This is a genomic window from Streptomyces bungoensis (assembly GCF_001514215.1).
GTDB classification, from domain to species: Bacteria; Actinomycetota; Actinomycetes; order Streptomycetales; family Streptomycetaceae; genus Streptomyces; species Streptomyces bungoensis.
Window position 1 is genome coordinate 56,193 of sequence record NZ_KQ948870.1, and the last position, 114,978, is coordinate 171,170.

Below are 114,978 nucleotides of genomic sequence, written 5' to 3' on the forward strand. Positions count from 1 at the left end.
AGCAGGCAGCGGAAATACACCCCCGCTTATTGCCTTTCTTTGTATACAGCGCCCGTGTTAATGCCGCGGCCCCGACATGTTTACGGCACGTTGCGAAGTTCTCACACGGCCGGTGCGGTCCGGGCCGCCGGAAAGGCGCAGCCGGTGCGCGGCCGCCGCGCGCTCGCCGTGCAGCGCCGTGATCGCCCGCGCGCGCTCGCCGTCTCCGCGCGCCACCGCGTCCACGATCGCGCCGTGCTCCGCCCAGGACTCCACCGGACTCGGCGGGGCCTCCACCGTGTACATCCAGGCGATCTTGTGCCGCAACTGGGTGAGCATCGAGGTCAGCGAGGAGCTGCCGCAGGCCTGCGCGAGGGTCTCGTGGAACCAGCCGCCCAGCGAGCGCAGGTCCTCGCTGCTCCCCCGCCGGGCCCGCTCCTGCCCCAGTCTGACCAGGCCGCGCAGCACCTTCAGGTGGGCCTCGGTGCGCCGCTGAGCGGCCCGGGAGGCGCCGAGCGGCTCCAGCAGCATGCGCATCTCCAGCAGGTCGGCGGCCTCCCGCTCGGTCGGCTCGGCCACGCACGCGCCCGCGTGCCGGCGCGTCACCACGAAGCCCTCCGCCTCCAGGGTGCGCAGGGCCTCGCGGACGGGGACGCGGGAGACGCCGTAGCGGCGGGCGAGGACTTCCTCGGTGAGGCGGCTGCCGCGCGGGTGGACACCGGCCACGATGTCGTCCCGGATCGCCGTGCACACCGAGTGCGCCGGAATACGCATGACCGACCTCCGTCTTAATCCCCGTGAAACGCCGACGATGGACGTGTGTCCCGTGACTCTATGGCAATGAGCCCGAATTTCCGACGGCGGTCCGGAATCCATGCATATTTTTTGGACAGCGCCTGCGGGACGGTGCACGAAAAACGGCGAAAGCCCCGGCTCGGTGAGCCGGGGCTTTCGCGGAAGCGGTGCGGTGCCGCGTCAGACGTTCACGCCGTGCTTGCGGAGGTAGGCGATCGGGTCGACGTCCGAGCCGTAGTCGGGACCCGTGCGGGCCTCGAAGTGCAGGTGTGGGCCGGTGACGTTGCCGGTCGCACCGGACAGGCCGATCTGCTGGCCGGGGGTGACCTTCTGGCCCACGGTGACGCCGATGGACGACAGGTGGCCGTACTGCGTGTACATGCCGTCAGCCATCCGGATGACGATCTGGTTGCCGTAGGCGCCGCCCCAGCCGGTGGAGACGACGGTGCCCGAGCCCACCGCGTGGACCGTGGTCCCGACGGCCGCGTGGAAGTCGATGCCGGTGTGCGAGCCGGACGACCACAGGGAGCTGCTGGCCATGTAGCCCGTGGACACGTACGAGTGCGCGACCGGCGCGACGAACATGTTCAGGCGCTTGCGCTCGGCCTCCCGGGCGGCGCGCGCCTCGGCCTGGCGCGCCTGCTCGGCCCGCGCTGCGGCCGCCTTGGCCGCGGCCTCCTCGGCCGCCTTCTGCTCGGCGGCGATCTTCTGGACGGCGGCCTGCGCGTCGATCTGCTCGGCGACGTCGTCGCTCACGGTGATGACCGGGGTGAGGCCGGTCTGCTCGACGGGACGCTCCGCGGCGAGCGCCGGGGTGGCGGCGAGGGTGCCGACGACACCGGTGGTGGTGAGGGCCGCGACGCCGGCCGCGGTTGCGGTGGTGCGCTTGACCCGGCCGGGCTTGCGGTGCTTCCCGGTGGCGCACATGAACGCCATGTGGTGGCTTGTCCTTTCCTTCCCTCTCGCCTACCGGGTTAGCTGACGGGTTCGGAGCAGGAAGGTCTCCTACGGACCCCCTCGCTGGCGCGCGGGCGTCCGATTCACCCCAGGGACTGCGGTGGGTCCCCGGCTCCCCTGGCTCGCGCCATACGGGGACTCGGCGATGGCTGTCCGGTGCCGCGGGCGCGGCGCAGTGCCTGACGGACAGCCCGGACGACGCTAAGCGGGCCGGCTTTCGATCCTCAAACGGAACCGGGGTTTTGTAGTACATCCCACAGACCAGATGGGCAGGCTCTGCCCCAATCCGGACATCCGGGCGGATCGTTGTGCGGCTGCCGGGCCGGGCAGCCGTCCAACGCAAGGGGCCCTGACGACCCGTCGGCCGTCAGGGCCCCCCGCGCGCGGGACGTTCCGCCGCCGCGGCGCTACTCGGCCGTCACCACGGTGACGTCACCGATGCCGAGCGCCTCGACCGGCGCCTTGATCCGGGCCGCGTCGCCGACGAGGACGGTCACCAGGCGGTCCACCGGGAAGGCGTTGATGACCGCCGCGGTGGCCTCCACCGTGCCGGTGGCGGCGAGCTGCTGATACAGCGTCGCCTGGAAGTCGTCGGGCAGGTGCTGCTCGACCTGCTCGGCGAGGGTGCTCGCGACGGCCGCGGCCGTCTCGTACTTCAGCGGTGCCACCCCGACGAGGTTCTGCACGGCGACGTCCCGCTCGGCGTCCGTCAGGCCGTCCGCCGCGAGCGTGCGCAGCACCGTCCACAGGTCCTGGAGGGCGGGACCGGTGTTCGGGGTGTCCACCGAGCCGCTGATGGCGAGCATCGCGGCCCCGGTGCCCTCCGGCGAGGAGCGCAGGACCTGGCCGAAGGCGCGCACGCCGTAGGTGTAGCCCTTCTCCTCGCGCAGGACGCGGTCCAGGCGGGAGGTGAGGGTGCCGCCGAGGCAGTAGGTGCCGAGCACCTGCGCCGGCCACACGCGGTCGTGCCGGTCGGCACCGATGCGGCCGATGAGCAGCTGCGTCTGGACCGCGCCGGGCCGGTCGACGATGACCACGCGCCCGGTGTCGTCGGCGGTCACGGGCGGCACGGGCCGCGGCTCGCCCGGGGTGCCGGTCCAGGCGCCCAGGGTGCCGGCGAGCAGATCGTCCAGGTCGGTGCCGGTGAGGTCGCCGACGACGACCACGGTGGCGGTGGCGGGCCGCACGTGGCGGTCGTAGAAGGCGCGTACGGCCGCCGCGTCGATCTTCTCGACGGTCTCCTCGGTGCCCTGGCGCGGGCGCGACATGCGCGAGGTGGCCGGGAACAGCTCCTTGGAGAGCTCCTTGGCGGCGCGGCGGGCGGGGTTGGCCAGCTCGTGCGGGATCTCGTCCAGGCGGTTGCGGACCAGCCGCTCCACCTCGCTCTCGGCGAAGGCGGGCGCGCGCAGCGCGTCGGCGAGCAGGCCGAGGCCCTTGGCCAGGCGGGAGGCGGGCACCTCCAGGCTGATGCGGACACCGGGGTGGTCGGCGTGCGCGTCCAGCGTGGCGCCGGCCCGCTCCAGCTCGGCCGCGAACTCCTCGGCGGAGTGCTTGTCGGTGCCCTCGGAGAAGGCCCGCGCCATGATCGTGCCGACGCCGTCCAGGCCGGCCGGCTCGGCGTCCAGGGGGGCGTCCAGCAGCACCTCGACGGCGACGACCTGCTGGCCGGGGCGGTGGCAGCGCAGCACGGTCAGGCCGTTGTCCAGCGTGCCGCGCTCGGGGGCGGGGAAGGCCCAGGGCCTGGCCTCCCCCGGCTGCGGCTGGGGGTGGAAGTCCATGGTGGCGAGCTCGGTCACTTGGCCGTCTCCTCGTTCTCGTTGCCGGCCTCTACGGTCGCTTCGTGCTCCGGGTCCTCGGGGACGTCGGCGTCCTGGACGGTCTCCGGGGACTTCGGCTCGTAGACGAGGACCGCGCGGTTGTCGGGGCGCAGACGGGCCTTGGCGACCTCCTGGACCTCCTCGGGGGTCACCTCCAGGACGCGCTGGACGGCGGTCAGGGCGAGCTGCGGGTCGCCGAACAGGACGGCGTACCGGCACAGTTCGTCGGCGCGGCCGGCGACCGTGCCGAGCCGGTCCAGCCACTCGCGCTCGAGCTGGGCCTGGGCGCGCTCCATCTCCTCCGGCGTGGGGCCCTCCTCGGCGAACCGGGCCAGCTCCTCGTCGATGGCGGTCTCGATGACCGGCACCTCGACGTCACCGGAGGTCTTCACGTCCAGCCAGCCCAGGGACGGCGCGCCGGCCAGCCGCAGCAGCCCGAAGCCGGCCGCGACGGCCGTACGGTCGCGGCGCACCAGCCGGTTGTACAGCCGGGAGGACTCGCCGCCGCCGAGGACGGTCAGGGCCAGGTCGGCCGCGTCGCACGCGCGCGTGCCGTCCTCCGGGAGCCGGTAGGCGGCCATCAGGGCGCGCGCCGGGACCTCTTCGACGACGACCTCGCGCAGCTGCTCGCCGATGACCTCCGGCAGCGAGCCGTCGCGGGGCGCGGGCTTGCCGTCGTGGGACTCGATCGAGCCGAAGTACTTCTCGATCCAGGCGAGGGTCTGCACGGGGTCGATGTCGCCGACCACGGAGAGCACCGCGTTGTTGGGCGCGTAGTAGGTGCGGAAGAACTGGCGCGCGTCCTCCAGGGTGGCCGCGTCCAGGTCCGCCATCGAGCCGATCGGCGTGTGGTGGTAGGGGTGGCCCTCCGGGTAGGCGAGGGCGGTCAGCCTCTCGAAGGCGGTGCCGTAGGGCACGTTGTCGTAGCGCTGGCGGCGCTCGTTCTTGACCACGTCCCGCTGGTTCTCCATGGACTCGTCGTCCAGGGCGGTCAGCAGGGAGCCCATGCGGTCGGCCTCCAGCCAGAGGGCGAGCTCCAGCTGGTGGGCGGGCATGGTCTCGAAGTAGTTGGTGCGCTCGAAGCTGGTGGTGCCGTTGAGCGAGCCGCCGGCGCCCTGCACCAGCTCGAAGTGGCCGTTGCCCCGCACCTGCGCCGAGCCCTGGAACATCAGGTGCTCGAAGAGGTGAGCCAGGCCGGTACGCCCCTTGACCTCGTGGCGGGAGCCGACGTCGTACCAGAGGCAGACCGCCGCCACCGGGGTCAGGTGGTCCTCGGAGAGCACCACGCGCAGACCGTTGGCCAGCCGGTGCTCGGTCGCTGTCAGGCCCCCGGAGCCTGCCTCGGCTGTGGTCGTGTGACCCATGGGCATGTACGTCCCTTCGCGAGCGGACGCGGTCGTCGAAACCGCGGTCTTCCTGCCGTTCCTGCCACTGTATGCACAGCGTGCGGGGCCTCGGCGAAGTTCCCGCCGGACGTACGCCCACAGCGGATCGCGTAGCCTGCGTCAGGCGTACCCGAGGAGGCCTTCCGGCAACCGGGGCGGGCCGCGGACACCGGGTCGCGGCCAGGTTGTCAGTGCCGCGGTCCACAATGGTCCGCGTCAGATCCGTCAACAGCTTCAGCGAGAGCGAGTCCGGGGGCGCGCGCCCCCTCGGCGAGCGACCAGATCAGAAGGAGCCGGCAGCGATGGCCCGCCGCAGCACGAAGACCCCGCCTCCCGACGACCCGTACGAGGAGAGAATCCTCGACATCGACGTCGTGGACGAGATGCGTGGCTCCTACCTCGAGTACGCGTACTCGGTCATCTACTCGCGCGCCCTGCCGGACGCCCGCGACGGCCTGAAGCCGGTGCACCGCCGGATCGTCTACCAGATGAACGAGATGGGCCTGCGCCCCGACCGCGGCTACGTCAAGTGCGCCCGCGTCGTCGGCGAGGTCATGGGCAAGCTGCACCCGCACGGCGACGCGTCGATCTACGACGCGCTGGTGCGCATGGCGCAGCCCTTCTCCATGCGCGTGCCGCTGGTCGACGGCCACGGCAACTTCGGCTCGCTGGGCAACGACGACCCGCCGGCCGCCATGCGGTACACCGAGTGCCGGATGGCCGAGGCGACGAGCCTGATGACCGAGTCCATCGACGAGGACACGGTCGACTTCGCGCCCAACTACGACGGCCAGGAGCAGGAGCCGGTGGCGCTGCCCGCCGCCTTCCCGAACCTGCTGGTGAACGGCTCCTCGGGCATCGCGGTCGGCATGGCGACGAACATGCCGCCGCACAACCTGCGCGAGGTCGTCACCGCCGCCCGCCACCTGATCCGGTACCCGAACGCGGACCTGGACGCGCTGATGAAGCACGTCCCGGGACCCGACCTGCCCACCGGCGGCCGGATCGTCGGCCTGGACGGCATCCGGGACGCGTACGCGACGGGCCGCGGCACGTTCAAGATGCGCGCCACGGTCACGATCGAGACGGTGACCGCACGCCGCAAGGGCCTCGTCGTCACCGAACTGCCGTTCACGGTCGGTCCGGAGAAGGTGATCGCCAAGATCAAGGACCTGGTCAACGGCAAGAAGGTCCAGGGCATCGCCGACGTCAAGGACCTCACCGACCGCGAGCACGGCCTGCGCCTGGTCATCGAGATCAAGAACGGCTTCGTGCCGGAGGCGATCCTGGAGCAGCTGTACAAGCTGACGCCCATGGAGGAGTCCTTCGGCATCAACAACGTGGCCCTGGTCGACGGCCAGCCGCTCACCCTCGGCCTGAAGGAGCTGCTGGAGGTCTACCTCGACCACCGCTTCGAGGTGGTCCGGCGCCGCAGCGAGTACCGCCGCGGCAGGAGGCGGGACCGGCTGCACCTGGTGGAGGGCCTGCTCACCGCGCTGGTCGACATCGACGAGGTCATCCGGCTGATCCGGTCCAGCGAGAACTCCGCGCAGGCCAAGGAGCGCCTGATGCGGCGGTTCTCGCTGAGCGAGGTCCAGACGCAGTACATCCTCGACACGCCGCTGCGCCGGCTCACGAAGTACGACCGCATCGAGCTGGAGGCGGAGAAGGACAAGCTCACCGCGGAGATCGCGGAGCTGACCCGGATCCTGGAGTCCGACGCGGAGCTGCGCAAGCTGGTCTCGGCCGAACTGGCCGCGGTGGCCAAGAAGTTCGGCACCGACCGGCGCACGGTCCTGCTGGAGTCCGCGGGCGCCCCGGTGGCCGCCGTGCCGCTGCAGGTGGCCGACGACCCGTGCCGGGTGATGCTGTCCTCGACGGGTCTGCTGGCCCGTACGGCGACCGACGAGCCGTTCGCCGAGGAGGCGGGCGCCAAGCGCGTCAAGCACGACGTGATCGTCTCGGCGGTCCCGGCGACCGCGCGGGGCGTGATCGGCGCGGTGACCTCGGCCGGCCGGCTGCTGCGGATCAACGTGGTCGACCTGCCGCAGCTGCCCGAGTCGGCCTCGGCGAACCTCTCCGGAGGAGCTCCGCTGGCGGAGTTCGTCTCCCTGGAGGACGACGAGACGGTGGTGTGCCTGAGCACGCTGGACGAGTCGTCGCCCGGCCTGGCGCTCGGCACCGAGCAGGGCATCGTCAAGCGCGTGGTGCCCGACTACCCGTCCAACAAGGAGGAGTTGGAGGTCATCACCCTCAAGGAGGGCGACCGGATCGTCGGCGCGGTGGAGCTGCGCACCGGCGAGGAGGACCTGGTGTTCATCACGGACGACGCGCAGCTGCTGCGTTTCCAGGCCTCCGCGGTGCGCCCGCAGGGCCGTCCGGCGGGCGGTGTGGCGGGCATCAAGCTCGGCGAGGGTGCGAAGGTCATCTCCTTCACGGCGGTCGACCCGGCCGTCGACGCGGTGGTCTTCACGGTGGCCGGCTCGCGCGGCACGCTGGACGACTCCGTGCAGACCACGGCCAAGCTGACCCCGTTCGACCAGTACCCGCGCAAGGGCCGGGCCACCGGCGGGGTGCGCTGCCAGCGGTTCCTGAAGGGCGAGGACTGCCTGTCGCTGGGCTGGGCGGGCCCCGTGCCGGCCCGGGCGGCGCAGAAGAACGGCACCCCGGTGCAGCTGCCGGAGCTCGACCCGCGCCGCGACGGCTCGGGCACCTCGCTGCCGAAGACGGTGGCCGTGGTCGCGGGACCGGTGCTCTAGGGCTCGTACGCCTCGGGTCCGTAGGTCCCGGGCTCGTCCTCGGTGCCCTGGACGTAGCGCAGGACGCCCCACATGCCGTGCTCGTCGGCGTGCGGGGCGTCGTTCCCGCACGCCTGGAGCTCCTTGGCGAGGCCGTCCGCGTCGATGCCGGACCCGATCAGCACGAGCTGGCTGAGGCGGGCACCGGCGGCCGGCCAGGGCTCGGGGTAGAAGCGCAGGAACCGGCCGACGGCGTGGACGGCGTACCGGTTGCGGGGGTCGTACGGCCCGAAGTCGACGTACCCCTTGATCCGGTACAGGCCCTCGGGGCGGCCGTCCAGGAAGCGCATCAGCCGGCGGGGTTCCAGGGGCGCCTCGGCGGTGAAGGAGAGGCTGTCGTAGCCGGTGTGCAGGTGCCCGGCGTGCTCCCGGTCGTCACCGGGCTCGTGCAGGTCGTCGAAGGACAGTTGGCCGATGCGTTCCTCACCCGGCCTGCAGTCGAAGAGGATCTCGGGGTCGATGCGGCCGTAGGTGGCGGGGACGACGGCCGCCCGGTCGGTGAGCGAGCGGACGAGGCCGAGGACGCGGCCGGCGTCGGCGGCCCGGTCCAGCTTGTTGACCACGACCAGGTCGGCCAGGGCCAGGTGCCGGTCGATCTCCGGGTGCCGGGCGCGGGTGTCGTCGATCTCGGCGGCGTCGACGACCTCGACGAGGCCGCCGTAGACGATCCCCGGATGTTCGCTGGCCAGCACCATCCGTACCAGTTCCTGCGGCTCGGCGAGCCCGCTGGCCTCGATGACGATGACGTCGATGCCGGTTTCGGGCGCGGCGAGCCGGTCGAGGTACAGGTCGAGTTCGCTCGTGTCCACGGCACAGCACAGGCAGCCGTTGCCGAGCGAGACGGTCGAGTCGCCGAGGGCGCCGGCGACGGCCATCGCGTCGATCTCGATGGCCCCGAAGTCGTTGACGATCGCTCCGATGCGGCTGCCTCCGCTGCGGTGCAGGAGGTGGTTGAGGAGCGTGGTCTTCCCGGAGCCGAGGAATCCGGCGAGGACGACGACCGGGATCTGGTGCGGGGTAGGCGTGTTGCCCAAGGGGCGGCCCTCTCGTGCGCGGCTGTCTGCCGGACCAGGATAGGAACTCCCGGGTCGTCCCGGCGGCCGGCCTCCGCCTCACGCGGGTACGGGGACCGGTGCCGGCACGGGCGCCGGCGCCTGGGGGCCGACGTAGCGGGCCACCGGGCGGATGATCTTCGAATCCTCGGCCTGCTCCAGGATGTTGGCGCTCCAGCCCACGACCCGCGCCGCCGCGAAGGTGGGCGTGAACATCTCGCGGGGCAGGCCGCAGAGTTCCATGACCACGCCCGCGTAGTACTCGACGTTGGTGTGCAGTTCGCGGCCCGGCTTGAGCTCGGCGAGGATCGCCTCGACCTGGCGCTCGACCTGGACGGCGAGGTCGACGCGCGGTCCGCCGAAGCCGAGCGCGATCTCGCGGAGCATGCGGGAACGGGGGTCCTCGGTGCGGTAGACGGGGTGGCCGAAGCCCATGATGCGGTCCCCGGCGAGCACCCGTTCCCGGATCCAGGCGTCGGTCCGGTCCGGCGTTCCGATCGCGTCCAGGGTGTCGAGGGCGCGGCTGGGCGCGCCGCCGTGCAGCGGTCCGGACAGCGCTCCCACCGCGCCGGTCAGGCAGGCGGCCACGTCGGCGCCGGTGGACGCGATGACCCGCGCGGTGAAGGTGGACGCGTTGAATCCGTGGTCGATGGTGGAGATCAGGTATTGCTCGACCGCTCGGGCCTGCCGGGGGTCCGGTTCCTCACCGGTGAGCATGTACAGGTAGTCGGCCGCGTGGGAGAGGTCCTCGCGCGGCTCCACCGGGTCGAGTCCGCGGCCGAGCCGGTACAGGGCGGTGAGCAGGGTCGGTACGGCGGCGCAGGCGGCGAGGGCGTCCGCGCGGCGCCGGCCGGCGTCGATGTCGTACACCGGCCGGAAGCCCTTCGCGGCGCCGAGCAGCGAGAGCGCCGTACGCATCCCGGCCAGCGGTCCGGAGGTCCGGCTCGCGGCGGCGATGGCGGGCAGGGCCGCGCGGACCTCGTCGGGCAGCCGGCGCAGCGCCGCGGTCTCGGCGGTGAAGGCGGCCCGGCGGTCGGGGCCGGGCAGCTCGCCGTGGAGCAGGAGGTGCCAGACGTCCTCGAAGCCGCGGGTCCGGGCGAGTTCGACGGCCGAGTACTGGCGGTAGTGGTAGAAGCCCTCCGTTCCCCGGACGTCTCCCACCTCGGTGTCGGTGACGACGACCCCCGCGAGACCGCGCGGCACGTCGACGCGGGGTGCGGTCCTGTTGATGCCCATGGTGAGCTCCTCGCTGGACTTGATCTGACGTGACTCGACTGTCCATGATGGATCAAATGACTGTCAATGTTGATTAAATCAATCTATAGACGTCAAGGTGTCCTGAGGCCGCTACGGTGACCCCATGCGCGATCACGAACCCGTTCCCGGCAGCTCCGGGCACAGGCTGACCACCAGGGAGACCGCCGAGGCGCTCGGCGTGAAGCCGGAGACGGTGTACGCCTACGTGAGCCGCGGCCTGCTCACCAGCAGACGGGAGCCCGGCGGCCGCGCCAGCACCTTCGACGCGGCGGAGGTCGACGCCCTCGCCCGCCGCAACCGGCGGGAGGCGGCGGGAACCCCGGGCTCCGGCGCGGACCTGTCCGTGCGGACCCGGCTCACGCTGATCGACGACGACCGGTACTACTTCCGGGGCGTCGACGCCACCGAGCTGGCCGTCCGCCACTCCTACGAGGAGGTCGCGGAGTGGCTGTGGACCGGCCGGCTGACCCCGGGCGTGACCTTCACCGCGCCCGAGGCCTCCGTCACGGTCGCCCGCCGGGCCGTGGACGCCCTGCCCGAGCACACCTCCCCCACCGACCGGCTGCGGGTCGCGGCGATCGCCGCCGCCGCCGAGGACCCGCTGCGCTTCGACCTGTCCGAGGAGACCGTGCTCGGCACGGGGCGCACCCTCATCCCCACCCTCGTCGCGGCGCTGCCCCCGGCCCGGCCCGGCCACCGGGACACCGGCCCGCTGGCCCACCGCCTGTGGGCCCGGCTGACCGGCCGCCCCGCCGACGAGGCCTCGCTGCACGTCCTGGACACCGCCCTCGCCCTGCTCGTCGACCACGACCTGGCCGCCTCCACGCTCGCCGTCCGCGTCGCCGCCTCCGCCCGCGCGCACGCCTACGCTGCCGTCTCGGCGGGTCTCGGCGTCCTGGAGGGACCGCTGCACGGCGCCGCGAGCGGCCTGGCCCACCGGATGCTGCTCGAGGTGCTCGACCAGGGCACCGCGGTCCCGGTGATCGCGGACGAACTGCGTGCGGGACGCCGTATCCCCGGCCTCGGCCACCGGCTCTACGCCGGCGAAGACCCGCGCGCGCGGGTGCTGTTCGGCCTCCTGGAGCAGGTCCCGCGCGCGGAGCCCGCCCTGCTCGCGGCGCGGGACGTCGTCGCCACGACCGCCCGGCACGCCCCGCTGCACGCCAACGTCGACCTGGCCCTGGCCGTGTTCACCGCCTCCAGCGGCATGCCCGCCACGGCCGGTGAGACGATCTTCGCCGTCGCCCGGACGGCGGGCTGGATCGCCCACGCCCTGGAGGAGTACGGCGAACGCCCGCTGCGCATGCGCCCCAGCGGTCACTACGTCGGCCCGCGTCCGCCGCAGCCCCTGCCCGGCTAGCGTCCGCCCCGGGACACGGGGACGGCCGGAAGTCACCCCGGGGGGAGTCAGGTTAGGCTCACCTCTGTGAGTAGGTGTGCGACCGTCTCCCGGCGTCTCGACGAGCCCCTTCCCGGCACGGCTGCCACGGCGACGACGTGGCTGCTGCTGGAACAGCCCGGGCCGTGGGGCGCCAAGGCGCTCACTTCCAGCCATCTCGACCCCGCCCTCGGCCGCGCCCTGGAGGCCGCCGCCGAGGGCACCGGCGTGCGCGTCGCCCTCATCCGCAGGCCCGGCCGCCACGCCGATCCCGGACGGCCCGAGCTGCGGCAGGTGTACGCGGCCCACACCGTGCCGGGCAACGTCTGGCTGCACGGCGCCACCACCCGCGATCCGCGCCGGCTGCTCGGCCTCGACTTCGCCGCTCTCGGCGCGGGCGACCACCGGACCTTCGGCGCCGCGCTCGAGGGCCGCCCGCACACGGGCGACCCGCTCGCGCTCGTGTGCACCAACGGCAAGCGCGACCGCTGCTGCGCCCTGCTGGGCCGTCCCCTCGCCGGTGAACTGGCGGCGTCCGGGGTGCGCGGCGTCTGGGAGGTCACCCATCTGGGTGGTCACCGCTTCTCACCGACCGTGCTGGTCCTGCCGTACGGGTATGCGTACGGCCGCGCGGAGGCGCACACCGTCAAGGAAGCCCTCCACGGGGCGCGCGAGGGGCGCGTGCTGGTCGAGGGGTGCCGCGGCTGCTCGGCGTGGGACCGGCCCGGTCAGGCGGCCGAACTGGCCGTGCGCGAGGCGGCGGGCGAGTACCGGGCGGGTGCGCTGAGCGTCGTACGGACCGAGGGCCGGGCCCAGCTGTGGGAGGTCGTTGTCGCGCACGCCGACGGGCGCCGCTGGAGCGTCACGGTGGCCCAGGGCGCCTCGCTCCCGCCGCGCCCGGAGAGCTGCGGCGCGGCGGTGCTCGGCACTCCGGCGCGGATGGACGTGGTCGCCCTGCGCCAACTGGGGACACCGGCGCTGGCGAGCTGAACCGGGCTTCCCCCGGCGCCGCCGGCGAGCCGGCCGGGAGATCCACGCCACACCCGCTACGGCGGCACCCCGCGGCCCACGTACCGTCGTGGGCATGAGCCCCACTCCCCCCGCACGCCGCCTGCGCCTGGGTCTGCCGCGGCGGATGTTCTCGCAGGTGCTGCTGATGCAACTGGCGATCGCCGCGGGAGTGGCGGTGCTCGCCACCGGGCTGTTCCTGGCGCCGCTGAGCAAACAGCTGGACCAGGAGGCGATGCGCCGCGCGCTGGCCATCGCGCAGACCACGGCCCAGGACCCGCGGATCGCCGAGGGCGTCCTGACCACCCCGCCGACCCGGGACGGCCCGGTGCAGAAGGAGGCCGAGCGGATCCGGCACGCCACGAACGCCGAGTACATCGTGGTGCTCGACCGGCACAAGATCCGCTGGTCGCACCCCACGCTCAGCGAGATCGGCCACCAGGTCTCCACCAGCCCCAAGGAGGCGCTCGCCGGCAACCAGGTCATGGAGATCGACAAGGGCACGCTGGGCCGTTCCGCGCGCGGCAAGGTGCCGCTGTACGACGCCGATCACCGGATCGTCGGTGCGGTGTCGGTCGGTATCGCGTACGACAGTGTGCGCGCCCGGCTGATCAGCGCGATACCGGGGCTGTTCGCCTACGCGGGCGGTGCGCTCGCGGTGGGCGCGCTGGCCGCCTGGCTGGTCTCCCGGCGGGTGCAGCGGCAGACCCGGGACCTGGCCTTCTCGGACATCTCGGCGCTGCTCGCCGAGCGCGAGGCGATGCTGCACGGCATCCGTGAGGGCGTGGTCGCCCTCGACCGCGGGGGCCGCATCCGGCTGCTGAACGACGAGGCGCGGCGGCTGCTGGGGATCGGCGACGAGGCGGTCGGCCTGGCGCCGGACGAGGCGCTGGGCGAGGGCCGCACGACGGACGTCCTGGCCGGCCGGGTGACGGGGACCGACCTGCTGACCGTGCGCGGCCACCGGGTGCTGGTCGCCAACCGCATGCCCACGGACGACGGCGGCGCCGTGGCCACCCTGCGCGACCGCACCGAACTGGAGCGGCTGGGCCGCGAACTCGACTCCACGCACGGCCTGATCGACGCCCTGCGCGCCCAGGACCACGAGCACGCCAACCGCATGCACACCCTGCTCGGCCTGCTGGAGCTGGAGATGTACGACGACGCCGTGGAGTTCGTCGGCGAGGTCGTCGGGGACCACCGGGTCACCGCCGAGCAGGTCACCGAGAAGATCCAGGACCCGCTGCTGGCCGCCCTGCTGGTCGGCAAGGCGACCGTGGCGGCGGAGCGGGGCGTCGCGCTGTGGGTGTCGGAACGCACGTGGCTGCCGGACCGGCTGATCGACCCCCGGGGTCTGGTCACGGTCGTGGGCAACCTGGTGGACAACGCGCTGGACGCGGTCGCGGCGACTCCGCACGCGCGCGTGGAGGTCGAGTTGCGCGCCGACGGCCCCGCGGTCGTCCTGAGGGTGCGTGACACCGGGCCCGGCATCCCCGCGGACCAACGGGAGTTGATCTTCACGGAGGGCTGGTCCACCAAGAAGCCGCCCGCGCACGGCAAACGCGGCCTGGGGCTGTCGCTGGTACGGCGGCTGGCCGAACGGCAGGGCGGCAGCGCGTCGGTGGGCACGGCGGACGGCGGGGGCGCTGAGTTCACCGTCGTCCTGCCCGAGGCGCTGGCCGGGGCGGAGCCGGGGGGCGGCGGGGAGTCCCCGGAGCCCGCCGTCGCCGCCGAGGAGGAGGCGCGGTGATCGAGGTGCTGGTCGTGGACGACGACACCCGGGTCGCCCGGGTCAACGCCGCCTACGTCGGGAAGGTGCCCGGCTTCCACGTGGCCGGTGAGGCCCACACCGCGGCCGAGGCGCTGCGCCGGCTGGAGGCTCTGCCGCGGCTCGACCTGGTCCTCATGGACCACTACCTGCCGGACGGCACCGGGCTGGCGGTGGTGCGGGAGATGCGCCGGCGGGGCCGGCAGACCGACGTGATCATGGTGACGGCCGCGCGGGACGTGTCGACCGTGCAGGCGGCCATGCGGCACGGCGCGCTGCAGTACCTGGTGAAGCCGTTCGCCTTCGCCGGGCTGCGGGCCAGGCTGGAGGCGTACGCCGACCTGCGCCGTACCCTCGACGGCGGCGGCGAGGCCGAACAGGCCGAGGTGGACCGCATCTTCGGCGCCCTGTCGGCGCCGGTGCGGCCGGGGCTGCCCAGGGGGCACTCCCCCACCACCGCCGATCTGGTGCGCCGGGCGCTGACGGGCGCCCCGGGCCCGCTGTCCGCGCAGGAGGTCGCCGAGCGGACCGGTCTGAGCCGGCAGACCGCCCAGCGCTACCTGAAGCTGATGGAGCGCACCGGGCGGGCGCGGCTGACCCTGAAGTACGGCGACGCGGGCCGCCCGGAACACCGTTACGTGTGGGCGACCCGCGTCTGAGCGGTGGTCCGTCCTACTTGGCCGCGTCGACGAACTCCGTCGTGTACGTCTTGCTCAGGTCGACCTTGGCGTTCTTGATGTTCGGGTTGAACGCCTTGAGGACCTTCTCGACGGTCTCGGGGCCGTTGGCGGGCATCACGCCGTCCTTGGTGAACATGGGCAGCGTGCTCTTGATGGCCTGCGCGTAGAGCGTCTTGTCGCCCTGGGAGTAGTCGGCGGGCATCTTGGCCGCGATCTCGGAGGGGCTGTGGGTGGACATCCACTTGAGCGTCTTGACGAACGCGTTGACCAGCTTCTGGACGGTGTCCTTGTGCCCGTTCACCCAGTCCGTCTGCATGTACAGACTGGACGACGGGTACGGCCCGCCCAGCGCCTGCTGCGAGCCCTCAGGCGTGCGCATGTCGAGGAGGAGCTTCCCCGCCTTCTTGTCCAGGAGCGTGGCGACGGTCGGGTCGGTGGTCATGCCGGCGTCGATCGCCCCCTTCTGCATCGCGGAGATGAAGGTGGGGCCCGCGCCGACGGCGACCGGGGTGAACTCGCTGACCTTCACGCCGTTCTTGACCGCGAGGTACTTGGTCAGGAAGTCGGTCGAGGAACCGAGACCGGTGATGCCGAGCTTGCGGCCCTTGAAGTCCTTCGGCGAGGTGATGTCGCCCGCCTTCTGGGTGGAGACGACCTCCACCTCGCCGGGGGCGTGCGAGAACTGCACCACGGACTCCACCGACTTGCCCTTGGTCTGCAGGTCGAGGGTGTGGTCGTAGAAGCCGACGGCGCCCTGGACCTGCCCGGAGACGAGCGCGGTCTCGGCCTGGACACCGGCCGGCTCGCTGAGCAGTTCCACGTCGAGGCCCTCGGAGTCGAAGTAGCCGAGGCGCTGGGTGAGTATCGCCGGCATGTAGATGACCTTGTCCAGGCCACCGACCATGATCTTGACCTTCGTGCCCTTGCCGTCGCCCTTGCTGCCGGCTCCGGAGCTGCTGCTCGCCGCGTCGTTGGCGCAGGCGGTGAGGGAGGACAGGGCGAGCAGGCCGGAGACGGCGAGCGAGGCGTATCTGGCGGTCTTGCGCATGGCGGGTTCACGTCCTTGTGAGAGGGCGGTGCGGGGGAAGGGGGGTGTCTCGGAGCGCTCGGCCCGGGGCCGGCGCTGTGCGGGCCGGGCTCAGGAGTCGGAGTTCGCCGGCTTCCAGCGGAAGATGCGGTGCTCGGCGAACGTCAGCAGGCCCTCGGCGACGAGTGCGACGACCGCGAGGATGACCATCGCGGCGTAGACGCCGGCGGCGTTGAAGGTGCCCTGCGACTGGGCGACGAGCAGGCCGATGCCCTTGGTGGCGCCGATGTACTCGCCGACGATGGCGCCGATGAGGGCGAAGCCGAAGCTGACGTGGAGGCTGGTGAAGATCCAGGAGGTCGCCGACGGGATGACCACCTGAAGGGTCACCCTGCGGTCGCTGGCGCCGAGGATCCGGGCGTTGGCCACCAGGTTGCGGTCGACCTCGCGGGCGCCCTGGAAGGCGTTGAAGAACACCGGGAAGAACACCAGCACCACGGCCGACGCGATCTTGGAGGCGGAACCCAGGCCGAACCAGATCACGAAGATCGGGGCCAGCACGATCCTGGGGATCGAGTTGAGCACCTTGACGTACGGGCCGAGGACATCGGCGAGGAAGGCGATCCGCCCCAGCGCGATACCGAAGATCACACCGGCGACGACACCGATGAGCCAGCCGAACAGCGCCTCCTGCAGCGTGTACCAGATCTGCTCGCCCAGGGAGCCCTGGGCGGTCCCGTGCATCACCCAGGTGGTGATCTGGTCCCAGATCTGCGAGGGCATCGAGAAGTTGAACGGATCGATGGCCCCGGCCCGGGACAGCGTCTCCCACAGACCGAGCACGGCCACCAGGAGGACGGCCCGGGCGGCGTTGACGACCAGCTTGCGTCTGCGGGCGGCCTGGGCCCGCGACCGCGCGCGGTCCGGGACCTTCACCGTGTCGACGACCGGCGTGCTGATGACCTCAGGCGACATGCGCGGCACCTCTCTCGCGGGTGATGCGGACCTCTTCGCCGAGGGACTCCCAGATCTCGCGGTAGATCTCGATGAACCGCGGCTCCAGGCGCACGGACTCGACCTTGCGCGGGCGGGGCAGGTCGATGTCGAAGACCTGCTTCACGGTCGCGGGGCCGGCGGTCATCACGACGACCCTGTCGGCCAGCGCGATGGACTCCTCCAGGTCGTGGGTGACGAACACGACGGAGGAACCGGTGCCCTCCCACAGCTCCAGCAGCTCGTCCGACATCAGCGCCCGGGTCTGCACGTCGAGCGCCGAGAACGGCTCGTCCATGAGGAGGATCTCGGGGTCGTTGACGAAGGTGGCGGCGAGCGCGACGCGCTTGCGCTGACCGCCGGAGAGCTGGTGCGGGTAGCGGTCCTCGAAGGCGGCGAGGCCGACGCGGGCCAGCCATTCGCGGGCCTTCTCCTTGGCCTCGGCCTTGGGCACGCCACGGAAGCGCGGACCGGCCATGACGTTGGACAGGACCGTCCGCCAGGGGAAGGTGGCGTCCTGCTGGAAGACGAAACCGACCTTGTCGCCGACGCCGGCGACCGGCTCCCCGGCCACCAGCACCTCGCCCGCGGTGGGCTCCTCCAGGCCGCTGACCAGCGTCAGCGTGGTGGACTTCCCGCAGCCGGTCGGCCCGACGACGGCCACGAACTCGCCGCGCCGCACGGTCAGGTCCAGGTCGCGCACGGCCGTGTGCAGACCCCCCGACGGGGTCCTGAAGGTTTTGCTCGCGCCCCGTAGCTCGATGGCGGGGCTGGTGTCTGCGCTCATGGCCCGGGACGGTAGGTGTGGCCCCCGCCACGGCAGCAGTCTTGTGAGCACATGCGGTTCTTTTGCTCGCAAGAACCTGTTGTGCTCATTTAGCTCGCGTTACAACTGCGGAGCCGAAACACGGGCTTAACGCTCGTCGGCCTTGAAGGAGAGGCCTGATGATTGACGTCCTGGTCGTGGACGACGACTTCCGCGTCGCTGAGATAAACGCCAAGTACGTGGGGAAGGTTCCCGGTTTCCGGGTGGCCGCCCGCGCGCACAGCGCCGCCCAGGCCCTGGCCGCAGTGGAACGTGGAAGGGTCGACCTGGTCCTGCTCGACCACTACCTGCCGGACCAGACCGGCCTGGACCTCGTGCACCGCATGCGCGAGCAGGGCCACGGCACCGATGTCATCATGATCACGGCGGCCGGCGATGTGGCGACCGTCCAGCAGGCCATGCGCCTGGGCGCCCTGCACTACCTGGTCAAGCCCTTCACGTTCGCGGCCCTGCGCACCCGTCTGGACTCCTACGCGGCGCTGCGCCGCACCGTCGACCGGGTCGGCGGCCGGGGCCTGACCGGGCAGGAGCAGGTCGACCGGATCTTCGGCGCCCTGCGCACCTCCCCCGCACCGTCCGCGCCGGGCCTGCCCAGCGGGCACTCCGAGCCCACGACGGACCTGATCTGCGGCGTCCTGCACCATGCCGGCCAGCCGCTGTCGGCCCACGAGGTGGCGGCGAGGACCGGCCTGAGCCGCTCCACGGCCCAGCGCTACCTGCGCCACCTGGAACAGGCGGGCCGCCTCCGCCTCTCCCTGAAGTACGGCGACACCGGCCGCCCGGAACACCGCTACGCCTGGGTGGCGCCCTAGAACCCGGTGCGGGTCGCGGGCGCCCCCGGCTAGACGGCTCCCGCCCCGGTCAGTGACCGCACCTCGGTCTCCGCGTACTTGGCCTCGTCGGCGGCCTCGTCCGAGGTGACCGTGCCCAGCCAGCCGGCGAGGAAGCCCAGCGGGATGGAGACGAGGCCCGGGTTCTGCAGCGGGAAGTACTGGAAATCGACGTCGGGGAAGAACGAGCCGGGGCTGCCGGACACCACCGGGGAGAGCAGCACCAGGCCCAGGGCCGGGACCAGCCCGCCGTACACCGCCCAGACCGCGCCCCGCGTGGTGAAGGCGCGCCAGAACAGCGAGTAGAGCAGCACCGGCAGGTTCGCCGACGCGGCCACGGCGAAGGCCAGGCCCACCAGGAAGGCCACGTTGAGATCGCGGGCCAGCAGTCCCAGCGCGATGGCGGCAAGGCCGATGCCGGCCGCCGCGAAGCGCGCCACCGCGACCTCGCCGGGGCCGTCCCCGCGCGATCGCCGCAGTGACGCGTACAGGTCGTGGGCGACGGAGGCCGAGGAGGCGAGTGTGATCCCGGCGACGACCGCGAGGATCGTGGCGAAGGCGACGGCGGCGACCACCGCGAACAGCACCGTTCCCCCCGTGGAACCGGCGCCGCCGCCCAGGTCGAGGGCCAGCAGCGGTACCGCCGTGTTCCCGGCCTCGTTGGACCGGCGCACCGCCTCCGGGCCCACCACGGCGGCGGCCCCGAAGCCGAGGACGATCGCCATCAGGTAGAAGCCGCCGATCAGCCCGATCGACCACACCGCCGAACGGCGGGCCGCCCGCGCGGTCGGCACCGTGTAGAAGCGGGACAGGATGTGCGGCAGCCCCGCCGTGCCCAGCACCAGCGCGACACCGAGGCTGATGAAGTCGAGCCGGGCGGTCCAGCTTCCGCCGTACTTCAGTCCCGGCGCCAGGAACGCCTCCCCGTGGCCGCTGCGCTGCGCCGCCGTGATGAGCAGCCGGTCGACGTCGCCGTGGAACCGCACCATGACCAGCACCGTCAGCGCGACCGTCCCGCTGAGCAGCAGGACCGCCTTGACGATCTGGATCCAGGTGGTGGCCCGCATCCCTCCCAGCGTCACGTAGATCACCATCAGGGCGCCCACCCCGATGACCGTCCAGACCTGGGCCGCCCCGCTCGTCCGCCCCAGCAGCAGAGCCACCAGACTGCCGGCACCCACCATCTGCGCCACCAGGTACAGGAGGGACACCGTGACCGAGGACGTTCCCGCGGCGATCCGCACCGGCCGCTCGCTCATCCGCGCGGCCACCACGTCCGCCAAGGTGAACCGACCGACGTTGCGCACCAGTTCGGCCACCAGGAACAGCACGACCAGCCACGCCACGAGGAAGCCCACCGCGTACAGCAGCCCGTCGTAGCCGTACAGCGCGATGAGTCCGGTGACCCCGAGGAAGGAAGCGGCCGACACGTAGTCACCCGTAACGGCAAAACCATTCTCCATCGGGGAGAACAACCGCCCGCCGGCGTAGAACTCCTCCGCCGAACCGCGCCGTCTGCGGCTCACCCACGTCGTGATCCCCAGCGTGACGGCGACGAATCCGCTGAACAGCAGCAGAGACAGCGTCTGGTGAGCACCGGTCACAAGGCACCTCCCTGGGCTCCGCGTGCCAGTTCCTGGGTGTCCCAGCGCAGCTCCAGCGCGGCCCGGTCCCGGCGCAGCCGCGCATGCCGGGCGTAGGCCCAGGTGAGGAGGAAGGTCGTGAGGAACTGCCCCAGCCCCGCCAGCATCGCCACGTTCACCGCTCCTGCCACCGGCCGTGCCATCAGCCGGGGCGCGGCCGTGGCGGCGACCACGTACGCCACGTACCAGGCGAGGAAGCCGGCGACGCCGGGCACCACGAACCTCCGGTAGCGGCTGCGCACCTCCTGGAAGGCCGCACTGCGCTGCACTTCGACGTAGATGTCGCGTGCGCGTATGCCCGTTCCCTCGTGCTCCCCGCGTGCCGCCGGTACGGTCCGTGCCGGTGTGCCCGCACCGGCCGGCTCGCCCCAGCCGGAGGCCTGCACGTCGTACCAGGGGTCCTCGTACCTCATGTCGTGGGAGGCCGCGCCGTCGTGTTCCCGGCGGCCGGCCGGACTCTCGGGACCGTCCCCGGTTCCCCGGGGACGACCATCGCTTGGATGCATGCCCAAGGATGGACAGACCGGAAGTTCTCCGACTCTTCTTCCCCGGCCTCTTCACCCCATCAGGTGACTCACTCCGCCGGCGGTCTCACCAGCCCCTTCGCATAGGCGTACCGCACCGCCTGCGCCCGGTCCTTGAGGCCCGTCTTGGCGAAGAGGTTGTTGATGTGGGTCTTCACGGTCGCCGTGGAGACATGCAGCCTGCGGGCGATCTCCTGGTTGCTGAGCCCCTCGGCGATCAGCACCAGGACCTCGGACTCCCGCGCGGTCAGCCCATCGGGCGCCTCGGTGGGCGCCGGTCTGGGCTTGGGCTCCGACAGTCTCTCCAGCAGCCGGCGCTGGACGCTCGGCGACAGCCCGGCGTCGCCCGACAGGACGCTCTCCACCGCCCGCACGATCTCGTCGCCGCCCGCGTCCTTGGTCAGATAGCCGCGGGCTCCCGCGTGCAGCGCGGGGAACAGGGACTCGTCGTCCGCGTACGTGGTGAGCACCACGACCTGGGTCCCCGGGTAGGCGGACCGGATCCGCCGGGTGGCCTCCACACCGTCGCACCGGGGCATCCGCAGGTCCATCAGGACGACGTCGGGCGCGAGTTCCTCCACCAGCCGCACGGCCTCCTCGCCGTCCCCGGCGGAACCGACGACCTCCACACCGGGCAGCAGACCGAGCAGCATCACGATCCCCTCCCGCACCACGGTCTGGTCGTCGGCGACCACCACCCGAGCGGGCTTCCTGTCCCCCTCCGACTCCGTCATGCGGGTACCTTCAACGTCACCACGAACCCCTCCTCGTCCGGCCGGGCGTCCAGCGAGCCGCCCAGGAGTTCGGCGCGCTCTCGCATCCCGAGCAGACCGTACCCGCCGCCGACGCCCGTCAGTTCGCCCGGCCGACCGCCCGAGTCCCGCACGTCCAGCGTCACTTCGCGCTCGCCGTAGTCGAGCCGCAACCGCACCCTGGCGCCCAGGGCGTGCTTGCGGACATTGGTCAGCGCCTCCTGCGCCACCCGCCGCACCGCCTGCGACGCCTCGGCCGGCAGGGGCCTGCGCTCACCCGTGACGGTGACCTCCGCGCCGTCGTCCGCGCTGACGAGCTCGGCCAGGAACTCCTCCAGCGGGGTCAGCTCGCCACGCAGTGCGGACAGCGCCTGCCGGGTCTCCGCGAGACCGTCGCGGGCCATGCCCCGGGCGGCCACCACCCGCTCCAGGATCCGCTCCCGGTCGGCGCCGCGCTCGATCAGCAGCCGGGCCGCCTCCAGGTGCACCAGTTGCGCCGAGAGGCTGTGCGCCAGCACGTCGTGGATCTCCCTTGCGATCCTCGCCCGCTCGGCCAGCGCGGCCGACTCCGCCTCGGCGGCCCGCGCGGCCCGCTCCTGGGCGAGCAGCCGCTGCGCGCTGCCCCGGGCCTCCGCGTCCAGCCGCAGGACGTAGCCGGCGAGTGCCATGCCCGCCACCGTGGCGGCCGTGGTCAGCCACACGTCCTTGTTGAACGCCGAGTACGAGGCCAGCGCCACCGATGTCACCGGGAGGGCCGCTCCTAGGGGCAGCCGCTCCAGTGCGGTGATCCCGCAGCCGCACCAGATCACCAGGGCCGGCACTGCGAACCCGGTGGCCTGGGCGAGGACCGCGAAGGCCAGGAGCACGCCGATGAGCGCCAGGGAGGGCACCAGCCGGTGCTCGTAGGTGGTGCGGAAGAACGCCCAGGACACCGCACCGGCCAGCAGGACGCCCCCGGCGGCGGCGAGCGTGCCCCGGACACCGACGTGTCTCTGGGCGAAGGTGCTCCACAGGAGCATGGCGAGCACCAGCGCCCTGACGGCCCAGGTGAGCAGGCGCCGGGACCGGGTGGTCCCCTCGCGGCCGAGCGCCTCGCGCGACGGCCAGCGCGTCCAGGCGGTCTCCTTCACACGCGCTCCTTCCACGCAAGCCGCGCGCCGTCACCGTACGCCGGGGCCGGGCTGCCCGCGGACCCGAAGGACTGCGCACGCCAGGCCAGGATCCCGGCACGGACCAGCAGGGTGACGGCGAGGCCGAGCAGCAGGGCCGAGCTGTGCTGGTGCACGCCGCACGCGGCGCCGAGGGCGAAGACGCCGACTCTCAGGGCTATACCGACGAGCCATACGACGACGCCGGCCCTGGTGCTGGCGGCCCACACGGCACCGTCCGGCGCCGTCCAGACGCGGCTGGTCCAGGCCCATCCGGCGCCCGTGGCGAGGCCGATGAGCACTTCCACGCCGAGCAGCGCGGCGGATCCGGTGCGGTGGTGGGGGTCGAGTATGCCGGACTGGCCGAATGCCACCGCGGTGAGGACGGCGGGCGCCAGCCACCAGCGACGGTCGGTGTCGATCGCACGGGCACGGAACTGGCGCACGATCACCAGGGCGACGAGCGCCCCGATCATCAGCGTGTGGACGAGCCCGGGCATCGCATCCTCCGTGAGCGAGAAGGTCGTGTCGGGAGCGCGTGCTGCCGACGCCTTCGAAGTTACGGAAACGCGCAGGTCAGGAGATCGGAGCTGGGGTGGACAGCGGGTGGATTCCGTCGGCCCGCCGATCTCCACCCGGGGGTGGAGAGGCCTGCGGGGAGGCATGAGGGGCGGTGCCCGCCGTGGTGGGGCCTGGAGGTGAGTCCGGTGGGCAGGACGGTCGCGCGGGCGTCGGGGCATCGGGGCATCGCGCCTCGCCCGGCCGGCCCTCGAAGGCGGCGCCTCGCGGGCGCCTCACCAGCCGGCACCCCTCGCTGCCGACCGGACCCCTCACCGCCGACCGGTCCGCTCGCGCCGCGAGCGGACCGGTCGGCCAGGGGCCGCAGCCACACGCGGCGGCTACGCGTCGATGCGCGACCGGTCGAGGGTCGCCGCCGAGCTGGAGATGAACTCCTTGCGCGGCGCGACGTCGTTGCCCATGAGCAGGTCGAAGACCTGTTCGGCGGCCTCCAGATCGGAGAGGTTGATGCGGCGCAGGGTGCGGTGGCGCGGGTCCATCGTGGTCTCGGCCAGCTGGTCGGCGTCCATCTCGCCCAGGCCCTTGTAGCGCTGGATCGAGTCCTTGTACCGGACGCCCTTGCTCTCGAACTCCATGAGCTTGTCGCGCAGCTCGCGGTCGGAGTACGTGTAGACGTACTTGTCCTGGCCCTTCCTCGGCTGGACCAGCTCGATGCGGTGCAGCGGCGGCACCGCGGCGAAGACGCGCCCCGCCTCGACCATGGGCCGCATGTAGCGCTGGAACAGCGTCAGCAGCAGGCAGCGGATGTGGGAGCCGTCCACATCGGCGTCGGTCATCATGATGATCTTGCCGTAGCGGGCCTGGTCGATGTCGAAGGTGCGCCCCGAGCCCGCTCCTATGACCTGGATGATCGCGCCGCACTCGGCGTTCTTGAGCATGTCGGTCACGGACGACCGCTGCACGTTGAGGATCTTGCCCCGGATCGGCAGCAGCGCCTGGAACTCGGAGTTCCGCGCGAGCTTCGCCGTACCCAGCGCGGAGTCCCCCTCGACGATGAACAGCTCGCTGCGGTCGACGTCGTCACTGCGGCAGTCCGCGAGCTTGGCGGGCAGGGACGAGGACTCCAGGGCGGTCTTGCGCCGCTGGGCGTCCTTGTGCTGGCGGGCCGCGACGCGCGTGCGGGCGGCCGCGACCACCTTCTCCATGACGACGCGCGCCTGCGCGGCGGCGTCACGCTTGGTGCTGGTCAGGAACGCCTTGAGTTCCTTGCTGATCACGTTGAACACGATGCGGCGGGCCGCCGAGGTGCCGAGCACCTCCTTGGTCTGGCCTTCGAACTGCGGCTCGGCCAGGCGCACGGTGACGACCGCGGTCAGGCCCTCGAGAGCGTCGTCCTTGACGATGTCGTCCTCGGCGACCCGGAGCAGCTTCTTGGCGCGCACCGCCTCGAGCAGCGTCTTGGTGACGGCCTGCTCGAAGCCGGCCACGTGCGTGCCGCCCTTGGGCGTGGCGATGATGTTGACGAAGGAGCGCAGGGTGGTGTCGTAGCCGGTGCCCCAGCGCATGGCGACGTCCACCCCCAGCTCGCGGGTTACCTCGGTGGGGGTCATCTGCCCGTGCTCGTCCAGGACCGGGACGGTCTCCTTGAAGGTGCCCTGCCCCGAGAAGCGGAGGACGTCGCAGACCGCCCTGTCCTTCGCCAGGTACTCGCAGAACTCGCTGATGCCTCCGTCGAAGCGGAAGGACTCCTCGCCCTTGCTGCCGCCCTCGCCGAGCCCCACCTCGTCGCGGACGACGATGGTCAGTCCGGGCACCAGGAAGGCGGTCTGCCGGGCGCGCTGGTGCAGCGTCTCCAGGGAGAGCTTGGCGTCCTTGAGGAAGATCTGCCGGTCCGCCCAGTACCGCACACGCGTGCCGGTGCGGCTCTTGGGGATCTTCTTGGCCTTGGCGAGCCCGCTCGCGGCCTCGAACTTCGCGTCCGGCCCGTACCCCCGGAAGGCACCCGGCACACCGCGCCGGAAGCTGATGGCGTGGGTGTGGCCACTGCGGTCCACCTCCACGTCGAGACGGGCGGAGAGCGCGTTGACCACGGAGGCGCCCACGCCGTGCAGACCGCCGGAGGCGGCGTACGAGCCGCCTCCGAACTTGCCGCCGGCGTGCAGCTTGGTCATGACGACCTCGACACCGGACAGCCCGGTCTTGGGCTCCACGTCCACGGGGATGCCGCGGCCGTTGTCCCGCACCTCGACGGAGCCGTCGTCGTGGAGGATCACCTCGATGTGGTCGCAGTACCCGCCGAGGGCCTCGTCCACGGAGTTGTCGATGATCTCCCACAGGCAGTGCATCAGACCGCGGCTGTCGGTCGAGCCGATGTACATGCCCGGGCGCTTGCGCACGGCCTCGAGGCCCTCGAGGACGAGCAGGTGCCGCGCGGTGTAGTTGGAACCGTCCCGGTCTGCTCCTGCCAGCAGCGCTGTGGACGGCACGGACGTATCGGCGGTCACGCGGTTCGCTCCTCGCTGAATTTCAGGTGGCCCCCTGATGGGTAAGGGGGCGGCTTCGGTCGCCGCTCAGAGGGTACCGAGGCCTGGTAGAGCCGGTGTAACGCCACCCTCGTCGGGAAACCGAGACTAGTCCAGGATCGTATACACGTTCGATCCCTCGTTGGAGTGAAGTACACATCACGTTCCCTTGGAGGCATGAACCATTTAGGCTCCGGGCACGTCCTCCTGAACAAACCGGCACCCAGCCGGGGAGGACCGAGACCCACAGACCGCGCGAAACCGTAAGCACACAAGAGACGCACTACGGCACATTCGCCGCCAACCGGCAGCAGACAGTCGACCCGGAAAGATTTTTTCGAGGAAAAGCCACGAGCGGGAACGTTTTCGGGCTGGTTGGATGTTGACCCTGGTACGACAGCTCGTCGAGCTAGAGAAGAGGCGACGTGACTACTGTTCTGACCCCCGCGAGCCCGTTGACGGCCGCCGATCGCTGCGACCGCTGCGGCGCCCAGGCATACCTGCGCGTCGTCCTGCTCAGCGGCGGAGAACTGCTCTTCTGCGCCCACCACGGCCGCAAGTTCGAGCCGGAACTCAAGAAGATCGCCGCTGAGATACAGGACGAGACGGAGCGGCTGACGTCCGCTCCCGGCAGCACTGCCGACGAAGAGCGCTGAATCTCGCACCACGACGAGCCAGCCCCGGCACAGGCCGGTGAACGGGCGGCCGTTCCTCCCGAGGAGCGGCCGCCCGTGCTCATGCCCCGCTGCGGGGCCTCAGGAGCTCCTGTGGGGCTCTTCGGGCCCCTGCACGGCCCGCCCGAGGGTGCGCAGCACTTCGGACACCCGTGTGTAGACACCCGGGCTGCCGGGTCGCCCGCAGCCGTTCCCCCAGGAGACGAGGCCGATCAGGCGCCCTGAGGCCACCAGAGGGCCTCCGCTGTCGCCCTGGCAGGCGTCCGGTCCGCCCGCGGCCTCTCCGGCGCAGAGCATGGAACCCGCCTGGTAGGTGCCGTCAGGCCCGCCCGGGTAGGCGCGTGTGCACGCGGCGTCGTCCAGCACGCGGACGTGGGCGGCGTGGAGCCGGCGCGCATAGGCACCGTCACCGGTGGTGTCCCCCCAGCCCGAGACCATGGCCTGAGTACCGGGCGTGTACGCCGCGTCACCCGCGGGTGCCATGGGCACGACAGCGCTCTGCGGCAACGGCGCGCCCAGGGTGAGCACGGCGAAGTCCCCGGTGTTGGCGTCGGCGTCGTACCCCGGATTGACCCGGACGTCCTTTACGGCGATCTCCTCGCCGTCGCCCGCGAGCAGGTCCGTGCGCCCGGCTATGACCCGGAGATCGGGTAGACGGTCCGGCGGCGCGCCGAGCACGTCCTCGGCCATGCAGTGGGCCGCGGTGAGCACGGTGGTCCGGGTGACGGCGACCCCGCCGCAGAACTGACCCGCCCGCGTACCCCCGAACCGGTCACGGCTGGACAGCGCAACGGTCCACGGGGCCTCGGACACGTCTATCGGGAAGCCCCCGACGACCACGCCGCCGGCGGCCGACGGAGCCGCCCCGACGAGGGGTATGGCGGTGATGGTGGCCGCCATGACCAGCGGCCGGATCAGTGCGCGGGCAACGGTACGACGCATGCAGACTCCTCACTCAGGGGTCGTACTGGGACACCCAGAGTCATCCACCCCACGCCTGCGCGCAGCACGAAGGCCCGGCCCCCGCGAGGGGGCCGGGCCTTCGCCGTCGTACGGGCGGGACCTAGTCGAGGTAGTCGCGCAGCACCTGCGAACGCGACGGGTGGCGCAGCTTCGACATGGTCTTGGACTCGATCTGGCGGATGCGCTCGCGCGTCACGCCGTACACCTTGCCGATCTCGTCGAGGGTCTTCGGCTGACCGTCGGTGAGACCGAAGCGCATGGAGACGACGCCGGCCTCGCGCTCGGACAGGGTGTCGAGGACGGAGTGCAGCTGCTCCTGGAGGAGCGTGAAGCTGACGGCGTCGGCGGGGACGACGGCCTCGGAGTCCTCGATGAGGTCACCGAACTCGCTGTCGCCGTCCTCGCCCAGCGGGGTGTGCAGCGAGATGGGCTCGCGGCCGTACTTCTGGACCTCGATGACCTTCTCCGGGGTCATGTCGAGTTCCTTGGCCAGCTCCTCCGGAGTGGGCTCGCGGCCCAGGTCCTGGAGCATCTGGCGCTGCACGCGCGCGAGCTTGTTGATGACCTCGACCATGTGCACCGGGATACGGATGGTGCGGGCCTGGTCGGCCATGGCGCGGGTGATCGCCTGTCGGATCCACCAGGTGGCGTACGTGGAGAACTTGTAGCCCTTGGTGTAGTCGAACTTCTCGACCGCGCGGATCAGACCGAGGTTGCCCTCCTGGATGAGGTCCAGGAAGAGCATGCCGCGGCCGGTGTAGCGCTTGGCCAGGGAGACCACCAGACGGAGGTTGGCCTCCAGGAGGTGGTTCTTGGCGCGCCGCCCGTCCTCGGCGATGATCTCCAGCTCGCGCTTGAGCTTCGGGGCGAGCTTGTCGGCGTTGGCCAGCTTGTCCTCGGCGAACAGGCCCGCCTCGATGCGCTTGGCCAGCTCGACCTCCTGCTCCGCGTTGAGCAGGGGGACCTTGCCGATCTGCTTGAGGTAGTCCTTGACCGGGTCGGCGGTGGCGCCGGCCGCGGCGACCTGCTGGGCGGGAGCGTCGTCCTCGTCCTCGTCGGACAGGACGAAGCCCGCGCTCTCGGCGCCCTCGGGCTCGTCGGCGACCTTGGTGTCCTCGAGGACCTCGTCCTCGAGGACCTCGGCGTCGTCCTTCTTGGCCGTGGTCTTCTTGGCGGTCGCCTTCTTGGCGACGGTCTTCTTCGCCGTGGCCTTCTTGGCGGTCGTCTTCTTCGCCGTGGCCTTCCTGGCGGGTTCGACTTCCTCGACGGGATCGTCGGCGACCGGGGCGGCGGGGACGGCCGGTGCGGCCGTGGTGGCGGTGGCCTTCCTGGTGGTCACCGTCTTCGCCGCGACCGTCTTGGTGGCGGTGCGCTTCGCCGGGCTCTTCGCTGCGACGCTCTTTCGGGTGCGCTTGGGCTCTGCTGCACTGACCATCAGCGTCACACCCTCTTCCTCAAGGATCTGGTTGAGGCTGCGCAGTACGTTCTTCCACTGAGTGGCCGGAATCTGGTCAGCTTCGAAGGCCCGACGCACATCGTCGCCGGCGATCTGCCCCTCAGCCTTTCCCCGCTCAATGAGCGCCATGACAGAGACGGACTCGGCGATCTCCGGCGGGAGCGTACGGGATGTGCTGGCCGACACGAACAACCTCTCGGAACGTTGGAAAACGGCTTCCGGCCCCGTCCACAGCGGACGGTGACCGACCACCGGCCTGGGGATGGGCCGACGGAGCGGGCGGGGGCCGGGGAAGTCGCACAGCGCCGTGTGTGGCGTCCGTATTCCCTCCGCGGCTGTCACCTCTTAGGTCATCGCACGGCTCCCTGGAGCGTTACGCCCAATCCGCGTGGCCCGAGTCACACCCCGTAAACGGTCAAAAACGGTCAGAGATGGGCATACGAGGTCGTCACCATGCAGCACCGGACCGCTCCGTCGGTTGTGGCGGCTCGCCGCACCGCCGGACCCCGCCGGACGCCCAGGGGCCCGGCGGGGTCCGGCGACGGCCGGTCCCAGGGACCGGCGCCGCCGTGAGAACCACGTGGGAGCGGCACACCGGCGACCGCATCGCCTTGCCGCGCGTCAGTGCTCGCGCGGCGCGGGGACGACGCGCTCGACCTCGGGGTGGACGGTGAGCAGCTGCCTCATGGCAGCCTCCGCGGCCGTGCCGTCGCCGGTGCCGAGCGCGTCCACGATCCGCGCGTGCTGCGCGAGGGAGCCCTCGTTCGGCCGCTCGCAGCCGGTGACCGGGCCGCCGGAGACCTGGAGGGCGGCCGAGACGATCCCGGAGAGGTGCTCCAGCATGCGGTTGCCCGCGATCTGGATGAGCAGGGAGTGGAACTCGGAGTCGGCACGCGAGAAGGTGAGCGCGTCACCCTGTGCCATGGAGTGACTCATGATCTCCACCATGTCGCACAGGCGCTGCTGCACCTCCTCGCGTCCGTGCCCGGCGGCGAGACGGGCGGCGAGCGGCTCGATCGTCCAGCGCAGCTCGCTCAGCTCGCGGCGCTGGTCGTCGCGCTGCGGCCCGAAGGCCCGCCATTCGATGATGTCCGGATCCAGGAGGTTCCAGTCGCTGACCGGCCGGACGCGTGTGCCGACGTTGGGGCGGGCGCTGACGAGGCCCTTCGCCTCCAGCACGCGGAGGGACTCGCGGACGACGGTGCGGGACACCTCGAAACGCTGGCCGATCTCCTCGGGCACCAGGGGGCGGTCCGCCCCCAGGTCACCCGAGACGATCATCTGACCCAGCTGCTGAACGAGTTGGCCGTGCAGCCCGCGTCCACGGCTGCCTGCGGTGCGCCGGCCCATGCGGCCCAGCTCGGGGTCCGCTCCTTCCCAGGCCGGCGCTCCGACACGGTCGGCCACCGGGGCCTCGCTGTAGGGGTAGCGGTCGAGTTCGCCCGGGCCGGCCAGACCTGAGTCGGCGGAGCGGGCGGCGGTCATCATGGTGTGCGCAAGGGTACTCACGGAACCTTTGTCGGCGTCGTCTCCAACTCCCTTGAGGGCTTTGGTGAAAAGCACACGAAAGGGTGATCGCTCACGCCATCGCAATTGACGCCTTATCGGAAAGAAACGGGCGCTCTCCGGGGAGTTGCGTACAGAGCCGGACCGGAAACGTACGGACGCCTGTCATCGGGCTCTGGTACGGAGCGTCATGTACAGATACGCACACAACAGTGCCGTCAGCGACAACGTCATTGCGCCACCGACGGGTTGGGCGACGACCCGGGCCAGGGCGGCCACGTACCGCTCTCCGCCGAAGGGCCACTGCAGCAGGAAGACCTCCCGCATCCGCACCGAAAGACCGGCCGCCGTCCGCGGGCCGGGGCCCTGCAGCACCCCGTGCACCACGGGGACGACGAGGACGGGTACGGCGAGGACGGCGGCCAGCCCCGCCGTGGTGGAGCGGAACACGCCCGCCGCCAGGACGCCGGCCCAGGAGCAGCCGATCAGCAGCCCGAACCAACCGGCCGTGAGCGCGAGCCAGTCCGCGGGTACCGCCGTGAGCTCCCGGCCGTAGACGAGGTAGAGCACCTCGGCGTCGCAGCCCATGGTGAGGAAGGCCAGCATCACGGCGGTGGCTCCGGAGACGAGGAGCTTGGCGGTGAGCAGTCCCAGCCTGCGGGGCACGGTGCCGCGGTCCGCCGCCAGCGCGGGGTGGCGGAACTCGTCTCCGAACGCGAGCGCGCCGAGCAGCCCGGCGGCGAGTGCCGCGGGCGGCAGCGGCAGTTCCCGCGGCCATGCGGCGAACAGCCGCGCCTGCGGGGTGTGACCGAGCCTGGCCAGGATCACCGCGGTGAGCGCGGACACCACCAGTGCGGCCCCGCAGGTGAGGAACCCGGTGCCGATCCCGGCGGCGCGCCGCAGCTCGTAGCGCAGGGGACGCAGGGGCCTCGGGGCGGGGCGGACGGTGATGGGGGGAGGGAGGGCGGACAGGGCGTCGAGCGTGCGGGGGCCCCCGGCGCGTGGGCGCGAGGGCGGCCCGCTCCGGGGTGAGCGGCTGCCGGGATCGGGGCCGTTCGGAGTGCGGGCGCCGGGGACGGTCGCGCCGGCTGCGGGGGCGCTGCCGGGGCTGGTGTCCGTTGTGCCGGTCCGTGCTCGCGCTTCGGCGGACTCGGAAGGACCGGACTGCGAGGCGGTTTCGGCGGGACGGCCTTCGAGGGCGATCACGAGGGCGGTGAGGGAGTCCGGCTCGGTCCTCGCGTCCGCGGCGTCCTTGGCGGCCAAGGCGGCATCGGGGTCGCCGGCGGGCGGACCGTCGGCGCCGCGGGACGAAGCCGACGACCTGCGGTCGTTCCCTGGGACGGAGCCGACAGGCACGCTGTCACCTTCGGAACCGGGGCCGACGGGCACGTGATCGCCATCGGCAGCGGGCTCGACGGGTGCGCCGTCCGCCCCGGTGGCAGAGTCAGGGGACGCGTCGTCGGCTTCGGAGGCGGAGACGGACGGCGCGCGGTCGCATTCCGCAGCGGGACCGGCCTGCGCCGCTTCCTCCGCCGCGGTGCTGGTTCGGATCACCGCGTGACCGGGCAGGGAACCGACCCGTTTCCGCTCCCCGGACGAGATCGCGGACAGCGCCTGCGGACGCCCGGCGGCCGCCTCCTCCGGCACAGCACCGGATGCGGCTTGCGCCTGCTCCTCCGGTGAGCGGCCCAGGGGGGCCTGCTCCCGGCCGACCGTCGAGGCGTCTTCCCCAGCGTCCATCTCGCCGCTGGGGCCCGCTTCCCTCGCGGATCCCACGGCCCCCACCTCGTCCGCGAGTTGGTGGACGAGGATGCCGTGCCGGAAGGCGGTCTCGCCGATGTCGGCGGTCGTACTGCCGTACACGGAGAGGCGGTTGCCACCCTCGCGGACGACTTCGACGGACCGACGGTCGGCGCGGGCCTCCTTGGCGAGCAGGGCGGCGAGGCGGGCGGCGTGCGGGCTGCGCACGGCCACGCGCGGACGCAGCCGGGTGCGGGCGAACTCCTTGCCCGCCTGGTCGGCGACGAGTTTCCCGCCGTCGAGAGTGACGACCCGGTCGGCCACGCGCGCGGCCTCCTTGGGGTCGGCCGTCGTGAACAGCACCGTGCCGCCCTGGGCCGCGTGTGCGCGCAGCATGCCGTGCAGCCAGCGCGACTCCCGGGCGGAGAGTCCCTCGGTGGGCTCGTCCAGCACGAGCGTGTGCGGGTCGGACAGCAGGGCGCAGGCCAGTCCGAGCCTGCGGTCCATGCCGCGCGACAGGGTGCCGAGGCGTTCCTCGCGGAAGCTGACGAGGCCGACCACCTCGAGCACCTCGTCCGCGCGCCGGACGGGCACCCCCGCCGCCGCGCACAGCATGCGCAGGTGGCCGCGGACCGAGCGGGCCGGATGACCGGGTACGTCACCCAGGAGCACGCCGACTTCGCGCGCCGGATGGGGAATCCGGTGCAGGGGCCGGTCCCTGAAGTACGTGATGCCGCGCCCCTGCTGGAGTTCGAGCATCAGTCGGAGCGCCGTCGTCTTGCCGGCACCCGCAACTCCGTGGAGCGCCGTGACATGGCCGGCGCACGCCTCGAAGGTGACGTCGTCGACGGCCGGAGGGTGCGCCTTGCGGGGGTTGCTGGTCAGTCCGAAGGCCTGGATCACCTGCAGCAAGATAGCGCGACATGTCCCGTTTTTCGGGTATCGCCCTATCTGTTCTTCGGTGGCGCGCAACTCGAGAGGGGCCTCGTGTAGGCCATTCGACGGAGCGGGGAGATCCCGGCTTCGCGAGTGTCAGACCTCGGGGCGGAGCATCGGGGGGTTGAGCAGGGTGGCGCCGCCTGCCCGGAAGAGCTGGGCCGGCCGACCGCCCTGGCGGGTGGTGGTGCCGCCCGTGGGCACGAGGAATCCCGGTGTTCCGGTGACCTTGCGGTGGAAGTTGCGCGGGTCGAGCGCCACGCCCCACACCGCCTCGTAGACCCGGCGCAGCTCTCCGACGGTGAACTCCGGCGGGCAGAACGCGGTGGCCAGCGACGAGTACTCGATCTTGGATCGGGCCCGCTCGACCCCGTCGGCGAGAACCTGGGCGTGGTCGAAGGCGAGCGGCGCCACGGGTTCGCCGTCACGGCCGTATCCGCCCTGCTCGAGCAGTTCCTCGACCGGCGCCCAGCGCGCGTTGCTCGCGTCGCCGCCTGCCCGGGGTGCGGGCAGGTCCGGGGCGAGCGCGAGGTGCGCGACGCTGACGACCCGCATCCGCGGGTCCCGCTTCGGGTCGCCGTAGGTGGCCAGCTGCTCCAGATGCGCACCGTTGTCCTGGACCGGAACGGAGGGATCATGGGCACGCAGCCCGGTCTCCTCCGCCAGCTCACGCGCCGCCGCCTGGGACAGGTCCTCGTCGGCCCGCACGAAACCGCCGGGCAGGGCCCAGCGCCCCTGGAACGGCGGCTCGCCCCTGCGTACCGCCAGCGCGCACAGGGCATGGCGGCGCACGGTCAGCACGACCAGGTCCACGGTCACGGCGAAGGGCGGAAAGGCTGACGGGTCGTAGGGCATGCCGCGATCATAGTCGTCTGCCTGACGATAAACACTCCCTTCCCCGACCGCGCAGGTGCGGGGTCCGCTTCCTTCCGGTCTGGGGCGCGGCGCGGTCTCCCGTTCGCCCTTCGGACGCGTCGTGCGAGGTCGCCCTTCGCGTCGCAGCCCGTCCGTCTTCCTCCTCGTGCCGTCGTGAGTCCCGGTCGGCCGACCGGGGCAGCGAAGCGGTGCGGTGGCGGCCGGCGCGTCGGCGGGTGGGGTCGGCGGGTTGCGGGCGTGCCGGGGGCGGCCCCCGGCCCGGCCGTGCCTCGCTGGTGGTGAGGGGCCGGCATCGGCCGTGTCCCCCGGGTGGCGCTCATCCGTCCCTTTCGGTTTCCCGACGACCGCTCGCCGCCGCGGCGCCGTCGCTCATGGCGTCGCCCGCGCGCGTACGCGTGCCGCTCTGCCGCACACGGCCCGGACGCGCAGGCCCGGCCGCCGGTGGTTGCGGAGGGGAGCCTGCCGGGCGGCTCCGTCCGTCGTCGCCCCGCAACCGACGAGGGCCGCCGTCCACGTCCTGCGAAGCCCGTGTCCGGCGTCGGCGCCGGCCGCCGGCGGCGCCCGCGGGCCGCGCGGCAGCGCCTCCCTGCGCCGGGGTGACCGTCCCGGCATCCTCCTCAGCCATCGTCGGGGGCTCGTCAGAGGCCTCATCCTCTCCCCGGTCCTCCGGGGCTGGCCCCTCGCGTTCCGTGCGCAGGCAGCGGCGGATCGACTCGGGGTCGAGTCCTTCGTTGCAGGCCTGGTGCAGCAGGCGGGCGAAGAGGTAGTCGGGGTCCGCGCCCAGGGCCATCGCGAAGGCCTCACGGGCCTCCAGTTCGTCGCCGGCCGACCAGGCCACCCAGCCCGCGAGCGTCAGCGGGGCGGCGGCGTGCTCGCGGTAGGGCCCGACGCAACGACGGGCCAGCGCGCGCCAGAGCCGCAGCGCCGGACCGGCCTCGTCTCCTTCCATCCAGGCGGCCGCCCGGTCGCGGGTCGTGCGGTCCTGGAGCCCGAGGATCAGTGTGGCCGCCTCGTCGTGGGCGAGCAGTTCGTCGTCGCGGAGGTCGGCCGGGTGCGCACCGGACACGGGGGGTGCCGCGGCGAACCTGCCGATGATCCGCTCGGCCAGCTCGAGGGTCTCCTCGGCCACGGCCGCCCGGGCCGTGTCGTCCAGGATGCGGGGCACCAGCGCCATGCCGGCGGAGTCCAGGGCGACCTCCTGATCCAGCGCCGCGCCGGTCTCCCAGGGCAGCAACCTGGCCCGCAACTCCCGCAGTGTGCCGCGCACTTGGATGCCCGCGTAGGTAGCTGCGGCGGCCAGGACGGAAGTGCCCGGCAGACCCATGGGCGTGCCGTCGTCGGGGCAGCATCCCTCGGCCCCGCAGCTGTAGGACCAGAAGCGGCCGTCCGCGATGCACAGTGACTCGATCACCGGAATGTCGAGATCGCTGCACTTTACGCGGACCGCGTCGGCGAGCGGTGCGAGCCGGAGCATGACGTCCCGGCCCGTTTCCCCCCGGCTGGGTTCCTGGCAGAAGAAGGCGATCAGCCGCTGGGGCCGGTTGCCGCGTCGCTCGCTCGTGGCCACGAACCCTTGGGCCAGCTGCCGCGCGGCGTCGCCCCAGTCCTCCTCGCTCGCCGGGATGCCCAGCCGGGCCCGCCCGCCGAACCTGCCGCGGCCTGCCCGGTCGTGCAGGGCGACCAGCACGATGCTGTCCTCGGGCCGGTAACCGAGCAGATAGGGCAGGGCGTCGGCCAGCTCGGCCGGGGTGCGCAGGGTGACCTGGGTTTCGTGCGCGGACTCCTCGCCCAGAAACTCCCGTCGTGCGGTGTCGTCGTTTTCGAACGATCCGGTCGTTTCGCTGTGGTTCGTCATGCGCAGACGATCTCGCGTATCCCAGGATTCCGCTTGAGGCTGTGGACAACTCGAATCAGGGACACGACAAGGCGGCACCGTGGCCGGCGCCTCGTCCGCGGCCGAAGCGCCGCGGCGGTCCACTCGCGCCCGGGGTCCGGCCCGGTTGTCGGTGGCGTCCTGTTGTATGGGACGTATGGAGCACACGAGCAACGCGGATCTCCGGGCGCAGGCCGACGCCGTCCTCGCCCGCCTCGTCGGGGACGCCACGGGTACGGCCCGGCTGCGCGAGGACCAGTGGCGGGCCGTCGAGGCGCTGGTCGCCGACCGGCGGCGGGCCCTGGTCGTGCAGCGCACGGGGTGGGGCAAGTCCGCGGTGTACTTCGTGGCGACCTCGCTGCTGCGGGCCAGAGGGAGCGGGCCCACGGTGATCGTCTCCCCGCTGCTCGCGCTGATGCGCAACCAGGTGGAGGCCGCGGCCAGGGCCGGGATCCACGCCCGGACCATCAACTCCTCCAACTCCGAGGAGTGGGAAGCCGTCCAGACCGAGATCGCGGCCGGCGAGGTCGACGTGCTGCTCGTCAGCCCCGAGCGACTGAACAACCCGGACTTCCGCGACCAGGTCCTGCCCAAGCTCGCCGCGGCGACCGGGCTGCTCGTCGTTGACGAGGCCCACTGCATCTCGGACTGGGGACACGACTTCCGTCCCGACTACCGGCGTCTGCGCACGATGCTCGGTGATCTCGTTCCGGGCGTCCCCGTGCTGGCCACCACCGCCACCGCCAACGCGCGGGTGACCGCCGACGTCGCCGAGCAGCTCGGCACCGGCGGCACCTCGGACGCCCTCGTGCTGCGCGGGCCGCTGGACCGGGAGAGCCTGAGCCTCGGCGTGCTGCGGCTGCCGGACGCCGCGCACCGGATGGCCTGGCTCGCGGACCACCTCGACGAGCTACCGGGTTCGGGCATCATCTACACGCTGACCGTGGCCGCCGCCGAGGAGGTCGCGGCCTTCCTGAGGCAGCGGGGGCACACCGTCGCCTCGTACACGGGCAGGACGGAGAACGCCGACCGCCAGCAGGCCGAGGAGGATCTGCTCGGCAACCGGGTCAAGGCGCTGGTCGCCACGTCCGCGCTCGGCATGGGCTTCGACAAGCCGGACCTCGGGTTCGTCGTGCATCTCGGTTCGCCCTCCTCGCCCATCGCCTACTACCAGCAGGTCGGACGCGCCGGACGCGGCGTCGAGCACGCCGAGGTGCTGCTGCTGCCCGGCGTGGAGGACGAGGCGATCTGGGAGTACTTCGCCTCCCTCGCCTTCCCCTCCGAAGAGCTGGTGCGTCGCACCCTGGACGTCCTCGCCCGGGCCGAGGGACCGCTGTCGCTCCCCGCGCTGGAGCCGCTGGTCGAGCTGCGCCGCTCCCGGCTGGAGACCATGCTCAAGGTCCTCGACGTGGACGGAGCCGTCCGGCGCGTCAAGGGCGGCTGGATCGCGACGGGGCAGCCGTGGTCGTACGACACCGAGCGCTACAGCTGGGTCGCCCGGCAACGCAAGGCGGAACAACAGGCCATGCGCGAGTACGCGTCCACCGATCAGTGCCGCATGGAGTTCCTCCAGCGCCAGCTCGACGACGAGGGCGCCAAACCCTGCGGCCGCTGCGACAACTGCGCGGGTCCGCGCTTCACCGTCGGTGCCTCCACGGCGGCCCTGGACGCGGCACGCGCCGATCTCGGCCGTGCCGGGGTCGAGGTGGAGCCCCGCCGCATGTGGCCGACGGGTCTCGCGGCCATCGGGATCGACCTGAGGGGACGCATCCCGGCCGGTGAACAGGCCTCCTCCGGGAGGGCACTGGGCCGGCTGTCGGACATCGGCTGGGGCAACCGGCTGCGCCCCCTCCTGGCGCCTCAGTCACCCGACGCGCCGGTGCCCGACGACGTGACCCGAGCCGTGGTGGAGGTGCTGGCCGACTGGGCGAAGGGCCCCGGCGGCTGGGCTGCGGGCGCCGGACCCCGGCCCGTGGGTGTGGTGACCGTGCCCTCGCGCACCCGGCCGGCGCTGATCCACTCCCTGGGCGCCCGCATCGCCGAGATCGGCCGGTTGCCGCTGCTCGGATCGGTGGAGTATGCAGGTGAGGTACCACGGGTGCCGCGCAGCAACAGCGCTCAGCGACTCAAGGCCCTCGCCGACGCGCTGACGGTGCCGCCCGCCCTCGCCTCCGCGCTCGCCGAGGCAGGCGGCCCGGTGCTGCTGGTCGACGATTTCACGGAGACCGGCTGGACTCTCGCGGTCACGGCACGCCTGCTCAGACGCGCGGGAGCCGGCGGCGTGCTGCCCCTGGTAATGGCCGTGCAGGGCTGAGCACCCTGCGGCACGCGCACGGGCCACGGCGCACGCACGCGCCGTGGCCGAACGCCTCAGGGGTCAAGCGCGGCTCCTGTGGGTAGGGATATAAGCCACGCACCACCAGATAACAGTCGGTGGCCCCAATTGCTCGTTGCCGCATCCAAGTTCGACAGGAAGAATTGAAGTCCGCTCCCCGCACGGCTCACCCGCGCTCCGGTTGGGCTCCGCTGCGGTGCGCGCTCCCCCGAATCCGACCTCGCCCTCAGTGTGGGCGCGTAGCCGAAGGGAGGAACGTGACCTTCGGATTCGCCTCCTCGACCTCGGCGGCCTCGCTGTCGCCGGCCGCGTCCGCCAGTCGCCTGCTCGAGCCCGCGGAGTGGGCCGCTGCCGGAATTCCCCTGCTGCGCAACCCGCGTGAGGTCGTCAGCGGGTTGCACGCCCGGCACCGTCCCAAGCCCTCCACGGCGATCGTGGCCGTGCTGGATCCCGAGGAACGACTGTGTGCCAGCGCCTCGTTCGTCCGGCGTCCGGCCCCGGCCGACGGCTGGATGTTCCGCAACGCGCTGCTCGCCCAGTTGCGCCGGGTCATTCCGCACGACCTGCGCCGGCGCACCCCGGTACGCACCGCCGTGCTGCTCTACTGCCGTGAGGGCGACGCGCGTTGGACCGAGGAGGACGGCGCCTGGATGTGGGGACTGCGCGACGCCTGCACGCTGCACGGGCTGCGCTGCGGGGCGTACATCACCCTGACCGGCGACGGCTGGCAGGTGCTCGGCGAGGGGCGCGGCGGGCGCCGCCCCAACGCCCACTCGGAGCCGGAGCCCTTCGCCATGTCGGAAGCTCCCCCGCAGACCCCGCGCACCGGCGGCCCGGTCTCCGAGGTGCTCCGCCGCGCGGCCGCCCGCTGACGGGCACGGCTCTTCCGGGGCCGGCGCTCCAGCAGCCCGCACGCGTCGGGCAGGCGCTGCCCGACACCTCCTGGCGGCACGGTCCAGCCACGCACCGGCAGTGCTCCACCGCCGGCACGGGCCGTCCCGGCGGTGGACGGCCACGGTCGGTCATCCGGGCATGCCGAAGGCCGCGCCGTCCCCCGGAGGCACCTGTTCACCACGCGGACGCCCCGCGGGGCCGGGCGTGGCTCAGACGCCCGCGCCCAGCACCGAGTTGATCCGCTGCGGGTCTCCGCAGACGATCAGCAGGGCACCGGCCCGGGAGTGGGCCAGCGGCAGGGCGGTGGCGGCAGCGCCGGCAGGGCCGCCGTTGACGGCCACGACGACCACGGGACGCGACGCGGCACGGGAGGCCAGGGCTGCGTCCGCGTAGAAGACGTCGTCACCGGCGTCGTGCTGCGCCCAGTAGGAGGCTTCGCCGAAGGACAGTTCGTGCTCGGCCCACGGGTGCTGGGCGCCGGTGGTGAGCACCAGCACCTCTCCGGGGGCACGACCCGACTCCAGGAGCAGGTCCACCGCCTCCTCGGCGGCGTCGAGCGCTCCCTCGGCCGAGGCCGGGATCAGCTGGATCTGCGGGGCCGCCGCGGTGGCGGCGGGAGCGGCCGGGCCCGACGGGCCAGGCTTGACCGGAGCCACGTCACGCGGCGTGCGCTGCACCGGCGGCGTAGGCCGCAGAGGGCCGGGACGACCGGGGCGGGACGGAGCCGCGGGGCGGGGGCCGGGTACGGGGCGGGGGGTCGGCGCGGTGCGGGGACCCTGGGCACTCTCGTGAATCTGAGGCTCCTCGGGAATGAGAGGCATGAGCTGATATTTATCAAACGTTGGTGCGGTGCGGGTGACCGGGTGGCACATCAGTGCGAGCGAACCCGTCAGAAGTCGAAGCCGAGCTGGCCTTCGATCTCCGGAACGCTTGCGTCCGCCCAGCTGCGGGCCTTCTTGAGATGCCGCCACTGGGGCAGCGCATCAAGATACGCCCACGACAAACGGTGGTACGGGGTGGGGCCCCGCTCCTCCAGAGCGGCCTTGTGCACAGGCGACGGATACCCGGCGTTGTCCGCGAATCCGAAGTCTGCATGGTCGATACCCAGTTCGGCCATCATTTTGTCGCGCTGAACCTTGGCGATGACGGACGCCGCCGCGACGGCCACGCACGACCGGTCACCCTTGATCACCGTGCGCACCTTCCACGGGGCACCGAGATAGTCGTGCTTCCCGTCGAGGATCACGGCGTCGGGTCGGACCGGCAGGGTGTCCAGGGCACGCACGGCGGCAAGCCGTAGCGCGGCGGTCATCCCCAGGTCGTCGATCTCCTCGGGAGAAGCATGCCCCAGGCCGTAGGACGTCACCCATGACCGCAGTATCCCGGCCAGTTCCGTACGCCGCTTGATGGTCAGCAGCTTGGAGTCGGTCAGACCCTCGGGCGGCCGGCGCAGTCCGGTGATCGCCGCGCAGACGGTGACGGGTCCGGCCCAGGCACCTCGCCCCACCTCGTCGACACCGGCAATGATCTTCGCTCCGGTCGTGGCGCGCAGGGAGCGCTCGACGGTATGAGTAGGTGGTTCGTACGGCATGGCGCCCTTAGGGTACGCCGCCGGGATCCCCGCGCGACACCCCGGTCAGCCGGGGGCTGGGCCGCCCGGCACCGAAAGCGTTCACGGACGCGCTCAGGTGCCGCTGGGCCGCAGCAGCGGGAGCATCAGCTGGTCGATCATCTCCTCAAGGTCCTGATCACTCCATTCGCTCGCGCACATCTTCGATCGGTACATCATCATGGCCGGAACGGCGTCGAAGACGTACCCGTTCGCCGCGTCGGAGCGGACGTCACCCCGCTCCATCCCGCGGGCGATGACCTGCCGCAGCAGCGTGATGGTCGGCTCGACCACACCCTCGAAGATCACGCCATGGAAGCGCTCGACCTGCGCCGGATCGCATTCGTGAATCACCGCACGCAACGCGAAGCCGGGGCGCGAGTACATGGCGTCCCGGGCTCGCCTGCACAGGAACAGCAGATCCTCACGCACACTGCCGAAGTCCGGCGCCCCTTCGATGCGCGGCAGTCCGGCCTCGAGGGCGGCGGCGACCAGGTCCTCCTTGGAGGACCAGCGCCGATAGACCGCGGCCTTGCCGGTCTGGGCGCCGGCTGCGACCCCCTCCATCGTCAGGCCGTTCCAGCCGACCGTGCTCAGCTGCTCCAGAGCGGCGTCCAGGATCGCGCGCTCGAGCACGGCACCGCGCCGACGAGGGGACGCCGTCCGGGCAGGGGGTGCCGTCCAGCGCGAGGTAACCATCCGTATTTCTCCAGCGGGCAGGGTGAGCGGGGGATTGCGAGGCGGGGACGCGCCGTGTCGCCGCACAGGGGGACGCGACCGACGACGCGAGATTAAGTGAACGCTTGCGTTCACTACTGGGGACTCACTACCGTTGACGCGACAGTGAACGCGAGCGTTCACTAACACCTTTGTGGGGGACCCATCGTGACAACCTCTCAGCTGCTTCAGGAACAGAAAGCGGGTGCGGCCCGCCGGGAAGGGCATCCCGGCATCGCGCTCACGGTCATCGCGGCCTGCCAACTCATGGTGGTACTCGACGCGACGATTGTGAACATCGCACTCCCGCACATTCAAGACGCGCTCGAATTCAGCACGACCGATCTGACGTGGGTGGTCAGCGCCTACACGCTCACCTTCGGGGGGCTGCTGCTCCTCGGCGCCCGGGCCGGGGACATCCTCGGCCGGCGGCGGGTGTTCATCGCCGGGATCCTGCTGTTCACCTTCGCCTCGCTGCTGGGAGGCCTCGCCCAGGAACCCTGGCAACTGCTGGCCGCCCGGTCGCTGCAGGGCGTGGGAGGCGCGATCGCCTCGCCCACGTCGCTCGCGCTGATCACCACCACCTTCCCCGAGGGTCCCGAGCGCAACCGGGCGTTCGGCGTGTTCGCGGCCGTGTCGGCCGGTGGCGGCGCCATCGGTCTTCTCGCCGGCGGCATGCTGACCGACTGGCTGGACTGGCGGTGGGTCCTCTTCGTCAACGTGCCCATCGGCGTGCTGATCGCCGCCCTGGCACCGCTGTACATCAGCGAGTCGCAGCGACACCCGGGACGGTTCGACATCGCGGGTGCGCTGACGTCGACGGCCGGCATGGCCTCGCTGGTCTACGGGTTCATCCGCGCGGCGGAGGACGGCTGGCGCGACGGGCTCACGCTCGGCTCGTTCGGCGCGGCGGTGGTGCTCCTGCTGGCCTTCATCCTCACCGAGCTGCGGGTGAAGGAACCGATCACCCCGCTCAAGATGTTCGCGGACCGCAATCGCTCCGGTACGTACGCGATCATGCTCTATCTGGCGGCAGCCATGTTCGGGATGTTCTTCTACATCGTGCTGTTCGTCCAGAACGTGCTCGGCTACAGCCCGATCAAGGCCGGCCTGGCCTTCCTTCCGGTGACGGTCGCGATCGCTGTCGGCGCGGGCCTGTCGCAGCGGTTCCTGCCGACGCTCGGCCCCAAGCCGTTCATGGTCGCCGGTTCGACACTCGTGGCGATCGGTCTCGTCTGGCAGACGTTCATCAGTCCGGACAGCTCCTATCTCGGTGGGGTGCTGGGGCCCATGCTGGTGTTCGGGTTCGGGATGGGCCTGAACTTCGTGACGGTCACCGTCACGGCGGTCTCCGGCGTCCCCCAGCACGAGGCGGGTGCTGCCTCCGGGCTGCTCAACGCCACGCAGCAGGTCGGCGGTTCGCTGGGCCTGTCCATCCTGACCACCGTCTTCGGTTCCGCGAGCACGGACGAGGCGAAGAAGCAGCTGCCGAAGTTCCTGGCCGGCGGGAACCCGGAGCAGAAGGCGCAGTTCGTCAAGACGCACCAGCTGCCCGCACCCTGGGCGAACGAAGTGCTCGCCCACGGGATCTCGGCGGCCTTCGTCCCCGCCGCGGCGATGGCCGGGTTCGCGCTTCTGACCGCCTGGCTGGTGATCAAGGTACGCAGGAGCGACCTCGAAGCGCTCGCCGGAACGGCCGGCCCGGGCATCGGCTGACCCGCCCGGAACGACGCGGAACAGCGGCCGACCGGGCCGCTGCCGGAGCACGGACGGCACACACCCCGGTCCGGCCGGCCGCACCGCCCTCGCGGCCATGACCGTGAGAAACGCGGACATGACCAACAGGAGCACAGGCGGCCCGATCACCTCGGCCGACATGGCAGTCACCCCCCTTCCCCGATCTCCGACCGACCTCTCCGAACCGGTTGCTCGACCGGTCCGGAGAGGCAGCGGACACTGAGGGAACGGGGAGCCGTCACGCAGAGTTCCCGCCGAGTACGGAGAGTCTTCAGCTGGTGGTGCGGCGAACCCTCACGGAGTCGTCGGAACCCAGTCCGGCAGCACCTCGGTCCGCTCGCTCCACTCCGCCGGCGGCGCCCCCGCCTTGCCGGACGCGAGCACGCCGCCCACGATCGCGCAGGTGGTGTCCACATCCCCGCCCACCTGGGCGGTCGTCCAGAAGGCCGTCTCGAAGTCGGTCAGAGAACGGGCGGCCGACCAGAGGGCGAACGGCACGGTGTCGTGGGCGGACGTGCGCCGTCCGCAGCCCAGCACGGCGGCGACCGTGCCCGCGTCACCGTAGTCGAGCATGTCCCGGGCCCGACGCAGCCCCGCGCCGACGGCGCTCTTGGGTACCAGTGCGACGACGCCGTCGAGGAGCGCCTCAGGGCTCGGCGGGCCGTCGGGCGAGGCGACCAAGGCGGCGGCCGCCGCGACGGCCATGGCACCCACCACGGCCTCACGGTGCTGGTGCGTGGGGTACGCGGAGATCTCCGCCTGATGCGTCGCCTGCTCCGGATCGTCCGCGTACCAGGCGCCCAGCGGTGCGATGCGCATCGCGGCGCCGTTGCCCCAGGAGCCCTGCCCGTTGAAGAGGCCGGCGGCCAGCTCGCGCCAGTCCTGGCCCTCCCGGACGAGGCGGAGGAGCCGGTTGACGGCGGGGCCGTAGCCGCGGTCGAAGTCGTGGTGCTCGGCGAAGGAACGGGCCAGCGCGTCCTGGTCGAGGCGCCGGTGATCGGCCAGTACGGCCACCACCGAGCAGGCCATCTCCGTGTCGTCCGTCCACTGCCAGGGCCCCTCGGGCACCTCGCGGCGCTTGAGCAGGGGGTAGTTCACCGGAACGAAGAACTGCGAGCCCAGCGCGTCCCCCACCGCCAAGCCGCGCAGGCTGGCCAGGGCGCGCTCCAGGCGGCCGGGAGAAGAGGAGTCTGCGGTCATCGCTCTGCCACTCTATCCGGTGACCCAGTACGGCACCGGGTCCCGCCAGCGCTCGAAGGGCCGGTCCAGTGTGTACTTGCCGTTCTCCCCGAGAACGAGCATCCGCATCTCGGCGTTCCCGGGATTCGACAGCGACTCGAATTCGGCCACCGTCCAATGGAACCAGCGCATGCAGAACAGCCGCATCGCCAGCCCGTGCGTCACCAGCAGCACGTTCGGCGGATGGTCGGGCGCCTCGAAGCTGCGGAACAGGCTCTCCAGGAAACCGCCGACCCGGTCGTAGACGTCGGCACCGGACTCCCCCTGCGGGAAACGGAAGAAGAAGTGCCCGTAGGCGTCCCGGTACGCCTTCTGCAGGCGTACGTCGTCGCGGTCCTGCCAGTTGCCCCAGTCCTGCTCGCGGAGCCTCGGTTCCTCCCGGACCCGTATGAGGTCCGGGTCGAGGCGGAAGGCGCTCAGCGTCTCGTGCGTCCGGCGGTACGGGGAGACGTACACGCTCACGCGTTCCCGGCCGAAGACCTCCCGCAGGACCTCGCCGGTCTCCTCGGCCTGCCGCCGGCCGCGTTCGGTCAGGGCGAGAGCGTGGTCGGGCTCCCGCTCGTAGACGGAGTCATCAACATTGCCCGTTGACTCGCCGTGCCGGACAAGGACGATGCGCCGTGGTCGTGCCATGCCAGAACCCTAGATCGAACGGCGGACGGTGGAGCACTCGTACGGGCCCCATACGGCGTAGGTCACACGATTCCCGCGTCCCGGGCCGTGCCGGGAGCCTGTGCGTTGGATTTTCAAATCGTCCGGGGTCGTCCGCAAGGCCTCTCAGACCGTCCAGGACGGCTCCAGGTCCACGATGTCACCTGAAAGGGCCGCGACGTCGGCTTCCGTCTGGGCGCGCAGGGCCAGGCGCTCCACCCGCTCGGTGCGGTATTTGCCGTGCTCAGCCGCCGACCGCCACATGGAAAGCACCAGGAACTCCTGCTCGGGCGCTTCGCCGAACATGCCCCGGATCATGCCCGGCGAGCCCGCCATCGCGGGGTTCCAGACCTTCTCCTGCATGAGCGTGAAGTTCTCGACGCGGTCCTCGTGGACCCGGCAGAGGGCCACCCGGATCAGGTCGGCGTCCGTGAACCGGGGCTCGAAACCCGTCTTCACGTCGAAGCGGTACTCGAACAGCTTGGCCTGGGGGTTCTTGAACGTGCCGGACTGGGCGGCCGCGAGACGGTCGTGGGAGCGGGCCATGAAGGAGTCGTAGAAGGCACGGCTCTCCCAGAAGGCGAAGACGTGCGCCACGCCGGGTCGCTGCCGGCTCCAGCCTCCACCCTGACCCCGAAAACCCGGCTCCCCCAGAAGCCCCGCCCATTTCCGCTGCCCCCGCTCGAAGCCGCGGCGGTCCACCACGGTGCAGCGAATCCACTTGACCAGCACCGCGCCATCGTAAGGCCAGCGGACGTGGCGCCGGTCACGCTCCGGCGGAGATCGCCCGCGCATGCGCCCCCGCGCGCGTGGCACGATGAGGAACAAGCCCCGACTCCCAGGGAGTTGGGAAAAGGATCTCCAAGGGGGAAGGGAAGTCCGGTGACCGGCTTCAGCAAGGGAATCGGCAAGGTGGAGGTCTCCCTCAGGTGGGACCCCAGTCCGGCGGGGCAGCCGCCCACCGATCTCGACATCGTCGCCGCGACCTTCGTGTCCGGCGACCCGTACGGCACTCCGGCTTATCTGGTGCACTTCGACAGCCGTTCGCCGGACGGCACGATCAACCTCAACCGGGACAGCACGGACGGCAGGGGATTCGGCTGGGACGAGGTCATGACGCTGGAACTCGACCGGCTCGACGGACGGTACGCGCGCGTGGTGGTCGGTGTCGTCATCCAGCAGCGGCCCGCGCGCAAGGCGTTCGCCGACGTGCTCCGGCCTGCCATGCGCATCCGCGAGGGCTACACCGTGCTCGCCGAGGACGACTTCGGGTCGGTTCCCGGCGCCACGGCGGCCACGATCGGCGAGTTCGTGCGGGACGCGGCCGGCGGGTGGACCCTCCGCGCCGGCGTCCACGGCTTCGACGCGGACCCGGCCGACTTCACCCGGGTCATGGGCAGGCGCGGCGGACCGGGCCCGCAGGCCGTGTAAGGGACCGCGATCGCCGGCGCGCGGGCCCGCTTTTCCCGCGCTGCCTCGCAGGGAGCGGCCGGGCGCGGCGACACATGCGTGTCGCGCCTGTCCGCGGCCGGTTCCGAGGTGCGCGTGGGCGGAAAGGGTGAGGGGCGCCGGCCATGGCCGGCGCCCCTCACCTCACGTACCGCGTGTCGGATCAGCTGCAGCCGCTGGTCGAGCCGCAGCCCTCGCAGATGTAGCAGGAACCGGCCCGCTGCATCTTCGTGCCGCACGAGAAGCACAGCGGGGCGTCGGCCTGGATGCCCAGCTGCATCTCCACCAGTTCGGCACTGGTGTGCGCCTGCTTCGGGGCGGGCTTGGCCGCCTCCGGCTCGGCCTTCGGCGTGGCGACGGCCTTCAGCTCCTGGGCACGCGGCGCCGACTGGGCCAGGCCCTCCACGTCGACCTCGTCGTCGGCCGGCTCGTAGGAGCCGGTCTCCAGGTGCCGCTGGCGCTCCTCGGCGGAGTGGATGCCGAGCGCGGAGCGGGTCTCGAAGGGCAGGAAGTCCAGCGCCAGGCGGCGGAAGATGTAGTCGACGATCGACTGAGCCATCCGCACGTCCGGGTCGTCGGTCATGCCGGCCGGCTCGAAGCGCATGTTCGTGAACTTCGAGACGTACGTCTCCAGCGGCACGCCGTACTGGAGGCCGACGGAGACGGCGATGGAGAAGGCGTCCATCATGCCGGCGAGGGTCGAGCCCTGCTTGGACATCTTCAGGAAGACCTCGCCGAGACCGTCGTCCGGGTAGGAGTTGGCGGTCATGTAGCCCTCGGCGCCGCCGACCGTGAAGGACGTGGTGATCCCCGGGCGGCCCTTCGGGAGGCGCTTGCGGACCGGGCGGTACTCGATCACCTTCTCGACCGTCTCGCGGATTGCCGCCTCGGCCTTCTCCGTGACCTCGGCCTTCTCCTTCTCCTTGGTCTTCGCGGAGAGCGGCTGGCCGACCTTGCAGTTGTCGCGGTAGATCGCGAGCGCCTTGACGCCGAGCTTCCAGGCCTCGTAGTAGATCTCCTCGACCTCCTCGACGGTCGCCGTCTCCGGCATGTTGACCGTCTTGGAGATGGCGCCGGAGATCCACGGCTGGATCGCGGCCATCATGCGGACGTGGCCCATCGGGGAGATGGCGCGCTCGCCCATGGCGCAGTCGAACACCTCGTAGTGCTCCGGCTTGAGGCCGGGAGCGTCGATCACGTTGCCGTGCTCGGCGATGTGGGCGACGATCGCCTCGATCTGCTCCTCCTGGTAGCCCAGGCGGCGCAGGGCCTGCGGGACGGTGCCGTTGACGATCTGCATCGAGCCGCCGCCGACGAGCTTCTTGAACTTCACCAGCGCCAGGTCGGGCTCGACACCGGTGGTGTCGCAGGACATCGCCAGACCGATGGTGCCGGTCGGGGCGAGGACGGACGCCTGAGAGTTACGGAAACCGTTCTTCTCACCGAGGCGGACGACGTCCTGCCAGGCCTCCGTGGCGGCGGCCCACACCGGGGTGTCCAGGTCGTCCATGCGGACGGCCGTGCCGTTCGCGTCGGCGTGCTGCTTCATGACGCGCTTGTGGGCGTCGGCGTTGCGGGCGTAGCCGTCGTACGGGCCGACGACCGCGGCCAGTTCGGCGGACCGGCGGTAGGCCGTGCCCGTCATCAGGGAGGTGATGGCGCCGGCGAGGGCGCGGCCGCCGTCGGAGTCGTACGCGTGGCCGGTGGCCATCAGCAGGGCGCCCAGGTTGGCGTAGCCGATGCCGAGCTGGCGGAACGCGCGCGTGTTCTCGCCGATCTTCTGGGTCGGGAAGTCCGCGAAGCAGATCGAGATGTCCATCGCGGTGATGACCAGCTCGACGACCTTCTGGAAACGCTCGGTCTCGAAGGACTGGTGGCCCTTGCTGTCGTCCTTGAGGAACTTCATCAGGTTCAGCGAGGCCAGGTTGCAGGACGTGTTGTCCAGGTGCATGTACTCGCTGCACGGGTTCGACGCGGTGATCCGGCCGGACTCGGGGCAGGTGTGCCAGTTGTTGATCGTGTCGTCGTACTGGATGCCCGGGTCGGCGCAGGCCCAGGCGGCCTCGGCGATCTTGTGGAAGAGACCCTTGGCGTCGACCTCCTCGATGACCTCGCCGGTCATACGGGCGCGCAGGCCGAACTTGCCGCCGTCCTCGACCGCCTTCATGAACTCGTCGTTCACGCGGACCGAGTTGTTGGCGTTCTGGTACTGGACGGACGTGATGTCGTCACCGCCCAGGTCCATGTCGAAGCCCGCGTCGCGCAGGACGCGGATCTTCTCCTCCTCGCTGACCTTCGTCTGGATGAAGTCCTCGATGTCGGGGTGGTCGACGTCGAGCACGACCATCTTGGCGGCGCGGCGGGTGGCACCACCGGACTTGATGGTGCCGGCGGAGGCGTCGGCGCCGCGCATGAAGGAGACGGGACCGGAGGCGTTGCCGCCCGAGGACAGCAGTTCCTTGGAGGAGCGGATGCGGGAGAGGTTCAGGCCGGCACCGGAGCCGCCCTTGAAGATCATGCCCTCTTCCTTGTACCAGTCGAGGATCGACTCCATGGAGTCGTCGACGGACAGGATGAAGCAGGCGGAGACCTGCTGGGGCTGCGGGGTGCCGACGTTGAACCAGACCGGGCTGTTGAAGCTGAAGATCTGGTGCAGGAGGGCGTACGCCAGCTCGTGCTCGAAGATCTCGGCGTCGGCGGGCGAGGCGAAGTACTTGTAGTCCTCACCGGCCTTCCGGTACGTCTTCACGATGCGGTCGATCAGCTGCCTGAGGCTGGTCTCGCGCTGGGGGGTGCCCACGGCACCGCGGAAGTACTTGCTGGTGACGATGTTGACCGCGTTCACCGACCAGAAGTCGGGGAACTCGACGCCACGCTGCTCGAAGTTGACCGAGCCGTCGCGCCAGTTGGTCATGACGACGTCCCGGCGCTCCCAGCTCACCTCGTCGTACGGGTGTACGCCGGGGGTGGTGTGGATGCGCTCGATCTGCAGTCCCTTGATCCCCGCCTTGCCGCCCTTGGCTCGGGAACCTCGTGCCGGACCGCTCGCCGTCTCTGTCATGCCGCCTCCCTGTACGGGCAAAAACGCCCTGAAGTGCCACGATGTTCCCGTGGCACGGTGGTGTGTCGTGTGTTGCGGGCACCCTCACGCTGCCGCCCGCAACTCGTCTTCGATCGCCGCCCCGGTCCGGAACCCGGGTCTCCGTCCGGTCTCCGGACCGCCCGTCAGTCGGCGGCGTGGGCGGGCAGGGGAACCTGGGTGGTCCCCGCGGACCCGCGTTCGTCTTCCTGGCTCCCCGCTCCCGCGTCTCCGTCGTCCGCGTCGGGGCCCCGTGTCGCCTGCCTCAGCTCCGCGATGGCGGCCTCGAAGTCCTCGAGCGAGTCGAACGCCCGATAGACGGAGGCGAATCGCAGGTAGGCGACGAGGTCGAGTTCCTGCAACGGGCCGAGTATGGCCAGACCCACGTCATGGGTGGTCAGCTCGGCGCTTCCGGTGGCCCGCACCGCCTCCTCGACCCGCTGGCCGAGCTGGGCGAGTGCGTCCTCGGTGACAGGCCGTCCCTGGCATGCCTTGCGCACACCATTGATGATCTTGGTACGGCTGAACGGCTCGGTGACTCCCGACCGCTTGACCACCATGAGCGAGCACGTCTCCACGGTCGTGAAACGACGGGAGCAGTCGGGGCACTGGCGGCGCCTGCGGATCGAGGTGCCGTCATCGGTCGTGCGACTGTCGACCACACGGCTGTCGGGGTGCCTGCAGAAGGGGCAGTGCATGATCTCCAACCCTCCTCACAGCAGACTCAACAGCCTCGCCGGACCTCATGGGCCCCGCGAAGCAGCCCTAAGCATAGGCGATCGCGAGGGTCCGAGAGACCCGGGGGGCGACGGGAAAACACAACTTGTGGGCTGCTGTAGCCATCCAAGCACTAGATGTGGGGATTGGCTCATACATCGAGGCGACGGTGCGTGTCGGCACACGGGTCGCCGCCCCCGGCTACCCGCGAACGACCGGGACGAACACGCGGGCGCGCGGACGTACCGCTGCCGCGGTTACGGAGATACCGTGGTCGCCGCACGGAGGACACGTGGGACTCCGGCGCAGATGGCACCCGGATCCCGGTTGACGGGGCTCCGGATGGCAGACTGGGGACGCCACCCACGAGGTGACCCGCCCCGGCGGTGAAGAGTACAACAATGGGCGCTTTTGTCCGCCAGGGATCGCGTCAGCAATACACCCGGACACACGATCGCGTCAGGTGAATCGCACTTTTTCACTCGAACGTGTGTTTGGCGCAACCTTTCGAAAGCATCTACCGTTGTCCAGCAGGGAGACCATCGAGAGGGGCCGACGTGACCACCACCGCAGACAGTGCCACCATCACCGCCCAGGACCGCATCCAGGGCCGAGTCGAGCCGGTGCATGCGATGAACGAAGCCACGAATCCCGAGGGGCACAAGCGCTCCCTGCCGGGCCGACCTCCAGGCATCCGGGCCGACAGCTCAGGGCTCACCGACCGGCAGCGCCGGGTGATCGAGGTCATCAGGGACTCGGTCCAGCGGCGCGGCTACCCGCCGTCCATGCGTGAGATCGGCCAGGCCGTCGGCCTCTCCAGCACCTCCTCGGTCGCGCACCAGCTCATGGCACTCGAACGCAAGGGCTTCCTGCGCCGCGACCCGCACCGTCCTCGCGCGTACGAGGTGCGCGGTTCCGACCAGGCCGTCACCGTGCAGCCCACGGACACCGCGGGCAAGCCGGCCGCCTCGTACGTCCCGCTGGTCGGTCGTATCGCCGCCGGCGGACCGATCCTCGCGGAGGAGTCGGTCGAGGACGTGTTCCCCCTCCCCCGACAGCTCGTCGGCGACGGTGAGCTGTTCGTGCTCAAGGTCGTCGGCGACTCGATGATCGAGGCCGCGATCTGTGACGGCGACTGGGTCACCGTCCGCCGCCAGCCCGTCGCCGAGAACGGCGACATCGTGGCGGCCATGCTCGACGGCGAAGCCACCGTCAAGCGCTTCAAGCGCGAGGACGGCCACGTCTGGCTCCTGCCGCACAACGCGGCCTACGAACCGATTCCCGGCGACGACGCCACCATCCTCGGCAAGGTCGTCGCCGTACTGCGGCGCGTGTGACGCCGCGGCGGGCCGGCCTCGGCCCGCACCCTGACCGGGCCCCGGAACCCCTGCGCCGGTTCCGGGGCCCTGTGCTGTCCGGGTGGGTCGGCTCCCCGGGCTGAGTGCGTCCTGCTCAGGGGTGATCGGCCGGCACCGGCGGACCACCCCTGATCACTTCGCCTCCGTCTCCTTCGCCGTCTTCGCGGCCGCATCGATCGCCGCGAGCGACTTCCGTACCTGGTTGCGGTCCGTGGTGTACCAGAAGTCGGGAAGCGACGCCTTGAGGTACCCGCCGTACCGGGCGGTGGCCAGACGCTGGTCCAGGACGGCGACCACGCCCCGGTCCCCGGAGGCCCGTACGAGACGGCCGGCACCCTGGGCCATGAGCAGGGCCGCGTGCGTCGCGGCCACGGCCATGAAGCCGTTGCCGCCCGCTTCCTCCACCGCCTTCTGGCGCGCGCTCATCAGCGGGTCGTCGGGGCGCGGGAAGGGGATCTTGTCCATGACGACCAGCTGACAGCTGGGGCCCGGGACGTCGACGCCCTGCCACAGCGACAGCGTCCCGAAGAGACAGGTCGCGGGATCGGCGGCGAAGTTCTTGATCAGTTCGCCGAGTGTCTCCTCCCCCTGGAGCAGGATCGGATACTCGGGAATGCGGGAGCGCAGCTCCTCCGCGGCGAGCTGGGCGGCCCGCATGGAGGAGAACAGTCCGAGGGTGCGGCCGCCGGCGGCCTGGATCAGCTCGGTCAGCTCGTCGAGCATGTCGGCACGCTCGCCGTCCCGGGCCGGGCGGGCGAGGTGCTTGGCGACGTACAGGATGCCCTGCCTGCGGTAGTCGAAGGGGGAGCCGACATCCGTCCCCTTCCAACGCGGCAGGTCGTCCCCCTCCACGCCCTCGGGACCGAGGCCCAGGGACGCGCCGACGCCGTTGAAGTCGCCGCCCAGCTTGAGGGTCGCCGAGGTGAGGACGACGCTGCGGTCCGCGAAGAGCTTCTCCCTCAGCAGTCCCGACACCGACATGGGGGCGACCCGCAGCGAGGCGCCGAAGCGGTCGTGCCTCTCGTACCAGACGACGTCCCACTCCGAGCCGTTCGCGACCCGCTCCGCCACATCGTGCACCGTCTCGACCGAGGCCAGCGCCTGCTTGCGGATCGCGTCCTCGTCCTGGACCGACTTGTCACGGGTCGTCCCGAGCGCGGTGATGACCGTTCGGGCGGCGTCCCGCAGGGCCATCAGCGCGTACGTGAGGTCTTCGGGGATCTCCTCGAGGCGGCCCGGCAGCGCCAGCTCCATCAGCCGCTCGAAGCCTTCGGCGGCGGTCTGGAGCTGGTCGGCGGCCTTCTCGTTGACCAGCTTCGCGGCCCGTCGCACCGCACGGTTGACCTGGCCTGGCGTGAGTTCGCCCGTGGCCACGCCGGTGACCCGGGAGACCAGCTCGTGGGCCTCGTCGACGATCAGGACCTCGTGCTGCGGCAGCACCGGGGCGCCCTCGATCGCGTCGATGGCCAGCAGGGCGTGGTTCGTGACGACGACCTCGGCGAGCTTCGCCCGCTCCCGGGCCATCTCCGCGAAGCACTCCGCCCCGTAGGCGCACTTCGATGCTCCGAGGCACTCCCGGGAGGACACCGACACCTGCGCCCAGGCACGGTCGGAGACTCCCGGAGTAAGGCCGTCGCGGTCCCCGGTCTCGGTCTCGTCGGACCAGTCGCGCAGGCGCAGCAGGTCCTGGCCCAGCTTGCTGGTGGGCGCCGCGGCCTCGAACTGGTCGAAGAGGCCGTCCTCCTCGTCCTGCGGCATGCCCTCGTGCAGGCGGTGCAGGCACAGGTAGTTCGACCGGCCCTTGAGCATCGCGAACTCGGGACGGCGGCGCAGCAGCGGGTGCAGGGCCTCGACCGTGCGCGGCAGGTCGCGCTCCACGAGTTGGCGCTGCAGCGCGAGCGTGGCCGTGGCGACGACCACGCGCTCCCCGTGGGCGAGCGCGGGCACGAGATAGCCGAGCGACTTTCCGGTGCCGGTGCCGGCCTGGACCAGCAGATGGGATCCGTCGTCGATCGCCTCGGCGACCGCTTCGGCCATGGCGACCTGGCCGGGGCGCTCCGTGCCGCCGACGGCTGCGACCGCGGCATGCAGGAGTTCGGGGAGTGAGGGCTTCGTCATAGCCCGACCACCCTACGGCCCGGCAGTGACAAACGGGTCGCGGAGGCGGGGGCTGGGGGTGGGATCACGGCCGGGCTCTCCCAGGGTGGGAAGGGGGCGGGGGCGGTGCCTCGAACTTTTTTCGCCGGGCGGGAACCGGTGCGGTCCGGGCCGCGTTCCCCATGTGAACGACTCGTCACTCAGCGTCACATCAGGTGGCGCAGGACTCGGTCCCGGATCACGAGAGCGGCCCGTTTGCCGGGCAGGTCGACCTCGGCGGTGAACCGGAAGCCTGCGCTCAGGAAGGCCGCCACGGAGGGAGTGTTATGAAGGTCGGGCTCGGCGACGACACGGGTGCAGGCCGGGCGATGGTCGAGGATCTGGTCGGCCACGGCTCTCACCAGCACGGATCCGTGTCCCTTTCTCCGGTGGGCGGCGTCCCCGACCAGGAGGTGGATGCCGGTGTCGTGGGGCCGGGCCGGGTAGTGGAGGGCCAGGGGGTCAAGGTCCGCCCGGTAGATCTCCCAGTAGCTCATGGGGGTGCCCTCCAGGACACCCAGACACGGGACGCTGCGTCCATCGCCGGCGAGTTGCGTCCGCAGGTGACTCTCCGTCGCGCTCGGGGGCCCGGCCAGCTGCCAGAACGCGGCGACGGCGAGGTCGTTCATCCAGCGGTGGACGAGTGGAAGGTCGCGCTCGATCCGTACGGGCACCAGTTGGAAGGAACCCATCGGGGTGGCGGTGGGCCCCCAGCCGGACACGTGGTCGAGCAGGTCGTCCATGGCCTCGGTGAGGTGCCCCCGGGTGGCCTGGGACCACGAGGCAGCACCCGTCCCGACGAACCCGTCCCCTCCTTCCCTGCCGCCGCTGCTCGCGTCGGCTGTCCCCTCGGCGAGGAGGGCGACCAGTTCGCGCGGCAGGCGCAGTTCGAGCGTGTCCTCGCCGTCCGTGAAGAATCCGGCATCTCCCGGGCGCTCACTGTCCCGGGGACAGAGGGGGCCCGGGTGGGCGGGGACGGAGCCGGTCCCGGTGCCGGCGCTCGCGGCGGTGGAGGCCACAGTGCGCTCCTCTCAGGAGGCGAAGGAGGTGGAGGACCTCGAAGGTGAAGGGCGGCGGTGCTGTTCGCTGGAGGACGTTTCTGTTCGCTTCACGGGTGAACGGGGTTGGTGATGGCGACGTAGACGGACTGGGTGTCGACCGGGCCGACGAGTTCGTCGAGGCCGTGCAGCCGGGTCAGCAGGTTGGCTTTGCAGCGCAGGACGGGTGAGTCGAGCAGGAGGCCGGGCAGCGGGGTGCGCAGGGCGTCGGGCCCCGAGGCGACACCGGTGAGGAAGCGGCGGAAGGCTGCCAGGAGTACCTGCTCGTCGGCGAGGCACTGGGAGCCGAACGCACCGATCAGCCCGCACACGTTGTTCAGGGCGAGGTAGTACGCGAAGCGTTCGTCGGTGACCTCGTCGGGGACGAACGTGTCGCTGCGCTCGCCGATGCCGGGCAGCCGGGCGTCGAGCTCCGCACGGCGGGACCGGCGGAAGTAGTAGCCCTGGTTGTCGCGGTAGCGGCCGCCGGCGGGCCAGCCGTCGTGGTCGAGCAGGAGCAGGGTGTTCTGCTGGTGCGCCTCGAGGGCGACGCCGGCTTCGCTGTCCAGCCACAGCACGGGACGTACGACCTGCTCGAGGTAGCGCAGGAACCACTCCGTGGCCACGGCTCCGACGGGGCGGCCGGTGCGTGCGGCGAGCCGTGCGACGAGTTGGGCCAGGCGGGACCGCAGGGGCCAGGGGGTCTGATGCGGCGGGGCCTGGGTGTCCGGTTGGGCGGGCGGCCGGGGCGAGACGAGTCCGGCGACGCAGTTGACGTCGTCGGCCGGGGTGAACGGGTTGTGCCGGATCACGACGTCGAGGCCGGGTACGGGCCTGCCGTCCGGATCGTCGACGGCCAGCCAGGCCGGGTCACGGACGATGTCGAAGCCGGGGTGGGCGGCCTGCCACTGCTTGGACAGGCCGCTGCGCAGCAGCCGGTGCACCTCGACGCCGCGGTGGAGTTCCTTGCGGAGGTTCTCCCGGCGGGAGTTGGTGATGCGCAGGCCCAGCGACAGCTTGAGCATCGCGGGAGCGCCGGTCCGGTGGACGGTGCGTACGGAGGAGGTGGGGTGCCAGGCGGAGCCGAGAGGGCCCAGGTCGCGGAGCCGTCCGGTATCGAGCAGGGCGGCGACCGCCTCGCGGTGCCGGACCTCGCGTGCCTGCCAGGGGTGCAGGGGCAGGGCGGTGTAGCCGTCGGGCAGGGGCAGGGCGGTTCCCGCGAGCCGGCGGGTGAGGTGCTCCGCGGGGACGGGACGGCCGCGTTCGGTCCAGGCGGAGTCGGTGGCGAGCAGAGAGGGGGCGACAGCCAGCCAGTGCAGGGGGAAGGAGCCGCGCACCTCCGGTGAGTACCGGCGGGCTTCGGCTTCGGTCAGTCCTTCGCGGCTCTTCGGGGTCGGGTGCAGGGGGTGTCCGAGGAGGAGGGCCTGCTCGGCGTTGAGGAAGAGGTCGGGACCGTCGGCCGGGTGTGCTCGCCGGTCGTGGAGGAAGGCCGCGGTGCGGCGCACCGAGTCGGCGACCCGTGCGACGAGGTCGGCGCGTGCGGCGGTGGGCTCGGCTGTGGCGGTGGCGGCGGGGCCGGCAGCGGTGGGTGTCTCCCTGACGAGCAGGGCCGCGAGGGTGACCGCGTCGACGGGCGGGGCCGTCTCGGGGGCTTCGACGAGCCGGGGCGGGCCGAAGCGGTGCCAGCCCGTCGCGGACCAGTGGCGCACCGGGACGGTCAGGGTGGTGCCGCTGGAGGGCAGGGGGATGCGGAGGGCGCCGGTGGCCGGTGCGGCGAGGTTCGTCTCCCGCACCCAGCAGCGCAGAAGTGCGTCCACCGCCGCGGCCCCGGCAGCGGTGTGCGGGTCGGGCTCCTCCAGCGGGTCGGTGCCGGGGGCGTCGGGAGGCACGGCGCCCGGAGTGCGCCGCTTCTGCTGAGGAACGGACTCGGCGAGCGGCACGGAGAAGGGAGGGGTGCCGGGGTCCCCCTGGTCGTCGGGGCTGCCGGACCGGCCGTCGGGTGTGGGACTGGCGTTCAAGACGGCTCCTCGGGGCTGGGTCGGGTCGTGCGGTCGTTCTTGTGCGGCTCCGCGCCCGTTGGTCTTTGCGGCTCCGCGCCCGGTCACCGGGGCCGGCGTCTCGGGGCGAGGCGGGGTCGGAAGAGGCCGTGGGGTGGGCCGGGCGGGTGCGGTCGGGGGGATGTGGGCCGGGTTGTCGGAGGCAGGGCGTGGAGTTCCAGGTTCGGGAGGGAGGTGCCGGTGGGATGGGCCGTCGTGCGGTCTTCGGCCGTAGCGGCAGGAAGATCTGTTTACGGCTGTCGGCCGATGTGTGGGGCAGGGCCGTGGTGTTGTCCGTGGTGGCGACGGCGGCCGTGGTGCTGCTGATGGCGGGCCGCCGCTGCGATCGCGTCGGAGAGGCGGTCCAGGACGGCTGCCGCCTGCTCGTCGCTGATGGTGAGCGGAGGGAGGATCCGTACGACTGCGGCGTGGCGGCCGCCGAGTTCCACGATGAGGCCGCGGTTCAGGCACTCTCGCTGCACGGCAGCGGCGAGTTCCGGGTCGGCGGGGCGAGGAGCGCGGACGGGCTCGAGGGCGGACGGGATCGCGCCGTGAACGCCGGCCGAGGAGGCGCCTGGTGCGCCGTGCCCGGGACCGGTGTTCTCGCCCTCCGGGTCCACCAGCTCGACGCCGATCATCAGCCCACGCCCTCGGACGTCTCCCACGCACGGCAGCTCCGTCTGGAGGCGGCGCAGTCGGCTGAGCATCCGGGAGCCGAGGGCGGCGGCCCGCTCGGCGAGGCCGTTCTCGCGGACGTAGGCCAGGGTGGCGGCGCCCGCGGCCATGGCGAGCTGGTTGCCGCGGAAGGTGCCCGCGTGGGCGCCGGGCTGCCAGACGTCGAGGTCGTCACGGTAGACGACCACGGCCAGGGGGAGGCTGCCGCCGATGGCCTTGGACAGGACCATGACGTCGGGTGTGATCCCGCTGTGCCCGACGGCCCAGAAGGCACCGGTCCGGCCGACGCCGGTCTGGATCTCGTCGGCGATCAGGGGGACGGACCGGTCGGCCGTGATCGTCCGCATGCGGCGCAGCCAGTCGTCGGGCGCCGGGAGTACCCCGCCCTCGCCCTGGACGGGTTCGAGGATCATCCCGGCGGGCAGCGGGACTCCCGACTTCGGGTCGTCGAGGAGGGACTCGGTCCAGCGGGCGGCGAGTTCCGCCCCGACCGGGCCGCCGATCCCGAACGGGCAGCGGTAGTCCTGCGGGTACGGCAGCCGGGCGACCCCTACGTCGCCGGCGCCGCCGGACGCGGCCAGCGCACCGGCCGTCATGCCGTGGTAGGCACCGGTGAAGGCGAGCAGCCCGGTCCGGCCGGTCGCGGCGCGGACCAGTGTGAAGGCGGCTTCGACCGCGTCGGTGCCGGCCGGTCCGCAGAACTGGATGCGGGCGCGGTCGGCGAGCCCGGGCGGAAGGGTGCGGAACAGCTCGGTGACGAAGGCGTCCTTGACGGGGGTCGCCAGATCCAGGACGGAGAGCGGGGCGCCGGAGTCGAGGACCCGGCGGACGGCCTCCAGCACGACGGGGTGGTTGTGGCCGAGGGCGAGGGCCCCGGCGCCGGAGAGGCAGTCGAGGTAGCGGCGGCCGTCGGCGCCCTCGATGGTCAGTCCCCGCGCCCGCACGGGCACGATGGGCAGCGCCCGGGCGTAGGTGCGCGCGGCGGACTCGCGCGCCGACTGGCGCCTGAGAATGCCCTCGTGCGCGGTCCGCGCGGTCCCTTCCGCGTCTTCGGCCACCGACTCGGTCACGGCCACGGCTCGCTGTCCTCCCCGCTGTTCAGAGGCGATGTGATCCGCGGGGACCGGAGACAGGCAGCAGTCCCCCCACCGCTACCAACCGCGGACCGGCCCGGGGGTTACGGGTTGTCTCAAGATCCTTGCTGTGACGGAACCGTTGCCGTTCCATCGGAAGTCCCCCACAGCGAGCGCATAGTGTGTGGTCCCGTTCCCAGAGGGCCGTAAGACCCGCCTGAACTCCGAGGAGTTCGGTGCCGGGGCCGGGGCCCGAGCGCCGAGTTCCGCTACTCCAGGGGGAGTCAAGAGCATGCGATCCATACGACCGTCGTTCACCGTTCGCCGAGGGAGGGGCGTGTTCCGCAGGTCCTCCCCCGCGCTGGCGACGGTCGCCCTCGTTTCGACGCTGGCGCTGACCGCCACCGCCTGCAACGGCGATGACCACGCCGACGCGAAGCCGAGCGCGAGCGCGACCGCGGCCACGGGCGACGGCAAGATCAAGATCCCGGACGACATCAGGAACAAGCTCAGAGAGCACGGGATCGACATCGACAAGTGGAAGAACGGCGCCTGGAGGAACTGGAACCGGGACGACTGGCTGCGCGAGGCCAACGACTTCATCAACCCGATCATCAAGGGCCTGTGGGACCCGCACCGGATGCGGGATGCGAACGACCCGGCCAAGCGGGTCGACAGCAACGACATCTCCGGTGACCAGGGCGTGACGGACCCGACGCCGGTGCCGGTGAAGGCGCTGCCGGTCAGGCCGCCTTACCACACCAACGCGGCCACGTCGGGCAAGGTGTTCTTCGACTCCCCCCAGGGCACGATGGTCTGCTCGGCGACGGTCGTCGAGGACCCGGCGCACCCGGGCAAGTCCAACCTGATCTGGACGGCCGGCCACTGCGTGCACGCCGGCAGGAAGGGCGGCTGGTACCGCAACATCGCCTTCGTGCCGTCGTACAACAACCAGGGCAGGTCGGAGGCGCAGTTGCAGAACGCGTCGAGGGCCGAGGTCGCGCCCTACGGCGTGTGGTGGGCCGATGCGGCGAAGACCTCGCAGCAGTGGATCGACCAGGGTGGCGAGACCGGCGGCAACGGGGCGTCGTACGACTTCGCCGTCATCCACGTGACGCCGGAGCAGGGCAACGGCGGCAAGTCGCTGGAGGAGACGGTCGGCGGGGCGCTGCCCGTCGACTTCCAGGCGCCCGCGGTGCCGAAGGTGCCGAGCATCACGGCGAGCGGATATCCGGCGGCGGCTCCGTACGACGGTCAGCTGCTGTACCAGTGCCAGGACAAGCCGGGCCGGCTGTCGATCAGCAAGCCGGACCCGACGATGTACCGCATCGGCTGCACGATGACCGGTGGCTCCTCCGGCGGCGGCTGGGTGGAGACGGGTGCCGACGGCAAGCCGGCGCTGGTGTCCAACACGTCGATCGGCCCGGTGAGTTCGGGCTGGCTGGCCGGCCCGCGTCTGGGTGACGTGGCCAAGGGCGTGTACGAGGCGGTCAGCAGGCACTTCGCCGGGCGGTGACGCCGGACGGCACGGACGCGCAAAGGCCCGCCCCGAGCCGGGGCGGGCCTTTGCGCCGTGTGAGGGGTCAGGCGGAAGCCGGCGTGTACGGCGCCAGCTCGGCGGCCAGTTCCTCGTGCACCCGGGCCTTGAGCAGGGTGCCCTCGGCGGTGTGCTCCTCGGAGAGCACCTCGCCCTCGGTGTGGGCGCGGGCGACCAGCTTGCCGTGCGTGTACGGCACGAGCGCCTCGATCTCGACGGACGGCCTCGGCAGCTCGTTGTCGATCAGTGCGAGCAGCTCGTCGATGCCCCGGCCGGTCCGGGCCGACACCGCGATGGAGCGCGGCTCGATCCGCAGCAGCCGCTGCAGGACCAGCGGGTCGGCGGCGTCCGCCTTGTTGATCACGACGATCTCGGGCACGTCGGTGGCGCCGACGTCCCGGATCACCTCGCGGACGGCGGCCAGCTGCTCCTCCGGGACCGGGTGCGAGCCGTCCACCACGTGCAGGATCAGGTCGGAGTCGCCGACCTCCTCCATGGTGGAGCGGAACGCCTCGACCAGGTGGTGCGGCAGGTGCCGGACGAAGCCGACGGTGTCCGCGAGGGTGTACACGCGGCCGGTCGGCGTCTCCGCGCGGCGCACGGTCGGGTCCAGGGTCGCGAACAGTGCGTTCTCGACCAGGACGCCGGCGCCGGTGAGGCGGTTGAGCAGGGAGGACTTGCCGGCGTTGGTGTAACCCGCGATGGCGACGGACGGCACCTTGTGGCGCCGGCGCTCCTGGCGCTTGACCTCGCGGCCGGTCTTCATGTCCGCGATCTCCCGGCGCATCTTCGCCATCTTCTCGCGGATCCGCCGCCGGTCCGTCTCGATCTTGGTCTCACCGGGGCCGCGGGTGGCCAGGCCGCCGCGACCGCCACCCATCTGGCGGGACAGCGACTGACCCCAGCCGCGCAGCCTCGGCAGCATGTACTGCATCTGCGCGAGCGCGACCTGCGCCTTGCCCTCGCGGGACTTGGCGTGCTGGGCGAAGATGTCGAGGATCAGGGCCGTACGGTCGATGACCTTGACCTTGACGACGTCCTCCAGCTGGATCAGCTGGCCGGGGCTCAGCTCACCGTCGCAGATGACCGTGTCCGCGCCCGTCTCGAGGACGACGTCGCGCAGCTCGGCGGCCTTGCCGGAGCCGATGTAGGTGGCGGCGTCGGGCTTGTCCCTGCGCTGGATCACGCCGTCGAGCACGAGCGCACCCGCGGTCTCCGCGAGGGCGGCCAGCTCCGCGAGGGAGTTCTCGGCGTCCGCGGAGGTGCCGGTGGTCCACACGCCGACGAGTACGACGCGCTCCAGGCGGAGCTGCCGGTACTCGACCTCGGTGACGTCCTCCAGCTCGGTGGACAGACCCGCCACGCGGCGCAGGGCCGCGCGCTCGGAGCGGTCGAACTGGTCGCCGTCCCGCTCGCCGTCGATCTCGAAGCTCCAGGCGACGTCCTCTTCCATCAGGGCATCGGCCCGAAGAGCTTCGGGGTGGCTGTGCGCGAGGCGCTTGGTGTCCTGGGAAGGGGAAGAAGAGGAGGTCATTGGATCCTTACGTCGGTGGGTGATTCAGTGGGCCGGCCCGGCGCGGTCGCGTCCGGCGGTCATGAGGGACAACGCACGGGTCCCCCGGGAGATTCCCGTGTCCCGTGCCGTGCCGCGGCGGCCCGAAGATGGTCGCACGGCACGACACGTCTCGTCACCGCCTTATTCCCGGGCTGCCGGGTCCGGAATCACTGCCGGGCGGGGACCTCGACCGCCCCGCCGGTCTTGGCCGCGCTGCCGGCCTTGGTGTCCTGAGCGGTCTGACCGGCCTTCGTCGCCCGTTCCGCCTTGGCCGCCTTGGTCACCTTGGCCGCCGCCGTGGGCTTCCAGTCCGGGTGGCCCGGCATCGGCGGGGTCTTCTCGCCGTACAGCCAGCCCTGGAGGAAGCCGCTCAGGTCGCGGCCGGCGACGGTGGAGGCGAGGCGCACGAAGTCGGCGGTGCCGGCGGTGGCGTCCCGGTGCTCCTGGACCCAGATCCGCTCCAGGCGCTCGAAGGCCGGCCGGCCGATCTCCTGGCGCAGGGCGTACAGGACGAGCGCGGCGCCGTCGTAGACGTTCGGCCGGAAGATGCTGATCTTCTCGCCGGGCGCGGGCGCCTTGGGCAGGGCGGGCGGGCCACCGGCGGCGCGCCAGCGGTCGGAGGAGCCGTAGGCGGCCTTCATGCGCTCCTCCATCGGCTTGTGCGCCGTCTCGTCGGCGTACAGGGCCTCGTACCAGGTGGCGTGCCCCTCGTTCAGCCAGACGTCGGACCAGGTGCGCGGGCTGACGCTGTCGCCGAACCACTGGTGGGACAGCTCGTGCACCATGATCGACTCGATGTACCACTTCGGGTAGGCGGTCTGGGTGAACAGCTGCTTCTCGAACAGCGAGAGGGTCTGCGTCTCCAGCTCGAAGCCGGTGGAGGCCTGTGCCATGAGCACGCCGTACCGCTCGAACGGGAAGCGGCCGACCTTGTTCTCCATCCAGGCGATCTGGCCGGGCGTCTTCGCGAGCCAGGGTTCGAGCGCCGTCCGGTCGGCGCTGGGCACGACGTCCCGGACGGTGAGCCCGTGCGGTCCGTCGCGGTACACGACGGCGGAGCGGCCGATGGACACCTGGGCGAGTTCGGTGGCCATGGGGTGCCGGGTGCGGTAGGTCCAGGTCGTGGCGCCGCCGGCCCGGTCCGCGCCGGTGGGGACGCCGTTGGCCACGGCCGTGTAGCCGTCCGGGGCGGTGATCCGGAAGGTGAACATCGCCTTGTCGGACGGGTGGTCGTTGCACGGGAAGACCAGGTGGGCGGCGTCGGCCTGGTTCGCCATGGCGAGCCCGTCGGCGGTGCGCACCCAGCCGCCGTCCTGGTCCTTGGCGGGCACGGGGTCACTGGTGTGGCGCACCGTGATCCGCGTCCAGGTGCCCTCGCGCAGCGGCCGCTCCGGCGTGACGACCAGGTCCTCGCCGGCGCGGGCGAAAGCGGCCGGACGCCCGTCGACCTGCACGGACGAGACCGTGCCGTGTGCGAAGTCGAGGTTGAGGCGGTCCAGGGCGGTGGTGGTCCGGGCGTTGATGGTGGTGACGGCCTGCAGCGGCTTGTCGTTGGTGCCGGGGTAGCTGAAGGACAGGTCGTACGACGCCACGTCGTACCCGGGGTTGCCCAGGTACGGGTAGAGCCGGTCGCCGACGCCGAGCGGCGCGGGCGGGGCGGCCGCGGCGAGGAGGCAGACGGAGACGGCGGCGGCGAGGAGGGCCGCCTTGCGGCGGCGCGCGGGCCGGTGGTGCGGGCGCTGGCGGGAGGGAAGCGGCATGGACCACCGCTACCAGCGCGCGCGTGCGACACGGCGGCGACGCGCGCCCGGCCCACCCGAACGAGTTGGCCGGAGGAGCCTTCCCCTGGCCCCGCGCCCTCCGGCCCCCTCAGGGAGCCGGCGCCTGGTGCTGGGCGCGGCTGACGTCGTACACCCCGGCCACGTTCCGCATCGCGCGCATGAGGGCGGGGAGGTGGGCGGCGTCGGCGAGCTGGAGGGTGTAGGTGTGGCGGACCCGTTGCTGGCTGGGCGGTTCCACGGTCGCGGAGACGATCTCGGCGCCTTCCAGGGCGATGGCCTCGGTGAGGTCGGCCAGCAGGTGCGGGCGGCCGAACGATTCAGCGACCAGGGTGACCCGGCACTCGGTCGTGTCCCCCCAGCGCACGCCGATCTCCGCACGCCCCCGGCTCTTCATGTGCGCCACTGCGGCGCACTCCAGGCGGTGGACGGTCACCACTCCCCCGCGTACGGCGAAGCCGGTGATCGCGTCGGGCGGTACGGGCGTACAGCATCCGGCGAGCCGTGCGGCGGCTCCCGGGCGGTCCGCCAGCACGTCGGCACCGCGGGGGCGGGCGGCGGAGGCGGCTCCACCGGCCTCGGCGGGTCGGGCCGCCGGGCCGCTGCCCGCACTGCCGGTACCTCCGAGGCGCCCCTGCGCCGTCTCCGCCCCGCCATTACCACCGATGCCGTCGGCCCTGTCGTCCGTGCCGTCTCCGCCGTCACCGTCGCCGTCGCTGCCGGGATGTGTCGCCAGCCAGCGCTGGATGGCGATGCGGGCGGCCGGGGTGTGGGCGTGCTCCAGCCACTCGCGGGAGGGCTCGGAGGCGGGGTCCTGGCCCATGAGGAGCTGGACGGAGTCCCCGTCCCGCAGGACCGTGCTGAGGGTCGCCAGGCGGCCGTTGACGCGGGCGCCGATGCAGGCGTGCGCGTCCTCGCCGTACTGCGCGTAGGCGGCGTCGACGCAGCTGGCGCCCTCGGGCAGGCCGAGGGTGCCGCCGTCGGGCCGGAAGACGGTGATCTCCCGGTCCTGGGCGAGGTCCTCGCGCAGGGTGGACCAGAAGGTGTCGGGGTCGGGGGCGGCCCGCTGCCAGTCGAGGAGGCGGGACAGCCAGCCGGGGCGGGTGGGGTCGGCGCGCTCGCCGTCGGCGGGGTCGTCGGCCCCCGGGGCGTACGGGTTGCCGAGCGCGACGACTCCGGCCTCGGCGACCTTGTGCATCTGGTGGGTGCGGATGAGGACTTCTACGACCTGGCCGTCGGCGCGGGCGACGGCGGTGTGCAGCGACTGGTAGAGGTTGAACTTCGGTACGGCGATGAAGTCCTTGAACTCCGAGACGACCGGCGTCATGCAGGTGTGCAGCTCGCCCAGGACGCCGTAGCAGTCGGCGTCCTCTCCGACGAGGACCAGGAGCCGGCCGAAGTCGGAGCCGCGCAGCTGTCCACGCTTGCGGGAGACACGGTGGACGGAGACGAAGTGGCGCGGGCGGATGAGGACTTCGGCCGGGATGCCCGCCTCGCGCAGCACGGCGCGCACCTCGTCGGCGACCTCCGCGAGGGTGTCGTCCGGGCCGCCCGCGTTCTCGGCGATCAGTTCTCTGGTGCGGTCGTACTCCTCGGGATGGAGGATGGCGAAGACGAGGTCCTCCAGCTCGGTCTTCAGGGCCTGCACGCCCAGGCGTTCGGCGAGCGGGATGAGGACGTCGCGGGTGACCTTGGCGATCCGCGCCTGCTTCTCGGGGCGCATCACGCCGAGCGTGCGCATGTTGTGCAGGCGGTCGGCCAGTTTGATCGACATCACGCGCACGTCGCTGCCCGTGGCGACGAGCATCTTGCGGAAGGTCTCGGGCTCGGCGGCCGCCCCGTAGTCGACCTTCTCCAGTTTGGTGACCCCGTCGACCAGATAGCGCACTTCCTCGCCGAACTGCTCCCGCACCTGGTCCAGCGTCACGTCGGTGTCCTCGACGGTGTCGTGGAGCAGAGAGGCCGTCAGGGTGGTGGTCTCCGCGCCCAGTTCGGCGAGGATGAGGGTCACGGCCAGCGGGTGCGTGATGTACGGCTCGCCGCTCTTGCGCATCTGGCCGCGGTGCGAGGACTCGGCCAGGACGTAGGCGCGGCGCAGGGGTTCGAGGTCGGCGTCGGGGTGGTGGGCGCGGTGGGCCTCGACGACGTGGCCGATGGCGTCGGGCAGGCGGCCGCGGGCGGCGGGGCCGAGCAGCGCGGCCCGGCCGAGTCGGCGCAGGTCGATCCTTGCCCGGGGTTTCTTGCGGGCCGCCGCGGGCGCCGAGGGCGCCGTGGGCGCTACCGGGCCAGGGGTCGCTGGGTTCGTGGCCTCCGCACTCATGGGCACCTCCGGCTCGTGGACCGGTGGACGGGGCCCCAGGGCATACGCGGCTCAGGGATGGCGACGTTCCCCCGTCCGTGCCGGTGCTTGATGCTACCGAGCCCATCACGTCCGACCGACCGCCTCCCGCCGAGCGTGAAACGGATCACCCCATCGAGCGACGCACCGAAGGTTTAGATTTTGCGCCACCTGCCCCGCACTCGGCCGGGGTTTCGAACTACCCGTCCGCCGGCACGCGTCGATTCGAACACCCGGGGCGGTCCCGGCCTTGGTTCCGAAAAGGTGTCACGGCGTCAGCGCGCGGCGTTTTCCAGCCACTTGGCGTCGATCTCGCCCTCGGCGACGATCACGGCGGGACCGGTCATCTCGATCTCGCCGTCGGGTCGCTCGGTGATGACCAGGCGTCCGCCGGGCACGTCGACGGTGTAGGTCACCGGCGTGCCGGTGACGGCGGGGTCGGCGCCGTCGCGCCGGGCGGTGGCCACGGCGACGGCGCACGCGCCCGTGCCGCACGAACGGGTCTCGCCGGAGCCGCGCTCGTGCACGCGCATCGCGACGTGCCGGGGACCGCGGTCGACCACGAACTCCACGTTGACCCCGTCGGGGTAGGCGGCGGCCGGGCTGAACGGCGGCGGGGCGAGCAGATCGCCGGCCTGTGCGAGGTCGTCGACGAAGGCGACGGCGTGCGGGTTGCCCATGTTCACGTTCCGCGCGGGCCAGCTGCGCTCGCCGACGCTCACCGTGACGTCGCCCTCGGGGAGGCGGGCGCGGCCCATGCCGACGGTCACGTCTCCGTCCTTCGCGAGGTGGATCCGCTTGACGCCCCCGCGCGTGGCGATCGCGATGTCACCTTCGGCCACATGTCCCACGCGCTGGAGGTAGCGGGCGAACACACGGGTGCCGTTGCCGCACATCTCGGCGATCGAGCCGTCGCCGTTGCGGTAGTCCATGAACCACTCGGCCTCGTCCGCCATGTGCCGGGCTTCGGGGTGGGCGGCGGACCGCACGACGTGCAGCACCCCGTCGCCGCCGATGCCGGCACGGCGGTCGCACAGGGCGGCGACGGCGGCCGGGGTCAGGTCGAGGGCGTTCTCGGGGTCCGGGACGATCACGAAGTCGTTCTCGGTGCCGTGCCCCTTGAGGAAGGCGATCCGCGTGCTCATTCCTCGATCGTACGGGGTCGGTGCGACCGTGCCCGCCCGGGCGTCGGCGGCGCGGCGGACCTGATCCGGCCTGCTCGGGACGGGAGGCCCTAGCGGAGCCGCGCCACCCGCCACACGGCGAGGACGGCCACCACGACCACCAGCAGCACGTAGGCGACCGCGACCCGCCAGTCCGGCCGGCGCCCCGAGCCGCGCGCGGGCAGGCCCGGCCAGGTGTAGCCGACGCGGCGGGCGGCCATCATGCCCCAGCCCGCGGCGCAGGAGCAGATCAGCAGGCCCAGCATGGCGATGACCGCGCCGCTGTCGCCGAAGTCGAAGGCGAGCGGGAAGGCGAACATCAGGGAGCCGCCCGCGGCCAGCGCCACGATGGGCGCGAGCTGCCACAGGCGCAGCCGCCGCTGCGGGCGCAGCTCGACCTCGACCTCCGGTCCGGAGGCGTACATCTCCTCGGGCTCCGGCCCGTCGGCGGTCACGCCGTCCGCGGTCTCGTCGGGGCCGTCGTCGGCGAGCCGGGTGCCGTCCTCGGTCAGGAGGTCCTGGCCGCCGGTGAGCAGGTCGGCGATCTCCGGCAGGCGGTCGCGGCCGCTGTCCAGGAGGTCGTCGTCCGCGATCGGGCCGCCCGGTCCGGCGTCCAGAAGGTCTTCACCCGCGATCGGACCGTCGAGGCCGGAGTCCAGGAGGCCGCCGTCTTCGGCCAGGCCGTGCCGGGCGCCGGTGAAGGCGTCGCCCTCTTCCGGCAGGCGGTCCAGGCCGCCGCCCTGACGGGCCTCGGGCTGTTCCGGTTCACCGCTGCCGGTGGTGACGTGCTCGGCGGTTCGTGCGGTGTCGCGAGGGCCGGCCTCCATCGCCACGCGCCCTCCCAACTAGGACTCCACTTGGTCGATCGAAGCTCGATGATGGCACGGCGTCAGAGGCCGCGATGACCGGCGGCGCATCCCGATGCCATGACGTGATCAGGCTGTGACCGGTCGTTCGACCAACGCCAGAGCCCGTGTCGGAAGTTCCCCGCGGTCCGCCGCCGCCCCGCTGAGCCAGTGCACCCGGGGATCCCGCCGGAACCACGAGTCCTGGCGGCGCGCGAAGCGCTTGGTGGCGCGTACGGTCTCGGCGCGCGCCTCCGCTTCCGTGCACTCCCCCGCCAGTGCCGCGAGCACCTGCTGGTAGCCCAGCGCGCGGGACGCCGTACGCCCCTCGCGCAGCCCCTGCGCCTCCAGGGCGCGCACCTCGTCCACGAGCCCGTCCTCCCACATCCGGTCCACCCGGTGGGCGATCCGCTCGTCGAGTTCGGGGCGGGCGACGTCGACACCGATCTGGACGGTGTCGTAGACGGAGTCGTGGCCGGGGAGGTTGGCGGTGAAGGGCTGCCCGGTGATCTCGATCACTTCGAGCGCCCGGACGATGCGGCGGCCGTTGCCCGGCAGGATCGCGCGGGCTGCCTCGGGGTCGGCGGCGGCCAGACGGGCGTGCAGCGCGCCGGAGCCGCGGAGCGTGAGCTCCTCCTCCAGGCGGGCCCGGACCTCGGGGTCGGTGCCGGGGAACTCCAGGTTGTCCACGGCCCCGCGGACGTACAGCCCGGAGCCGCCGACCAGGATGGGCCAGCGGCCCTCGGCGAGCAGGGCGTCGATCCGCGCGCGGGCCAGTCTCTGGTATTCCGCGACGGACGCGGTGACCGTGACGTCCCAGATGTCCAGCAGATGGTGCGGGACGTCCGCGCGCTCCTCGGGTGTCAGTTTGGCGGTGCCGATGTCCATCCCCCGGTACAGCTGCATGGAGTCGGCGTTGACGACCTCGCCGCCGAGACGCTGCGCCAGGAAGACGCCGAGATCGGACTTTCCGGCCGCGGTGGGTCCGACGACGGCGATGACACGGGGGGCGGGGGGTGCGCTGCTCACCGCACCAGTCTCGCAAACCTCCCGGCCACGCCTCGAACGAGTTACGTGACGGCACGCGTCCGGCGTCGTTGCACCGAGATGCCGCCCGTCGGCTGCCGGGTGGCGGTGAGCCGGGCAACGCAAACGGACGCACCTTTCGACACGGGATTTCCCCCGCACGAGTAACGTATGGAGTGGATATGGGAGTTTTCGCACGGCTTCTCGGCAGGTCCAAGGCGGCTCAGGAGGCGAAGGCCGCCGAGGAGCCGGCCGGCACCGGGACGGACGAGGCCGGAGCCGGGGCCGAGGTGGCGGAGACGGCTCGGTCGGCGCAGGCCGAGGGAACGGCGGAGGACGGGCAGGGAGCCGCGGCGGCGGAGGCGGATGCCGCCGGGTCCGGCGCCGCGGAGAACGCCGGGATCCCGCAGCAGCAGTCCGCGGCCGGGGCGGCCGGCCGGGAGGCCGGTGAGGGCGCCCGCACATGACGGTCCCGTGAGGGAAGGTGGACGATGGGTCTCTTGGAGAACGCCAAGGCAAGGCTCGGGCCTGCCAAGGAGAAGATGTCCCACGTCGCGCGCGAGCAGGGGGGCAAGGTCCGGCACGGCATCGACAAGGCCGCGCGGGCCGTGGACGAGCGCACCAAGGGCAAGTACAGCGACAAGATCCATGCGGGCACGGACAAGGCGAAGCACGCCGTGGACCGGCTCGCGCACAAGGGCGGGCACGGACCGGGGACGCCGGGGACCGACGCCCCCATGCCTCCCACCCCGCCGAAGGGCCCGCCACCGGCTTCCTGAGCGGCCCGGGCACCGAACGGTCCAGGCACCGGTGGAGGACCGCGGGCGCACCGGTGGACGGCCGCGGGGGCGCACCGGTCGACGGCCGGAGGCGCACCGGTCGACGACCCCGGGGCGCACCGGTGGACGGCCGTGGGACGAGCGCCTCCCGGCCGTCCGCCGCGCCGCGCCCGCCCGGGTCCGGGCCGGTGCCCGCCGGCTCCGGGCGGCACCCGTACCCGCCGCCTAGGACCAGGTGGCCACCAAGTACCCCACCCCGTAAGGTGCGTCGTCGTACAGCAGCGATCCGCTCAGGCCCGCGCCCTCGGCGGCGCCGGCGAGGACCTGCCAGGGAGCGCGGCCGGAGGCCTGCAGCTCGTGGGCCAGGCCGGCGTCCAGCGAGGCGACGGCGGCCAGGTCCGCGGCGCCCAGCGCGCGGGCGACCTCGGCGTCGAAGGGCGCCGCCCGCTCGTCGAGGTAACCCGGCGCCTTGACCGTGCGGCACGCGCTCGCGTCGCCCATCACCAGCAGCGCCACCCGTCCGGCCCGGGCGGCGATGTCCCGTCCGGCCTCGGCGCACCGCTCGGGCGGGAGCGCCGCCCCGGTACCGACCCCCTCGACGGGAGCGTCGGCCCAGCCGGTGCGGTCCAGCAGCCAGGCGGCGACGGCCAGCGACGACGGCAGTGGGCGCCCGGGGACGGTGTCCGTGGCGGGGCCGAGCCGCACGTCGACGCCGACGCCGAAGCCCCGGAAGGACCCCAGGGTGCCCTGCGGGTACCGGGTCAGCCCGGTCCGCTCGTCGGGACCGACGACCACCAGCACGTCCGGGCGGGCGGCGGCGAGCACGCCGAGCGCGTCGGTGCAAGCCGCGCGCGCGGGGTCCAGTTCCGGTGCGGCACCCGCCGCGACCTCGGGTACGAGCAGCGGCGGGCAGGGGAGCACGGCGGCGGCGACAAGCATGATCGGCAGGGTAACGCCGTACGCGGACGGAGCGTTACCCCACGCCGGGCGGCGCCGGAACGGCTCAGTCGCAGCCGCAGCCCGCGGTGGCGGCCGGCAGCGGCGCCGGGGCGCCGATCTTCGGCAGGCCCAGCATCACGCCCGCCGGCTTGGCGGCCTCGGCGGCGTTGCGCTTCTCCCAGGCGTCCCCGGCGCGCGTGCGGCGCACGTCGCGGACGGGGCCCTCGGCCAGGAGGTGGTGCGGCGCGGCGTACGTCACCTCGACCGTGACCACGTCACCGGGGCGCACCTCCTGGTCCGGCTTGGTGAAGTGGACCAGCCGGTTGTCGGGGGCCCGGCCGGACAGGCGGTGCGTGGCGCCGTCCTTGCGGCCCTCGCCCTCGGCGACCATCAGCTCCAGGGTGCGGCCGACCTGCTTCTTGTTCTCCGCCCAGGAGATCTCCTCCTGGAGGGCGACGAGCCGCTCGTAGCGCGCCTGGACGACCTCCTTGGGGATCTGGTCGTCCATGGTCGCGGCGGGCGTGCCGGGCCGCTTGGAGTACTGGAAGGTGAACGCCTGGGCGAACCGCGCCTCCCGGACGACGTGCAGCGTCTGCTCGAAGTCCTCCTCGGTCTCCCCGGGGAAGCCGACGATGATGTCGGTGGTGATCGCGGCGTGCGGGATGGCGGCGCGGACCTTCTCGATGATGCCGAGGTAGCGCTCCTGCCGGTAGGACCGGCGCATCGCCTTCAGGACCGTGTCGGAGCCGGACTGCAGCGGCATGTGCAGCTGCGGCATCACGTTCGGCGTCTCGGCCATGGCGGCGATGACGTCGTCGGTGAAGTCGCGCGGGTGCGGGGAGGTGAAGCGGACGCGCTCCAGGCCCTCGACGGTGCCGCAGGCGCGCAGTAGCTTGCTGAACGCCTCGCGGTCGCCGATGTCGGAGCCGTAGGCGTTGACGTTCTGGCCGAGCAGCGTGATCTCGGAGACGCCCTCGGCGACCAGGGCCTCGACCTCGGCGAGGATGTCGCCGGGCCGGCGGTCCTTCTCCTTGCCGCGCAGCGCCGGGACGATGCAGAAGGTGCAGGTGTTGTTGCAGCCGACGGAGATCGACACCCACGCCGCGTACGCGCTCTCGCGCCGGGTCGGCAACGTGGAGGGGAACGCCTCCAGGGACTCGGCGATCTCGACCTGCGCCTCCTCCTGCACGCGGGCGCGCTCCAGCAGGACGGGCAGCTTGCCGATGTTGTGGGTGCCGAAGACGACGTCCACCCAGGGCGCCTTCTTGACGATGGTGTCCCGGTCCTTCTGCGCCAGGCAGCCGCCGACCGCGATCTGCATGCCGGGGCGCCGGGTCTTCTGCGGGGCGAGCCGGCCCAGGTTGCCGTACAGCCGGTTGTCCGCGTTCTCGCGCACGGCGCAGGTGTTGAAGACGACGACGTCAGCGTCCCCGTCCGACCCCTCGGGGGCCCGCACGTACCCGGCGTCCTCCAGCAGCCCGGCCAGTCGCTCCGAGTCATGGACGTTCATCTGGCATCCGTACGTGCGGATCTCGTAGCTCTTGGGTGCGGGCACGTCCACTGCGGGGCTCCGGTCGCTGCTGCTGGTCATGGGTCAAGGGTAGGTCTTCCCGCAGCGTGCGGGTGCCGCCCTCCTCATGGCCCGCGAAAGCGCCGGTGACCAGGTGTTTCGGCTCAGGATCCGTCGTCCTGGCGGAGCACCAGGTCGAGCAGGCCGGGGAAGCGGGCCTCGAACTCGGCCCTGCGCAGGCGGTTGAGCCGCTTCGGCCCGGCGTCCCGCTGTTCCAGCAGCCCGGACTCGCGCAGCACGGCGAAGTGCCGGCTGAGGGTGGCCTTGGTGACCGGCACGTCGAAGCCGCCGCACGTCCGCTCCCAGTCGCCGGCCCGTGCCAACTCGCGCACCAGGGAGCGGCGCACGGGGTCGGCGAGGGCGAGCAGCGCCGTCTCCAGCGAGACGGCGTCCGGATCCGTGTGGACCGGTGGGGTGCGGTGACTCGCGGCTGCCTGCTGCTGTGGGGTCTGTGCCGCCATGGCTGGTCGCTCCGTCCCGGCATCGCGCGTGCGGTGATCACCGCACGCTTCCATTGTTCGCCCAATGGCGAACACTCTACCCAAGCCGGTGGCGGACCGCCGTGGCGCGCCCGGGTGAGCGTCAGGCGCCGGCCGGTGTCCAACCCTGGCGGCGCAGGACGGCCGAGACGTCCGGTGCCCGGTAGTGCTCGCCCTTGAGGACCTTGCCGTCGGCGCGCCGGGCGACCTCGCCGTCGGGGCCCAGCTTGCTCATGTTGGCGCGGTGGATCTCGGCGATCACCTCGTCGAGGTCGATACCGTGCACCAGCGCGGTGCCGTACGCCACGTACACCACGTCCGCCAGTTCGTGCGCGAGCCGGTCCAGCGGGCCCTCGACCGACACCTCCGCGACCTCGGCGGCCTCCTCGGCGAGCAGTTCCCCGCGGTGCGCGGCCAGGCCTGGGGCCACTTCCGTCGGCGTGGCGCGGGCGTCCAGGCCGAAGGCGAGGTGGAACTCACGGACGAGTCGGGCGGGCGAGGAGCTCATACGCCGACGATACCGACCCCCGCCGACGACCCCGCCGCGCTGCCCCACGGGCCCGGCAGTGACCCGGCCCTGGCCAGGCCCGGGAGCGGCTGGCAGGATCGCCCGCATGTCCAAGCTGTTCCCCTCCCTCGGCAGGCGCCGGGCGCTCCAGGGCGCGGCCGCCGGCGCCGTGGTTCTCGGGCTGCTGCTGTGGTGGCTGCTGCCCCTGGGCGAGACGCCGCCGAGCGGGACGATCGTCTTCAGCACCGGCACGCCCCGCGGGGTCTACCAGGAGTACGGCGAGCGGCTGCGCACCGCCCTGGGCAAGGACATGCCCGGCCTGAAGGTGAAGCTGCTGGACAGCGCGGGCTCGCAGGAGAACGTCGAGCGGGTCGCGACCGGGAAGGCCGACTTCGCGATCGCGGCGGCCGACGCGGTGGAGACGTACGCGCTGCGGCACCGGGCGGACGCCGGCCGGCTGCGCGGGGTGGCCCGGCTCTACGACGACTACGTGCAGCTCGTCGTGGCCCGCGACTCGAAGATCCAGAGTGTCGCCGATCTGCGGCACAGGACGGTGGCCACCGGGCTGCCCGACTCCGGGGTGCGGCTGATCGCGAACCGGGTGCTCCGGGCCGCCGGGATCGACCCGGAGAACGACATCACGCCGGTGGCGGACGGCATAGACACCGGACCGGCCCACCTGTCGCAGGGCAGGATCGACGCCTTCTTCTGGTCGGGCGGCCTGCCCACCAAGGGCATCCGCGAGCTGACCCGGAAGTCCGCCGTCAGGTTCATCCCGATCGACGGCGCCCTGGTCGCGAAGCTGCACGCCGCCACGCAGTCCGCGCGCTACTACCGGGCCACCAACATGCCCGAGTCGGCGTACCCGCGCGTGCAGCACGGCTCGGTGGTGCCGACGATCGCGGTGTCCAACCTGCTGATGACCCGCAAGGACATGGACCCCCGGCTGACCGAGTGGGTGACCCGCACGGTCATCAAGAGCCGTGACGGCATCGGCGCCCACGTCCACTCCGCCCAGCTGGTCGACCTGCGCACCGCCATCTACACCGACCCGCTCCCCCTCCAGGAGGGCGCCCGGCGCTACTACCGGTCGGTCAAGCCCTGAGGGTCCGCGGCGCCGGTCGGACGGTTTTCCGCATACCTCGGCACCTCCACCGTGACGCGCAGTCCCCGGGGCTCGTGGTGCGCGTAGTGGATCGTGCCGCCGCACGCGGCGAGCAGCGCGCGGGTGATGGACAGGCCGAGGCCCGAGCCCTTGACGTTCTGGTGGTGGCCGCTGCGCCAGAACCGGTCGCCCACGCGCGCGAGTTCCTCGTCGGTGAGGCCGGGGCCGGTGTCGGTGACCACGACCGTCGAGGTGTCGCCGTCGGAGGAGACCGTGACCTCCACCGTGCCGTCCTCGGGGGTGAACTTCACGGCGTTGTCGATGACCGCGTCCAGCGCGCTGGACAGGGTGATCGGGTCCGCCCAGGCGGTGGTGGGCGGGCAGTCGCCGACGAGCCGGACGCCCTGGGCCGCGGCGGCCGGCGCCCAGGCGGCCACCCGCTCTCCAGCGAGCGCGCCGACGTCGGTCAGCCGGAGGTCGGCCTCGGCGTGCTCGGCCAGCGCCAGGTCGAGCAGGTCGTCGAGGACCTGTGCGAGGCGCTTGCCCTCGGTGCGCACCGAGGCGATCTCCTCGTTGTCCTCCGGTAGTTCGAGCGCGAGCAGTTCGATGCGCAGCAGCAGTGCGGCGAGCGGGTTGCGCAGCTGGTGCGAGGCGTCCGCGACGAAGGCGCGCTGCTGCTCCAGCACCTCCTCGACATTGTCCGCCATCTCGTTGAACGACCGGGCCAGCCGCCGCAGTTCCGGCGGTCCGCCGCCGACCGCGACCCGGGACTTCAGGCGCCCGCTCGCGATCGCGTGGGTGGTGGCGTCCAGGACCCGCACCGGTCTGAGCACCCACCCGGTCAGCCGCAGCGCGGCGCCGACGGCGAGCAGCATCGCGGCGAACTCGCCGGCCGCGATGAACAGCCAGCCCCGCAGGATCCGGACACGCATCTGCCCGGTGGGCGAGTCGGTGACCACGACCGCCACGACGTCCCCGTCGCGGATCACCGGCGAGGCGACGACCAGCCGGCTGTGCTGCCAGGGCCACACCTGCCGGGGGTCGTGGCTGCGGCGGCTGAGCAGCGCCTCGGCGAACGCCTCCCGGACCTCGCCCGTGGCCGGCACGAACCAGTCGCCCGGGGCGTTGGCCATGGCCGTGGAGCCGCTCAGGTAGAAGACGCCGGCGCGGATGCCGTAGACGCCGTAGTAGCTGTCCAGTTCGCGCTGCAGGGTCTCCTTGCGCTCGTCGGTGGTCGCCGGGCGGGAGCCGGTGGGCGCGTCGCTGACGTACTGCGCGAGGGCGGCGAAGCGCGCGGTGTCGTCGATCCGGTCGACGACGACCCGCTGCTGCTCGGCGGCGGCCACGCTGACGGCCAGCGGGACGCCGAGGGCGAGGAGTACGGCCGCCATCAGGACGATGAGCAGCGGCAGGAGCCGTGTGCGCACCCTGCCCCGCTACCCGGCCGGGGCGACGAGCCGGTAGCCGACGCCGCGTACGGTCTCGATCAGCGCGGGCATGCGCAGTTTGGCGCGCAGGGAGGCGACGTGCACCTCCAGGGTGCGCCCGGTGCCCTCCCAGCTGGTCCGCCACACCTCGCTGATGATCTGCTCCCGCCGGAAGACCACGCCGGGCCGCTGGGCGAGCAGGGCCAGCAGGTCGAACTCCTTGCGGGTCAGCTGCACGACCGCACCGTCAACGCAGACCTGCCGGGTGGGCAGTTCTATGCGGACGGGCCCGAGGCGCAGCGCGCTCTCGGCGCCCGGGGCCGCGTCCTCGTGTGCGGTGCGCCGGCTGACGGCGTGGATCCGGGCGAGCAGTTCCCCGGTGTCGTACGGCTTGACCACGTAGTCGTCGGCGCCCAGGTTCAGCCCGTGGATGCGGGAGCGGACGTCCGAGCGCGCGGTGACCATGATCACCGGGGTGCTGGTGCGCTTGCGGATCTTGCCGCAGACCTCGTAGCCGTCCTGGTCGGGCAGGCCCAGGTCGAGCAGGACCACGCCGAATCCGTCGCTCTCGGGGACGAGCGCCCGCAGGGCCTCCTCGCCGCTGCGCGCGTGGGTGACGTCGAATCCGTGCCGGGCGAGAACGGCGGACAGCGCCGCCGCGACGTGGTTGTCGTCCTCGACGAGCAGCAGCCTCATCCCGGCCCCCTCCGGTTCAGCGGTCGTACGGTCATGGTTCTGGTCCGGCCTGTAGGTCACGTGCACGCGCGCGTGCCCCATGGAAGTCACGCCGATGGATGAGGACGGCGTCAAGAGGGTTCCGGTTGCCGCCCGCTTCCGTTATCCGGCCGATACGCGGGCCGGACGCCCGGGCTACGACGCGTGTCCGATTGCTATCGGATCGTGATGCTCAGATCTCGCTCAGATGTGATGACGCAGGTCATCGGCCATCACTACTGTCCACCGAAACCGAGGAGGACGGAGCCCGAGAGCGATGACCGAACTATCGGTGGCCAAGGAAGACGTGGCCGCGACCGACGAACTGGTCGTCCTGAAGAGCGTCAACAAGCACTTCGGCGCGTTGCACGTGCTCCAGGACATCGACCTGACGATCGCCCGCGGCGAGGTCGTCGTGGTCATCGGGCCCTCCGGGTCCGGCAAGTCGACCCTGTGCCGCACCATCAACCGCCTGGAGACCATCGACTCCGGCACGATCACGATCGACGGGAAGCCGCTGCCCGCGGAGGGCAGGGAACTGGCCCGGCTGCGCGCCGACGTCGGCATGGTCTTCCAGTCGTTCAACCTCTTCGCGCACAAGACCGTGCTCGAGAACGTGATGCTGGGCCAGGTCAAGGTCCGCAGGACCGACCGGAAGCAGGCCGAGGAGAAGGCCCGCGCCCTGCTCGACCGGGTCGGCGTGGGCACCCAGGCCGACAAGTACCCCGCGCAGCTCTCCGGCGGCCAGCAGCAGCGCGTCGCCATCGCCCGCGCGCTGGCCATGGGGCCGAAGGTCATGCTCTTCGACGAGCCGACCTCCGCCCTCGACCCCGAGATGATCAACGAGGTCCTCGAGGTCATGCAGCAGCTCGCCCGTGAGGGCATGACGATGATCGTCGTCACCCACGAGATGGGCTTCGCCCGGTCGGCCGCCAACCGGGTCGTCTTCATGGCGGACGGCCGCATCGTCGAGCAGGCCGCGCCCGACCAGTTCTTCAGCAACCCGCGCAGCGACCGGGCCAAGGACTTCCTGTCGAAGATCCTGCACCACTGACGCACCGGCCCCGCCCGCGCGCGGGGCCCCTCAGGCCCGTCCGTCCGGGCTCGCTCCTCCTCTCCAGACGAAGGATGTTCACGATGCAGCTCCGCAAGGTCACCGCCGCCACGGCCGCCGTACTCGCCCTCACGGTGGGCGCCACCGCGTGTGGGGGCGGCAAGAAGGACGACAACGGCTCGTCCGGGGGTGGCAAGAAGATCACCATCGGTATCAAGTTCGACCAGCCGGGCATCGGCCAGAAGACCCCGCAGGGCTACTCGGGCTTCGACGTCGACGTGGCCACTTATGTCGCCAAGAAGCTCGGTTACAGCCCCGATCAGATCGAGTGGAAGGAGTCGAAGAGCGCCGACCGCGAGACCATGCTGCAGCGCGGTGACGTCGACTTCATCGCCGCTTCCTACTCGATCACCCCGGAGCGTCAGCAGAAGGTCGACTTCGCCGGCCCTTACCTGCTGGCCCACCAGGACGTGCTGATCCGCTCGAATGACACCTCCATCAAGTCGCCCTCGGACCTGAACAAGAAGAAGCTGTGCTCGGTGGCCGGCTCCACCTCGGCGCAGAACGTGCACGACAAGCTGGCGCCCAAGGCCCAGCTGCAGAAGTACCCGACGTACTCGGCGTGCCTGACCGGTCTGCAGAGCGGTGCGATCGACGCCCTGACCACGGACGACTCGATCCTGGCCGGTTACGCCGCCCAGTCGCAGTTCAAGGGCAAGTTCAAACTCGGTGGCTTCAAGATGACCAACGAGAACTACGGCATCGGCGTCAAGAAGGGCAGCCCCCTCAAGGACAAGATCAACAAGGCCCTTGAGGACATGGTGGCCGACAAGTCCTGGCAGCAGGCGGTGGAGAAGAACTTCGGCCCGGCCGACTACAAGAACGAGCCGGCCCCGAAGATCGGCGACATCAAGAGCTGAGGCAGGACCCGGCGGGTGCGCCGCGCCTGACGGCGGCGCACCCGGCATCCCTACACGTGGAAGCGCGGGAGATCGTGTTCGACTTTCTAGGACGTTACGACGTGCTGGGCGCCTTCTGGACGACCGTGCAACTGGCGCTGTTGTCCGCCGTGGGCTCCCTCATCTGGGGCACGCTGCTGGCCGCCATGCGTGTGGGCCCGGTGCCGCTGATGCGCGGCTTCGCCACCGCCTACGTGAACATCGTGCGGAACATCCCGCTCACGGTGATCATTCTGTTCTCCTCGCTCGGCCTGTACCAGACGCTGCGTGTCACCCTCGGCGCGGGAGACAAGGTCGACACGGCCAACTTCCGGCTGGCCGTGCTCGGTCTGATCGTCTACACGGCGGCCTTCGTCTGTGAGGCGATCCGCTCCGGCATCAACACGGTGCCGGTCGGCCAGGCGGAGGCGGCCCGGGCCATCGGCCTGAGTTTCACCCAGGTACTGCGTCTGGTGGTGCTGCCCCAGGCCTTCCGCGCGGCCGTCGGCCCGCTGGCCAACGTGCTGATCGCTCTGACGAAGAACACGACGGTGGCGGCTGCGATCGGTGTCGGCGAAGCGGCATTGCTCATGAAGGAAATGGTGGAGAACGAAGCGCAGTTGCTGGCGATCTCCGCGGTCATCGCCTTCGGGTTCTGCTGCCTGACGCTGCCCACCGGCCTGCTTCTCGGCTGGCTGGGCAAGAAGGTGGCGGTGAGGCGATGACTTCGGTCCTGTACGACGCCCAGGGGCCTCGCGCCAGGCGGCGCAACGTCCTGTACACGGCTGTCTTCCTGATCGCCTTCGCGGCCCTCCTGTGGTGGGTGTACAAGTCACTCGACGACAAGGGGCAGCTGGCATGGCCCTTGTGGAAGCCGTTCTTCACCGGCACCGAGGCGTACTCGACGTACATCTGGCCCGGCCTGCGGAACACTCTGAAGGCTGCCGTGCTGGCCATGGTCATCGCGCTGCCGCTGGGTGCCACGCTCGGCATCGCCCGTCTCTCGGACCACGTGTGGATACGCGTGCCGGCCGCGGTCGTCGTCGAGTTCTTCCGGGCCATCCCGGTACTGGTGCTGATGATCTTCGGGCTCGCCCTGTACGCCAATTACACCAACGTCGCTTCCGACGACCGGCCGCTGTACGCGGTGGTCACCGGCCTGGTGCTGTACAACGCGTCGGTGCTCGCGGAGATCGTCCGGGCGGGCATCCTCGCCCTTCCGAGGGGCCAGACAGAGGCAGCCCTGGGGATCGGCCTGCGCAAGGGCCAGGCCATGCGGATCATCCTGCTGCCGCAGGCCGTCACCGCAATGCTCCCCGCGATCGTCAGCCAGCTCGTCGTGATCGTGAAGGACACGGCGATCGGCGGTGCGGTCCTCACGTTCCCGGAGCTGCTCTCGTCGGCCAACACGATGAGCGGCTACTACGGCGCCAACATCATCGCCTCCCTCACCGTGGTGGCCGCGATCTACGTAGCCATCAACTTCTCGCTGACCTCGTTCGCGAGCTGGCTGGAGGGCCGGCTGCGGCGACGCAGGAAGTCGACCGGCGCGGTGCTCGGAGCGCAGGACGTGGCGGACGTCGCGGGTACGACGGCGACGGGTGCCGAGGGAGCCCCCGGCAACACGGACGGCCGCTCAGGGTTGGTCGGCCGCGGCACCCGCGGTGGGGGCCGCGACGGGACCACTGGAGCTGATTAGCACTCAAATAACATGAAGCAGCCGGAGGCAGTGGCATGATCGCCACTGCCTCCGTTCGCTTGACGCAAACTCTGCCAATGGGTTGCATACGTTGTGTGATCGTGCACCCCGCTTCACCTTCCTGTTCACTTGCATCCGTCAGGACAACGCCGCGAGCAGGGGGCGCCACACCGTGGACCCGGTGATCATCGTCGGAGCGGGGCCCGTCGGGCTCACGCTCGCCCTGGCGCTGGCCCGTCAGGAGGTGCCGTCCGTCGTCCTGGACGAGGGACCCGGCAAGGACGAAGTCCGCCCCGCCCGCACCGCCGTGCTGCGCGAGGACACGGCCGCCCTGGTGGAGCGGCTCACCGGTGTCGCGCCCGGCGGCCTCGGCCTGAGATGGACCGGGTGGCGGTCGGTGCGGCGCAGGCAGGTGATGAGCGAGGTCGCCTTCGACGAGCTCACTCCCGCGCCCGTGCACCTGGCGCAGCACGTCCTCACCGGCGCCCTGCGCGCGGCCGTCGCGGCCGAGCCGCTGGTGGAGGTCGCCGTGGACAGCCGGCTGGACTCGATGGAGCAGGAGCGTTCCGGCGTCACGGCGCACACCCGCGGCCCCCAGGGCACCTGGTGGCGCGGCAGCTACCTGGTGGGCTGCGACGGCCCCCGTTCGAGCGTGCGCAAGCTGCAGGACATCCGCTTCCCGGGGCGTACGGCGGTGGAGCGGCACGCGGTCGCCACCCTGCGCGCGGAACTTCCGTGGCCCGGCCAGGCGTTGCTCCATCGGATGCCGCCGTGGCGGCAGTCCGGGCCCTCGGCCGCGGAGGTGACCGCCCGCCCCCTGCCGGACGGCGCCTGGCGCCTGGACTGGCTGCTGCCCCCGGGCAAGGAACTGGTCACGCCCGAGATCCTCGTCGCCCGGATCCGCGAGACCCTCGCGGGCTGGACGGACGGCACCACACCGCCGTACGACCTGCTCGACACCGGGGTCCACACGGTGCACCACCGGCTCGCCCGGCGGTGGCGCGTGGGCCGGGTCCTGCTCGCCGGGGACGCGGCCCACCTGCTCGGCGCGCTCGGCTCCCAAGGGCTCGACGAGGGGCTCCGGGACGCCGACAACCTGGCCTGGAAGCTGGCTCCCGCCTGGCACCACGGTCATCACGAGGCGCTGCTGGACAGCTATCAGGCCGAGCGGCGCGCGGTCGTCGCCGCCCGGCTGCGCGCCGCGGACCAGGCGCTGCCGGTACTCCGCGGCGGAGGCGGGCTGCGCCACATGGTCCCGGGTGCGGCCCGGGGTCACGACGCGCTGCTGACGGACGGTCACCTGGGTCGCGGTCCGCTGGGCGCGCCGGGGGCGTACGCCGACTCGCCTCTCGCGCCCCGGCATCTGCAGGGGGAGATCGCGGTCGACACCCCGGCCGGCGCGCCGGTCAGCGACGTCCGGGTCACCGCGGAGGACGGCACCTTCGTACGGCTGCGGGACCGGCTGGGCCGCGGCGCGCTGCTCGTCGTGCTGATCGCGCCGGGCACGGGCGTGTGGGACCGCAAGCACTGGGTGTCCGCCGGGGTGATGCCGCGGCTCGCGGCCGCCGTGACCGCGCTGCCGCACCCGGCCGAGCTGCTGGTGGCCGAGGAGTACCCGGGCGCGCCGGCGCACAGCGTGCTGCTGGTGCGGCCCGACGGCCACCTGGTCACCGCACTGAGCGGGGTCCGCCCGGCCGACCTGTACGCGGCGGCGGAGGCGACGCTGGGCGGCGCCGTGAAGGAGGAGGCGGAGGCCGGCTCCGGCGCCCGCTGAGCGTGAGCCCCGTCACCCTCCGTCCACATGGTGACGGTGAGTTGACCGGAGTACAGCAGCGTGCTGTACTCCGGATCGTGACCGACACCTGTGTGCGCCTGTGGCGGAGGGTCCACATGGACCTCGTCCGCTATGCGGGCTGCGTGTGTCGCCCGTCCTGCTGAATTCGCTCCCCCCCTTTCCCCCGCGGGGCTCTTCTCCTCTCCCCGTGTCGTGTCCGGGCGCCGTCGTGCGCCCGTCGGGCGAACCTTCTCCAGGACGGTGCACGTGTCTGTCTCCCCTTCCCTGTCCCCTGCCGCCGCGGGCGCCGCCGGCTCGGCGCCGACGCAGGCGGACCTCCTCGACTTCGTGCGGCGGACGGCCGCCGACACCGAGCTGATCGCCTCGCTCCCGCTCGACCCGGAGGGCCGCACCTGGGTGCGGCTCGACGGCCCCGGGGGCAGCGAGGCATGGCTGATCGGCTGGCCGCCGGGCACCGGCACCGGCTGGCACGACCACGCCGACTCGGTCGGCGCCTTCCTCACGGCCGCGGGTGAACTCACCGAGTACTCGCTGGCCGCGCGGCTGCCCACCGACGGCTGGAAGACCCTGGAACTCACCGACGGTGTGGACCGCGATCGCCGGCTGTCCGCCGGCCAGGGCCGCACCTTCGGCCACCACCATGTGCACGAGGTGCTCAACGAGTCCCCCGACCGGCATGCGGTCTCGGTCCACGCCTACTACCCGCCCCTGCCGCGGATCCGCCGTTACAGTCGCACGGGCCAGGTACTGCGCCTGGAGCAGGTCGAGCGCCCGGAGGACTGGCAGTGAGCGGCGGAACGGCACGGCAGCCCGGCATCGACGAAGTGCTGGAGCGGGTGCGCGCGGGCTACGGGCGCATCGAGGCGCGGGAGGCCTACGAGGCGGCGCGGGACGGCGAGGCCCTGCTGGTCGACATCCGGTACGCGGCCCTGCGCGAGCGGGACGGGCTGATCCCCGGCGCCCTGGTCGTCGAGCGCAACGAGCTGGAGTGGCGCCTGGACCCCCAGGGCAGCCACCGCCTGCCCGAGGCCACCTCGCACGACCTGCGCGTCGTCGTGATCTGCAACGAGGGCTACGCCTCCAGCCTGGCGGCCGCCTCCCTGCATCAGCTGGGCCTGCACCGCGCGACGGACCTGGTGGGCGGCTTCCAGGCCTGGCGGGAGGCGGGACTGCCGGTGGAGCCGTAGCGCGCGGTGACGTCGGCCCTCGACGGTCAGAACCCTTCGCCCTCAAGGAACTCCGTGTCCTCGCCCTCTTCCTCCAGGGCCCGGCGGACGACGCGGAGGGCCAGGCCCTCGGGGTAGCCCTTGCGGGCGAGCATGCCGGCGAGGCGCCGGAGCCGCTTGTCGCGGTCGAGGCCGCGGGTGGCGTGCAGTTTGCGGGCGACGAGCTCGCGGGCCGTCGCCTCCTCCTGCTCGGAGTCCAGCTGGGCGACCGCCTCGTCGATCAGCGTGGAGTCGACGCCCTTGGTGCGCAGTTCCCGGGCGAGGGCGCGGCGGGCGAGCCCCCGGCCGTGGTGCCGGGACTCCACCCAGGCGTCCGCGAAGGCGCCGTCGTCGATGAGCCCGACCTCCTCGAACCGCGTGAGCACCTCCTCGGCCACGTCCTCGGGGATCTCCCGCTTGCGCAGGGCGTCCGCGAGCTGCTTGCGGGTGCGCGGGGTCCCGGTGAGCAGGCGCAGGCAGATCGACCGCGCCCGCTCGGCCGGGTCCCCCGAAGACTCCCCCCGCTCGGCCCTCGACGAGGAAGGGACGCCTTCGTCCGCACCGGGCGGTTCCCCGAAACCGCCCCGCCGACGGCCACGGCCACGACCGCGGCCACGGCTTCGTCCAGGACCGCCTCCGGCAAGCTCGGCGGCGGGATCCGCACCACCGCTTCCGTAGCCGCCGCCGTACCCGTCGTACCCCTCGTGCTCGCCGTGAGCGTCGTCACCGGCCGTGGCGCGGCCCGGGTCGCCTGCGGCACCCCTCCCCCGTGGGGTACCGGGGGCGGCGTACTCGTCCTCGGCCCAGTCGGTTCGCCGTGTCACGGGTCAGCTCTTGGCTGCGGCGGCCTTGGGCTTGGTGGCCTTGGCGGCCGCCGCGGCGGGTGCCGCCTTGGCGTCGTCGGCCGCGGTGGCCACCGCCGCCGCGTCCGTGCCGGGCTCGGCCGCGGGCTCCTCCGGGCGGACGCCCACGCCCAGCTTCTCCTTGATCTTCTTCTCGATCTCGTTGGCCAGGTCGGGGTTGTCCTTGAGGAAGTTGCGGGCGTTCTCCTTGCCCTGGCCGAGCTGGTCCCCCTCGTACGTGTACCAGGCGCCGGCCTTGCGCACGAAGCCGTGCTCCACGCCCATGTCGATCAGGCCGCCCTCGCGGCTGATGCCCTGGCCGTAGAGGATGTCGAACTCGGCCTGCTTGAAGGGCGGCGCGACCTTGTTCTTGACGACCTTGCAGCGGGTGCGGTTGCCGACCGCCTCGGTGCCGTCCTTCAGGGTCTCGATGCGGCGGATGTCGATGCGCACCGAGGCGTAGAACTTCAGCGCGCGGCCACCGGTCGTGGTCTCCGGGGAGCCGAACATCACGCCGATCTTCTCGCGGAGCTGGTTGATGAAGATCGCGGTGGTCTTGGACTGGTTGAGCGCGCTGGTGATCTTCCGCAGGGCCTGGCTCATCAGGCGGGCCTGCAGACCGACGTGGCTGTCGCCCATCTCGCCCTCGATCTCCGCGCGCGGGACGAGCGCGGCGACGGAGTCGATGACGATGAGGTCGAGAGCGCCGGAGCGGACCAGCATGTCCACGATCTCCAGCGCCTGCTCGCCGTTGTCCGGCTGGGACAGGATCAGGTTGTCGATGTCGACGCCGAGCTTGCGCGCGTACTCGGGGTCCAGGGCGTGCTCCGCGTCCACGAACGCGACCTGGCCGCCGGCCTTCTGCGCGTTCGCCACCGCGTGCAGGGTCAGGGTGGTCTTGCCGGACGACTCCGGGCCGTAGATCTCCACGACACGGCCGCGCGGCAGGCCACCGACGCCGAGGGCGACGTCGAGCGCGGTCGACCCGGTCGGGATGACCTCGATGGGCTCCCTCGACCGCTCGCCCATGCGCATGACCGCGCCCTTGCCGAATTGCCGTTCAATCTGTGCGAGCGCGGCGTCGAGCGCCTTCTCGCGGTCGGTTCCTGCCATGGGTTCCACCCGGTTTGCTTGAGTCGATCGCTTCACGTCAAAGACGCTAACGCCTGCCACTGACAATGCGCCCCGACGCAGGCTCGGCCTGTGGACAACCAGGGAACCCATCGCCGCAAAACGGGACGAAAATCCCCGCCGCAAGCCTTGCCTGAGGCTTCATAAGAATGGATGTTCGATTTTCGTGTCAAGCGAGCCACCCGAGCCGCCCGGGGCCGGGGGAAGCTTCGAGGCGCTCAGGGACCCCACAGCCGCCGTACGCGGGCGAGCACCCCGGGGCCGCCCTGGTTCCGCGGGCGGTGGCCGTGCACGCGGGGATCGTCCGTGACGGCGTACCGCTTCACGTAGGCCCCGAGGAAGGCCTGCAGCGTGGCGACGGCCGGAATGGCGATCAGCGCCCCGACCGCGCCCAGCAGCGCGGTGCCCGCGATCACCGAGCCGAAGGCGACGGCCGGGTGGATGTCGACGGTCTTGGAGGTCAGCTTGGGCTGCAGCATGTAGTTCTCGAACTGCTGGTAGACCACGACGAAGACCAGCACCCACAGCGCGTACCAGGGGTCCACGGTGAACGCGATCAGCATCGGCAGGGCGCCCGCGAGATAGGTGCCGATGGTCGGGATGAACTGCGACACGAGCCCCACCCAGACGCCGAGCACCGGCGCGTACGGCACGTCCAGCGCCTGCAGCAGGACGTAGTGCGCGACCCCGGAGATCAGCGCCATCAGGCCGCGCGAGTAGAGGTAGCCGCCCGTCTTGTCGACCGCGATCTCCCAGGCGCGCAGCACCTCGGCCTGGCGCGCGGGCGGCAACACGGAGCACAGGGCGCGGCGCAGCCGGGGGCCGTCGGCGGCGAAGTAGAACGAGAACAGCATGATCGTCAGCAGCTGGAAGAGACCGCCGAGCACCTGGGCGGAGACGTCGAGCACGCCGGCCGCGCTGTTCTGCGCGTACTTGCGCAGCCAGTCGGAGTGCAGCAGGCCCTCCTGCACGTCCACGCGTCTGAGCTGCGTGTGGAAGGTCTGGTTGATCCAGTTGATGACCGAGTCCAGGTAACCCGGGAAACCCTCGACCATCGTGATGATCTGGCCGGCCAGCATCGAGCCGAGCAGAGTGACGAAGCCCGCGCCGACGACGGCCAGACCGAGGAAGACGAGGAAGGTGGCGAGTCCCCTGCGCATGCCGTGAGCGGACATCCAGCTCACCGCCGGTTCGATGGCGAGGGCCAGGAAGAACGCGATCAATATGTTGATCAACAGCCCGGTGAGCTGGTGGAAGGCCCAGCTCCCCAGCTGGAAGGCGGCGATGAGCGCGAGGGCGAGCACCATGGCGCGCGGCAGCCAGCGCGGCATGCGGCCGCCCCGCACGGCACCGTCGGCCGGGGGCCGGGGAGGCGGCGTCGTAGCGGTCGGGGGTACTGCGTGCCGGACGGCCGGCTCGGTGTCGTCAGTGGGTGCCACGCGCCCAGTCTCGCCCACGCCGGCGGCGGGCCGCTGCCCTCCCGGGTTCGGCGCGCCCGGTCAGCGCCTCTCCCCGGGCACGTTCATCACCGCGCAGACCACCCGCCACACGTCCTTGGCCTCCCAGCCCGCGTCCAGCGCCTCGTTCACCGTGCGCCCGCCCAGCTCCGCCATGACGTGGTCGCGCGCGAAGGTGTCGGCGTACCCCGGACCGAAGTGCTCCGCCATCCGCTGCCAGAAGACCGTCAACCGCATGACTCCAGTATCCCGCCCCTGGGGGTGGAGCCTGCCGGGGACCGCCTGCCGAGACCGCTTTCCGTCCTACGGTCTGCCCCATGGCCGAAACAGGAGATTCCCCACGCCCCTCCACGCCCCCGGCGCGCTCCCCGCTCTTCCGCGCCGAACAGTTCGTGTGGCTCACCGCGCGCGTGCTGGAACAGCGGCTCTTCGCGTACCACTTCCTGAACGGCGCCGCCGCTCCGGTGGAGACGGCGCTGGACGCCTACCGCAACGAGGACGGCGGGTACGGCCACGCGCTCGAGCCCGACCTGCGCGGCCCCGTGAGCCAGCCCCTGCACACCGCTCACGCGCTGCGCGTGCTGGACGAGGTCGGGTGCTGCGGCGGCCAGCGGGTGGAGCGGGTGTGCCGCTACCTGACCTCCGTCTCCACCGCGGACGGCGCCCTGCCCGCGATCCATCCCAGCCAGCGCGGGTACCCGGCGGCGCCGTTCGTCCCGGTCGTGGACGACCCGCCCAGCGACCTGCTCGCCACCGGGCCCGTGGTGGGCCTGCTCCACGGCAACGAGGTGTGGCACGCCTGGCTGTTCCGGGCCACCGACTTCTGCTGGCAGGCGGTGGAGTCCCTGGAGGACTCGCATCCCTATGAGGTGGAGGCGGCCGTGGCGTTCCTGGACTTCGTTCCCGACCGCCCGCGCGCGGAGGCCGCCGCCGACCGCCTCGGCCGCCTGGTGCGCGGGCAGCGGCTCGCGGCCCTGGACCCCGGGCGCCTGGCCGACCGGCCGGTCCCGTCCGGCTACGCACCGGGCGAGCACCACTTCCCGCACGACTTCGCCAGGAGCCCGCAGTCGCTCGCGCGCGCGTGGTTCACCGACGAGGAGATGGCGCGCTCCCTGGACCACCTCGCCGCCGAGCAGCAGGAGGACGGCGGCTGGCCCGTCCGGTGGCGCCGGTGGGCGCAGGCTCCCGTGCTGGAGGCGCGTCCGGTGGTGACGATCGAGGCTCTGCGCACGCTGCGGGCGTACGGCCGCTTCGTGGGCTGAGCCGGGCGGAGGCCGGCGCGGGCCGTCCGGGCCCGGCCCGGCTCACCCGCCGATCGCCCGCACTCCCGCGGTCACGACCACGGCGGCCGCGACGACCAGCAGGAAGGGTGCGCGCAGGACCAGCGCGACGGCGGCGGCGCCGAGCCCCGCGGCCCTGGCGTCCAGCACGAGCGCGTGCCCGTCGGAGAACGTCTGCTGGGCCGTGAGCGCGGCGAGCAGGGCGACCGGCAGCAGCGCGGCGAGCCGGCGGACCGCCGGCCGCTCCAGGGCACCGGCCGGTACGAGCAGTCCGGCGAGCTTGACGGCGTAGCAGCCGAGGATGGTCAGGCCGATCGCGAGCCAGGTGTTCACCGTGCCTCCTCCGTTCCGTCCGGTGCCCCGCGCCGGGTGCGGCCGCCGCGACGGCCCTCGGCGACCAGTGCGACCGGCGCCGCCAGCGCCGCCGCCAGGACCGGGACGCCGGCCGGCAGGACGGGCAGCAGACCCAGGCCCAGCAGGACGGCGAGGCCCGCGACGGCCCGCTCGGTGGCGGTCCTCAGCATGGGGGCGAGCAGGGCCAGGAACACGGCGGGTCCCGCCGCGTCCAGGCCCCAGGCGTCGGTGTCGCCGAGAGCCTTGGCGCCGAGAGCGCCGAGCAGCGTGGTGAGGTTCCACAGCAGGTAGAGGCTCAGCCCGGTGACGGTGAAGCCGATGCGTGCGGCCCGCCGGGTCGGCTGGGCCAGGGTCACCGCCGTGGTCTCGTCGATCACCCACTGGGCGGCGAACGGCCGCACCGCGCGCGGGAGGGCCAGCAGCTGCGACAGGCGCAGTCCGTAGAACGCGTTGCGCACGCCCAGGAAGAAGGCCCCGGCCGCGGCCGTGAACGGATTGCCGCCGGCCGCCAGTGCGCCCACGAGGGCGAACTGCGAGGCTCCGGTGAACACCAGGAGGCTGAGCGCGCAGGTCTGCAGGAGCCCGAGTCCGCTGCCGGCCGAGGTCACCCCGAAGGCGACCCCGGAAAGCCCTACGGCGACCCCGACGCCCAGGGCGTCCCGCACGACCGCCGCGTCCTGCTTCTGCGGGGCCGCGGCGGCCGCCTCCGCGAGTACTGTCTGTCGTTCTGCCACGCCTTGGACGGTACGTGCGGACGTCAGTCCGGGTCTTGTACGTTCTTGCGCTCGCGCTGGTAGGCGCCCGGGGGCACGCCGACGATGCGGCTGAAGTGCCGGTTGAGGTGGGGCTGGTCGGTGAAGCCGACGGCGACGGCCGCCTCGGCGGGAGCGGTGCCCGCGTCGAGCAGGAGCCGTGCGCGGCGCACCCGGGCGTCGGTCAGCCAGGTGTGCGGGGGCATGCCGTAGGCGTCGCGGAACGCCCGCAGCAGGGCGAACGGGCTGGTCCCGAGGTCGGCCGCCAGGCGCTCCAGGGACGGCGGCGCGGCCATCCGCTCCTCCAGCACGGCACGCGCGCGTGCGGCGGTCCGGGCCCCGGCCGTCCGGGGCCGCCGCTGCGGCAGGGAGCCGCCGTTCAGCCGCAGCAGCCGGGTGACGGCGACCCGCAGCAGGGTGTCGGCGGCCAGCGCGTTGCCCTCGTCGGCGGCCCGGAGCACCCGGTGGACCAGGCGGACGGTGTACGGGTCGTCGAGGACGGGGCTGACGAAGCCGGGCGTGCCGCGGAGGGTGGTCGTCTCGGCGGCGATCCCGGCCACCACCCCGGGCGAGGGGTAGACCGCGCCGTACCGCCAGCCCTCGGGCACCCCGGCCCGGCCCGTGTGCGGGGTGTCCGGGTTGACCAGCGCGAGCGCCCCCGCGCCGGCGGACACGTCGGAGCCCCGGTGGTGGAACACCTCGACGCCGTCGGCGATGGCCGCGATCACGAAGTTCTCGTGGGTGTGCCGCACGAACGTCTTGCGGACGTACCGGGCACGCAGCAGGTCGACCCCGGGCAGCTCCTCGTACCGCCAGTGCCGCGCCCGCTCCGCCGAACCCACCATGCCTCCATTGTCCGCCCGCGCTCCGCCCCCTCGGGTCCGCCTGGGCACGGACGGCCCCCGGCCCCCGGCCGTCCCTGCCCGCGCCACGCTCGCCGCTCCCCCGTTGCGCTTCGCCGCCGGCCCCGCGCCACCTCTCCCGGGACCGCCCGCATCGCGCGCCGCCAGGAGGCGGCCCACCGGCATCGCGCCTCCGCCCGCCCCGTTCCACCGAGCCCGGCCCCGGCCGATGCCCCGGCCCCGTACCTCCGAGTCCCCCCGGTCCCGTCGCCCCTCCGGCCCGGTATCACCCCACACCTCCCCCTTCGCCCAGGTCAGCGTGATTGTCAGTGGGCGGGTGCAGGATGGACGCATGGTCGGTTCCGCGCATCGGGCCCTCGAGGGCTTCTCACCCGCCACCCGTGGCTGGTTCGCGGGGGCGTTCTCCGCGCCCACCGCGGCCCAGGCGGGGGCGTGGCGGGCCATCGGCGAGGGGTCGGACGTGCTGGTGGTGGCCCCGACCGGCTCGGGCAAGACGCTGGCCGCGTTCCTCGCCGCGCTGGACCAGCTGGCCTCGACGCCTCCGCCGGCCGACCCGAGGAAGCGCTGCCGGGTGCTCTACGTGTCGCCCTTGAAGGCCCTCGCGGTCGACGTGGAGCGCAACCTGCGCAGCCCGCTGACCGGTATCCGCCAGGAGTCCGTGCGGCTGGGGCTGCCCGAGCCGGAGGTGAAGGTCGGCATCCGCTCCGGCGACACCCCCGCCGCCGAGCGGCGCGCCCTGTCCACGCGCCCGCCGGACATCCTGATCACCACCCCCGAGTCGCTGTTCCTGATGCTGACGTCGGCCACCCGCGACGCGCTGACGGGGATCGAGACGGTGATCCTGGACGAGGTGCACGCGGTCGCGGGCACCAAGCGCGGCGCGCACCTCGCCCTCTCCCTGGAGCGGCTGGACGAACTGCTGCCGCGCCCCGCACGCCGCATCGGCCTGTCGGCGACCGTGCGCCCGGTGGACGAGGTGGCCCGGTACCTCTCGCCGCGCCGCAAGGTGGAGATCGTCCAGCCGGAGTCCGGCAAGGAGTTCGACCTGTCCGTGGTCGTCCCGGTCGAGGACATGGGCGAGCTGGGCGGCTCCCCGGCGGCCGACGGCGACGAGGGAGCGGAGCGGCCGTCCATCTGGCCGCACGTGGAGGAGCGCATCGCCGACCTGGTGCAGGCCCACCGGTCCACGATCGTGTTCGCCAACTCCCGGCGCCTCGCCGAGCGGCTGTGCAACCGGCTCAACGAGATCGCCTACGAGCGGGCGACCGGCGAGACGCTGGACGAGCACCACGCCCCGGCCCAGCTCATGGGCGGCTCGGGCGCGGCCCAGGGAGCGCCCCAGGTGATCGCCCGCGCGCACCACGGCTCGGTGTCCAAGGAGCAGCGCGCCCTGGTGGAGGAGGACCTGAAGGCGGGCCGGCTGCCCGCCGTGGTCGCCACCTCCAGCCTGGAGCTGGGCATCGACATGGGCGCCGTCGACCTCGTCGTCCAGGTCGAGTCCCCGCCGTCGGTCGCCTCCGGACTGCAGCGCGTCGGCCGCGCGGGCCACCAGGTGGGCGCCGTCTCCACCGGTGTGGTGTTCCCGAAGTACCGCGGCGACCTGGTCCAGGCGGCCGTGGTCACCGAGCGGATGCGCTCCGGCGCCATCGAGTCCCTGAGGGTCCCCGCGAACCCCCTGGACGTGCTCGCGCAGCAGCTCGTCGCCATGACGGCGCTGGACGCCTGGCAGTTCGACGACCTGCTCGCCCTGGTGCGCCGCGCGGCCCCCTTCGCCTCGCTCCCCGAGTCGGCCTTCACGGCGACCCTCGACATGCTCGCGGGACGCTACCCCTCGGACGCGTTCGCCGAGCTGCGCCCACGCGTGGTGTGGGACCGCGTGACCGGCACGATCACCGGCCGGCCCGGCGCCCAGCGCCTCGCGGTGACCTCCGGCGGCACGATTCCCGACCGCGGCCTCTTCGGCGTCTTCCTGGCCGGCTCCGACCCCAAGAAGGGCGGCGGCCGGGTCGGCGAGCTGGACGAGGAGATGGTGTACGAGTCCCGGGTGGGGGACGTCTTCACGCTGGGCACGAGCTCCTGGCGCATCGAGGACATCACGCGCGACCGGGTCCTGGTCTCCCCCGCGCCCGGTGTGCCGGGCCGGCTGCCGTTCTGGAAGGGCGACCAGCTGGGCCGCCCCCTGGAACTGGGCCGCGCGGTGGGCGCGTTCCTGCGCGAGGTGGGCGCCCTGGCCGAGGAGGACGCCCGGCTGCGCCTGCTCGCGGCGGGCCTGGACGCCTGGGCGGTCGACAACGTCCTGTCCTATCTGCACGAGCAGCGCGAGGCGTGCGGTCACGTCCCGGACGACCGCACGATCGTCGTCGAGCGCTTCCGCGACGAGCTGGGCGACTGGCGGGTCGTGGTGCACTCCCCGTTCGGCGCGCAGGTGCACGCCCCCTGGGCCCTCGCCCTCGGCGCGCGCCTGTCCGAGCGGTACGGCATGGACGCCCAGGTCATGCACGCCGACGACGGCATCGTGCTGCGCCTGCCCGACGCCGACCTGATGGGCCTGGACCTGCTCGACCAGGAACCAGCGAAGGCCGGCACCGAGTACGACAGCGAGCAGGCGCCGGTCGGCGCGGCGGACGTCGCCTTCGACAAGGGCGAGGTCGACCAGATCGTCACCGACCAGGTCGGCAGCTCCGCCCTGTTCGCCTCACGGTTCCGCGAGTGCGCCGCCCGCGCGCTGCTGCTGCCGCGGCGCAACCCCGGCAAGCGCACCCCGCTCTGGCAGCAGCGCCAGCGGGCGGCCCAGCTGCTGCAGGTGGCCAGTGAGTTCGGCTCGTTCCCGATCGTGCTGGAGGCCATCCGCGAGTGCCTCCAGGACGTCTTCGACGTCCCCGGCCTCGTGGAGCTGATGGGCGACATCGAGTCCCGCAAGGTGCGCCTGGTCGAGGTCACGACCCCGGAGCCCTCCCCCTTCGCCCGCTCGCTGCTGTTCGGGTACGTCGCCCAGTTCCTGTACGAGGGCGACTCCCCGCTCGCCGAGCGCCGTGCCGCCGCCCTGTCCCTGGACTCCCGGCTGCTGGCCGAGCTGCTCGGGCAGGCGGAGCTGCGCGAGCTGCTCGACGCCGAGGTGCTGACCGAGCTGGAGCGCGAGCTGCAGTGGCTGGCGGAGGACCGCCGGGTCAAGGACGTGGAGGGCGTGGCCGACGTCCTGCGGCTGCTCGGCCCGCTGACCGACGCCGAGCTGGCCGAGCGGGGCGCCGACCCGCAGTGGGCGCCGGAGCTGGCGGCGGCCCGCCGGGCCATCCGGGTCCGCATCGCCGGTGCCGAGCACTGGGCGGCCGTCGAGGACGCGGGCCGGCTGCGCGACGCCCTGGGCACGGCACTGCCCGTGGGCGTCCCGGAGGCCTTCACCGAGCCGGTCAAGGATCCGCTCGGTGACCTCCTCGCGCGCTACGCCCGCACGCACGGCCCCTTCACGTCGGCCACCGCGGCGGCCCGCTTCGGCCTGGGTGCGGCGGTCACCGAGGGCGCCCTGCACCGGCTGGCCGCGAGCGGCCGGGTCGTCCAGGGCGAGTTCCATCCGGCGGGCATCGGCCAGGAGTGGTGCGACGCGGCCGTGCTGCGCCGGCTGCGCCGCCGCTCCCTGGCCGCGCTGCGGCACGAGCTGGAGCCCGTGCCGCCCGCCGCCCTCGCCCAGTTCCTGCCGCAGTGGCAGCACATCGGCAAGGGCCACGGGCTGCGCGGCATCGACGGACTGGTGCGCGCCGTCGAGCAGTTGCAGGGCGCGTCCGTGCCCGCCTCCGCGCTCGAGAAGCTGGTCCTGCCCTCCCGGGTGGCCGGGTACACGCCGTCGATGCTCGACGAACTCACCGCCGCGGGGGAGGTGGTGTGGGCGGGGGCGGGCGCCCTGCCCGGCAAGGACGGCTGGGTCTCGCTCTACCTGGCCGACGCCGCGCCCCTGCTCCTGCCGGCGCCGCACCCCCTGGAGCTGACCGCGCTCCACCAGTCCGTCCTGGACGCCCTCTCCGGGGGCTACGGCCTGTTCTTCCGGCAGATCGCCGACCGGGTCCGCGCCACCACCCACCCCGACGCCACCGATCCGCAACTGGCCGACGCCCTGTGGGACCTGGCCTGGTCGGGTCGGCTCACCAACGACACCCTCGCCCCGATGCGCTCCCTGCTGGGCTCGGGCCGTACGGCGGGCTCGACCGCCCACCGCGCCAAACGCGCCGTCCCACGCGGCCGTTACGGCTCCCTGACGGCTGCCGCCCGCACCGCCTCGCGCACCGGCCCGCCGACGGTGGCCGGCCGCTGGTCCGTGCTCCCCGCGCCCGAACCGGACGCCACCGTGCGCGCCCACGCACTGGCCCGCACCCTCCTGGACCGGCACGGAGTGGTCACCCGGGGAGCGGTGGCCGCGGAGGGGGTCGAGGGCGGCTTCTCGGCGGTCTACCGCGTGCTGTCGGCCTTCGAGGACAGCGGCCAGGCGCGGCGCGGCTACGTGGTCGAGGGCCTGGGCGCCGCCCAGTTCGCGATGGACGGCGCGGTCGACCGTCTCCGCGCGGTGTCCACCGCCCGCGAACGCGGCGAGAGCCTGTCCGCCCCCGGCCGGCCGAACGGCTTCGGCGACGGTGCCGCCTCCCCCTTCCCCGCCGGCGGCCACGCCACCCCGAGCGCCTCCGACCCCGCCGACGGCGGACTCACGCACCCGGGCGTCGACGGCGACTTCACCTGGCCACCGCGGAACAACCCCGCCGGGCCGGGCGACTTCGGCTGGTCGCCGGAGAACGCCCTCGGGCCCTCGGGCGACTTCGCCTGGACGCCGCGGGACCCCGCCCTGCCCGGCGAGCTCGCCTGGCCGCCCGAGAACCCCCGCCCCGCCCCGGGCGACCACGTCTCCCCGCGCGACCTCCGCCCGGCCGACCCGTTCGCCTCCCCGGGCTACGGCGGTCCGCGCGGCGGGCCCGCCGCCCCCTACGGCCCGCCGTCCAGCCGGAGCTTCGGCGACCGCCGTGGCGGCTCCTCCTCCCCCGACCCCCGCGCCGTGGTCCTCGCCGCGGCCGACCCCGCCAACGCCTACGGGGCGGCTCTCGGCTGGCCCGAGCCGCCGGCCGGAGCCGGGCACAAGCCGGGCCGCAAGGCGGGCTCGCTCGTCGTGCTGGTGGAGGGCGAGCTGACGCTGTACATGGAACGCGGCGGCAAGACGCTGCTGGCCTGGCCGTCCGACCCGGACGCGGCCGCCGCCGACGACCCACGTCTGCGCATGGCTGCCGAGGCCCTTGCCGGGGCGGCCAGGGCGGGCTCCCTCGGTACGGTCACGGTGGAGCGGGTCAACGGCGCGCAGGCGCTCACCTCGCCGGTGGGCACGCTGCTGGAGGGAGCCGGGTTCATCGCGACTCCGCGCGGCCTGCGTCTGAGAGCCTGACCCGGGTACCGCCGGCGCCGCGGGGCCCCCGCCGGCACGGCCCGCCACACGTCACCCCTTCGTGGCACCCTTGACGCATGCCCGAAGGTGACACGGTCTGGCAGGCCGCGAGACGGCTGCACGAGGCCCTCGCGGGCGAGGTGCTGACCCGAAGCGACTTCCGGGTGCCGAAGTACGCGACGGTCGACCTGACCGGGCGGGCGGTGCTGAGCACGACGCCCCGCGGCAAACACCTGCTCACCCGGATCGAGGGCGGTCTGACCCTGCACACCCATCTGCGGATGGAGGGCGCCTGGAAGGTGTTCGGCGCGGGCGAGCGCTGGCGGGGCGGCCCCGCCCACCAGATCCGCCTCATCCTGGGCACCGCCGACCGGACGGCCGTCGGGTACCGGCTGCCGGTCCTGGAGCTGCTGCGCACCGGCGAGGAGGAGCGGGCCGTCGGCCACCTCGGACCCGACCTGCTCGGGCCGGACTGGGACCCCGGGCGCGCCCTCGCCAACCTCCTCGAGGATCCCGCCCGCGAGCTCGGCGAGGCCCTGCTGGACCAGCGCAATCTCGCCGGCATCGGCAACGTGTACAAGAGCGAGCTGTGCTTCCTGCTCGGCGTCACCCCCTGGCTGCCGGCCGGCGCCCTGCCCGCGGACCGCGCCGCCCAGCTGGCGCCGCTCGCCAAGAAGCTGCTGGACGCCAACCGCGACCGCCCGGTCCGCAAGACGACGGCTCTGCCCAGGCCGGACCTGTTCGTGTACGGCCGCGCGTTCCGCCCCTGCCTGCGCTGCGGTACGCCGGTCCGGGTGGCCGACCAGGGCGACGGCTCCCAGGAGCGCCCCACCTACTGGTGCCCGGCCTGCCAGACCGGCCCCGCGCCGGCGCCGGGCACGGCGCAGCAGTGGCGGGAGCGCTACCCCCGCCGCCCGTCCGCTTCCTACTGACCGACAGCCTTTCCCCGTCCGGGAGTTGACGACAGGTCACTTTGGACCGGGGGCTGGACGTCGACAGGGAAGGCGCCGGCTCCGGACGCGTCGGCGTTCACGACGGGTCAGGTCCTGCGGCCGAACGGCGGCGGCGCCATGCCCTGGCAGCGTCCTCCGCCCGCCAGGCGGTGCCCCACCGCCCCGCCGCCACGGCTCCCGCCGCCCGGCCCTTGGGCACGCAGTGCACCGGCAGCACGCTGAGTCCCCACCCGCCGATCGCGACGGCCCCCTCGATCAGTCCCGGGTCCTCGCGCAGCGCGATCCGGAGCACGGCCCACCACCACACCCCTCCCAGTCCGAGAGCGGCCCCCCAGCGCACCGTCCGCCTCACCATGGCCGCCACCTCCAGCGGGACGCTAGAACGCCGTCTCACCCGCGCGGGAGGCGCACCGGAGGGCTCACGGATGCAGGCGCCGGGCCGTATCCGCACCGTTCACGCGTTCTCGGCCTGGAACATCCAGTGATGTTTCTCCAGGTCCGCGGTGATGCCGATGAAGAGGTCCTGGGAGACGGGGTCCGCCTCGCCGGTGGCCGACACACGGTCCCGCATCCGCGTGATCACCGCGCCCAGCGCGTCGACCATCGTGCGGACCGCGTCCGTGTCCTTGATCCAGCCGGCCGGGGTGGTGCCCATGCCGCTGCCGGAGGCCACGGTGGCGGCCCGCCCGTCGGGCGGCACACCGAGTGCCGAGGCCCGCTCGGCCACCGTGTCGGAGTGGGTGCGCGCGGAGCCGACGACCTCGTCGAGCTGCAGGTGGATGGACCGGAAGCGGGGCCCGACCACGTTCCAGTGGATCTGCTTGGCGGCCAGCGAGAGGTCCACCAGGTCCAGGAGGGCACCCTGCAGCGCCTCGGCCACGGTCTTCAGGGCGTCGTCGGGCAACGGGCTCTTCACGACGTACATCCGTTACCTCCGGTGGTTCGGCGCCGTCACGTCTCTCCACCATGACCGCCCCACCGGATACCGGCAAACGGACGCAGAACTTCCACCGGAAGGACGACGAAAGCCCCGTCCGGTTCCTCCAGGGCTTCCTGGAGGAACCGGCCGGGGCTTCACACGTCTCGGATCGCTCAGCCGCGCGCGTACGTCACGCGGCGACCACGTCCACGGCCTCGGCGGGTGCCTTGATGGTCACCCGTTCCGGTGGCACACCGGTCACCGACACGGAACCCAGCATCGGACGGACCGGCGTGGGCACGGGCTCGGTGGCACGGGCGGACTGGGCGAGTTCGGCGAGCGCCAGCTCGTCGCTCACTTCCCGCATGAGTTCCGACATCCGTACGTCCAGCGCGTCGCAGATGGCGGAGAGCAGCTCGGAGGAAGCCTCCTTCTGCCCCCGCTCCACCTCGGAGAGATAGCCGAGTGAGACTCGGGCGGACGAGGAGACTTCGCGCAGAGTACGGCCCTGGCGTTGGCGCTGCCGACGCAGCACGTCACCCAGCAGGCGACGGAGCAGAATCATCGGTGGCTCCCTCCTCGGACCGCGTAGCCGCATCCTTCTCGCCCCACCGTACCGCCTTGCGCCGCGGCCGTGCGGGGAGCGATGTCGTGTTCACTCAGGGCTGCAAACATCAAAACCCCCCGTTCCGTTCCGTATCCTGTGCCCGCTCATTCCCAGTCTGTTCGCCCGCAAGCTCCTTCAGAAGCAGTGCGAGTACGCTCCGTACACTCTCCATACGAATTTCCGCACGGCTGCCGTTCAACCGCAGGGCCTCCACTTTTCCGCCACCGGCAGAACCTGAGTGGGCGCCCGGCGGCCCGTCGACGGCGACGTACACCGTCCCGACGGGCCGGCCGTCCTGCGGGTCGGGGCCGGCGACTCCGGTCGTCGCGATGCCCCAGTCGGCTCCCAGCGCCGTGCGCACCCCGGCCGCCATCTGGGCCGCGACCTGCGGATCCACCGCCCCGTGCCGGGCCAGCAGGGCCGCGTCGACCGCCAGCAGCTGGTGCTTGAGCTCGGTGGCGTAGGCGGTGACCGAGCCCCGCAGGACCTTGGACGCCCCCGGGACGGCCGTGATCTCCGCCGCGACCAGGCCACCGGTGAGCGACTCGGCGACGGCGAGGGTCTGGCCCCTCACGGTCAGTAGTCGCACCAGTTCGGTGGCCGGGGAACTCACGATTCCGTCTCCTCCAACGCCGCCGCGCGCTCGGCGATTCCCCGGCGGCGCAGCACAATGGCCTGTCTCACATAGTCGAGGCCTGTAACGACGGTGAGGACGACCGCCACGGCCATCACCCAGAACCTCAGGGACGCCAGCCACCCCGTCAGTGCCAGGACGTACATCCCGACGGCGACGCCCTGGGTGAGCGTCTTGAGCTTGCCGCCCCGGCTGGCGGGGATCACGCCGTAGCGAATGACGAGAAAACGCAGCAGCGTGATGCCGAGTTCCCGGCCGAGGATCACGGCGGTCACCCACCACGGCAGGTCGCCCAGGCCGGACAGGCAGACGAGCGCCGCCCCCATGATCGCCTTGTCGGCGATGGGGTCGGCGATCTTCCCGAAGTCGGTGACCAGGTTGTAGGTGCGCGCCAGGTGCCCGTCGAACAGGTCGGTGATCATGGCGATGGCGAACGCCGCCCAGGCCAGCGAGCGCCAGGCCGGGTCGTAGCCGCCGTCCGCCAGCATCAGCGCGACGAAGCCGGGGACGAGGAACAGCCGGAGCATCGTCAGCAGATTGGCGACGTTCCACACGCTCGCCTGGTTGACGGCCGCGGCCGCGATCTTCCCGCCGCGCGCGGGCCTGGCCCCGTCCGCCGGGGCGGCGGAGCCGGGAGCGGGAGCAGAGCCGGAGACCTCGGACGCAACGCCGTCGGCAGCGGCGGCGGAACTCCGGGCGCCCTGCGCGCCGGAGGAGCCACCCGCGGCGGATGCCGGGACTCCGGTCATCTGCCCGCCTCCTCAACTCCCGCGAGCGAGCTCAGCGGCTCGGCCACCAGGTCGACACCCTCCGTACCGACCACCTTCGCCTCGACCATACGTCCGACGGTCAGGCCCTCGCCCGTCGTGAGCAGCACCTGGCCGTCGGTCTCCGGCGCCTGGTGCGCGGCACGGCCGTGGACGCCCTCCTCCTCGTCCACGGACTCCACGAGGACGCGCACGGTCTCCCCCACGCGCTCCTCCGCCCGCTGCGAGACGAGCTCCTCGGCCAGCCGGGACACCCGCGCCAGGCGCTCGGCGACGACGTCCTCGTCGAGCTTGCCGTCGTAGGTGGCCGCCTCGGTGCCCTCCTCGTCGGAGTAGCCGAAGACGCCGATGGCGTCCAGGCGGGCGCCGTTCAGGAAGCGCTCGAGCTCGGCCAGGTCGGCCTCGGTCTCGCCGGGGAAGCCGACGATGAAGTTGGAGCGCACACCGGCCTCGGGCGCCTTGCCGCGGATGGTGTCCAGCAGCTCCAGGAAGCGGTCGGTGTCGCCGAAGCGGCGCATGGCGCGCAGCACGGCGGGCGCGGAGTGCTGGAAGGACAGGTCGAAGTACGGCACGACCTTCGGGGTGGAGGTCAGCACGTCGATCAGGCCCGGGCGCATCTCGGCCGGCTGCAGGTAGCTGACGCGCACGCGCTCGATGCCGTCGACCTCGGCCAGCTCCGGCAGCAGGGACTCCAGCAGGCGGATGTCGCCGAGATCCTTGCCGTAGGAGGTGTTGTTCTCGGAGACCAGCATGATCTCCTTCACGCCCTGCTCGGCCAGCCAGCGCGTCTCGTTCAGCACGTCGCTGGGGCGGCGGGAGATGAAGGAGCCGCGGAAGGACGGGATGGCGCAGAAGGAGCAGCGCCGGTCGCAGCCGGAGGCGAGCTTCACCGAGGCGACCGGGGCGCCGCCCAGCCGGCGGCGCAGGGGCGCGCGGGGGCCGGAGGCGGGCGCGACTCCCTCGGGAAGGTCGGCGGGGGCGTGGCCGGGCAGCGCGACGGAGGCGGCCGACTCCTGCCGCTCGGCCGGGCTGATCGGCAGGAGCTTGCGGCGGTCGCGCGGGGTGTGGGAGGCGTGGATGCCGCCGGAGAGGATGGTCTGCAGGCGGTCGGAGATGTCCGTGTAGTCGTCGAAGCCGAGCACACCGTCGGCCTCGGGCAGCGCCTCGGCGAGCTCCTTGCCGTACCGCTCGGCCATGCAGCCCACCGCCACGACGGCCTGGGTTCTGCCCTGGCCCTTGAGGTCGTTGGCCTCCAGCAGGGCGTCGACGGAGTCCTTCTTGGCGGCCTCGACGAAGCCACAGGTGTTGACCACGGCGACGTCGGCGTCCGCGGCGTCCTCGACGAGCTGCCAGCCGTCCGCCTCCAAACGGCCTGCGAGCTCCTCCGAGTCCACCTCGTTGCGGGCGCAGCCAAGAGTGACGAGTGCGACGGTACGGCGTTCAGGCATGGGCTCAAGACTACTTCGTCCCGCCGACAGCCCACGTCGACGGGGTCGGGGCCCACCGATCGCGGCAGGCCCCGTCACACACGTCCCCCGCAGGGGCCCCGCTAGCCGACCTCGGGGTCGCCCTTGGTGTAGGTCAGGCGCTCCACCGCGCCCGGCCGGAAGTCGTCCTGGATCTTCTTGCCGTTGACGTACAGCTGGATCGCGCCGGCGTCGCCGAGGATCAGGTTGATCTTGGTGTTGTCCTGGAAGGTCTTGGACTCGCCCTTCTTCAGCAGTCCGTCGAAGAGCATACGGCCGTTGTGGTCCTTGGCGGAGATCCAGCTGCGCCCGTTCGGGGCGCTGACCTGGACGGTGACCTTGTCCTGCGGCGCGGCCGCGATGGCGCTGTCGGACGGCTCGGCCGTCGGCGCGGCGGGCTTGTCCTTCTTGGGCGTGGGCGAGGACGCCTGGGTGGGCGTGCGCGTGGTGCCCTCGGCCACCTGCGACTTGGCGTCGCTGCCGCTGTCGCCGCCCTTGAACGCGGTGAAGCCGACGAAACCGACGACGGCGACGATCGCGGCGACCATGGCCGCGGTCCAGTTGGGCCCCCGGCGCTCGGGGCGGATACGTTCCGCCTCGAACAGCGGCGCGGCCGGGGTCGGTGCGGGCCGCCCGCCGTGCTCGGCGTCGTACTGCGCGATCAGTGGTGCGGGATCGAGGTGGACGGCTCGGGCGAGTGTGCGGATGTGCCCGCGGGCGTACACGTCGCCACCGCACGGGGCGAAGTCGTCCGCCTCGATGGCGTGCACGATGGCGGTGCGGACACGAGTGGCACGGCTGATGTCGTCGACGGTGCGGCCGGCCGCGATGCGCGCCTGCCGCAGGGCACGCCCCACGGAGGGACGGGCTTCCTCGGACACGCCGGACACGTCGGAGAACGGACGCTCGTCTTCAGGGGAGTTGCCGATGGACACGGAGGCGCCTTTCGAGCGTTCTAAGCCACCTGTGCTGGAGGTTCAGTCTAGGGGGGTGCGAAAGGGTGGAGCGACCGGGCGGTGGTGCTTTGTACGCCATCGGAATGGCCCGACAATCCGATGGTGGGACAGACACGTACCCCCGGACGAGATCCGTAACTGTCCTTTCGCTCAACTGGACGTACGACAAAGGGAAAGGGTTGCCCGGCGCCGGCTAACGGGTCGATCACGACGGTGCGGCCACCCGGCGTACACCCGACACGCCAGGCAGCCGGCGGCCCTACTCCGACTCCCCGCGGATCAGGGCGAGCACCCCGTCGAGTTCCTCGGGCTTGACCAGGACGTCGCGCGCCTTGGAACCCTCGCTGGGACCCACGATGTTCCGGGACTCCATGAGGTCCATCAGCCGGCCCGCCTTGGCGAAGCCGACGCGCAGCTTGCGCTGCAGCATGGACGTCGACCCGAACTGGGTGGAGACCACCAGCTCGGCCGCCTGGCACAGCAGGTCGAGGTCGTCGCCGATGTCCTCGTCGATCTCCTTCTTCTGCTTGGTGCCCACGGTGACGTCGTCCCGGAAGACCGGCGTCATCTGCTCCTTGCAGTGCCGGACGACGGCCGCGACCTCCTCCTCGGTCACGAAGGCGCCCTGCATACGCGTCGGCTTGTTGGCGCCCATCGGCAGGAACAGCCCGTCGCCCTTGCCGATCAGCTTCTCGGCGCCGGGCTGGTCGAGGATGACCCGGGAGTCGGCGAGCGAGGAGGTGGCGAACGCCAGCCGTGAGGGGACGTTGGCCTTGATGAGTCCGGTGACCACGTCGACCGACGGCCGCTGGGTGGCGAGCACCAGGTGGATGCCGGCCGCGCGCGCGAGCTGCGTGATGCGCACGATGGCGTCCTCGACGTCGCGCGGGGCGACCATCATCAGGTCGGCCAGCTCGTCCACGATCACCAGCAGGTAAGGGTACGGCTGCAGCTCCCGCTCGCTGCCCTGGGGCGGCTCGACCTTGCCCTCGCGCACCGCGCGGTTGAAGTCGTCGATGTGCCGGTACCCGTAGGCCGCCAGGTCGTCGTACCTGAGGTCCATCTCCCGCACGACCCACTGCAGCGCCTCGGCGGCCCGCTTGGGGTTGGTGATGATCGGCGTGATCAGGTGCGGGATGCCCTCGTAGGCGGTCAGCTCGACCCGCTTGGGGTCGACCAGGATCATCCGGACGTCCTCGGGGGTCGCCCGCATCATGACCGAGGTGATCAGGCAGTTGATGCAGGACGACTTGCCGGACCCGGTGGCGCCGGCGACGAGCATGTGCGGCATCTTCGCCAGCGAGTGCATCACGTACCCGCCCTCGACGTCCTTGCCGAAGGCGACCAGCATCGGGTCGTCGTCCTCGGCGGACTCCGCGAGGCGCAGCACGTCGCCGAGGTTGACCATCTCGCGGTCGGTGTTGGGGATCTCGATGCCGACCGCGGACTTGCCGGGGATCGGGCTGATGATCCGCACGTCCGGGCTGGCGACCGCGTACGCGATGTTCTTCGTCAGCGCGGTGATGCGCTCGACCTTCACGGCCGGGCCGAGTTCGACCTCGTAGCGGGTGACCGTCGGGCCGCGTGTGAAGCCGGTGACGGCGGCGTCGACCTTGAACTCGGTGAAGACCTGGGTGAGCGAGGCGACGACCGCGTCGTTGGCGGCGCTGCGCGCCTTGCCCGGGCCGCCGCGGTGGAGCAGGTCCAGCGAGGGCAGCGCGTAGGTGATGTCCCCGGCGAGCTGCAGCTGCTCCGCGCGCGGGGGCAGCTCCCGGGGCTCCTCTGGCGCCTTCTTGGTGAGGTCGGGGACGACGCTTCCGGTGCCGAGCCTCTCCCGCTGGGGCCGGGCGGCCGGGACGGGCGCCGGAGCGGGCGCGGCCTCGGGTCCGGCGGCGGGAGCGGGCACCGGAGTGGTGTCCTCCCGCTCGCCCGCGCTCACGCCCTGGGTGAGGTCGGCGACGAGCGGGGACGGCGGCATGCCGTGCAGGACCGCGCCGTCGAGCGCGGCCGCGGCGGCGGCCGCCACGTCCACGGCGTCCTGCCGCCGGTGCGGATCGGGCTGCGGCACCGCGGAGCGCCGGGGGCGGCCGCGGCGCTGCGAGAGGGCCTCCTCCTCCGCGCTCTCGGGGTCGTACGCCTCCGGGCCGCCGCGGCGCCTGCGGGGGCGCGCGGGCAGCGCCTCGCGCCACTGCTCCTCGTACCGCTCGTCGTCCCCGGCCTGCTCGTAGTACTCCTCCGGCTCGGGCAGCAGGCCCAGGCGGACGCCGAGCATGCGCAGCCGCTGCGGGACGGCGTTGACCGGGGTCGCGGTGACCACGAGCAGCCCGAAGACGGTGAGCAGCACCAGCAGGGGGACGGCCAGCACCGCGGTCATGGTGTACGTCAGCGGGGTCGCCGCCGCCCAGCCGATGAGGCCGCCGGCGTCCCTTATCGCCTGCATGCCGTGGCTGCGGGCGGGCGAGCCGCAGGCGATGTGGATCTGCCCGAGCACGCCGATGAGAAGCGCGGACAGGCCGATCACGATCCTGCCGTTGGCCTCCGGCTGCTCCGGGTGCCGGATGAACCGCACGGCGATCACCGCGAGCAGGATGGGAACCAGCAGGTCGAGCCGGCCGAAGGCGCCGGTGACGAGGATCTCCACCAGGTCGCCGACCGGGCCGCGCAGGTCGGCCCAGGTGCCAGCGGCGACGATCAGCGCGACGGCGAGGAGCAGCAGCGCGACGCCGTCCTTGCGGTGGGCCGGGTCGAGGTTCTTCGCTCCCTGCCCTATGCCCCGGAAGACGGCGCCGACGGCGTGCGCGAGACCCAGCCAGACGGCGCGCACGAGCCGGAGCACGCCCCCGGTGGGGCTGGGCGCGGGTCTCGGCGGCGCGGCCTTCCTGGCCGGGGCCCGCTTGGCGGGCGCCTTCCGGGCCGGGGCCTTCTTCGCGGCGGCCTTCTTCACCGGAGCCTTCGCCGGAGCAGCCGCCTTCCTGGCGGTCTGCTTCTTGGCTGCGGGAGGACGTGAGGCCATGGGGTGAGGTTACCGGTGCGGACGGCAGCGGACACGTGTGCCCACTGCTTCACCCGTTCGTGTCGCCCCTGCGCGGGCGCGGAACTGACGCGCGCTCACGGGCAACTCCGCGCCCCGCACGCGTCAGTTCTGGGACGGCACCGGCGCGCCGCCGCCCGCCCCGGGCTCCAGGGCGTCCAGCGCGCGGCGCAACCCCGTGAGCTTGCGTTCGAGATGGGCCGCCGTGGCCACCGCGGCCGCGTCCGCCGAGTCGTCGTCCAGCTGCTTGGACAGCGCCTCCGCCTGCTCCTCGACGGCGGCGAGCCGGGCCGACAGCTCGGCGAGCAGCCCGGCGGACTCCTTGCCGCCGACCGCGCCCTTGCCGCCGCCCTCCAACTGCAGCCGCAGCAGCGCCGCCTGCTCCCGCAGCTGGCAGTTCTTCATGTACAGCTCGACGAACACGGAGACCTTCGCGCGCAGCACCCACGGGTCGAACGGCTTGGAGATGTAGTCGACCGCGCCCGCCGCGTAGCCCCGGAAGGTGTGGTGCGGGCCGTGGTTGATCGCGGTGAGGAAGATGATCGGGATGTCCCGGGTCCGCTCCCGCCGCTTGATGTGCGCCGCGGTCTCGAATCCGTCCATGCCCGGCATCTGGACATCCAGCAGAATGACCGCGAAATCGTCCGTCAGCAGCGCTTTGAGCGCTTCCTCCCCGCTCGATGCCCGCACCAGCGTCTGATCGAGCGCAGAGAGGATGGCCTCCAGCGCCAGCAGATTCTCCGGCCGGTCATCGACCAGGAGGATCTTGGCCTTCTGCACCATGGCCCGCCCTCCTCGCCCCGGCGGTACACCGGGCGCCGCCCCAGGGGACGACTCCCTTTCGCCGTCCGTCCTTGTGCCGGTCATCGTAGCCGCACCCCGCCTGTCGCCACACCCTGTCACCGCGATGTCACTGTGCACGTACCGGAAACGCCGCAGGAGCCCGGAAGGTTCCCGGAATCCGGTATTCCCACACCTCCACGGACCGTGCGGCCCGCCGTCCCCGGGAGCACGCCCGGGGTTCCCGCGGCGTTCACCCGGGCCCCCCGCCGGACCGTCACCCGGCCCTCATCCACTGTCGCATGACCGTCAGCAGGTGATCGGGGTCGACCGGCTTGGTCACGTAGTCGGTGGCGCCCGACTCGATGGCCTTCTCCCGGTCGCCCTTCATCGCCTTCGCGGTCAGCGCGATGATCGGCAACCCCGCGAACTGGGGCATCCTGCGGATCGCCGTGGTCGTCGCGTACCCGTCCATCTCCGGCATCATGATGTCCATCAGCACCACCGCCACGTCGTCGTGCTGCTCGAGCACCTCGATGCCCTCGCGGCCGTTCTCGGCGTACAGCACCGACAGCCCGTGCTGCTCCAGGACGCTGGTGAGCGCGAACACGTTGCGGATGTCGTCGTCGACGATCAGCACCTTCTCGCCGCCGAAGCGCAACCCGCGCGCGGGCTGCGGCGCGTTCTCCTGCTCGGCGACCGTCGTCCACTGCTCGGGCCGCTGCTCGGGCGGCGGCATGCTGCGGCGGCGGCGCCGGAAGAGCGCGGCGGCACCGTTCTGCGTCTCCTGGTACGACTTCACCTCGGCCGGCGTCTCGATCTCCGCGGCGGACAGCTCCGAACGCCGGCGCGCCTCGGAGGCGACCAGCTCACCGGCCTCCAGCGGGGCCACCGACTGCTGGTAGCCCTGCGGCGGCAGTTCGCTCGGGTGCAGCGGCAGGTACAGCGTGAACGTCGAGCCGCGGCCCGGCTCGCTCTGCGCGTGGATCTCACCGCCGAGCAGCTGCGCGATCTCCCGCGAGATGGACAGACCGAGGCCGGTGCCGCCGTACTTGCGGCTGGTCGTGCCGTCCGCCTGCTTGAACGCCTCGAAGATCACCCGCATCTTGCTGGCCGCGATCCCGATGCCGGTGTCGGTCACCGAGAACGCGATCAGCGGCGCGTCCGGATCGGCGAGCGACCCGGTCTCCAGCAGCTGCTCGCGGATGCCCACCGGCACGTCGGCGCCGGCCGGCCGGATCACCAGCTCCACCGACCCGGAGTCGGTGAACTTCACCGCGTTGGACAGCAGGTTCCGCAGCACCTGCAGCAGCCGCTGCTCGTCGGTGTGCAGGGTCGCGGGCAGCTCCGGGGAGACCCGCACGGACAGGTCCAGGCCCTTCTCCGCGGTCAGCGGCCGGAAGGTGGCCTCCACGTAGTCCACGAGCTGGACGAGCGCGATACGGGTCGGGGAGACGTCCATCTTGCCCGCCTCGACCTTCGACAGGTCGAGGATGTCGTTGATCAGCTGCAGCAGGTCCGAGCCCGCCCCGTGGATGGTCTCGGCGAACTCCACCTGCTTCGGCGAGAGGTTGCCCTCGGCGTTGTCGGCGAGCAGCTTGGCCAGGATCAGCAGCGAGTTCAGCGGGGTGCGCAGCTCGTGCGACATGTTGGCGAGGAACTCGCTCTTGTAGCGCATCGACACCGCGAGCTGCTCGGCGCGCTCCTCCAGGACCTGCCGGGCCTCCTCGATCTCGGTGTTCTTCACCTCGATGTCCCGGTTCTGCCGGGCCAGCAGCTCGGCCTTCTCCTCCAGCTCGGCGTTGGAGGCCTGCAGCGCCTTCTGCCGGTTCTCCAACTCCGCCGACCGCTCACGCAGTTGCTCGGTCAGCTCCTGCGACTGCTTCAGCAGCTGCTCGGTCTTGGTGTTGACCGAGATGGTGTTGACGCTGGTCGCGATCATCTCGGCGATCTGGTTGAGGAAGTCCTTCTGGATCTGCGTGAACGGCGTGAACGACGCCAGCTCGATCACCCCGAGCACCGTGCCCTCGAACAGCACCGGCAGCACGATCACCTGGGCGGGCGGGGCCTCACCGAGCCCGGAGGAGATCTTCAGGTAGCCGCTGGGCGCGTTCTCCACCAGGATCGTGCGCTTCTCCTCGGCCGCCGTGCCGATCAGCGCCTCGCCCGGCCGGAACGACGCCGGCATGGAGCCCATCGAGTAGCCGTACGAGCCGAGCATCCGCAGCTCGTACGGGTCCTCGCCGCCACCACCGAGGTCCTGGCCCTCCATCAGCGGCATCGCGACGAAGAACGCGCCGTGCTGCGCGGAGACCACGGGGGTCAGCTCGCTCATGATCAGCGAGGCGACGTCCTCCAGGTCCCGGCGGCCCTGCATCAGCGCCGAGATGCGGGCCAGGTTGCCCTTCAGCCAGTCCTGCTCCTTGTTGGCGATCGTGGTGTCGCGCAGGTTGGCGATCATCTTGTTGATGTAGTCCTGCAGCTCCTGGATCTCGCCGGACGCGTCCACGTCGATCTTCAGGTTCAGGTCGCCGCGGGTCACCGCGGTCGCCACGCGCGCGATGGCACGCACCTGCCGGGTCAGGTTCCCGGCCATCTCGTTCACCGACTCCGTCAGGTCCCGCCAGGTGCCGTCGACGTCCCGCACCCGCGCCTGCCCGCCGAGCTGCCCCTCGGTGCCCACCTCGCGGGCCACCCGGGTGACCTCCTCGGCGAAGCTGGACAGCTGGTCGACCATCGTGTTGATCGTCGTCTTCAGCTCGAGGATCTCGCCCCGCGCGTCGATGTCGATCTTCTTCGTCAGGTCGCCCTTGGCGATGGCCGTCGTCACCATGGCGATGTTGCGCACCTGACCGGTCAGGTTGGACGCCATCTGGTTCACCGACTCGGTGAGGTCCTTCCAGGTGCCGGCCACACCCGGTACGTGCGCCTGGCCGCCCAGGATGCCGTCCGTGCCCACCTCGCGGGCCACCTTGGTGACCTGGTCGGCGAACGAGCTCAGCGTCTTGACCATCGTGTTGATGGTGTCGGCGAGCTGGGCCACCTCGCCGCGCGCCTCGATGGTCACCTGCCGCGTCAGGTCGCCGTTGGCGACCGCCGCCGCGACCTGCGAGATGTTGCGCACCTGCATGGTCAGGTTGTTGGCCATCAGGTTGACGTTGTTGCTGAGGTCCTTCCAGATGCCCGTGACGCCCGGCACGTGCGCCTGCCCGCCCAGGATGCCCTCGGTGCCCACCTCGCGCGCCACCCGGGTCACCTGCTCGGCGAAGCTGGACAGCTGGTCGACCATCGTGTTGACCGTGGTGACGAGCTCGAGGATCTCGCCCTTGGCGTCGACGGTGATCTTCTTGGACAGGTCGCCCTTGGCGACCGCCGTCGTGACCTCGGCGATGTTGCGCACCTGGATGGTCAGGTTGTTCGCCATGAAGTTCACGGACTGCGTGAGGTCCTTCCAGGTGCCGGAGACGCCCTGGACCTCGGCCTGGCCGCCGAGGATGCCCTCCGTACCCACCTCGCGGGCCACCCGCGTGACCTCCTGGGCGAACGACGACAGCTGGTCGACCATCGTGTTCAGGGTGTTCTTCAGCTCCAGGATCTCGCCGCGCGCGTCCACGGTGATCTTCTGCGACAGGTCACCGCGCGCCACCGCCGTGGCGACCTGGGCGATGTTGCGCACCTGGGCGGTCAGGTTGCCCGCCATGCCGTTCACCGAGTCGGTGAGGTCCCGCCACACACCCGCCACGCCCGGCACCTGCGCCTGGCCGCCGAGGCGCCCCTCGGTGCCCACGTCCCGGGCGACCCGGGTCACCTGGTCGGCGAAGGCGGACAGCTGGTCCACCATCGTGTTGATGGTGTTCTTCAGCTCGAGGATCTCCCCGCGCGCGTCGACGTCGATCTTCTGCGAAAGGTCACCGCGCGCCACGGCCGTCGTCACCTGGGCGATGTTGCGCACCTGACCGGTCAGGTTGGACGCCATCGAGTTGACGGAGTCCGTCAGCTCCTTCCACGTGCCCGACACGCCGTCCACGCGCGCCTGGCCGCCGAGGCGCCCCTCGGTGCCCACGTCCCGGGCCATCCGGGTCACCTGGTCGGCGAAGCTCGACAGCTGGTCCACCATCGTGTTCACGGTGTTCTTCAGCTGGAGCATCTCACCGGAGACGTCCACCGTGACCTTCTGCGACAGGTCGCCGTTGGCCACCGCCGTGGTCACCTGGGCGATGTTGCGCACCTGACCGGTGAGGTTCCGGAACGCGGTGTTGACGGAGTCCGTCAGGTCCTTCCAGGTCCCGGCCGCGCCCGGCACCTGCGCCTGGCCGCCCAGCTCGCCCTCGACGCCGATCTCCCGCGCCACCCGGGTCACCTCGGCGCCGAACGCCGACAGCTGGTCCACCATGCCGTTGACGGTGTTCTTCAGCTCCAGCATCTCGCCGGCCACGTCCACGGTGACCTTCTGCGACAGGTCACCGCTGGCCACCGCGGTCGTCACCGCGGCGATGTCCCGCACCTGCGTCGTCAGGTTCCGGAACACCGTGTTGACGGAGTCCGTCAGGTCCTTCCAGGTCCCGGCGACGCCCGGCACCGTCGCCTGACCGCCCAGCCGGCCCTCGCCGCCGACCTCGTTGGCCACGCGCGTGACCTCGTCCGCGAAGATCCGCAGCGTCTCGGTCATCTGGTTGATCGTGTCGGCGAGCTGCGCGACCTCCCCGCGCGCGGGGACGGTCACCTTCTGCGACAGGTCGCCGTTGGCCACGGCGGTCGTCACCTGGGCGATGCCGCGCACCTGGGCCGTCAGGTTGCCGGCCATCAGGTTCACCGAGTCGGTGAGTTCCTTCCAGGTGCCGTCGACGCCCGGAACGTGGGCCTGGCCGCCGAGGATGCCGTCCGTGCCGACCTCGCGCGCGACCCGCGTCACCTCCGAGGAGAACGCGGAGAGCTGGTCGACCATCGTGTTGACGGTGTTCTTCAGCTCCAGCATCTCGCCGGCGACGTGCACGGTGACCTTCCGCGACAGGTCGCCCTTGGCGACCGCGGTGGTCACCAGGGCGATGTCCCGCACCTGCGCCGTCAGCCGGGACGCCATCGTGTTGACGGAGTCCGTGAGGTCCTTCCACGACCCCGACAGCCCCCGCACGCGCGCCTGGCCGCCGAGCTTGCCCTCGGTGCCGACCTCGCTGGCCACGCGCGTGACCTCGTCGGTGAAGGTCGACAGCTGGTCCACCAGGTTGTTGACCGTGCGGCCCACCTTCAGGAACTCGCCGCGCAGCGGATGCCCGGTGGTCCCGTCCGGCGCCTGGGTGCGCAGGTCCATGCGCGGCGACAGATCACCCTCCGCGACCCCCGTCAGCACCCGGCCGACCTCGGAGACGGGCCACACGAGGTCGTCGACGAGGGCGTTGGAGTTGTCGATGGCCGTGGCCCAGGAGCCCTCGCAGGCGCCCGTCTCCAGCCGCTCCGTGAGCTTTCCCTCACGCCCCACCATGCGGCGCACCCGGGACAGCTCACCGGTCAGGTGCAGATTGCGGTCGGCCACCTCGTTGAAGACCGCCGCGATCTCCGACATCACGCCGTCCCCGGACACCGTGAGCCGTTTGCGGAAGTTCCCGTCGCGCATCGCCACGAGAGCCGCCAGCAGCCGGTTGAGGCCGGCGGTGTCCACGGTGGTGGTCCCGCCGCTCCTGCTCAGGGATGGTCCGCCTTTCGCGCGCGTCTTCGTGCCCCGCGTCGCTGCGCCAGACTCCACTGTGTCCCTCCCGGAGGGGTAGACCGTTGCTGCTGTGCTCGGCCGCGTCGGCCCGGCGTGCCGGTTCCTTGGCATACCGGTTACTTCCGCGTACTCGTTACCGTTCGGTATTTCTGCCAGATGAGATCCGGCCACACCAGAGGCTGCTGCCCGGCGTACACGTGACGCACGCAGCGCGACCCGACCTTCATCAGAAGCTTGCCCAGTGTTTCACCCCGACCGAACCAGGCCATAACAGTTCGGCAGCTTCGCACATCGTCCGCACACCCTGTGGGGGTGAACCGCGGCGACCGGCATCCGTTCGGACCGCGAAGGTAAGTAACCTTGCAAGCGGCTGTCCAGCCGCACCGGTCCGACCGGCCTGGGCGGTGGCACGAGAACGAGCGGGCATCGGAGGGGCGGCCGCAGACCATGACCACCGGACTGATCCCCGGGGAGCATCCCCCGGAGCCACGGCCGACGGGCGAGCGCATGCCGCAGCAGCGGCGCGAGCCGCCCGGCCACTCAGCCCTGCACGTCGACGACCGGCCGAGGAGTTCTGTGATCACCGCGCGCGCGGCTGCCAGTTTCGAGCCCGTCGGGCGATCGGTCGCGACCGCTCGCTCCTTCGTCCGCGACACCCTCCAGGGCTGGGGCTTCGCCGACATCGTCGACGACGCGGTGGTCCTGACCAGCGAACTGGTGACCAACGCGGTCGTGCACGCGGGCACCCACGCGGACGTGCTGTGCCTGCGCTCCGAGGACGCCGTGCGCGTCGAGGTGTCCGACCGCTACCCCGAGCGCGAGGTCCCTCTCCAGGGCTCGCCCGCCGCCATGGGCAGCCCCGACCGCGAGGGGGGCCGCGGCCTCCAGCTGTGCGCGGCCCTGGCCACCCGCTGGGGCGTGGACTACACGCCCACGCACAAGAACGTCTGGTTCGAGCTCGACCTGCCCGAGCGGCCCGTCGGCACCCGCACCGCGGGCCCCTCCCTGCCCGCGGAGCTCCTCCCGCTCGCCGACGCCCGGGTCCGCGTCGCGGTCCTCCAGATCGACCGGAAGGGAGCCGTCAGCGCCTGGAACGAGGACGCGGAGGAACTGTTCGGCTACCCCGCGAGCGAGGTCGTCGGCAAGCCCCTCACCGACCTCGCGGCCTGGCCGCACACCCCGGGCACCGGGACGGGCATCGCCGAGGCGCTCCAGCTCTCCCGCTGGGAGGGCAGCTACGGCGTCCGCCGCGCCGACGGCCGGGTGGCCCGGGTGTACGCCTCCCACCTGCGGGTCCGGGACACCGGCGGCGAGCCCTCCACCGTCTGCCTGCTGGTGCGCGACCACGAGCGCGCCGTCCTGCAGACGCCGTCGCGGGTCCCCGCCACCGACCAGGGCGGCGCCGCGGACCAGAGCACGGACCCCTTCGAGGTCTTCATCGGCTCCCCCGCCCCGGACGACCTGGACGGGCTCCTCCAGCGCACCGTGGAGCGGGCCCGCGACATGCTCGACGCGGACTCCGCGTTCCTGCTCCTCGCCACCGACGACGAGACGGAACTGGAGGTCCGCGCCTCCACCGGCCTGCCCTCCGCCCGCCAGCGCTTCGCGCGCGTGCCCGTCGAGGCCGGCCCCGGCCGCTACGGCTCCGCCCGCATGCCCGCGGTGCACGACGACCTCAGCGCCGTCCCGGGCGCCGTCCCCCTGCTGTCCGGCACCGGCATGCGCTCGGTGGTGACGGTCCCGCTCAAGGTCGAGGGCCGCCTCACCGGTTCCCTCGGGGTCGCCGCGGAGGCGCCGGGCCGGTACTCCAACGAGGAGGCGCTGCGCCTGCAGTTCGCCGCCGACCGCATCGCCCTGGCCGTCGAGTCCGCCCGCCTCGGCGAGCTGGAGCGGCTGCGCCGCGGCTCCCTGAGCTTCCTCGTCGAGGCCTCCGACCTGCTGGCAGGCACGCTGGACCGCGACCAGACCCTCGCCCTCATGGCCCAGATGACGGTCCCGACCCTGGCGACCTGGTGCGCGGTCTACACGATCGCCGACCAGGCCTCCGAGCCGTACCTGTCGTACGTGCTGCACGAGGACGAGGAGCTCATCGACGGCATCAAGTCGCTGCTGTCGAAGATCTCCCCGCCGGATCCGGTACCGACCCCGGGCGCCCGGGTCTGGAGCGCCCCCGGCGAGGTCGCCCACCGGGCGGCCCTGCGCAGTTCGATGCGCAGCCTCGGCCTGTCCGGCGGCCCGACCCACCAGGTCGCCTCCGGCATCGGCCCGACGCTCGCGACGGCCTCCGCGGTCGGCGGTGAGACGGTGGTCCTGCCGCTCGTCGCCCGCAACCGCGTCATCGGCATGCTGACCCTGGGCAAGCCCGCCGACGAGCACTTCCGCCAGGAGATCCTGGAGCTGGCCGAGGACCTGTCCCGCCGAGCGGCGCTCGCGCTGGACAACGCCCGGCTGTACTCGGAGCGCACGGCCATCAGCCAGTCCCTGCAGCGCAGTCTGCTGCCGCCCGGCCTGCCCCACATCGACGGCGTCGAGGTCGAGGTGATCTACCGCGCCGCCGGCGAGGGCAACGAGGTGGGCGGCGACTTCTACGACCTCTTCCCGATCGGCAACGGTGCCTACGGCTTCGCGATCGGCGACGTCTGCGGCACCGGACCCAACGCGGCCGCCGTCACCGGCCTCGCCCGGCACGCGCTGCGTCTGCTGGCCCGCGAGGGGCTCTCCGGTCCGGCGGTCCTGGAGCGCCTGAACTCGGCGATCCTCGACGAGGGCGACCGCAGCCGCTTCCTGACCCTGCTCTACGGGGAGATGCGGCCCCAGGAGGACGGCAGCGCCGAGCTGAAGGTGGTCTGCGCCGGGCACCCGCTCCCCCTGCGCCTGCGCCAGGACGGCACGGTGGCCGCCGCGGCCGAACCCCAGCCGCTGCTCGGCGTCATCGAGGACCTGGAGCTGTACGAGGAGACGGTGACGCTCGATCCCGGAGACGTCCTCCTCTGCGTCACGGACGGCGTCACCGAGCGCCGGGAGGGCACGCGCATGCTGGGCGACGACGGCCTCGCCGACGTGCTCACCACGTGCACGGGCCTCACGGCGGGCGCGGTCGCGGCCCGGATCATGCGCGCGGTGGAACGCTTCGCGTCGGACGCGCCGTCGGACGACATGGCGATCCTGGCGATGCGAGTACCGGAAATCCACCGGGAAGTCTGACCCCGAGAACGCACGAAAAAGCCCCACCCGAAAGGGTGGGGCTTTTTGCTGGAGCCCCCAAACGGAATCGAACCGTTGACCTTCTCCTTACCATGGAGACGCTCTGCCGACTGAGCTATAGGGGCCGGTCGTTTTCGAGGTTTCCCTCGTGGCGACGGAGAAACTGTACCCCGAACCGGCCCGTGTTCCCAAATTCGTTCGGGCACCCGCTCAGAAGGCCGGTTGCAGGAGTCCTCCGAGGGCATTGCAGGCGGAGACGATCCGCTGCATGTGCCGCTTGGTGAGCGAGGCGTCGACCGGCAGGGCGAGCGTCTCGTCGGCGGCCCGCTCGGTCTCCGGCAGCGACACGTAGCGGCGGAACTCCGACAGCCGGTGCACGGGCGTCTTGACGGGGACCCGGCACTCGACTCCCTTGACCCGCAGGGCCCGTGCGAAGGCGTCCCGGTCCGGCCGGCCGTTCCCCGGTACCCGTACGACGTACTGCTGGTACGTGTGCCCGTCGCCGCCGGCCGGCGTCCGTACGCCCTTGAGCCGGGCGTCGAGGTACGCGGCCCGCTCCCGGCGCTGCGCCAGCTCGTCGTACGGCGCCTCGGACTCGCCTTGTTCCAGCACCAGCAGTTCGTGCCGCTGCCCGAGCGCGTGCAGCCGCCCGATGTCGGCCCGCCGCCCGAAGCGGTGGACGACGACCACCGCGGCGGTGCGCGGCGTTATGGACGCCTCGACGCCGCCGGGGTCGAGGCAGTAGGTCACCGGGTCTATGTCGGCGAACACCGGCGACGCGCCGGCCAGGGTCACGGCCTCGGCGACCTCGACGTTCCCGAAGGCCGGTACGACGACCTCGTCACCGGCTCCGACGCCGGCGGCCCTGAGCATTGCAGCAGTACCCATGGCTGCGATGCTGGGCGGGCAACGTGAACGTAAAGTTACGCATACCAAAAAAGGGTCGGTCCTTGAACCGAAGTTCAAGGACCGACCCTTTCAATGATT

91 protein-coding genes, 1 tRNA gene and 1 riboswitch are annotated in these 114,978 nt (G+C 72.1%); of the genes, 28 read left to right on the forward strand and 64 right to left on the reverse strand.

Annotated features, from left to right (window positions below; genetic code table 11):
- Positions 1-57 precede the first annotated feature (57 nt).
- The 4 genes from AQJ66_RS29995 to AQJ66_RS30010 all read right to left on the reverse strand — a co-directional run bounded on the left by AQJ66_RS29995 (position 58) and on the right by AQJ66_RS30010 (position 4,918).
- Complete coding sequence (locus AQJ66_RS29995; RefSeq protein ID WP_061928232.1) at positions 58-753, reverse strand: GntR family transcriptional regulator; 696 nt, start codon at positions 751-753, stop codon at positions 58-60.
- A 201-nt stretch (positions 754-954) separates the two neighbouring features.
- A complete protein-coding gene (locus AQJ66_RS30000) occupies positions 955-1,710 on the reverse strand; it encodes a M23 family metallopeptidase (protein ID WP_061928233.1) in 756 nt (251 codons plus the stop codon).
- A gap of 12 nt (positions 1,711-1,722) precedes the next feature.
- A riboswitch (cyclic di-AMP (ydaO/yuaA leader) is annotated at positions 1,723-1,886 on the reverse strand.
- A 252-nt stretch (positions 1,887-2,138) separates the two neighbouring features.
- Positions 2,139-3,527 (reverse strand): M16 family metallopeptidase, encoded by a 1,389-nt coding sequence (locus AQJ66_RS30005; RefSeq protein ID WP_061928234.1) that lies wholly within the window; start codon positions 3,525-3,527, stop codon positions 2,139-2,141.
- Positions 3,524-4,918 carry a M16 family metallopeptidase gene (locus AQJ66_RS30010; protein ID WP_061928235.1) on the reverse strand — a complete coding sequence of 465 codons (1,395 nt, stop codon included), beginning with the start codon at positions 4,916-4,918 and terminating at the stop codon, positions 3,524-3,526. The genes AQJ66_RS30005 and AQJ66_RS30010 overlap by 4 nt, the downstream gene beginning before the upstream one ends.
- A 317-nt stretch (positions 4,919-5,235) precedes the next feature.
- Here AQJ66_RS30010 and AQJ66_RS30015 point away from each other — a divergent pair, with 317 nt between their 5' ends.
- Complete coding sequence (locus AQJ66_RS30015) at positions 5,236-7,692, forward strand: DNA gyrase/topoisomerase IV subunit A (protein WP_061928236.1); 2,457 nt, start codon at positions 5,236-5,238, stop codon at positions 7,690-7,692.
- On the opposite strand, the gene AQJ66_RS30020 is transcribed toward AQJ66_RS30015, so the two are convergent.
- Together AQJ66_RS30020 and AQJ66_RS30025 are read right to left on the reverse strand one after the other, a co-directional pair.
- Positions 7,689-8,765, reverse strand: a complete 1,077-nt coding sequence (locus AQJ66_RS30020) for a CobW family GTP-binding protein (protein WP_061928237.1) — start codon at positions 8,763-8,765, stop codon at positions 7,689-7,691. The two genes, AQJ66_RS30015 and AQJ66_RS30020, sit on opposite strands and share 4 nt — an antisense overlap.
- A gap of 78 nt (positions 8,766-8,843) precedes the next feature.
- Positions 8,844-10,019 carry a citrate synthase/methylcitrate synthase gene (locus tag AQJ66_RS30025; protein ID WP_061928238.1) on the reverse strand — a complete coding sequence of 392 codons (1,176 nt, stop codon included), beginning with the start codon at positions 10,017-10,019 and terminating at the stop codon, positions 8,844-8,846.
- 124 nt (positions 10,020-10,143) lie between these two features.
- Here AQJ66_RS30025 and AQJ66_RS30030 point away from each other — a divergent pair, with 124 nt between their 5' ends.
- The 4 genes from AQJ66_RS30030 to AQJ66_RS30045 all read left to right on the forward strand — a co-directional run bounded on the left by AQJ66_RS30030 (position 10,144) and on the right by AQJ66_RS30045 (position 14,853).
- Positions 10,144-11,400: a citrate synthase gene (locus tag AQJ66_RS30030; protein WP_061928239.1), complete on the forward strand. Its 1,257-nt coding sequence runs from the start codon at positions 10,144-10,146 to the stop codon at positions 11,398-11,400.
- A 66-nt stretch (positions 11,401-11,466) separates the two neighbouring features.
- Complete coding sequence (locus AQJ66_RS30035) at positions 11,467-12,408, forward strand: sucrase ferredoxin (protein WP_061928240.1); 942 nt, start codon at positions 11,467-11,469, stop codon at positions 12,406-12,408.
- Positions 12,409-12,502: 94 nt separating this feature from the next.
- The gene (locus AQJ66_RS30040; RefSeq protein WP_107119094.1) at positions 12,503-14,176 is read left to right on the forward strand and encodes a sensor histidine kinase; all 1,674 of its coding nucleotides are present in this window, start codon (positions 12,503-12,505) and stop codon (positions 14,174-14,176) included.
- On the forward strand, positions 14,173-14,853 hold the full coding sequence (locus AQJ66_RS30045; RefSeq protein ID WP_061928241.1) for a response regulator: 681 nt from the start codon (positions 14,173-14,175) through the stop codon (positions 14,851-14,853). The genes AQJ66_RS30040 and AQJ66_RS30045 overlap by 4 nt, the downstream gene beginning before the upstream one ends.
- 13 nt (positions 14,854-14,866) lie before the next feature.
- On the opposite strand, the gene AQJ66_RS30050 is transcribed toward AQJ66_RS30045, so the two are convergent.
- The 3 genes from AQJ66_RS30050 to AQJ66_RS30060 form a co-directional block, all read right to left on the reverse strand.
- On the reverse strand, positions 14,867-15,922 hold the full coding sequence (locus AQJ66_RS30050; RefSeq protein ID WP_061928242.1) for an ABC transporter substrate-binding protein: 1,056 nt from the start codon (positions 15,920-15,922) through the stop codon (positions 14,867-14,869).
- 90 nt (positions 15,923-16,012) lie between these two features.
- On the reverse strand, positions 16,013-16,876 hold the full coding sequence (locus tag AQJ66_RS30055; RefSeq protein ID WP_061928243.1) for an ABC transporter permease: 864 nt from the start codon (positions 16,874-16,876) through the stop codon (positions 16,013-16,015).
- Positions 16,866-17,681, reverse strand: a complete 816-nt coding sequence (locus tag AQJ66_RS30060; RefSeq protein WP_061928244.1) for an ABC transporter ATP-binding protein — start codon at positions 17,679-17,681, stop codon at positions 16,866-16,868. The genes AQJ66_RS30055 and AQJ66_RS30060 overlap by 11 nt, the downstream gene beginning before the upstream one ends.
- Before the next feature lie 158 nt (positions 17,682-17,839).
- On the opposite strand from AQJ66_RS30060, the gene AQJ66_RS30065 reads away from it, so the two are divergent.
- Positions 17,840-18,532 (forward strand): response regulator, encoded by a 693-nt coding sequence (locus AQJ66_RS30065; RefSeq protein WP_061928245.1) that lies wholly within the window; start codon positions 17,840-17,842, stop codon positions 18,530-18,532.
- Positions 18,533-18,561: 29 nt separating this feature from the next.
- Here AQJ66_RS30065 and AQJ66_RS30070 read toward each other — a convergent pair whose 3' ends face one another.
- From AQJ66_RS30070 to AQJ66_RS30095, 6 genes are all read right to left on the reverse strand, one after another.
- Positions 18,562-20,154, reverse strand: a complete 1,593-nt coding sequence (locus tag AQJ66_RS30070; protein WP_061928246.1) for a solute symporter family protein — start codon at positions 20,152-20,154, stop codon at positions 18,562-18,564.
- A complete protein-coding gene (locus AQJ66_RS30075; protein WP_208611486.1) occupies positions 20,151-20,699 on the reverse strand; it encodes a DUF485 domain-containing protein in 549 nt (182 codons plus the stop codon). Before AQJ66_RS30075 ends, AQJ66_RS30070 begins: the two co-directional genes overlap by 4 nt.
- A 68-nt stretch (positions 20,700-20,767) precedes the next feature.
- Positions 20,768-21,451: a response regulator transcription factor gene (locus AQJ66_RS30080; protein WP_061928248.1), complete on the reverse strand. Its 684-nt coding sequence runs from the start codon at positions 21,449-21,451 to the stop codon at positions 20,768-20,770.
- Positions 21,448-22,599 carry a histidine kinase gene (locus AQJ66_RS30085; protein ID WP_061928249.1) on the reverse strand — a complete coding sequence of 384 codons (1,152 nt, stop codon included), beginning with the start codon at positions 22,597-22,599 and terminating at the stop codon, positions 21,448-21,450. The genes AQJ66_RS30080 and AQJ66_RS30085 overlap by 4 nt, the downstream gene beginning before the upstream one ends.
- On the reverse strand, positions 22,596-23,117 hold the full coding sequence (locus tag AQJ66_RS30090; protein WP_061928250.1) for a DUF1453 family protein: 522 nt from the start codon (positions 23,115-23,117) through the stop codon (positions 22,596-22,598). The genes AQJ66_RS30085 and AQJ66_RS30090 overlap by 4 nt, the downstream gene beginning before the upstream one ends.
- Before the next feature lie 399 nt (positions 23,118-23,516).
- Entirely contained in the window at positions 23,517-25,640 is a 2,124-nt protein-coding gene (locus tag AQJ66_RS30095) for a DNA gyrase/topoisomerase IV subunit B (protein WP_061928251.1), read from the reverse strand.
- Between the two features lie 443 nt (positions 25,641-26,083).
- Here AQJ66_RS30095 and AQJ66_RS30100 point away from each other — a divergent pair, with 443 nt between their 5' ends.
- Entirely contained in the window at positions 26,084-26,314 is a 231-nt protein-coding gene (locus AQJ66_RS30100; protein ID WP_061928252.1) for a DUF7455 domain-containing protein, read from the forward strand.
- Between the two features lie 99 nt (positions 26,315-26,413).
- Here the strand turns inward: AQJ66_RS30100 and AQJ66_RS30105 are convergent, their stop codons facing one another.
- The 6 genes from AQJ66_RS30105 to AQJ66_RS30130 all read right to left on the reverse strand — a co-directional run bounded on the left by AQJ66_RS30105 (position 26,414) and on the right by AQJ66_RS30130 (position 35,664).
- The gene (locus AQJ66_RS30105) at positions 26,414-27,274 is read right to left on the reverse strand and encodes a serine protease (protein WP_061928253.1); all 861 of its coding nucleotides are present in this window, start codon (positions 27,272-27,274) and stop codon (positions 26,414-26,416) included.
- A gap of 121 nt (positions 27,275-27,395) precedes the next feature.
- Entirely contained in the window at positions 27,396-28,937 is a 1,542-nt protein-coding gene (locus AQJ66_RS30110; RefSeq protein ID WP_061928353.1) for an RNA polymerase sigma factor, read from the reverse strand.
- 435 nt (positions 28,938-29,372) lie between these two features.
- Positions 29,373-30,260, reverse strand: a complete 888-nt coding sequence (locus tag AQJ66_RS30115) for a FadR/GntR family transcriptional regulator (protein ID WP_061928254.1) — start codon at positions 30,258-30,260, stop codon at positions 29,373-29,375.
- Positions 30,261-30,422: 162 nt separating this feature from the next.
- Positions 30,423-32,909, reverse strand: coding sequence for an ABC transporter ATP-binding protein (locus tag AQJ66_RS30120; protein WP_482255553.1), 2,487 nt, complete (start codon positions 32,907-32,909; stop codon positions 30,423-30,425).
- 120 nt (positions 32,910-33,029) lie between these two features.
- Complete coding sequence (locus tag AQJ66_RS30125) at positions 33,030-33,788, reverse strand: NUDIX hydrolase (RefSeq protein ID WP_061928255.1); 759 nt, start codon at positions 33,786-33,788, stop codon at positions 33,030-33,032.
- A gap of 337 nt (positions 33,789-34,125) precedes the next feature.
- Positions 34,126-35,664 (reverse strand): DUF4192 domain-containing protein, encoded by a 1,539-nt coding sequence (locus AQJ66_RS30130; protein WP_061928256.1) that lies wholly within the window; start codon positions 35,662-35,664, stop codon positions 34,126-34,128.
- A 175-nt stretch (positions 35,665-35,839) separates the two neighbouring features.
- Between AQJ66_RS30130 and AQJ66_RS30135 the strand changes: the two genes are divergently transcribed.
- Positions 35,840-37,996: a RecQ family ATP-dependent DNA helicase gene (locus tag AQJ66_RS30135; RefSeq protein WP_061928257.1), complete on the forward strand. Its 2,157-nt coding sequence runs from the start codon at positions 35,840-35,842 to the stop codon at positions 37,994-37,996.
- 278 nt (positions 37,997-38,274) lie between these two features.
- Positions 38,275-38,889, forward strand: coding sequence for a hypothetical protein (locus tag AQJ66_RS30140; RefSeq protein WP_061928258.1), 615 nt, complete (start codon positions 38,275-38,277; stop codon positions 38,887-38,889).
- A 231-nt stretch (positions 38,890-39,120) separates the two neighbouring features.
- Here the strand turns inward: AQJ66_RS30140 and AQJ66_RS30145 are convergent, their stop codons facing one another.
- The 3 genes from AQJ66_RS30145 to AQJ66_RS30155 all read right to left on the reverse strand — a co-directional run bounded on the left by AQJ66_RS30145 (position 39,121) and on the right by AQJ66_RS30155 (position 41,219).
- Positions 39,121-39,732: a hypothetical protein gene (locus AQJ66_RS30145; RefSeq protein ID WP_107119090.1), complete on the reverse strand. Its 612-nt coding sequence runs from the start codon at positions 39,730-39,732 to the stop codon at positions 39,121-39,123.
- A gap of 68 nt (positions 39,733-39,800) precedes the next feature.
- Complete coding sequence (locus AQJ66_RS30150) at positions 39,801-40,502, reverse strand: ribonuclease HII (RefSeq protein ID WP_061928260.1); 702 nt, start codon at positions 40,500-40,502, stop codon at positions 39,801-39,803.
- Positions 40,503-40,595: 93 nt separating this feature from the next.
- On the reverse strand, positions 40,596-41,219 hold the full coding sequence (locus AQJ66_RS30155; RefSeq protein WP_079060516.1) for a TetR/AcrR family transcriptional regulator: 624 nt from the start codon (positions 41,217-41,219) through the stop codon (positions 40,596-40,598).
- A 186-nt stretch (positions 41,220-41,405) separates the two neighbouring features.
- Between AQJ66_RS30155 and AQJ66_RS30160 the strand changes: the two genes are divergently transcribed.
- Complete coding sequence (locus tag AQJ66_RS30160) at positions 41,406-42,953, forward strand: MFS transporter (RefSeq protein WP_079060517.1); 1,548 nt, start codon at positions 41,406-41,408, stop codon at positions 42,951-42,953.
- A gap of 315 nt (positions 42,954-43,268) precedes the next feature.
- Here AQJ66_RS30160 and AQJ66_RS30165 read toward each other — a convergent pair whose 3' ends face one another.
- From AQJ66_RS30165 to AQJ66_RS30175, 3 genes are all read right to left on the reverse strand, one after another.
- Positions 43,269-44,174, reverse strand: a complete 906-nt coding sequence (locus AQJ66_RS30165) for an ADP-ribosylglycohydrolase family protein (protein ID WP_061928263.1) — start codon at positions 44,172-44,174, stop codon at positions 43,269-43,271.
- Between the two features lie 12 nt (positions 44,175-44,186).
- Positions 44,187-44,846, reverse strand: coding sequence for a histidine phosphatase family protein (locus AQJ66_RS30170; protein ID WP_061928264.1), 660 nt, complete (start codon positions 44,844-44,846; stop codon positions 44,187-44,189).
- Positions 44,847-44,990: 144 nt separating this feature from the next.
- Positions 44,991-45,596 (reverse strand): YdbC family protein, encoded by a 606-nt coding sequence (locus AQJ66_RS30175; protein ID WP_061928265.1) that lies wholly within the window; start codon positions 45,594-45,596, stop codon positions 44,991-44,993.
- 114 nt (positions 45,597-45,710) lie between these two features.
- Between AQJ66_RS30175 and AQJ66_RS30180 the strand changes: the two genes are divergently transcribed.
- The gene (locus AQJ66_RS30180; RefSeq protein WP_425264315.1) at positions 45,711-46,295 is read left to right on the forward strand and encodes a TerD family protein; all 585 of its coding nucleotides are present in this window, start codon (positions 45,711-45,713) and stop codon (positions 46,293-46,295) included.
- A gap of 181 nt (positions 46,296-46,476) precedes the next feature.
- On the opposite strand, the gene AQJ66_RS30185 is transcribed toward AQJ66_RS30180, so the two are convergent.
- Both AQJ66_RS30185 and nrdR read right to left on the reverse strand, forming a co-directional pair.
- Entirely contained in the window at positions 46,477-49,374 is a 2,898-nt protein-coding gene (locus AQJ66_RS30185; protein ID WP_061928268.1) for a vitamin B12-dependent ribonucleotide reductase, read from the reverse strand.
- Positions 49,375-49,538: 164 nt separating this feature from the next.
- Positions 49,539-50,090 carry a transcriptional regulator NrdR gene (gene nrdR / locus AQJ66_RS30190; RefSeq protein ID WP_061928357.1) on the reverse strand — a complete coding sequence of 184 codons (552 nt, stop codon included), beginning with the start codon at positions 50,088-50,090 and terminating at the stop codon, positions 49,539-49,541.
- Positions 50,091-50,666: 576 nt separating this feature from the next.
- Here nrdR and lexA point away from each other — a divergent pair.
- Entirely contained in the window at positions 50,667-51,446 is a 780-nt protein-coding gene (gene lexA / locus AQJ66_RS30195) for a transcriptional repressor LexA (protein WP_061928270.1), read from the forward strand.
- 153 nt (positions 51,447-51,599) lie between these two features.
- Here the strand turns inward: lexA and AQJ66_RS30200 are convergent, their stop codons facing one another.
- The 4 genes from AQJ66_RS30200 to AQJ66_RS30215 all read right to left on the reverse strand — a co-directional run bounded on the left by AQJ66_RS30200 (position 51,600) and on the right by AQJ66_RS30215 (position 58,427).
- Positions 51,600-53,585 carry an ATP-dependent DNA helicase gene (locus AQJ66_RS30200; RefSeq protein ID WP_061928272.1) on the reverse strand — a complete coding sequence of 662 codons (1,986 nt, stop codon included), beginning with the start codon at positions 53,583-53,585 and terminating at the stop codon, positions 51,600-51,602.
- Positions 53,586-53,770: 185 nt separating this feature from the next.
- Positions 53,771-54,622: a GNAT family N-acetyltransferase gene (locus AQJ66_RS30205; protein WP_061928274.1), complete on the reverse strand. Its 852-nt coding sequence runs from the start codon at positions 54,620-54,622 to the stop codon at positions 53,771-53,773.
- A gap of 89 nt (positions 54,623-54,711) precedes the next feature.
- The gene (locus AQJ66_RS30210) at positions 54,712-56,658 is read right to left on the reverse strand and encodes an IucA/IucC family protein (RefSeq protein WP_063804106.1); all 1,947 of its coding nucleotides are present in this window, start codon (positions 56,656-56,658) and stop codon (positions 54,712-54,714) included.
- Between the two features lie 269 nt (positions 56,659-56,927).
- A complete protein-coding gene (locus AQJ66_RS30215) occupies positions 56,928-58,427 on the reverse strand; it encodes a diaminobutyrate--2-oxoglutarate transaminase family protein (RefSeq protein WP_079060519.1) in 1,500 nt (499 codons plus the stop codon).
- Between the two features lie 289 nt (positions 58,428-58,716).
- Between AQJ66_RS30215 and AQJ66_RS30220 the strand changes: the two genes are divergently transcribed.
- On the forward strand, positions 58,717-59,940 hold the full coding sequence (locus AQJ66_RS30220) for a trypsin-like serine peptidase (RefSeq protein WP_208611487.1): 1,224 nt from the start codon (positions 58,717-58,719) through the stop codon (positions 59,938-59,940).
- 67 nt (positions 59,941-60,007) lie between these two features.
- On the opposite strand, the gene hflX is transcribed toward AQJ66_RS30220, so the two are convergent.
- The 6 genes from hflX to miaA all read right to left on the reverse strand — a co-directional run bounded on the left by hflX (position 60,008) and on the right by miaA (position 68,669).
- Positions 60,008-61,495 carry a GTPase HflX gene (hflX, locus tag AQJ66_RS30225; RefSeq protein ID WP_061928276.1) on the reverse strand — a complete coding sequence of 496 codons (1,488 nt, stop codon included), beginning with the start codon at positions 61,493-61,495 and terminating at the stop codon, positions 60,008-60,010.
- A gap of 188 nt (positions 61,496-61,683) precedes the next feature.
- On the reverse strand, positions 61,684-63,276 hold the full coding sequence (locus AQJ66_RS30230) for a M1 family metallopeptidase (RefSeq protein WP_061928278.1): 1,593 nt from the start codon (positions 63,274-63,276) through the stop codon (positions 61,684-61,686).
- 109 nt (positions 63,277-63,385) lie between these two features.
- Entirely contained in the window at positions 63,386-65,614 is a 2,229-nt protein-coding gene (locus tag AQJ66_RS30235; RefSeq protein WP_061928280.1) for a RelA/SpoT family protein, read from the reverse strand.
- 293 nt (positions 65,615-65,907) lie between these two features.
- Positions 65,908-66,777 carry a diaminopimelate epimerase gene (gene dapF, locus AQJ66_RS30240; protein WP_061928282.1) on the reverse strand — a complete coding sequence of 290 codons (870 nt, stop codon included), beginning with the start codon at positions 66,775-66,777 and terminating at the stop codon, positions 65,908-65,910.
- Between the two features lie 89 nt (positions 66,778-66,866).
- On the reverse strand, positions 66,867-67,349 hold the full coding sequence (locus tag AQJ66_RS40405) for a hypothetical protein (RefSeq protein ID WP_425264316.1): 483 nt from the start codon (positions 67,347-67,349) through the stop codon (positions 66,867-66,869).
- Between the two features lie 381 nt (positions 67,350-67,730).
- On the reverse strand, positions 67,731-68,669 hold the full coding sequence (gene miaA, locus AQJ66_RS30250; RefSeq protein ID WP_061928284.1) for a tRNA (adenosine(37)-N6)-dimethylallyltransferase MiaA: 939 nt from the start codon (positions 68,667-68,669) through the stop codon (positions 67,731-67,733).
- A gap of 179 nt (positions 68,670-68,848) precedes the next feature.
- Between miaA and AQJ66_RS30255 the strand changes: the two genes are divergently transcribed.
- Positions 68,849-69,133, forward strand: a complete 285-nt coding sequence (locus AQJ66_RS30255) for a hypothetical protein (protein ID WP_061928286.1) — start codon at positions 68,849-68,851, stop codon at positions 69,131-69,133.
- A gap of 24 nt (positions 69,134-69,157) precedes the next feature.
- Positions 69,158-69,445 carry an antitoxin gene (locus AQJ66_RS30260; protein WP_061928288.1) on the forward strand — a complete coding sequence of 96 codons (288 nt, stop codon included), beginning with the start codon at positions 69,158-69,160 and terminating at the stop codon, positions 69,443-69,445.
- A gap of 225 nt (positions 69,446-69,670) precedes the next feature.
- Here AQJ66_RS30260 and AQJ66_RS30265 read toward each other — a convergent pair whose 3' ends face one another.
- From AQJ66_RS30265 to AQJ66_RS30280, 4 genes are all read right to left on the reverse strand, one after another.
- Complete coding sequence (locus AQJ66_RS30265) at positions 69,671-70,384, reverse strand: class III extradiol dioxygenase subunit B-like domain-containing protein (protein WP_061928289.1); 714 nt, start codon at positions 70,382-70,384, stop codon at positions 69,671-69,673.
- Positions 70,385-70,448: 64 nt separating this feature from the next.
- The gene (gene miaB / locus AQJ66_RS30270) at positions 70,449-71,975 is read right to left on the reverse strand and encodes a tRNA (N6-isopentenyl adenosine(37)-C2)-methylthiotransferase MiaB (RefSeq protein ID WP_061928291.1); all 1,527 of its coding nucleotides are present in this window, start codon (positions 71,973-71,975) and stop codon (positions 70,449-70,451) included.
- 83 nt (positions 71,976-72,058) lie between these two features.
- Positions 72,059-72,415: an ArsR/SmtB family transcription factor gene (locus AQJ66_RS30275; RefSeq protein WP_061928292.1), complete on the reverse strand. Its 357-nt coding sequence runs from the start codon at positions 72,413-72,415 to the stop codon at positions 72,059-72,061.
- 121 nt (positions 72,416-72,536) lie between these two features.
- Positions 72,537-72,941 (reverse strand): pyrophosphohydrolase domain-containing protein, encoded by a 405-nt coding sequence (locus AQJ66_RS30280; protein WP_061928294.1) that lies wholly within the window; start codon positions 72,939-72,941, stop codon positions 72,537-72,539.
- 106 nt (positions 72,942-73,047) lie between these two features.
- Here AQJ66_RS30280 and AQJ66_RS30285 point away from each other — a divergent pair, with 106 nt between their 5' ends.
- Positions 73,048-74,046 carry a TAXI family TRAP transporter solute-binding subunit gene (locus AQJ66_RS30285; RefSeq protein ID WP_061928296.1) on the forward strand — a complete coding sequence of 333 codons (999 nt, stop codon included), beginning with the start codon at positions 73,048-73,050 and terminating at the stop codon, positions 74,044-74,046.
- Here the strand turns inward: AQJ66_RS30285 and AQJ66_RS30290 are convergent.
- Positions 74,025-75,473: a sensor histidine kinase gene (locus AQJ66_RS30290; RefSeq protein ID WP_061928298.1), complete on the reverse strand. Its 1,449-nt coding sequence runs from the start codon at positions 75,471-75,473 to the stop codon at positions 74,025-74,027. The genes AQJ66_RS30285 and AQJ66_RS30290 overlap by 22 nt on opposite strands.
- A gap of 9 nt (positions 75,474-75,482) precedes the next feature.
- Positions 75,483-76,169, reverse strand: a complete 687-nt coding sequence (locus AQJ66_RS30295; protein WP_061928300.1) for a response regulator transcription factor — start codon at positions 76,167-76,169, stop codon at positions 75,483-75,485.
- A gap of 295 nt (positions 76,170-76,464) precedes the next feature.
- Between AQJ66_RS30295 and AQJ66_RS30300 the strand changes: the two genes are divergently transcribed.
- From AQJ66_RS30300 to AQJ66_RS30330, 8 genes are all read left to right on the forward strand, one after another.
- A complete protein-coding gene (locus AQJ66_RS30300) occupies positions 76,465-77,241 on the forward strand; it encodes an amino acid ABC transporter ATP-binding protein (protein ID WP_061928302.1) in 777 nt (258 codons plus the stop codon).
- Positions 77,242-77,324: 83 nt separating this feature from the next.
- The gene (locus AQJ66_RS30305) at positions 77,325-78,161 is read left to right on the forward strand and encodes a glutamate ABC transporter substrate-binding protein (protein ID WP_061928367.1); all 837 of its coding nucleotides are present in this window, start codon (positions 77,325-77,327) and stop codon (positions 78,159-78,161) included.
- A 74-nt stretch (positions 78,162-78,235) separates the two neighbouring features.
- Complete coding sequence (locus tag AQJ66_RS30310) at positions 78,236-78,904, forward strand: amino acid ABC transporter permease (RefSeq protein ID WP_061928369.1); 669 nt, start codon at positions 78,236-78,238, stop codon at positions 78,902-78,904.
- Entirely contained in the window at positions 78,901-79,878 is a 978-nt protein-coding gene (locus tag AQJ66_RS30315) for an amino acid ABC transporter permease (RefSeq protein WP_079060520.1), read from the forward strand. The genes AQJ66_RS30310 and AQJ66_RS30315 overlap by 4 nt, the downstream gene beginning before the upstream one ends.
- A 172-nt stretch (positions 79,879-80,050) precedes the next feature.
- Positions 80,051-81,652 carry an FAD-dependent monooxygenase gene (locus AQJ66_RS30320; RefSeq protein WP_061928304.1) on the forward strand — a complete coding sequence of 534 codons (1,602 nt, stop codon included), beginning with the start codon at positions 80,051-80,053 and terminating at the stop codon, positions 81,650-81,652.
- A 92-nt stretch (positions 81,653-81,744) separates the two neighbouring features.
- Positions 81,745-81,816, forward strand: coding sequence for a putative leader peptide (locus AQJ66_RS40885; protein ID WP_309544753.1), 72 nt, complete (start codon positions 81,745-81,747; stop codon positions 81,814-81,816).
- 103 nt (positions 81,817-81,919) lie between these two features.
- Complete coding sequence (locus AQJ66_RS30325; protein WP_061928305.1) at positions 81,920-82,462, forward strand: cupin domain-containing protein; 543 nt, start codon at positions 81,920-81,922, stop codon at positions 82,460-82,462.
- On the forward strand, positions 82,459-82,860 hold the full coding sequence (locus AQJ66_RS30330) for a rhodanese-like domain-containing protein (protein WP_061928307.1): 402 nt from the start codon (positions 82,459-82,461) through the stop codon (positions 82,858-82,860). Before AQJ66_RS30325 ends, AQJ66_RS30330 begins: the two co-directional genes overlap by 4 nt.
- A 26-nt stretch (positions 82,861-82,886) precedes the next feature.
- On the opposite strand, the gene recX is transcribed toward AQJ66_RS30330, so the two are convergent.
- The 4 genes from recX to AQJ66_RS30350 all read right to left on the reverse strand — a co-directional run bounded on the left by recX (position 82,887) and on the right by AQJ66_RS30350 (position 86,545).
- On the reverse strand, positions 82,887-83,702 hold the full coding sequence (recX, locus tag AQJ66_RS37890) for a recombination regulator RecX (protein ID WP_079060521.1): 816 nt from the start codon (positions 83,700-83,702) through the stop codon (positions 82,887-82,889).
- Positions 83,703-83,705: 3 nt separating this feature from the next.
- A complete protein-coding gene (gene recA, locus AQJ66_RS30340; protein WP_061928309.1) occupies positions 83,706-84,833 on the reverse strand; it encodes a recombinase RecA in 1,128 nt (375 codons plus the stop codon).
- A 236-nt stretch (positions 84,834-85,069) separates the two neighbouring features.
- A complete protein-coding gene (locus AQJ66_RS30345; RefSeq protein WP_079060522.1) occupies positions 85,070-86,290 on the reverse strand; it encodes an AI-2E family transporter in 1,221 nt (406 codons plus the stop codon).
- A 60-nt stretch (positions 86,291-86,350) separates the two neighbouring features.
- Positions 86,351-86,545: a DUF3046 domain-containing protein gene (locus AQJ66_RS30350; RefSeq protein WP_061928310.1), complete on the reverse strand. Its 195-nt coding sequence runs from the start codon at positions 86,543-86,545 to the stop codon at positions 86,351-86,353.
- An 80-nt stretch (positions 86,546-86,625) separates the two neighbouring features.
- Here AQJ66_RS30350 and AQJ66_RS30355 point away from each other — a divergent pair, with 80 nt between their 5' ends.
- Entirely contained in the window at positions 86,626-87,570 is a 945-nt protein-coding gene (locus AQJ66_RS30355; protein ID WP_079060523.1) for a hypothetical protein, read from the forward strand.
- 42 nt (positions 87,571-87,612) lie between these two features.
- On the opposite strand, the gene AQJ66_RS30360 is transcribed toward AQJ66_RS30355, so the two are convergent.
- From AQJ66_RS30360 to AQJ66_RS30370, 3 genes are read right to left on the reverse strand one after another with little or no spacing between them, the layout of a single operon-like run.
- Positions 87,613-87,921, reverse strand: coding sequence for an AzlD domain-containing protein (locus AQJ66_RS30360; RefSeq protein ID WP_061928313.1), 309 nt, complete (start codon positions 87,919-87,921; stop codon positions 87,613-87,615).
- Complete coding sequence (locus AQJ66_RS30365) at positions 87,918-88,676, reverse strand: AzlC family ABC transporter permease (protein WP_061928315.1); 759 nt, start codon at positions 88,674-88,676, stop codon at positions 87,918-87,920. The genes AQJ66_RS30360 and AQJ66_RS30365 overlap by 4 nt, the downstream gene beginning before the upstream one ends.
- A gap of 23 nt (positions 88,677-88,699) precedes the next feature.
- Complete coding sequence (locus tag AQJ66_RS30370) at positions 88,700-89,539, reverse strand: AraC family transcriptional regulator (protein ID WP_061928317.1); 840 nt, start codon at positions 89,537-89,539, stop codon at positions 88,700-88,702.
- Positions 89,540-89,888: 349 nt separating this feature from the next.
- Here AQJ66_RS30370 and AQJ66_RS30375 point away from each other — a divergent pair, with 349 nt between their 5' ends.
- Together AQJ66_RS30375 and AQJ66_RS30380 are read left to right on the forward strand one after the other, a co-directional pair.
- A complete protein-coding gene (locus AQJ66_RS30375) occupies positions 89,889-94,970 on the forward strand; it encodes an ATP-dependent helicase (protein WP_061928319.1) in 5,082 nt (1,693 codons plus the stop codon).
- A 77-nt stretch (positions 94,971-95,047) separates the two neighbouring features.
- Positions 95,048-95,902: an Fpg/Nei family DNA glycosylase gene (locus tag AQJ66_RS30380; protein ID WP_061928321.1), complete on the forward strand. Its 855-nt coding sequence runs from the start codon at positions 95,048-95,050 to the stop codon at positions 95,900-95,902.
- A 97-nt stretch (positions 95,903-95,999) separates the two neighbouring features.
- Here AQJ66_RS30380 and AQJ66_RS30385 read toward each other — a convergent pair whose 3' ends face one another.
- The 10 genes from AQJ66_RS30385 to AQJ66_RS30430 all read right to left on the reverse strand — a co-directional run bounded on the left by AQJ66_RS30385 (position 96,000) and on the right by AQJ66_RS30430 (position 110,823).
- Positions 96,000-96,278 carry a hypothetical protein gene (locus AQJ66_RS30385; protein WP_061928323.1) on the reverse strand — a complete coding sequence of 93 codons (279 nt, stop codon included), beginning with the start codon at positions 96,276-96,278 and terminating at the stop codon, positions 96,000-96,002.
- Positions 96,279-96,377: 99 nt separating this feature from the next.
- Positions 96,378-96,848 (reverse strand): Dps family protein, encoded by a 471-nt coding sequence (locus AQJ66_RS30390; protein ID WP_061928325.1) that lies wholly within the window; start codon positions 96,846-96,848, stop codon positions 96,378-96,380.
- 184 nt (positions 96,849-97,032) lie between these two features.
- Positions 97,033-97,407: a helix-turn-helix domain-containing protein gene (locus tag AQJ66_RS30395; protein ID WP_030655977.1), complete on the reverse strand. Its 375-nt coding sequence runs from the start codon at positions 97,405-97,407 to the stop codon at positions 97,033-97,035.
- A gap of 109 nt (positions 97,408-97,516) precedes the next feature.
- The gene (locus tag AQJ66_RS30400; protein WP_061928326.1) at positions 97,517-98,062 is read right to left on the reverse strand and encodes a CinA family protein; all 546 of its coding nucleotides are present in this window, start codon (positions 98,060-98,062) and stop codon (positions 97,517-97,519) included.
- Entirely contained in the window at positions 98,059-98,832 is a 774-nt protein-coding gene (pgsA, locus tag AQJ66_RS30405) for a CDP-diacylglycerol--glycerol-3-phosphate 3-phosphatidyltransferase (protein WP_061928328.1), read from the reverse strand. Before pgsA ends, AQJ66_RS30400 begins: the two co-directional genes overlap by 4 nt.
- Positions 98,829-100,298 (reverse strand): 30S ribosomal protein S12 methylthiotransferase RimO, encoded by a 1,470-nt coding sequence (gene rimO / locus AQJ66_RS30410; protein ID WP_079060524.1) that lies wholly within the window; start codon positions 100,296-100,298, stop codon positions 98,829-98,831. Before rimO ends, pgsA begins: the two co-directional genes overlap by 4 nt.
- 101 nt (positions 100,299-100,399) lie before the next feature.
- On the reverse strand, positions 100,400-101,251 hold the full coding sequence (locus AQJ66_RS30415) for a helix-turn-helix domain-containing protein (protein WP_061928332.1): 852 nt from the start codon (positions 101,249-101,251) through the stop codon (positions 100,400-100,402).
- Between the two features lie 280 nt (positions 101,252-101,531).
- Positions 101,532-104,285 carry a DNA translocase FtsK gene (locus tag AQJ66_RS30420; protein ID WP_079060525.1) on the reverse strand — a complete coding sequence of 918 codons (2,754 nt, stop codon included), beginning with the start codon at positions 104,283-104,285 and terminating at the stop codon, positions 101,532-101,534.
- A gap of 123 nt (positions 104,286-104,408) precedes the next feature.
- On the reverse strand, positions 104,409-105,086 hold the full coding sequence (locus AQJ66_RS30425) for a response regulator (RefSeq protein WP_061928334.1): 678 nt from the start codon (positions 105,084-105,086) through the stop codon (positions 104,409-104,411).
- 274 nt (positions 105,087-105,360) lie between these two features.
- Positions 105,361-110,823, reverse strand: a complete 5,463-nt coding sequence (locus AQJ66_RS30430) for a HAMP domain-containing protein (protein ID WP_107119092.1) — start codon at positions 110,821-110,823, stop codon at positions 105,361-105,363.
- Positions 110,824-111,234: 411 nt separating this feature from the next.
- Here AQJ66_RS30430 and AQJ66_RS30435 point away from each other — a divergent pair, with 411 nt between their 5' ends.
- The gene (locus AQJ66_RS30435; RefSeq protein WP_061928338.1) at positions 111,235-113,991 is read left to right on the forward strand and encodes a SpoIIE family protein phosphatase; all 2,757 of its coding nucleotides are present in this window, start codon (positions 111,235-111,237) and stop codon (positions 113,989-113,991) included.
- Positions 113,992-114,040: 49 nt separating this feature from the next.
- On the opposite strand, the gene AQJ66_RS30440 is transcribed toward AQJ66_RS30435, so the two are convergent.
- A tRNA-Thr gene (locus AQJ66_RS30440) sits at positions 114,041-114,116 on the reverse strand.
- A gap of 85 nt (positions 114,117-114,201) precedes the next feature.
- The gene (locus AQJ66_RS30445) at positions 114,202-114,864 is read right to left on the reverse strand and encodes a DegT/DnrJ/EryC1/StrS family aminotransferase (RefSeq protein WP_061928340.1); all 663 of its coding nucleotides are present in this window, start codon (positions 114,862-114,864) and stop codon (positions 114,202-114,204) included.
- Between the last annotated feature and the right edge of the window lie 114 nt (positions 114,865-114,978).

Coding starts and splice junctions, on each gene's coding strand:
- AQJ66_RS30380 (WP_061928321.1), top strand. CDS start 95,048: ATGCCCGAAGGTGACACGGTCTGGCAGGCCGCGAGACGGCTGCACGAG.
- AQJ66_RS30015 (WP_061928236.1), top strand. CDS start 5,236: ATGGCCCGCCGCAGCACGAAGACCCCGCCTCCCGACGACCCGTACGAG.
- AQJ66_RS30130 (WP_061928256.1), bottom strand. CDS start 35,664: ATGACGAACCACAGCGAAACGACCGGATCGTTCGAAAACGACGACACC.
- AQJ66_RS30260 (WP_061928288.1), top strand. CDS start 69,158: ATGGGTCTCTTGGAGAACGCCAAGGCAAGGCTCGGGCCTGCCAAGGAG.
- AQJ66_RS30060 (WP_061928244.1), bottom strand. CDS start 17,681: ATGAGCGCAGACACCAGCCCCGCCATCGAGCTACGGGGCGCGAGCAAA.
- AQJ66_RS30055 (WP_061928243.1), bottom strand. CDS start 16,876: ATGTCGCCTGAGGTCATCAGCACGCCGGTCGTCGACACGGTGAAGGTC.
- AQJ66_RS30300 (WP_061928302.1), top strand. CDS start 76,465: ATGACCGAACTATCGGTGGCCAAGGAAGACGTGGCCGCGACCGACGAA.
- AQJ66_RS29995 (WP_061928232.1), bottom strand. CDS start 753: ATGCGTATTCCGGCGCACTCGGTGTGCACGGCGATCCGGGACGACATC.
- AQJ66_RS30265 (WP_061928289.1), bottom strand. CDS start 70,384: ATGCTTGTCGCCGCCGCCGTGCTCCCCTGCCCGCCGCTGCTCGTACCC.
- recA (WP_061928309.1), bottom strand. CDS start 84,833: ATGGCAGGAACCGACCGCGAGAAGGCGCTCGACGCCGCGCTCGCACAG.
- AQJ66_RS30030 (WP_061928239.1), top strand. CDS start 10,144: ATGCGCGATCACGAACCCGTTCCCGGCAGCTCCGGGCACAGGCTGACC.
- nrdR (WP_061928357.1), bottom strand. CDS start 50,090: ATGCACTGCCCCTTCTGCAGGCACCCCGACAGCCGTGTGGTCGACAGT.
- AQJ66_RS30000 (WP_061928233.1), bottom strand. CDS start 1,710: ATGGCGTTCATGTGCGCCACCGGGAAGCACCGCAAGCCCGGCCGGGTC.
- AQJ66_RS30220 (WP_208611487.1), top strand. CDS start 58,717: ATGCGATCCATACGACCGTCGTTCACCGTTCGCCGAGGGAGGGGCGTG.
- AQJ66_RS30010 (WP_061928235.1), bottom strand. CDS start 4,918: ATGCCCATGGGTCACACGACCACAGCCGAGGCAGGCTCCGGGGGCCTG.
- AQJ66_RS30375 (WP_061928319.1), top strand. CDS start 89,889: ATGGTCGGTTCCGCGCATCGGGCCCTCGAGGGCTTCTCACCCGCCACC.
- AQJ66_RS30065 (WP_061928245.1), top strand. CDS start 17,840: ATGATTGACGTCCTGGTCGTGGACGACGACTTCCGCGTCGCTGAGATA.
- AQJ66_RS30185 (WP_061928268.1), bottom strand. CDS start 49,374: ATGACAGAGACGGCGAGCGGTCCGGCACGAGGTTCCCGAGCCAAGGGC.
- AQJ66_RS30355 (WP_079060523.1), top strand. CDS start 86,626: ATGGCCGAAACAGGAGATTCCCCACGCCCCTCCACGCCCCCGGCGCGC.
- AQJ66_RS30255 (WP_061928286.1), top strand. CDS start 68,849: ATGGGAGTTTTCGCACGGCTTCTCGGCAGGTCCAAGGCGGCTCAGGAG.
- AQJ66_RS30150 (WP_061928260.1), bottom strand. CDS start 40,502: ATGCCGTACGAACCACCTACTCATACCGTCGAGCGCTCCCTGCGCGCC.
- AQJ66_RS30025 (WP_061928238.1), bottom strand. CDS start 10,019: ATGGGCATCAACAGGACCGCACCCCGCGTCGACGTGCCGCGCGGTCTC.
- AQJ66_RS30075 (WP_208611486.1), bottom strand. CDS start 20,699: ATGCATCCAAGCGATGGTCGTCCCCGGGGAACCGGGGACGGTCCCGAG.
- AQJ66_RS30435 (WP_061928338.1), top strand. CDS start 111,235: ATGACCACCGGACTGATCCCCGGGGAGCATCCCCCGGAGCCACGGCCG.
- rimO (WP_079060524.1), bottom strand. CDS start 100,298: ATGCCTGAACGCCGTACCGTCGCACTCGTCACTCTTGGCTGCGCCCGC.
- AQJ66_RS30235 (WP_061928280.1), bottom strand. CDS start 65,614: ATGAGTGCGGAGGCCACGAACCCAGCGACCCCTGGCCCGGTAGCGCCC.
- AQJ66_RS30135 (WP_061928257.1), top strand. CDS start 35,840: ATGGAGCACACGAGCAACGCGGATCTCCGGGCGCAGGCCGACGCCGTC.
- AQJ66_RS30390 (WP_061928325.1), bottom strand. CDS start 96,848: ATGTACGTCGTGAAGAGCCCGTTGCCCGACGACGCCCTGAAGACCGTG.
- AQJ66_RS30315 (WP_079060520.1), top strand. CDS start 78,901: ATGACTTCGGTCCTGTACGACGCCCAGGGGCCTCGCGCCAGGCGGCGC.
- AQJ66_RS30165 (WP_061928263.1), bottom strand. CDS start 44,174: ATGACCGCAGACTCCTCTTCTCCCGGCCGCCTGGAGCGCGCCCTGGCC.
- AQJ66_RS30170 (WP_061928264.1), bottom strand. CDS start 44,846: ATGGCACGACCACGGCGCATCGTCCTTGTCCGGCACGGCGAGTCAACG.
- dapF (WP_061928282.1), bottom strand. CDS start 66,777: ATGAGCACGCGGATCGCCTTCCTCAAGGGGCACGGCACCGAGAACGAC.
- AQJ66_RS30420 (WP_079060525.1), bottom strand. CDS start 104,285: ATGGCCTCACGTCCTCCCGCAGCCAAGAAGCAGACCGCCAGGAAGGCG.
- AQJ66_RS30445 (WP_061928340.1), bottom strand. CDS start 114,864: ATGCTCAGGGCCGCCGGCGTCGGAGCCGGTGACGAGGTCGTCGTACCG.
- AQJ66_RS30370 (WP_061928317.1), bottom strand. CDS start 89,539: ATGGTGGGTTCGGCGGAGCGGGCGCGGCACTGGCGGTACGAGGAGCTG.
- AQJ66_RS30080 (WP_061928248.1), bottom strand. CDS start 21,451: ATGACGGAGTCGGAGGGGGACAGGAAGCCCGCTCGGGTGGTGGTCGCC.
- AQJ66_RS30090 (WP_061928250.1), bottom strand. CDS start 23,117: ATGCCCGGGCTCGTCCACACGCTGATGATCGGGGCGCTCGTCGCCCTG.
- AQJ66_RS30280 (WP_061928294.1), bottom strand. CDS start 72,941: ATGAGCTCCTCGCCCGCCCGACTCGTCCGTGAGTTCCACCTCGCCTTC.
- AQJ66_RS30295 (WP_061928300.1), bottom strand. CDS start 76,169: ATGAGGCTGCTGCTCGTCGAGGACGACAACCACGTCGCGGCGGCGCTG.
- AQJ66_RS30040 (WP_107119094.1), top strand. CDS start 12,503: ATGAGCCCCACTCCCCCCGCACGCCGCCTGCGCCTGGGTCTGCCGCGG.
- miaB (WP_061928291.1), bottom strand. CDS start 71,975: ATGACCAGCAGCAGCGACCGGAGCCCCGCAGTGGACGTGCCCGCACCC.
- AQJ66_RS30200 (WP_061928272.1), bottom strand. CDS start 53,585: ATGACGAAGCCCTCACTCCCCGAACTCCTGCATGCCGCGGTCGCAGCC.
- AQJ66_RS30125 (WP_061928255.1), bottom strand. CDS start 33,788: ATGCCCTACGACCCGTCAGCCTTTCCGCCCTTCGCCGTGACCGTGGAC.
- pgsA (WP_061928328.1), bottom strand. CDS start 98,832: ATGACCGGAGTCCCGGCATCCGCCGCGGGTGGCTCCTCCGGCGCGCAG.
- AQJ66_RS30350 (WP_061928310.1), bottom strand. CDS start 86,545: ATGCGGTTGACGGTCTTCTGGCAGCGGATGGCGGAGCACTTCGGTCCG.
- AQJ66_RS30305 (WP_061928367.1), top strand. CDS start 77,325: ATGCAGCTCCGCAAGGTCACCGCCGCCACGGCCGCCGTACTCGCCCTC.
- AQJ66_RS30145 (WP_107119090.1), bottom strand. CDS start 39,732: ATGCCTCTCATTCCCGAGGAGCCTCAGATTCACGAGAGTGCCCAGGGT.
- AQJ66_RS30105 (WP_061928253.1), bottom strand. CDS start 27,274: ATGCGTCGTACCGTTGCCCGCGCACTGATCCGGCCGCTGGTCATGGCG.
- hflX (WP_061928276.1), bottom strand. CDS start 61,495: ATGACCTCCTCTTCTTCCCCTTCCCAGGACACCAAGCGCCTCGCGCAC.
- AQJ66_RS30425 (WP_061928334.1), bottom strand. CDS start 105,086: ATGGTGCAGAAGGCCAAGATCCTCCTGGTCGATGACCGGCCGGAGAAT.
- AQJ66_RS30275 (WP_061928292.1), bottom strand. CDS start 72,415: ATGGCGGCACAGACCCCACAGCAGCAGGCAGCCGCGAGTCACCGCACC.
- AQJ66_RS30230 (WP_061928278.1), bottom strand. CDS start 63,276: ATGCCGCTTCCCTCCCGCCAGCGCCCGCACCACCGGCCCGCGCGCCGC.
- AQJ66_RS30155 (WP_079060516.1), bottom strand. CDS start 41,219: ATGGTTACCTCGCGCTGGACGGCACCCCCTGCCCGGACGGCGTCCCCT.
- AQJ66_RS30395 (WP_030655977.1), bottom strand. CDS start 97,407: ATGATTCTGCTCCGTCGCCTGCTGGGTGACGTGCTGCGTCGGCAGCGC.
- AQJ66_RS30285 (WP_061928296.1), top strand. CDS start 73,048: ATGTCCAAGCTGTTCCCCTCCCTCGGCAGGCGCCGGGCGCTCCAGGGC.
- AQJ66_RS30050 (WP_061928242.1), bottom strand. CDS start 15,922: ATGCGCAAGACCGCCAGATACGCCTCGCTCGCCGTCTCCGGCCTGCTC.
- AQJ66_RS30385 (WP_061928323.1), bottom strand. CDS start 96,278: ATGGTGAGGCGGACGGTGCGCTGGGGGGCCGCTCTCGGACTGGGAGGG.